Annotated in this window: 87 protein-coding genes and 1 tRNA gene; 52 read left to right on the forward strand and 36 right to left on the reverse strand. The window is 64.5% G+C overall.

The features are described 5' to 3' along the window. Both prpB and ABNU97_RS00525 read left to right on the forward strand, forming a co-directional pair. Window positions 1-747 (forward strand): methylisocitrate lyase (prpB, locus tag ABNU97_RS00520; protein ID WP_348764794.1); only part of this gene is annotated, 747 nt, incomplete at its 5' end. Between the two features lie 51 nt (window positions 748-798). Beyond that, window positions 799-1,452 (forward strand): ankyrin repeat domain-containing protein, encoded by a 654-nt coding sequence (locus ABNU97_RS00525; RefSeq protein WP_348764795.1) that lies wholly within the window; start codon window positions 799-801, stop codon window positions 1,450-1,452. Here the strand turns inward: ABNU97_RS00525 and ABNU97_RS00530 are convergent, their stop codons facing one another. From ABNU97_RS00530 to ABNU97_RS00540, 3 genes are read right to left on the reverse strand one after another with little or no spacing between them, the layout of a single operon-like run. Further along, on the reverse strand, window positions 1,453-2,691 hold the full coding sequence (locus tag ABNU97_RS00530; protein ID WP_348764796.1) for a hypothetical protein: 1,239 nt from the start codon (window positions 2,689-2,691) through the stop codon (window positions 1,453-1,455). Window positions 2,692-2,733: 42 nt separating this feature from the next. Then, the gene (locus ABNU97_RS00535; protein WP_348764797.1) at window positions 2,734-7,572 is read right to left on the reverse strand and encodes an efflux RND transporter permease subunit; all 4,839 of its coding nucleotides are present in this window, start codon (window positions 7,570-7,572) and stop codon (window positions 2,734-2,736) included. Then, complete coding sequence (locus tag ABNU97_RS00540) at window positions 7,565-8,665, reverse strand: efflux RND transporter periplasmic adaptor subunit (RefSeq protein ID WP_348764798.1); 1,101 nt, start codon at window positions 8,663-8,665, stop codon at window positions 7,565-7,567. The genes ABNU97_RS00535 and ABNU97_RS00540 overlap by 8 nt, the downstream gene beginning before the upstream one ends. Before the next feature lie 341 nt (window positions 8,666-9,006). Here ABNU97_RS00540 and ABNU97_RS00545 point away from each other — a divergent pair, with 341 nt between their 5' ends. Next, entirely contained in the window at window positions 9,007-9,795 is a 789-nt protein-coding gene (locus tag ABNU97_RS00545) for an alpha/beta fold hydrolase (protein WP_348764799.1), read from the forward strand. Between the two features lie 510 nt (window positions 9,796-10,305). On the opposite strand, the gene ABNU97_RS00550 is transcribed toward ABNU97_RS00545, so the two are convergent. Further along, window positions 10,306-11,193 carry a phosphoribosylaminoimidazolesuccinocarboxamide synthase gene (locus ABNU97_RS00550; protein WP_348764800.1) on the reverse strand — a complete coding sequence of 296 codons (888 nt, stop codon included), beginning with the start codon at window positions 11,191-11,193 and terminating at the stop codon, window positions 10,306-10,308. A gap of 72 nt (window positions 11,194-11,265) precedes the next feature. Continuing rightward, window positions 11,266-11,721, reverse strand: coding sequence for a CopD family protein (locus tag ABNU97_RS00555; protein WP_293624496.1), 456 nt, complete (start codon window positions 11,719-11,721; stop codon window positions 11,266-11,268). A 71-nt stretch (window positions 11,722-11,792) separates the two neighbouring features. Here ABNU97_RS00555 and rpe point away from each other — a divergent pair, with 71 nt between their 5' ends. Beyond that, on the forward strand, window positions 11,793-12,479 hold the full coding sequence (gene rpe / locus ABNU97_RS00560; protein ID WP_348764801.1) for a ribulose-phosphate 3-epimerase: 687 nt from the start codon (window positions 11,793-11,795) through the stop codon (window positions 12,477-12,479). 66 nt (window positions 12,480-12,545) lie between these two features. Here the strand turns inward: rpe and ABNU97_RS00565 are convergent, their stop codons facing one another. Continuing rightward, on the reverse strand, window positions 12,546-13,583 hold the full coding sequence (locus ABNU97_RS00565) for an OmpW family outer membrane protein (RefSeq protein ID WP_348764802.1): 1,038 nt from the start codon (window positions 13,581-13,583) through the stop codon (window positions 12,546-12,548). A 748-nt stretch (window positions 13,584-14,331) separates the two neighbouring features. On the opposite strand from ABNU97_RS00565, the gene trpE reads away from it, so the two are divergent. The 19 genes from trpE (at window position 14,332) to ggt (ending at window position 36,274) form a co-directional block, all read left to right on the forward strand. Continuing rightward, window positions 14,332-15,879, forward strand: a complete 1,548-nt coding sequence (gene trpE, locus ABNU97_RS00570; protein WP_348764803.1) for an anthranilate synthase component I — start codon at window positions 14,332-14,334, stop codon at window positions 15,877-15,879. Next, window positions 15,876-16,490, forward strand: coding sequence for an aminodeoxychorismate/anthranilate synthase component II (locus ABNU97_RS00575; protein WP_348764804.1), 615 nt, complete (start codon window positions 15,876-15,878; stop codon window positions 16,488-16,490). Before trpE ends, ABNU97_RS00575 begins: the two co-directional genes overlap by 4 nt. Next, window positions 16,487-17,539: an anthranilate phosphoribosyltransferase gene (trpD, locus tag ABNU97_RS00580; protein ID WP_348764805.1), complete on the forward strand. Its 1,053-nt coding sequence runs from the start codon at window positions 16,487-16,489 to the stop codon at window positions 17,537-17,539. The genes ABNU97_RS00575 and trpD overlap by 4 nt, the downstream gene beginning before the upstream one ends. Then, on the forward strand, window positions 17,536-18,342 hold the full coding sequence (gene trpC, locus ABNU97_RS00585; RefSeq protein ID WP_348764806.1) for an indole-3-glycerol phosphate synthase TrpC: 807 nt from the start codon (window positions 17,536-17,538) through the stop codon (window positions 18,340-18,342). Before trpD ends, trpC begins: the two co-directional genes overlap by 4 nt. Window positions 18,343-18,426: 84 nt before the next feature. Beyond that, the gene (locus ABNU97_RS00590) at window positions 18,427-18,843 is read left to right on the forward strand and encodes an OsmC family protein (protein ID WP_348764807.1); all 417 of its coding nucleotides are present in this window, start codon (window positions 18,427-18,429) and stop codon (window positions 18,841-18,843) included. A gap of 200 nt (window positions 18,844-19,043) precedes the next feature. Then, complete coding sequence (speD, locus tag ABNU97_RS00595) at window positions 19,044-19,826, forward strand: adenosylmethionine decarboxylase (RefSeq protein WP_348764808.1); 783 nt, start codon at window positions 19,044-19,046, stop codon at window positions 19,824-19,826. Between the two features lie 103 nt (window positions 19,827-19,929). Beyond that, complete coding sequence (gene holA / locus ABNU97_RS00600) at window positions 19,930-20,973, forward strand: DNA polymerase III subunit delta (protein WP_348764809.1); 1,044 nt, start codon at window positions 19,930-19,932, stop codon at window positions 20,971-20,973. 75 nt (window positions 20,974-21,048) lie between these two features. Next, window positions 21,049-22,284 (forward strand): glutamate-5-semialdehyde dehydrogenase, encoded by a 1,236-nt coding sequence (locus tag ABNU97_RS00605; protein WP_348764871.1) that lies wholly within the window; start codon window positions 21,049-21,051, stop codon window positions 22,282-22,284. A gap of 27 nt (window positions 22,285-22,311) precedes the next feature. Further along, window positions 22,312-22,977, forward strand: coding sequence for a nicotinate-nucleotide adenylyltransferase (nadD, locus tag ABNU97_RS00610; RefSeq protein WP_348764810.1), 666 nt, complete (start codon window positions 22,312-22,314; stop codon window positions 22,975-22,977). Next, complete coding sequence (gene rsfS / locus ABNU97_RS00615; RefSeq protein ID WP_348764811.1) at window positions 22,974-23,366, forward strand: ribosome silencing factor; 393 nt, start codon at window positions 22,974-22,976, stop codon at window positions 23,364-23,366. The genes nadD and rsfS overlap by 4 nt, the downstream gene beginning before the upstream one ends. 19 nt (window positions 23,367-23,385) lie before the next feature. Continuing rightward, the gene (gene rlmH, locus ABNU97_RS00620; protein ID WP_348764812.1) at window positions 23,386-23,853 is read left to right on the forward strand and encodes a 23S rRNA (pseudouridine(1915)-N(3))-methyltransferase RlmH; all 468 of its coding nucleotides are present in this window, start codon (window positions 23,386-23,388) and stop codon (window positions 23,851-23,853) included. 99 nt (window positions 23,854-23,952) lie between these two features. Beyond that, window positions 23,953-25,476, forward strand: coding sequence for an Rne/Rng family ribonuclease (locus tag ABNU97_RS00625; protein WP_348764813.1), 1,524 nt, complete (start codon window positions 23,953-23,955; stop codon window positions 25,474-25,476). 292 nt (window positions 25,477-25,768) lie between these two features. After that, window positions 25,769-29,596, forward strand: a complete 3,828-nt coding sequence (locus tag ABNU97_RS00630) for a YhdP family protein (protein WP_348764814.1) — start codon at window positions 25,769-25,771, stop codon at window positions 29,594-29,596. Between the two features lie 20 nt (window positions 29,597-29,616). Next, on the forward strand, window positions 29,617-30,465 hold the full coding sequence (locus tag ABNU97_RS00635; protein WP_348764815.1) for a carbon-nitrogen hydrolase family protein: 849 nt from the start codon (window positions 29,617-29,619) through the stop codon (window positions 30,463-30,465). A gap of 235 nt (window positions 30,466-30,700) precedes the next feature. Next, window positions 30,701-31,675 carry a quinone oxidoreductase gene (locus tag ABNU97_RS00640; protein ID WP_348764816.1) on the forward strand — a complete coding sequence of 325 codons (975 nt, stop codon included), beginning with the start codon at window positions 30,701-30,703 and terminating at the stop codon, window positions 31,673-31,675. A 51-nt stretch (window positions 31,676-31,726) separates the two neighbouring features. Continuing rightward, window positions 31,727-33,193: a metalloprotease TldD gene (gene tldD, locus ABNU97_RS00645; RefSeq protein ID WP_348764817.1), complete on the forward strand. Its 1,467-nt coding sequence runs from the start codon at window positions 31,727-31,729 to the stop codon at window positions 33,191-33,193. Continuing rightward, the gene (rsmD, locus tag ABNU97_RS00650; protein WP_348764818.1) at window positions 33,159-33,851 is read left to right on the forward strand and encodes a 16S rRNA (guanine(966)-N(2))-methyltransferase RsmD; all 693 of its coding nucleotides are present in this window, start codon (window positions 33,159-33,161) and stop codon (window positions 33,849-33,851) included. Before tldD ends, rsmD begins: the two co-directional genes overlap by 35 nt. A gap of 110 nt (window positions 33,852-33,961) precedes the next feature. Continuing rightward, window positions 33,962-34,456: a pantetheine-phosphate adenylyltransferase gene (gene coaD / locus ABNU97_RS00655; RefSeq protein WP_293624458.1), complete on the forward strand. Its 495-nt coding sequence runs from the start codon at window positions 33,962-33,964 to the stop codon at window positions 34,454-34,456. Window positions 34,457-34,483: 27 nt separating this feature from the next. Beyond that, the gene (gene ggt, locus ABNU97_RS00660) at window positions 34,484-36,274 is read left to right on the forward strand and encodes a gamma-glutamyltransferase (RefSeq protein ID WP_348764819.1); all 1,791 of its coding nucleotides are present in this window, start codon (window positions 34,484-34,486) and stop codon (window positions 36,272-36,274) included. Window positions 36,275-36,388: 114 nt separating this feature from the next. On the opposite strand, the gene ABNU97_RS00665 is transcribed toward ggt, so the two are convergent. Further along, window positions 36,389-36,982: a YceI family protein gene (locus ABNU97_RS00665; RefSeq protein WP_348764820.1), complete on the reverse strand. Its 594-nt coding sequence runs from the start codon at window positions 36,980-36,982 to the stop codon at window positions 36,389-36,391. Window positions 36,983-37,102: 120 nt separating this feature from the next. On the opposite strand from ABNU97_RS00665, the gene nei reads away from it, so the two are divergent. Beyond that, complete coding sequence (gene nei, locus ABNU97_RS00670) at window positions 37,103-37,948, forward strand: endonuclease VIII (protein ID WP_348764821.1); 846 nt, start codon at window positions 37,103-37,105, stop codon at window positions 37,946-37,948. On the opposite strand, the gene ABNU97_RS00675 is transcribed toward nei, so the two are convergent. Then, the gene (locus tag ABNU97_RS00675) at window positions 37,941-38,543 is read right to left on the reverse strand and encodes an exopolysaccharide biosynthesis protein (protein ID WP_348764822.1); all 603 of its coding nucleotides are present in this window, start codon (window positions 38,541-38,543) and stop codon (window positions 37,941-37,943) included. The two genes, nei and ABNU97_RS00675, sit on opposite strands and share 8 nt — an antisense overlap. A gap of 117 nt (window positions 38,544-38,660) precedes the next feature. Here ABNU97_RS00675 and ABNU97_RS00680 point away from each other — a divergent pair, with 117 nt between their 5' ends. Beyond that, on the forward strand, window positions 38,661-39,644 hold the full coding sequence (locus ABNU97_RS00680) for an aldo/keto reductase (protein WP_348764823.1): 984 nt from the start codon (window positions 38,661-38,663) through the stop codon (window positions 39,642-39,644). 53 nt (window positions 39,645-39,697) lie between these two features. Here the strand turns inward: ABNU97_RS00680 and ABNU97_RS00685 are convergent, their stop codons facing one another. Together ABNU97_RS00685 and ABNU97_RS00690 are read right to left on the reverse strand one after the other, a co-directional pair. Then, window positions 39,698-41,026 (reverse strand): lytic murein transglycosylase, encoded by a 1,329-nt coding sequence (locus ABNU97_RS00685; RefSeq protein ID WP_348764824.1) that lies wholly within the window; start codon window positions 41,024-41,026, stop codon window positions 39,698-39,700. A 26-nt stretch (window positions 41,027-41,052) separates the two neighbouring features. Continuing rightward, window positions 41,053-42,246 (reverse strand): NAD(P)/FAD-dependent oxidoreductase, encoded by a 1,194-nt coding sequence (locus ABNU97_RS00690; RefSeq protein WP_348764825.1) that lies wholly within the window; start codon window positions 42,244-42,246, stop codon window positions 41,053-41,055. A gap of 352 nt (window positions 42,247-42,598) precedes the next feature. On the opposite strand from ABNU97_RS00690, the gene ABNU97_RS00695 reads away from it, so the two are divergent. The 4 genes from ABNU97_RS00695 (at window position 42,599) to ABNU97_RS00710 (ending at window position 48,664) form a co-directional block, all read left to right on the forward strand. Then, complete coding sequence (locus ABNU97_RS00695) at window positions 42,599-43,618, forward strand: hypothetical protein (RefSeq protein ID WP_348764826.1); 1,020 nt, start codon at window positions 42,599-42,601, stop codon at window positions 43,616-43,618. Then, on the forward strand, window positions 43,618-45,753 hold the full coding sequence (locus ABNU97_RS00700; RefSeq protein ID WP_348764827.1) for a TRAP transporter large permease subunit: 2,136 nt from the start codon (window positions 43,618-43,620) through the stop codon (window positions 45,751-45,753). The genes ABNU97_RS00695 and ABNU97_RS00700 overlap by 1 nt, the downstream gene beginning before the upstream one ends. Before the next feature lie 81 nt (window positions 45,754-45,834). Next, window positions 45,835-46,881, forward strand: a complete 1,047-nt coding sequence (locus ABNU97_RS00705; protein WP_348764828.1) for a putative solute-binding protein — start codon at window positions 45,835-45,837, stop codon at window positions 46,879-46,881. A 325-nt stretch (window positions 46,882-47,206) separates the two neighbouring features. Beyond that, window positions 47,207-48,664, forward strand: coding sequence for a sodium:alanine symporter family protein (locus ABNU97_RS00710; RefSeq protein WP_348764829.1), 1,458 nt, complete (start codon window positions 47,207-47,209; stop codon window positions 48,662-48,664). Between the two features lie 271 nt (window positions 48,665-48,935). Here the strand turns inward: ABNU97_RS00710 and ABNU97_RS00715 are convergent, their stop codons facing one another. The 4 genes from ABNU97_RS00715 to ABNU97_RS00730 all read right to left on the reverse strand — a co-directional run bounded on the left by ABNU97_RS00715 (window position 48,936) and on the right by ABNU97_RS00730 (window position 53,242). Next, a complete protein-coding gene (locus ABNU97_RS00715; RefSeq protein ID WP_348764830.1) occupies window positions 48,936-49,142 on the reverse strand; it encodes a hypothetical protein in 207 nt (68 codons plus the stop codon). Window positions 49,143-49,402: 260 nt separating this feature from the next. After that, window positions 49,403-50,668, reverse strand: coding sequence for an alpha-hydroxyketone-type quorum-sensing autoinducer synthase (cqsA, locus tag ABNU97_RS00720; protein WP_348764831.1), 1,266 nt, complete (start codon window positions 50,666-50,668; stop codon window positions 49,403-49,405). Between the two features lie 311 nt (window positions 50,669-50,979). Next, window positions 50,980-52,002 carry a response regulator gene (locus ABNU97_RS00725; protein WP_348764832.1) on the reverse strand — a complete coding sequence of 341 codons (1,023 nt, stop codon included), beginning with the start codon at window positions 52,000-52,002 and terminating at the stop codon, window positions 50,980-50,982. After that, window positions 51,995-53,242: a HAMP domain-containing sensor histidine kinase gene (locus tag ABNU97_RS00730; RefSeq protein WP_348764872.1), complete on the reverse strand. Its 1,248-nt coding sequence runs from the start codon at window positions 53,240-53,242 to the stop codon at window positions 51,995-51,997. The genes ABNU97_RS00725 and ABNU97_RS00730 overlap by 8 nt, the downstream gene beginning before the upstream one ends. 378 nt (window positions 53,243-53,620) lie before the next feature. Between ABNU97_RS00730 and ABNU97_RS00735 the strand changes: the two genes are divergently transcribed. The 3 genes from ABNU97_RS00735 to ABNU97_RS00745 all read left to right on the forward strand — a co-directional run bounded on the left by ABNU97_RS00735 (window position 53,621) and on the right by ABNU97_RS00745 (window position 58,531). Next, on the forward strand, window positions 53,621-56,056 hold the full coding sequence (locus ABNU97_RS00735; RefSeq protein ID WP_348764833.1) for an EAL domain-containing protein: 2,436 nt from the start codon (window positions 53,621-53,623) through the stop codon (window positions 56,054-56,056). Between the two features lie 74 nt (window positions 56,057-56,130). Then, window positions 56,131-56,682 (forward strand): lipocalin family protein, encoded by a 552-nt coding sequence (locus ABNU97_RS00740; RefSeq protein ID WP_348764834.1) that lies wholly within the window; start codon window positions 56,131-56,133, stop codon window positions 56,680-56,682. Window positions 56,683-56,752: 70 nt separating this feature from the next. Further along, window positions 56,753-58,531 carry an ABC transporter ATP-binding protein/permease gene (locus ABNU97_RS00745; RefSeq protein ID WP_348764835.1) on the forward strand — a complete coding sequence of 593 codons (1,779 nt, stop codon included), beginning with the start codon at window positions 56,753-56,755 and terminating at the stop codon, window positions 58,529-58,531. A gap of 41 nt (window positions 58,532-58,572) precedes the next feature. Here ABNU97_RS00745 and ABNU97_RS00750 read toward each other — a convergent pair whose 3' ends face one another. The 10 genes from ABNU97_RS00750 to ABNU97_RS00795 all read right to left on the reverse strand — a co-directional run bounded on the left by ABNU97_RS00750 (window position 58,573) and on the right by ABNU97_RS00795 (window position 68,283). Then, the gene (locus ABNU97_RS00750) at window positions 58,573-59,757 is read right to left on the reverse strand and encodes an MFS transporter (RefSeq protein ID WP_348764836.1); all 1,185 of its coding nucleotides are present in this window, start codon (window positions 59,755-59,757) and stop codon (window positions 58,573-58,575) included. Window positions 59,758-59,925: 168 nt separating this feature from the next. Then, window positions 59,926-60,807 (reverse strand): glycine betaine ABC transporter substrate-binding protein, encoded by an 882-nt coding sequence (locus ABNU97_RS00755; RefSeq protein ID WP_348764837.1) that lies wholly within the window; start codon window positions 60,805-60,807, stop codon window positions 59,926-59,928. Window positions 60,808-60,869: 62 nt separating this feature from the next. After that, window positions 60,870-61,814, reverse strand: a complete 945-nt coding sequence (locus ABNU97_RS00760; protein ID WP_348764873.1) for a proline/glycine betaine ABC transporter permease — start codon at window positions 61,812-61,814, stop codon at window positions 60,870-60,872. Further along, on the reverse strand, window positions 61,814-63,028 hold the full coding sequence (gene proV, locus ABNU97_RS00765) for a glycine betaine/L-proline ABC transporter ATP-binding protein ProV (protein ID WP_348764838.1): 1,215 nt from the start codon (window positions 63,026-63,028) through the stop codon (window positions 61,814-61,816). Before proV ends, ABNU97_RS00760 begins: the two co-directional genes overlap by 1 nt. A 105-nt stretch (window positions 63,029-63,133) precedes the next feature. Beyond that, window positions 63,134-63,730, reverse strand: a complete 597-nt coding sequence (locus ABNU97_RS00770) for a GNAT family N-acetyltransferase (RefSeq protein WP_348764839.1) — start codon at window positions 63,728-63,730, stop codon at window positions 63,134-63,136. A gap of 128 nt (window positions 63,731-63,858) precedes the next feature. After that, a tRNA-Phe gene (locus tag ABNU97_RS00775) sits at window positions 63,859-63,934 on the reverse strand. Between the two features lie 80 nt (window positions 63,935-64,014). Then, window positions 64,015-64,287 carry an oxidative damage protection protein gene (locus ABNU97_RS00780; protein ID WP_293623743.1) on the reverse strand — a complete coding sequence of 91 codons (273 nt, stop codon included), beginning with the start codon at window positions 64,285-64,287 and terminating at the stop codon, window positions 64,015-64,017. Continuing rightward, window positions 64,284-65,363: an A/G-specific adenine glycosylase gene (mutY, locus tag ABNU97_RS00785; RefSeq protein WP_348764840.1), complete on the reverse strand. Its 1,080-nt coding sequence runs from the start codon at window positions 65,361-65,363 to the stop codon at window positions 64,284-64,286. The genes ABNU97_RS00780 and mutY overlap by 4 nt, the downstream gene beginning before the upstream one ends. Next, window positions 65,335-65,925 carry an SRPBCC family protein gene (locus ABNU97_RS00790; protein WP_348764841.1) on the reverse strand — a complete coding sequence of 197 codons (591 nt, stop codon included), beginning with the start codon at window positions 65,923-65,925 and terminating at the stop codon, window positions 65,335-65,337. Before ABNU97_RS00790 ends, mutY begins: the two co-directional genes overlap by 29 nt. Window positions 65,926-65,931: 6 nt before the next feature. Next, window positions 65,932-68,283 carry an AsmA family protein gene (locus ABNU97_RS00795; protein ID WP_348764842.1) on the reverse strand — a complete coding sequence of 784 codons (2,352 nt, stop codon included), beginning with the start codon at window positions 68,281-68,283 and terminating at the stop codon, window positions 65,932-65,934. A 325-nt stretch (window positions 68,284-68,608) separates the two neighbouring features. On the opposite strand from ABNU97_RS00795, the gene thiS reads away from it, so the two are divergent. From thiS to ABNU97_RS00820, 5 genes are all read left to right on the forward strand, one after another. Further along, a complete protein-coding gene (gene thiS / locus ABNU97_RS00800) occupies window positions 68,609-69,607 on the forward strand; it encodes a sulfur carrier protein ThiS (protein ID WP_348764843.1) in 999 nt (332 codons plus the stop codon). A gap of 72 nt (window positions 69,608-69,679) precedes the next feature. Beyond that, window positions 69,680-70,363: a tRNA (guanosine(46)-N7)-methyltransferase TrmB gene (trmB, locus tag ABNU97_RS00805; RefSeq protein ID WP_348764844.1), complete on the forward strand. Its 684-nt coding sequence runs from the start codon at window positions 69,680-69,682 to the stop codon at window positions 70,361-70,363. A 289-nt stretch (window positions 70,364-70,652) separates the two neighbouring features. Further along, entirely contained in the window at window positions 70,653-71,339 is a 687-nt protein-coding gene (locus ABNU97_RS00810) for a TRAP transporter small permease (RefSeq protein WP_348764845.1), read from the forward strand. 45 nt (window positions 71,340-71,384) lie between these two features. After that, window positions 71,385-72,668 (forward strand): TRAP transporter large permease, encoded by a 1,284-nt coding sequence (locus tag ABNU97_RS00815; protein WP_348764846.1) that lies wholly within the window; start codon window positions 71,385-71,387, stop codon window positions 72,666-72,668. A gap of 135 nt (window positions 72,669-72,803) precedes the next feature. Continuing rightward, the gene (locus tag ABNU97_RS00820) at window positions 72,804-73,007 is read left to right on the forward strand and encodes a hypothetical protein (RefSeq protein WP_348764847.1); all 204 of its coding nucleotides are present in this window, start codon (window positions 72,804-72,806) and stop codon (window positions 73,005-73,007) included. 459 nt (window positions 73,008-73,466) lie between these two features. Here the strand turns inward: ABNU97_RS00820 and dctP are convergent, their stop codons facing one another. Continuing rightward, window positions 73,467-74,492 (reverse strand): TRAP transporter substrate-binding protein DctP, encoded by a 1,026-nt coding sequence (dctP, locus tag ABNU97_RS00825; RefSeq protein WP_348764874.1) that lies wholly within the window; start codon window positions 74,490-74,492, stop codon window positions 73,467-73,469. Between the two features lie 324 nt (window positions 74,493-74,816). On the opposite strand from dctP, the gene ABNU97_RS00830 reads away from it, so the two are divergent. Together ABNU97_RS00830 and ABNU97_RS00835 are read left to right on the forward strand one after the other, a co-directional pair. Beyond that, window positions 74,817-75,701 carry a phosphoribulokinase gene (locus ABNU97_RS00830; protein ID WP_348764848.1) on the forward strand — a complete coding sequence of 295 codons (885 nt, stop codon included), beginning with the start codon at window positions 74,817-74,819 and terminating at the stop codon, window positions 75,699-75,701. A gap of 32 nt (window positions 75,702-75,733) precedes the next feature. Further along, window positions 75,734-76,774, forward strand: a complete 1,041-nt coding sequence (locus ABNU97_RS00835) for an NADP(H)-dependent aldo-keto reductase (protein ID WP_348764849.1) — start codon at window positions 75,734-75,736, stop codon at window positions 76,772-76,774. Between the two features lie 149 nt (window positions 76,775-76,923). On the opposite strand, the gene ABNU97_RS00840 is transcribed toward ABNU97_RS00835, so the two are convergent. Further along, window positions 76,924-78,435: a hydroxymethylglutaryl-CoA synthase gene (locus ABNU97_RS00840; protein WP_348764850.1), complete on the reverse strand. Its 1,512-nt coding sequence runs from the start codon at window positions 78,433-78,435 to the stop codon at window positions 76,924-76,926. 161 nt (window positions 78,436-78,596) lie between these two features. Between ABNU97_RS00840 and mvaD the strand changes: the two genes are divergently transcribed. The 4 genes from mvaD to idi all read left to right on the forward strand — a co-directional run bounded on the left by mvaD (window position 78,597) and on the right by idi (window position 83,566). Next, entirely contained in the window at window positions 78,597-79,583 is a 987-nt protein-coding gene (mvaD, locus tag ABNU97_RS00845; RefSeq protein WP_348764851.1) for a diphosphomevalonate decarboxylase, read from the forward strand. Window positions 79,584-79,585: 2 nt separating this feature from the next. Next, on the forward strand, window positions 79,586-80,611 hold the full coding sequence (locus ABNU97_RS00850) for a hypothetical protein (RefSeq protein ID WP_348764852.1): 1,026 nt from the start codon (window positions 79,586-79,588) through the stop codon (window positions 80,609-80,611). A 90-nt stretch (window positions 80,612-80,701) separates the two neighbouring features. Continuing rightward, a complete protein-coding gene (locus ABNU97_RS00855) occupies window positions 80,702-82,978 on the forward strand; it encodes a hydroxymethylglutaryl-CoA reductase, degradative (protein WP_348764853.1) in 2,277 nt (758 codons plus the stop codon). A gap of 6 nt (window positions 82,979-82,984) precedes the next feature. Next, complete coding sequence (idi, locus tag ABNU97_RS00860) at window positions 82,985-83,566, forward strand: isopentenyl-diphosphate Delta-isomerase (protein ID WP_348764854.1); 582 nt, start codon at window positions 82,985-82,987, stop codon at window positions 83,564-83,566. A gap of 16 nt (window positions 83,567-83,582) precedes the next feature. Here idi and ABNU97_RS00865 read toward each other — a convergent pair whose 3' ends face one another. Further along, entirely contained in the window at window positions 83,583-84,200 is a 618-nt protein-coding gene (locus ABNU97_RS00865; RefSeq protein WP_348764855.1) for an ABC transporter substrate-binding protein, read from the reverse strand. A 216-nt stretch (window positions 84,201-84,416) separates the two neighbouring features. Here ABNU97_RS00865 and ABNU97_RS00870 point away from each other — a divergent pair, with 216 nt between their 5' ends. Beyond that, window positions 84,417-85,304, forward strand: coding sequence for a farnesyl diphosphate synthase (locus tag ABNU97_RS00870; RefSeq protein WP_348764856.1), 888 nt, complete (start codon window positions 84,417-84,419; stop codon window positions 85,302-85,304). Window positions 85,305-85,322: 18 nt separating this feature from the next. On the opposite strand, the gene ABNU97_RS00875 is transcribed toward ABNU97_RS00870, so the two are convergent. Genes ABNU97_RS00875 through ABNU97_RS00895 form a run of 5 tightly spaced genes read right to left on the reverse strand, consistent with a single transcriptional unit; the run spans window position 85,323 to window position 90,212 of the window. Continuing rightward, on the reverse strand, window positions 85,323-85,940 hold the full coding sequence (locus tag ABNU97_RS00875) for a Type 1 glutamine amidotransferase-like domain-containing protein (RefSeq protein ID WP_348764857.1): 618 nt from the start codon (window positions 85,938-85,940) through the stop codon (window positions 85,323-85,325). 57 nt (window positions 85,941-85,997) lie between these two features. After that, window positions 85,998-86,528, reverse strand: a complete 531-nt coding sequence (locus ABNU97_RS00880; RefSeq protein ID WP_348764858.1) for a hypothetical protein — start codon at window positions 86,526-86,528, stop codon at window positions 85,998-86,000. A gap of 3 nt (window positions 86,529-86,531) precedes the next feature. Continuing rightward, entirely contained in the window at window positions 86,532-87,920 is a 1,389-nt protein-coding gene (locus ABNU97_RS00885; RefSeq protein ID WP_348764859.1) for a DUF4139 domain-containing protein, read from the reverse strand. After that, complete coding sequence (locus ABNU97_RS00890) at window positions 87,917-89,434, reverse strand: AmpG family muropeptide MFS transporter (RefSeq protein ID WP_348764860.1); 1,518 nt, start codon at window positions 89,432-89,434, stop codon at window positions 87,917-87,919. Before ABNU97_RS00890 ends, ABNU97_RS00885 begins: the two co-directional genes overlap by 4 nt. Next, the gene (locus tag ABNU97_RS00895) at window positions 89,421-90,212 is read right to left on the reverse strand and encodes an exodeoxyribonuclease III (protein ID WP_348764875.1); all 792 of its coding nucleotides are present in this window, start codon (window positions 90,210-90,212) and stop codon (window positions 89,421-89,423) included. The genes ABNU97_RS00890 and ABNU97_RS00895 overlap by 14 nt, the downstream gene beginning before the upstream one ends. A gap of 149 nt (window positions 90,213-90,361) precedes the next feature. Between ABNU97_RS00895 and pyrE the strand changes: the two genes are divergently transcribed. The 3 genes from pyrE (at window position 90,362) to ABNU97_RS00910 (ending at window position 94,752) form a co-directional block, all read left to right on the forward strand. After that, window positions 90,362-91,015, forward strand: a complete 654-nt coding sequence (gene pyrE, locus ABNU97_RS00900) for an orotate phosphoribosyltransferase (RefSeq protein WP_348764861.1) — start codon at window positions 90,362-90,364, stop codon at window positions 91,013-91,015. Further along, window positions 91,012-92,799: a DUF4153 domain-containing protein gene (locus ABNU97_RS00905; RefSeq protein WP_348764862.1), complete on the forward strand. Its 1,788-nt coding sequence runs from the start codon at window positions 91,012-91,014 to the stop codon at window positions 92,797-92,799. The genes pyrE and ABNU97_RS00905 overlap by 4 nt, the downstream gene beginning before the upstream one ends. 240 nt (window positions 92,800-93,039) lie before the next feature. Next, entirely contained in the window at window positions 93,040-94,752 is a 1,713-nt protein-coding gene (locus ABNU97_RS00910; RefSeq protein WP_348764863.1) for a methyl-accepting chemotaxis protein, read from the forward strand. A 45-nt stretch (window positions 94,753-94,797) separates the two neighbouring features. Here the strand turns inward: ABNU97_RS00910 and argB are convergent, their stop codons facing one another. From argB to coaBC, 4 genes are read right to left on the reverse strand one after another with little or no spacing between them, the layout of a single operon-like run. Then, a complete protein-coding gene (gene argB / locus ABNU97_RS00915; RefSeq protein WP_348764864.1) occupies window positions 94,798-95,709 on the reverse strand; it encodes an acetylglutamate kinase in 912 nt (303 codons plus the stop codon). Between the two features lie 39 nt (window positions 95,710-95,748). After that, window positions 95,749-96,150, reverse strand: coding sequence for an NUDIX domain-containing protein (locus tag ABNU97_RS00920; protein ID WP_348764865.1), 402 nt, complete (start codon window positions 96,148-96,150; stop codon window positions 95,749-95,751). Window positions 96,151-96,157: 7 nt separating this feature from the next. Then, entirely contained in the window at window positions 96,158-96,613 is a 456-nt protein-coding gene (gene dut / locus ABNU97_RS00925; protein WP_348764866.1) for a dUTP diphosphatase, read from the reverse strand. Next, window positions 96,613-97,857 carry a bifunctional phosphopantothenoylcysteine decarboxylase/phosphopantothenate--cysteine ligase CoaBC gene (gene coaBC, locus ABNU97_RS00930; RefSeq protein ID WP_348764867.1) on the reverse strand — a complete coding sequence of 415 codons (1,245 nt, stop codon included), beginning with the start codon at window positions 97,855-97,857 and terminating at the stop codon, window positions 96,613-96,615. Before coaBC ends, dut begins: the two co-directional genes overlap by 1 nt. A 136-nt stretch (window positions 97,858-97,993) precedes the next feature. Here coaBC and radC point away from each other — a divergent pair, with 136 nt between their 5' ends. The 5 genes from radC to rpmG form a co-directional block, all read left to right on the forward strand. Then, window positions 97,994-98,668: a DNA repair protein RadC gene (gene radC / locus ABNU97_RS00935; RefSeq protein WP_348764868.1), complete on the forward strand. Its 675-nt coding sequence runs from the start codon at window positions 97,994-97,996 to the stop codon at window positions 98,666-98,668. A gap of 137 nt (window positions 98,669-98,805) precedes the next feature. Beyond that, a complete protein-coding gene (locus ABNU97_RS00940) occupies window positions 98,806-99,465 on the forward strand; it encodes an outer membrane beta-barrel protein (protein WP_348764869.1) in 660 nt (219 codons plus the stop codon). Window positions 99,466-99,664: 199 nt separating this feature from the next. Then, window positions 99,665-100,324: a hypothetical protein gene (locus ABNU97_RS00945; RefSeq protein WP_348764870.1), complete on the forward strand. Its 660-nt coding sequence runs from the start codon at window positions 99,665-99,667 to the stop codon at window positions 100,322-100,324. Window positions 100,325-100,462: 138 nt separating this feature from the next. Next, window positions 100,463-100,696: a 50S ribosomal protein L28 gene (gene rpmB / locus ABNU97_RS00950; RefSeq protein WP_006912358.1), complete on the forward strand. Its 234-nt coding sequence runs from the start codon at window positions 100,463-100,465 to the stop codon at window positions 100,694-100,696. Beyond that, on the forward strand, window positions 100,696-100,780 hold an 85-nt coding region (gene rpmG, locus ABNU97_RS00955), incomplete at its 3' end, for a 50S ribosomal protein L33 (RefSeq protein WP_348764876.1). The genes rpmB and rpmG, both read left to right, overlap by 1 nt.

The following is a 100,780-nucleotide window of genomic DNA, read 5'->3' on the forward strand; positions in this document are numbered from 1 at the left end:
TCCGGCGGCGGCGTGGCCAACTGGTCCTACGGCCTGCCCGATCTGGGCATGACCACCATGAACGACGTGCTCGAAGACGTACGCCGGATCACCTATGCCACCGACGTGCCGCTGCTGGTGGATATCGATACCGGTTGGGGCAGCGCCTTCAACATCGGACGTACGGTCAAGCTGTTCGAGAAGGCCGGCGCCGCCTGCGTGCATATCGAGGATCAGGTGGCGGCCAAGCGCTGTGGCCATCGCCCGGGCAAGGCGATCGTATCCAAGGAGGAAATGGCCGAGCGCGTGACCGCAGCCGCAGACGCCCGCGACGAGATGCTGATCATGGCGCGCACCGATGCGCTGGCCGTCGAGGGCCTGGACTCGGCCGTCGAACGCGCCGCGGCCTGCGTGGAAGCCGGCGCCGACTTCATCTTCGCCGAGGCGATGACCGACCTGGAAATGTACAAGCGCTTCACCGAGCTGGGCGTGCCGGTACTGGCCAATATCACCGAATTCGGCCAGACCGAGCTCTATACCACCACCGAGCTGGCCGATCAGGGCGTGGGCATGGTGCTGTATCCGTTGTCCGCCTCGCGGGCCATGGCCAACGCCGCGCTCGACGTCTACGGCGCGATTCGCGCCGACGGCACCCAGAAGAACGTGGTCGATCGTATGCAGACCCGCAGCGAACTCTACGAACATCTGGGCTATCACGAATATGAAGACAAGCTCGACGCCCTGTTCGGCGACAACAAGGATCGATAAGCACCACCGGCCCGCCCCTGCAACCGCCCATTCGCCCACCAGGAACCGCCCATGAAACCTATCTTCTTCATTACGGTTATCGTTGCGATCTTTCTCGGCCTGGTGATCTTCTGGCTGGCCGGCGGGCCGGGCTATATCACGCCCGATGCCGATCGAACCGAGATCCAGCGCGACCAGCCCGCGCTGGCCACCAACGACGCCGGCCCGGCCGAGGCCACGGACGACGCAACGACACAGGTCCCTGCCGAGCCGCCCGGTTTCTGTGAGCGGGATTTCGACCAGGTCGCCGAACGCGAGGCCGACGTGCCCGACCTGCGCGAGGCCGGCGGCCTGGTCTATATCTTCGAACGCGAGGCCCGCCTCGAAGACCCCTACGGCTGTGCCGATTTCTACCTGGCCCACGGCCTGGATATCGACGCGGCCGACCCGCGTGAAGGTGGCGAGAAGCTCACCGGGCTGTTCTACGCCATACAGCGCAACGACCCGAAGATGCTGCGCTTCATGATCGACCACGGCGCCGACCTGGAACAGCGCGCGGGCAAGAACGACACCCGCGCGATGGGCTATGCCTATTTTCTGGCCCTCAAGGACCAGCGCATCGATCGCAACGGCATCATCGGCATTCTAGACAGCGAACTCACCCGTCAGGCCAGCGCCAACGATTCCTCCAGCGCCAACGCCACGCAAGACAACGACGCGGCCTGATCACGCGCCGCGCGCTTCGAGCTCCGTGACCGGCTGCATGCACAGCACGTCGTCGTTCCAGACCATGTCCTCGATCGCCACATGCTGCAGCGGCACGCGCTTGAGCAGCGCCCGACGCATGAAGTGCTGGTAAATATAGAACTGATAGAAGAACGGCCGCGGGTCGGAGGTGTCGAGCACCACGTCGCGGGCACTCGCGAATTGCCAGGCGAACTTGGCGAGTTTCCGTGGCTTGCGCAGATTGGGCAGGATGCCGAAGGTCACCATCGCCAGGCGCACCTGGGCCGCCTTGAGCCGATCAAACGACAGATCCACCGGCGTCTTGTGCACATAGGCGTCGTAGACTTCGGGGATTTCGGCCAGCAGATGCACGCCTGAGGTCACCCGCGGGTTGCACTCGATCGGCCGTACCTGCCCGGTTCGCGCTTCCTGGATGAAGTCGAAGGAGATCTGGCCGCTGAAGTTCGTCTTGGCCACGAAGGTCTCGATCCATTCACGACAGCCGGCATGGTCAACCGGCGCGAAATGAATTGATGCGCCTTTACCGGCCGTCCAGTCGCCGTGATAGGCGACGTTGAACAACAGCTTGCCTTCGTGCGCCAGCGCAAAGGTGTTGATCTGGCGCCCTGGCAGGAACTGCTGATAGACGAGATCGCGACCGCCGGCAAAGGCCTTGATATCGAACGGCTCGTAGCGGCCGCTGGAGCTGATGATCACTTCGTTGGCAAAGCGGGTGAACGCCGGCTTGAGCACGAACGGCTGGCCCGAGTTCAGCTGCGCCTTCACGCTTTCGAACTTATCGGCAATATTCTGTTCCTTGCTGAACACCTGCGTTTTCGGCGTACGCATGCCCAGGCTGTCGGCCCACTGCATGAAATCGCCCTTGTGGTGAAGCCGACGCAGCGTGTCGATCGGCTCGCACAACAGTTCGCAGTCGCCGATGAACTGGTCGCGCATCTGGGCGAGGTAGAACGTTTCCTCGGTACAGGGCACCACCAGATCGACTTTCTGTTCGCGGATGAAGCCCAGCACCGCGCTGGCATATTTTTCCGGCTCGAAGCGCGGCGACGGCACCCTCAGCGACGCCGAGATATGGCGCGAATGCTCGCAGATGAACGGGCCGCAGCTGTCCACGGCCACCACGCGGGCCCCGCGGCGCGAGAATATACGGGCAAGTTCCAGCGCGGCCGGGGCGCGTCCACCGGTTAGAAGTATGGTTTGGGTCTGCTTTGTGGTCATGGTATTCCTCCTGTTGCACCAGGTCTTGATAGAGCGCAAAAGCTAGGCCGAGTCGGTTTCGGTTATTGTCGTTTCGGCCGCGTCGTCTGCGGCCGCCGGCGGTTGCCACTGGCTCAGCCGGAGCCGGCCGAGTCCGATGTTTTGCGAGTTGAGCTGCGATACCGACGTCCGGCCAACCGGCGTGAAGTAGGCAGCACGCCACTCGATCGGTTTGAAGCGCGCGAGGCGCCCGAACGAGCCGTCCCGCACGGGCACCCTCGCCTGCGTCGCCGCGCGAAGATCGTCGGCCGTGCTGTCGGCCACCGGGCGCGTGGGGCGTGCCTTGTCGACCGGGCTTGATCGCGTGGCCGATGGCATGGCGCCGCCGACGCTTGCCGTTGATACCGGTTCGCGCAAATCAGCCGCGCCCGCGTATCGCGCGGCATCGTCGGTGGCCTGTCCAACGCCAGCCGGCAGATCGTAGAGACGATCGCCCGCACCCAGTACGCTTTGCAGAGCGACCCAGGCTGACACGCGGCGATAGCCGGCCACGTCGTACTCGGCGCGTTTACGGGCCACGTCCGATTCGGCTTCCAGCAGTTCCTGAATGCCCAGCTCGCCGACGTCCCATTGGGCGGCGCGCGTGCGGCGGGTCGCCTGGGCGCTGTCCAGTCCCAGCCGCGCGGTGCGATAGCGAGACTGGGCGTTGCGGTAGTCGGCCACCGCTTTTCTCACCTCGAGCGCGATGCCGGTTCGGGCATCGTCGAGTTGGGCCAGCAGCTTGTTGCGCTCGGCTTCGGCCTGGGCCTTGCGCGCGCTTATCGCGCCGCCGGCAAAGGGCGTCCAGCTCACCTGCAGCGACACCCGGTTGTCGTTGTCGGGCAGGGCCGGGTCGCCGTCGGCGTAGGTGGAGCTGGCCACGGCATCGAGGGTGGGCAGACGGGCTGCGGATACCGCCTGGCTGTTCTGGCGTGCGCTTTCGATGCCGGCCTGCAGGGCGGCCAGGTCCTGGCGCTGCGCGAGCGCGCGATCGACCAGGGCGTCGACGCTACCGGTCAGCGCAGGCGGCTCGAAATTCAGAGGCCGCGCACGCACCGGGCGCTCGGCGCCGATCGTGCGTGCAAGATTGGCCTGCGCCAACGATACCTGGCTGTCGAATTCGCCCAGCCGCTGGCGTGCCTCGCTCAGGGCATAGCGCACGCTCAGGGCTTCGCTTTTCAGGGCGTTGCCGGTATCGCGCAGGGCCTGCACCTGCGCATTGCGGCTTTCGAGATTGTTGACCAGGGATCGGGCCGCCGTAAGCTGAGCCTCGGCCGAGAGCACGTCGATATAGGCATTGGCGGCATCGACCATGCTCTCGATACGGCTGCGCTGTGCCACCCATTCCGCGGCCGAGACACGATCCTCGGCTGCCCCGGACAAATAGCGTTGGGTGGCAAGATTGAACAGCGGCTGGCGCAGCGACACGGTCGCCCCGCGCTGTTCGCGTTCGCCGCGCACGGTCACCGAATAGCCGTCGCCGACCACCGACGCCGGTATGTCGCCTGCCGGCGTATTCAGCACCACGTCGTTCAGATCGCCGTCTTCGCCGCCGAGCGTGTAGCGGGGTTCGTCTTCGCTGCGCGAGTAGTAGCCGTTCACGCTCAGCGTGGGATAACGCGAAATCCGGCGCAGGGCATCCGCGGCATGGCGGGCCGCCTCGGCGTCGTAGCTATCGGCACGCACGCTCGCGCGCGCGGCCGCACGACGCAGGCTGGAGGCGAAATCCACCGTCGCCGTGGCCGCATTCGACTCGCCCGTATCCTGGGCATTCGCCGGCGGGGCCACGCTCATACTCGCCAGGCCCAGCGTGAGCGCAGCGACCAGCACGACGTTCGCGGTCGGCCCCGGCCGGCGCAGGCGCCAGGCCAGCACCGTCTGACAGAACGCCGGCAGCGCCATGAGGGTAAGCACCGTCGAGGCAAGCAACCCGGAGATGATCGACCAGGCCAGCGGGGGCCAGAGCGTGGCGCTGGAAAAAGCCAGCGGCAGCAGGCCGACGATGGTGGTGGCCGTGGTCAGCACGATCGGGCGGGTGCGCCTCTCGACCGCGTCGGCCACCGCCTCGGCGAGCGATGCGCCCTCGCCCAGCCGCTGGTCGATGACGTCGATCAGCACGATGGCGTTGTTCACCACGATGCCCACCAACGCGAACAGGCCCAGCATGGGCATGAAGCCGAAGGGAATATCGAGCAGCAGCAGCCCCGGGATCACGCCGACGATCGCAAACGGCACGGTCAGCAGCACCAGGCCAATACGCACGAAGGAGTTGAACTGCAGCAGCAGAAACAGCAGCAGCAGGCCGATGCCCAGCGGGGCCATACCCAGCAACGCCGCGTTGGCGTCGCCCGAGGTGGCCGCGAAACCCCGCCACACCAGGCGCGTGCTTTCGGGCAGATCCAGCGCGGCGACTTTTTCCTTCCACGGACCAATCACCGAGCTGTAGGCCACGCCCTCTTCCAGCTCGCCATAGACGGCAGCATAGCGGGCGCCGTCCTTGCGCCGGATCGCGCCGGGGGCGACTTCGAGCCGGGGCGTGGCCACCTGCATCAGCGGCACGTGCTCGCCGCGCTCGTTGTAGACGTTGACCGTTTCCAGCGCGGCCGGGTCCGACAGCTCGCCCTCCGGCGAGCGCAGGCGGATGAACATGGGGCTGTCATCGCCGCGATATTCGCCCACGATCAAGCCGTCGCTGTGGCTGCGAATCGAATTGGCCACGTCCACGGGCGAGACCTTGAAATCCCGCGCGATCGCGCTGTTGATATCGAAATCCAGGCTTGGCACGCCGCTGCCCAGGGTATGACGCACGTTGCGCGTACCGGGCAGCTCGCGCAGCACGTCGTAGATCTTGTTGGTCGCCGCCAGACGTTCGGCCGGGGTATCGGCATAGATCTCGACTTCCAGCGGCGCGGTCACCAGCGGCCCCTGGCTGAGCTTGCGCGCGATGATCTGGGCGCTGGGCAGGTGGGTCTTCTTGTAGTCGTCGAGAAACTCGATGAGCTCCTGATTGCGTGCGAGACCGTCAGTACGCACCACCAGCCGCGCCAGGTTCGGCGCGCGCGGGGTTTTCTGCAGGTTGTAGTAGAACGGCGGACCGCCCGTGCCCACGAAGCTGTAGAGCGCCTCGACGCCTTCGTGGGTTATCAACACATCGTTGACCTGACGCGCCGCGGCGGCCGTGCTGGACTGATGCACCCCGTCCGGAAGCACGACATCGACCACCACGATGTTCTGGTCGGCCTCGGGGAAGAAGGTTTCGCCCAGAAACGGCTCCAGCGCCATCGCCAGCAGGAACGCGCCCACGCTGGCCAGCATCAGCGTGCGCGGCCGGCCCAGGGTAAGCCGGGCCAGCCACTCGCCCAGCGCGTTGAGCCGATCCCGCCCCTGGCTGGCCATGGGCTTGAGAAAACGATGGGCGATCAGCGGCGTGACCGTGATCGCGAACAGATAGCTCGCCGACAGCGATACGATGATGGTGATCGGCAACGCCCGCACGAAGTCGGTGGTATTGCCCTTGGCGAGCAGCACCGGCACGAAGGCAGCCACCGTGGTGCCGGTGGCCGCGAACAACGGCCCGGCAAGCGAGCGAATGGCGGCAGCCGCGGCCTGCTGCGGACCCTGACCGGCGTTGAGCCCGTACTGGACCTCTTCGGTCATCACGATGGCATTATCCACGAGCACGCCGAGCGCCACGACCAGCCCGATAACCGCGACCTGATGCAGCACGCCGCCGCCCATGGCATACACCGCCAGCGCCGAAAACGTGACCAGCGGCAACAGCGTGGCCACCACCAGCCCCATGCGCCAGCCCATGAAGCACACCAGCACCGCCATCACCGCGGCGATCGAGCTCAGCAGATTGAGCGAGAGGTTATGCAGGCGATCCTGGGTGAGCGCCGGCTGATAGAACACTTCGCCGATCTCGAGCGGCGCGATGCGTTTGCCCACCTCGGCAGCGGCCGCGCGCAGCCGCTGGCCCAGCTCGACCTGGTTCTGGCCGCGTGCGGCCACCACCTCGACGCCCACCGCGCGCCGGCCGTTGTACCAGAACTCGTCGCGCGGCGGCGACTCGGGCATGAGCGACACGTCGGCGATCGAGGCCAGCGGCAGCGTCTGCCCTGAGACCATGCGAATGGGCGTTTCGCCGATCTCTTCGATGCTTTGAAAATCGACCTGCGGATTGAGATTGATGGAGGCATCGCCCAGACGCAGCGAGCCACCGCCCTTGACCTGATTGCTTTCGTTGATATCGCGCGCGATGCGGGCCAGCGATAGCGCATAGCGATCGATCACCGCATCTTCGATGGCGACCGTGACCTGGCGACCGGGGTCGCCATAGAGCGAGGTCGAGGCCACCCCGTCCACGTCCAGCAGCGCCTTGCGCAGGGTTCGGGCGCCCTCGGCGAGCTCCATGGGCGAGGCATCGCCGGTCACCGCCAACATCATCAGGCTCGAATCGATGATGCGGTCGTTGACGCGCGGCTCCAGCACGCCATCCGGGAAATCTCGCTGGGCGTTTTTCAGTGCCACCCGCAGGCGATCCCAGACTTCTGCGGTGTTGTAGACGTCGCCGCGCAGCTCGATCGAGAAGACGCCGACATCCTGCTGGGCGATAGCGCCCAGCGTATAGATCTCGTCGATCTCGTTGATCTGCGTTTCCGCCGGCTCGATCACCAGCCGCTCGACCCGCTCGGCGCTGGCGCCGGGAAACGGAATGATCACGATCGCGCCGCGATAGGGAAAGGAGGGGTTCTCCTGGCGGTCCATCGTATAGAAGCTGACCATGCCGGCGATCACCAGCACCCCCACAAGCGCTGCGATCAGGCGCGCATTGGTCAGAATGCGATAAGGCCAGTCAGTCACCGCCAAGCACCCGGATACGGGCCTGATCCGCGAGGTTATCGAGGCCTTCAACCACCACGCGGTCGCCGGCGTTGAGCTCGCCGCGAACCAGCACTTTGCGATCCACGATCTCGAAGGTTTCTACCGGCACGGCGTGGGCACGACCGTCCACGGCCCGGTAAACGAACGTCTGGTCGATACCGCCGGGGCGGGCGATGGCATCCGGCGGCACCAGCACGCCGGGCTTGGGCGGCACCGATACGTGCCAGACCACGCTCATGCCCGGCACGATATCGGCCGACTTGTCGATACCGATGACGGCCTCGAACAACCGCCCCGGCCCGCCGGCCGCATGGGAGACGGCGGTCAGGGTGCCGGTAATCTTGCGATTGTCGAACAACGGCAGGGTGAGCTGGGCCGGCTGTCCGGTTTCCACGGAGGCGAGCAGGCGTTCGGGAATGCCGATCGCCACCTCGATTTTCTGCGCCCCGGACAGGCCCACGATGGGCTGGCCCGGCGGCACCACCTCGCCCGGCTCGAACAGCACCATCTCGATCGTGCCGTCGATAGGCGCTCGCAGCGTCTGCTGGGCCACGCCGCGACTGGCCTGTTCGAGCTGGGCCTGGGCACCGCGTAACTGCGCCCGTGCCGCCTCGGCCCGGGCGCGGGCATTCTCCAGCGTCTGCTGGGTGGCGGCGTCGCGCGAATACAGCGTTTGCGCGCGATCCAGATCGCGTTCTGCCTGGTCACGCTGGGCCCGCGCCTGGGCCACCTGGGAACGCGCCGCATCCTCGCCCTGTTCCAGCCCCGGCTGTTGCAGCCGCGCGATCACGTCCCCTTTCTTGACCGCGCTGCCGACCTGAACTTCGATATCCGAAATACGCCCGCCGATCTGAAATGCCAGCCGGGCCCGGCTGCCACCCCGGGTCACCCCCGACAAGGCAAACGTACGCGGCTCGTCGTTGGGTTCGACCTCGACAACGCGCACCGGCTTGCCCTTGGCGACCACCGCCGGCGCGTTTTCGGCATGGGAACCACAGCCCACGCCCAGCAGCGACACGGCAAGCGCAAACACCGCTGCCCCGACCTGTACGGCGCTCGGGTAAATACGCATCCGCGCCATCACGCCGCCCGTAACGAGTAGCGGATATGCGCAGCCGGCAAGCCAGACCCGGCGCGTTGGCCCACACCCAGCGCCGGCATGCAGGCCGGGAATGCGACACGGCGCAAACGCTCGTTATTGAACCATCGCAGGCAAGAGACGGTCTTTAAGCTACGACAGAGACTGCCGATAGTCCGATTGAATGCATTCACGGCCCTGCTCGGACGTGCATCGGGCACAAACAGGCCCACGGCGGCGCGGATGCCGACCCGGCCTTGCCCGCAGTTGCCGCCCGTGACGCCTGGTTGCATTATGAAATTATTCATCGCCTATCTTTGCCCGAAGACCGTGTCATGACAGAAATAAGCGCCTCCAAGGCCACGCCCGAACCGCCCCCGCCCAGCAACGCGTTGTTGAGCACCGAGCTGCTGCGTAGCGTGGCAAGTCTTTCGCGCTTCATGCGCGCACATGGTTCCTTGCGCAAATCGCTGCCGCGGGGCGAAGGCGATGTCGTACTCGTACTCCCGGGGCTCGGCGCCGGCGACTGGTCCACCTGGCCGCTGCGCCGGCTGCTCGGCCAGATCGGCTATCGCGCCTTCGGCTGGGACCAGGGGACCAATTCCGGGGCCCGGCATCTCTATGCCGGCGCCGCGCACCGCTATGAGCATCTGCGCGATACCGTCGGCGGGCCGATCAGCCTCATCGGCTGGAGTCTGGGCGGCGTATATGCACGCCGGCTCGCCAAGGACTACGCCGCCGATACGCGCTGCGTGATCACCATGGGCTCGCCGTTCGCGCATGCACCGAGCGGCTCGAACATCGCCCGGCTCTATCGCCGCCTGCATGGCCACTATCCCGGCGGCGACGATCGCGCCAGCCCGCGTATGGTCGCGCCTCCGCCGGTGCCGACGACGTCCATATTCAGCCGCAGCGACGGCGTGGTGCCCTGGCAGTCCTGTCAGGAAATCGCCGGCCCCATCGCCGAGAATATTGAAGTCACGAGCAGTCACTGCGGCCTCGGCTACGACCCTGCCGTTGTCTATGCCGTAGCCGACCGACTTGCCCAGGCACGGCGCCCGGCCTGGAAACCGTTTCGGGTATCCGGTCGACTGCGTCGAGAACTGGACCTGGGTTTCGCCTGATATCGGCACCGGCGCTTCGTTGACCGGCTGCCCGGCGGGCAACACGCTCGGGGAGACCGGCACGCGGCGACAGCCAACCCGCATGGTCAGCGGCACAGCAGGCTTCGCCTGCAAGTGCAATCCGCGTTCTACCGCTGCCACCATTTTCGCGTCTCCTCCGCACGCTGATGCACCCAATATTGTTTTTCGTTCTTGTCCCGTTTCTTCGACGGGTTTAATCCCACTAGGGCGTCTAACCGATAGCACAGCAGAATCAGTACAACTACCGACTTTCTTCGCAATACACTGATTGCGCAGTATGAAAACTGGCCTTCAAAGTGCCCGAAAACCCAAGCGGGGCCAGCGCTTCTACCGTTGTCCCCGGCCCGGCGAACAATAGCGGAATCGACCTCAATTCGACAAGATTTCTTTTCTTAGTTGGGAAAAAATTACCCGCCGTGCGCTAAACACAGGCGGGTTTCATCGACCACGAGGACAACAACGGCGGTCGCGCAACGACCGCCGCTTTAATCAGCCCGCGGCGGTCAGCCGGGTATAGGCTTCGCGATACTTGGCCGCGGTGTTGTCGATGATCTGCTGGGGCAGGCGCGGCCCGGGGGCCGTCTTGTTCCAGTCGAGCGTTTCCAGATAGTCGCGTACGTACTGCTTGTCGAAGCTTGGCGGGCTCATGCCGACGGCATAGTCCGACACCGGCCAGAAACGCGAGGAGTCCGGGGTGAGCACCTCGTCGATCAAAACCAGTTCGCCGGCCGCATCGAGACCGAATTCGAACTTGGTATCGGCGATGATGATGCCGCGTTCGCGTGCGTAGGCCGCAGCATTCCGGTAGATCGACAACGTGGCGTCGCGCACCTCGGCCGCACGCTCGGCGCCGATCAGTGCCACCACCGCGTCGAAGTCGATGGCCTCGTCGTGCTCGCCCGCCTCGGCCTTGGTGGACGGGGTGAAGATGGGTTCGGGCAGCGCCTGGGCCTGCTCGAGCCCGGCCGGCAGCTCGATACCCGAAACCGCACCGGTGGCCTGATAGTCCTTCCAGCCGGACCCGATGATATAGCCGCGCGCCACCGCTTCGACCGGCAGCGCGTTCAGACGCTTGACCAGCATTGCCCGGGAGCCGACCTGCTCTATTTCGGCGTCGGTGAGCACCTCGGCCAAGGACATGTCGGCACGGTGGTTGGCGATATCATTGGCAAAACGATCGAACCAGAAATTCGATACCGCCGTGAGCACTTCGCCCTTGCCGGGAATGGGATCGGGCAGGATCACGTCGAAAGCCGACAGGCGATCCGTGGCCACGATCAGCAGATGATCCTCGCCCACCGCATAGACATCGCGCACCTTGCCCCGCATAAGCAGCGGTACGCTGTGCAGGTCGGATTCGAATAAGGTATCGGGCATGAGGCTAGGGCCGCTGCGGCGTTCGCTGAATGACGGACGCGATTCTAGCAGCGCCGCCGCCCCGATCGGTCATCAAGCCAGCCAGTAACGTCCGCCCGTGGCGATAACCACCACCACGAGACCGAGCACGAGATTGATCGCTGCAAACAGGCGCAGCTGGCTCATGGCCCTGCTGGCGTCCGCCAGCGCGCCGGCCGACAGGGCCACGCGCACCCGCCGCCAGGGCGAAAAGAACATATGCCCGAACAACAGAAACATCGCCCAGCCGAGTAGCTGCATCAGGTGAATATACAGCGGTGCGCTGCCCATGCCCCCGAGCATGAAGATCATGGTGTTGCCGGTGACCAGCAGCACGATGATGGCAATCCATACCCACAGAAAGAAACGCCCCATCGCAGTGGACAGCAGCGGCAGGCGATCGGCCAGCGGCACCGACGAGGCAGCCGGGCGCAGGATGCCGACCAGAAAGAACAGGCCGCCCACCCAGATCACGGCAGCGAGGGCATGCAACGATAAAAGAACGCTCATTCAAGCTCGACTGACATAGACAATCGGCAAAGCGTAAACTAGCGCCGCTATTCGATCCACGGTTTTAAGCCATGCCCCGTTCCTCGCGCGCGCCCATCATCGCCCCTTCGATTCTCGCGGCCGATCTGGCCGCCCTCGGCGATGAGTGCGAAGCCGTCATCGATGCCGGCGCCGACTGGATTCACTTCGATGTGATGGACAACCACTACGTGCCGAACCTGACCTTCGGCCCGCCGGTGGGCGCGGCGCTCGCCAAGCGGCTCAAGGCCCGGCATCCGAACGTACCGATCGACGTGCATCTGATGGTCAAACCCGTCGATGCCATGATCAGCGCCTTTGCCGAGGCCGGCGCGAGCTCGATCACCTTTCATCCGGAAGCCAGCGAACACGTCGATCGCAGTCTGCAGCTGGCCCGCGATGCCGGCTGCAAGACGGGGCTGGTGTTCAATCCGGCCACCCCGCTGGAGTGGCTGAAATACGTGCTCGACAAGGTCGATATCGTGCTGATCATGTCGGTGAACCCCGGCTTTGGCGGCCAGGCGTTCATCGAGGAGGCGATCGGCAAGATCGCCGAGGCGCGCGAAATCATCGACGCCTCGGGTCGGGATATCCGCCTGGAGGTCGACGGCGGCATCAAGACCGACAACATCGCCCGCGTGGCCGAGGCCGGCGCCGATACCTTCGTGGCCGGCTCGGCGATCTTCGGCCAGCCGGATTACGCCAAAGTCATTGCCGACATGCGCGCCGAGCTCGGCTGAGCAACGCGGGGCGATACGCGTATCGCCCCGCCCGTTCGCTGCTGCGTCGCGCTGCCCGGCGGGTGATCAGAACCGATAGCCGATGCCGGCGCTATAGATCATGGCGTTGATTTCGAGCTCGATATCGGCATCGCCGACCGCGATATCCTCGCCGTAGCCGAGCAGGCCCAGAGTGTCGGCCAGGGCGGCGTTGTTGAGCCGTACGTTCACGTCCGACAAGCTGCCCTTCACCGTCGCGCCGCCGATATAGCGGGCGTCGACAAAGCCGAAGAACCCGCCCTGGGGCGAACCCACGTCCACGCCCGCCTGCAGGATATAGCCGGGCGTCGACGACACGTCGAAACCGGGATCGCTGACCTCGGTAAGCACGTCGTTGCTGATCTCGGCATCGTAGTTGTAAAGATATACCCCGCCCGCGCCGACATAGGGGCGCACGAAAGCATCCGGGAAGGGGTGATAGGTGAGCGTCATCATGATCGGCAGGCTCTTGACGCTGCCAAGCTCCTGACCGAGCGGCGGGATGCCGGTATCGAGCAGGCCGGTGGCGGAATTCACGGCCGAGCCGAGATCGCCGAGGGTCTGGCCCAGCGCCTGTTCAAGCACGCTGTCACCGGTTACCAGATTGGCCAGATCCGCGGTGGGCGCCAGCGAGCGATCGCGCAGCGTGCCCGGCTGGGAAACGAAATCGATATCGATCGGCTTGCCGATGATCGTTTCCAGCGACAGATGCCGGCCCGTGCCCGGGATGTTGTAGCCAATGCCGATAGTCGCGATCGCCTGATTGGCGATCGTGGCCTTCGCACCTGCGATCGGGCCGTTGTCCACCGCAAGCGATGCCGGAAACTCCACGCCGGACAGGGTCAGCTCGCTGCTTTTCAGCGCGCTGAAATCCAGATAGGACACGGCCGGCTTGAGATAGAGCCTGTCCTGAATGAAGCGATCGTAAAAACCGTCGTTCGACGGCTCGCTGCCCTCGTCGCGGCCAAGCGAAGGCAAACCCTCGTTATCGCTGGCCCGCGCGATGCGCTGAGGGCCCATCCATGCAATGGCCACGAAGCACAGGGCGAGCGCCCACGGCGCGGGACGAACGTTGATAACAGGCATGACAGTCTCCTCCTGGGTATGAGTACACGGCCTCACGCCTCGCTGCCTGTTATCCCCCACGACTGCACGTCATCGAAAAACGCGGCCAACCTTCTGATTGCGCGCTATTTATTTTCTTGACGGGCGATACGCCGATCGGCGGAAAGCTATCACCACGGCTTTGAAAAAAACAATTCAACGTCATGCGCCTAAACAGGCTCGCGCGGCCAGATCCGCATGGATATTGGCTTTAACCCCAGAATTGCCGGAATCAAAATTTTCCGATGCCCGTTCTTTTCCGAGCGACTCACCGGTGCTGCGCGCAAAAACACTGCCAAAACAGCGACCTTGAGCGCAGCTCAGGCAGGATTCGAATATAACGCCCGGTACGACTAGCCAGAGACGAAGTGAAACGCCCTGCCCAGGGCCTGACGCGCGTACGCCGTCGCAGGCGCGCTCGTCGTCGCGGCCGGCACTCGGCACGCCCGTGTTTGTTCTGCCGTGCCCGGCCTGCCCGACTTGGCAAGCCCGGCCAGATAAGTCAGCATTGCGGTCGTAGTGGCACTCGACGTGCCCAAGCCGAACGACAAGACCGACATGAAATCGAATCGATTCAAAAACACCGCCAACCGCGCCTTTGATGCGGCCTGGCGATGGCGAGAAGGCGACTGGCGGGGCTGAAAAGCCCGGGCATGCCCTCGCGCGTATTTCGACCGGCCGTCAGGCCAATCGAGCGCGCACTTCTTGCGATTTTCGATCGAGTGATTTCATGAACAATTCGTCTTCTTCCCACCGCGAATCGACCCATTCGCTCCACCACCCGCGCGTGCCGCTGGTGGTCGAAGCGCTGGCCGATCTCGACACCCCGCTTTCGACCTATCTGAAGCTGGCCGATGCGCCTTATTCGTTCCTGCTGGAATCGGTCCAGGGCGGCGAACGCTGGGGCCGGTATTCGATCATCGGCCTGCCCTGCGCCGAGCGTATCCGCGTACGGGGCCATACGCTGGTTCACGAACGCGACGACGAGATTCTCGAACAGATCGAGACCGACGATCCGCTGGCCTGGATCCAGGCCTTCAACGATGCCCGGCCGCTGCCACGCCTGCCCGAGCTGCCGCGCCTGACCGGCGGTCTGGTCGGCTATTTCGGCTACGACACGATTCGTTATATCGAGCCGCGTCTGGCCGCGGGCGGCGCCGGCAAGAACGACCCGCTCGATCTGCCGGATATCCTGCTGCTGATCGCCGAAGAGCTGGTAATTTTCGACAACCTGTCGGGCAAGCTCTACTGCGTGGCCCACCATGTCGAGGGCGACGCCGCCGACCGGGAACGCGTGGCCGAGCGCCTCGATGCCCTGCTCGACCGTCTCGAACAGCCGCTGACCACCAGCACGACCCGAGCGAACGCCGGCGAAACCGCGCCCGAACTGCTCGACGACAGCCGTTTCGTGTCCGGGCTGACCCAGGCCGGCTATGAAGACGCAGTCCGGCGTATTCGCGACTACACCCAGGCCGGCGATGTGATGCAGGTGGTGCCCAGCCAGCGCCTGTCGGCGCCGTTCAACGCCGAGCCGATGTCGTTGTATCGGGCGTTGCGCAGCCTGAACCCGTCGCCCTATATGTACTACTTCAACTTCGGCGATCACCACGTGGTGGGGGCCTCGCCGGAGATTCTGGTACGGGCCATGGACGGCGAAGTCACGGTGCGTCCGATCGCCGGCACGCGCAAGCGCGGCGCTACCGCAAGCGAAGACGAAGCCCTGGCCGAGGATCTGCTCGAGGATCCGAAAGAGATCGCCGAGCATCTGATGCTCATCGACCTCGGGCGTAACGATGTCGGGCGGGTATCGCAGCCGGGCAGCGTGAAGCTGACCGAACGCATGGCCATCGAGCGCTACTCGCACGTCATGCATATCGTGTCCAACGTGACCGGCAAGCTGCGCGACGACCTCACCCCCATGGACGCGCTACGCGCGGCCTTTCCCGCCGGCACGCTCTCCGGCGCCCCCAAGATCCGGGCGATGGAAATCATCGACGAAATCGAGCCGGTCAAACGCGGTGTCTATGGCGGTGCTGTGGGCTATCTGGCCGGCAATGGCAGCATGGATCTGGCGATTGCGATTCGTACGGCCGTACTCAAGGACGGCGAAATTCATGTCCAGGCCGGCGGTGGCATCGTGGCCGATTCACAGCCGACCGCCGAATGGGAAGAAACCATGAACAAGGCCAAGGCGGTCATGAAAGCCGCAGCCATCGCCGAGCGCGGGCTGAGCACGCGTGCGCAGGCCAGTACACCGCGCAACGGGGGTGACGCATGATTCTGATGCTCGACAACTACGACTCGTTTACCTACAACCTGGTGCAATACCTCGGCGAACTCGACGCCGAAGTGCATGTGGTGCGTAACGATCAGGTCACGGTCGAAGATATCGAAGAACTCAAGCCGGCCGGCATCGTCGTTTCGCCCGGGCCCTGCACGCCGGACGAAGCCGGCGTGTCGGTCGAGCTGATTCAGCGCCTGGCACATCGGCTGCCGATCTTCGGCGTGTGTCTCGGCCATCAGGCGCTGGGCCAGGCCTACGGCGGCCAGGTCACCCGCGCCCGCCAGGTCATGCACGGCAAGACCTCGGTGATTCGCCATACCGGGCGCGGCGTGTTCGAAAATCTTGCCGACCCGCTGACCGCGACGCGCTATCACTCGCTTATCGTTGCCCGCGACGGCCTGCCGGACGACTTCGAGATCACCGCCTGGACCGAGACCGAAGACGGCGAGATGGACGAAATCATGGGCCTGATTCATACGCCCACCGGCGCCGAGGGCGTGCAGTTCCATCCGGAATCGATTCTGTCCGAACACGGCCATGAAATGCTGCGCACCTTCCTCAAGCGCTGCGGCGAAGGCCGCCCGGGCACGGGAGATACGCAGTGATTGATAAAGAACTGATGAACCACATCGTCGCCGGCCGCGACCTCTCGGCCGAGCGCATGCACCAGGCGATGACCGCGATCATGACTGGCCAGGCCACCGAAGCACAGATCGGCGGCTTTCTGATCGCCATGCGCATGAAAGGCGAAACGGTGCCGGAAATCGCCGCCGCGACGGCGGTCATGCGTGAGCTGGCCACCGATGTGCCCGTCGATGCCAACCTGGCCGATCAGCTGGTCGATACCTGTGGCACCGGCGGCGACGCGGCCGGCCTGTTCAACGTATCCACGGCGGCAGCGTTCGCGGTGGCTGCTGCAGGCGGTCATGTGGCCAAGCACGGCAATCGCTCGGTATCCAGTTCGTCCGGCAGCTCCGACCTGCTCGAAGCGGCCGGCGTGGCTCTCGATACCTCGCCCGAGCAGGTGGCCGAATGCATTCGTCGGCTGGGGGTAGGTTTCATGTTCGCCCCGGCCCACCACGGCGCCATGAAATACGCGGTCGGCCCGCGTCGCGAACTGGGCGTACGCACGATCTTCAATATCATCGGTCCGCTCACCAACCCGGCCGGCGCCCGCAATCAGGTGATGGGCGTATTCAACGGCCATCTGTGCGAGCCGCTGGCCGAGGTGCTGCAGCGTCTGGGCAGCCGTCACGTCATGATCGTGCACGGCGAGGACGGCCTCGACGAACTCTCGATCAACGCACCCAGCCGGGTCGCCGAGTTGAAGGACGGCAAGATCTCCACCTACAAGATCGCGCCCGAGGACGTCGGCCTCGAACGCGGCTCGCTGGATGCGCTGCGGGTGAAGTCCGCGGCTGAAAGCCTGGATATCGTGCGCGACGTGCTTGCCGGCAAGGCCGGGCTGGCCCTGGACATGGTCGCCTTCAACGCGGGTGCGGCCCTGTATGTATCCGGTAACGCGCCGGATATCGCAGCGGGCGTGGCCAAGGCACGCGACGTGCTGCTCAGCGGCGCGGCCGGCGAACGCATGGCCGCGCTGTGCGAACTCACACAAACGATGACCGGCCGCGCCGGCATGGTGAACGCATGAGCATTCGTACCACCGATACCATTCTCGATCGCATCCTGGCCCGCAAGGTCGAAGAGATCGCGGCGTTTCGTGCCCAGACCTCGCGCGCCGAACTCGATGCCGCGGTCGCGCGTGCCTTCGCCCCGCGCGGCTTTGCCGACGCGCTGCGCGCCAAGGCACCGCAGGCCGTGATTGCCGAAATCAAGAAGGCCTCCCCCAGCAAGGGGTTGATCCGCGAGGATTTCGACGTTGCCTGGCTGGCCGAGCGCTACGCCGCCGGCGGCGCGGCCTGCCTGTCGGTACTTACCGATCACGATTTCTTTCAGGGCGATAACGACTTTCTGGCCCTGGCCCGCCAGGCCTGCGACCTGCCGGTGCTGCGCAAGGATTTCATGATCGATGCCATCCAGGTCGATCAGGCCCGTGCCATGGGCGCGGACTGCATCCTGCTGATCGCCGCGGCCCTGACGACCGAGCTCATGACAGAACTGGCCGAGCGCGCCTTCGAGCTGGGCATGGACGTACTCGCCGAAGTGCACGACAGCGAAGAACTCGAACGCGCGCTGGAGTTGCCGGAACGCACGATTCTGGGCATCAACAACCGCGATCTGCACACCTTCGAGACCACCCTCGATACCAGCATCGATCTACGCGACACCATCCCCGCCGACCGGCTGGTGGTCAGCGAAAGCGGCATTCATACGCCGGCCGATCTGGCGCGTCTGGCCGACGTGGGCTTCGGCGCCTTCCTGATCGGCGAATCCTTCATGCGCGAACCCGACCCCGGCGCCGCGCTGGCAACCTTGCTCGATCCTGCGGGATAGCGCGTTACGACACGGCGGCCAGCACTTTTTTTGACCGCAACCGGCCCCATCGTCGGGCCACCGTATCGACCATCACGATCTCGAATGAAAGCAACCATCGATTGGCAGGGCCAACTGCAGTTCTCCGGCACCGCGGATAGCGGCCACGAAGTCACTATCGACGGGCCGCCGGATATCGGCGGCGAAAACGCCGGTTTCCGACCCATGGAGATGATTCTGCTGGGCGTGGGTGGCTGCAGCGCGATGGACGTGATGCATATCCTCAAGAAATCGCGCCAGGACGTGACCGGCTGCCGTATCGAGGTGGACGGCACCCGTGCCAGCACCGAACCGAAGGTGTTCACCGACATTCATCTACAGTTTTTCGTTTCCGGCCAGAACCTCAACGAAAAACACGTCGCGCGCGCGGTGCAGCTGTCGGCCGAGAAATACTGCTCGGCCTCGATCATGCTGCAATCGAGCGTGAACATTACCCACGACTACACGATCGAAACCGTCTGATCGGCCCATGCGCGGGCGTGGCGCTTGACGTACGCGCTCGCGCGCGGATACTGCGCCATTTCATCGCCCATCGACCCGGTCGGTCGACGCAACGTCTGGGCCCATGCAGCCGAAATAATGGGCGCTACGACCCCGTCATCGGTTCATGCAGCCCGCGTTGAGCTCAGCCGCCCTGGCCCACACCCCATCCCGAATTCGCCATGGAAAAACTGCGCCTGCACGGCTTCAACAATCTGACCAAGTCGCTGTCGTTCAACATCTACGACATCTGCCATGCGCGTACGCAGGAGCAGAAGAAGGCGTATGTCGCCTATCTGGACGACATGTTCAGCGCCGATCGTCTGACCCAGATCCTGACCGAAGTCTCGGACATCATCGGTGCGCATATTCTCAATATCGCCCGTCAGGACTACGAACCGGAAGGCGCGAGCGTGACCATCCTCATCGCCGAGGAGGCCGCCTACGACGGGCCGACGCCGGATGCGGTGGTCGGGCATCTCGACAAGAGCCATATCACGGTCCATACCTATCCGGAGTTTCATCCGGATAACGGCATCTCGACCTTCCGCGCCGATATCGACGTATCCACCTGTGGCCTGATCTCGCCGCTCAAGGCGCTGGATCATCTGATTCACAGCTTCGAATCGGACGTGGTATCGATGGACTACCGGGTGCGCGGTTTCACGCGTGACGTGGACGGCGTGAAGCACTTCATCGATCACGAGATCAACTCGATCCAGGACTACATCCCGGAAGACATCTGCAACCGCTATCAGATGATCGACGTGAATGTGCTGGCCGAGCGCATCTTCCATACCAAGATGCGGCTGACCGAATTCTCGCTGAACGATTACCTGTTCGCGGAAAAAGCCGAGGACCTGTCCGAAGACGAGGCCGCCGAGCTGACCGATCGGATCGAGGCCGAGGTGAACGAAATTTTCTACGGCCGTAATTTCGCCAACGACGCTCAGGACGGCGAATAGCCCCGCGCGCCCTGGCATGGCGCGTATCGTGCATGATGATGCGCGTGGTGGCGGGTGTGCCGTCGTCGATCGCAGCCTGTGTTGTCCCTAGCGAGGTAGAACCGTGGAGTTGCGCCCCGACCAGTTTCAGCGCCAGGTCGACAGCCAGCCGCTGGCGCGCTGCTATGTACTGGCCGGCGACGAGCCGTTGCAGGTACTCGAAGCCGCCGATGCCCTGCGGGCGGCGGCACGCAAACAGGGCTTTGACGAACGTGAAGTCCTGCATGCCGAGCCGGGATTCGACTGGGGCCAGCTGGCAAGCGCCGGCGCGAGCCTGTCGCTGTTCTCCGAAAAACGCCTGCTGGAACTGCATCTCACCGACAAGGGCCCCGGCAAGCCCGGCAGCGCGGCAATCAGCGATTACGCCAAGAACGCGCCGGATTCCACGCTGCTGCTGATTCTGGCCACGCCGCTGGCCGCGAGTGCGCGCAAAAGCGCCTGGTACAAGGCGGTCAGCAAGGCCGGCGTGGCCATGTATGCCTGGCCGCTGCCGGGCGCGCGCATGGCGCAATGGGTGGAACAGCGCGCGCGTGCCAACGGTCTTGCGCTCGATCGGGACGCGGTCGCCCTGCTGGCCGAACAAACCGAAGGCAACCTGCTGGCCGCCGCCCAGGAAATCGACCGGCTCGCGCTGCTGCATCCGAACGAAAGCATCGGCGCGGCCGAAATCGAAGCCGCGGCCAGCGACCACAGCCGCTTCGGCATCTTCGACCTGCCTACCAAGGCGCTCGCCGGCGACAGCGCCAGCGCGCTGAAAACGCTGGCCAAACTGCGTGCCGAAGGGGTGGATGCGGTGCCCATCACCTGGGCGCTGGTACGCGAAATCCGCATGCTGTATCAGGCTGCGCTTGCCGCGCGCGCCAACCGGCTCGATGCCATGCTCGGCAAGATCTTCATGCCGCCAGCGCGCAAGCGCCAGCTGGGCGAGGCCGCGACGCGGGCCGATCCGACCATGCTGGCCGAGCTGCTGCGCCGTGCGGCCCGGCTCGATCAGGTCAACAAAGGCGCGGCCGTCGGGCGCGCCTGGGATGAACTGGTAACATTGACCCTCGGTCTGGCAGGTCAGCCGCCGCGCGCGTCCTGCCTCGTATCCAATCGTCTTCAGTAACCAGAACTCATGAGCGCCAATCTAAGCGATCGCGAAAACCAGGACAGCAGTCCGCAAAGCCGTATCGAACGGCAGATGCAGGCCATGGGCAAGCGCGCCCGTGCCGCCGCCCGGCATATGGCCGCCGCCGAGCCAGGCGCCAAGAATGCCGCGCTGTTCGCGATTGCCGAAGCGCTGATCGCCGGGCGCAGTAGCATTCTCGCCGCCAACGCCCGCGATATGCGCGAAGGCCGCGACGAGCTCGATACGGCGCTGCTCGAACGTCTGGAACTCAACGACAAGCGCCTCGAACAGATGGCCGAGGGCCTGCGCCAGGTCGCGGCCCTGCCCGATCCGATCGGCGGCATCACCGACCTCAACTATCGGCCTTCCGGTATTCAGGTCGGGCGTATGCGCGTGCCGCTGGGGGTGATCGGCATCATCTACGAATCGCGCCCGAACGTCACCGCGGACGCGGCAGCGCTGTGCCTGAAATCCGGCAATGCGGCGATTCTGCGCGGCGGCTCGGAGGCTGCACACAGCAATCAGGCCATCGCGGCCTGTATCAGTCGCGGGCTCACCGATGCCGGCCTGCCGGCCGACGCCGTACAGGTGGTGGAAACCACCGACCGCGCGGCCGTCGGCGCGCTGCTCGACATGCCCGAATACGTGGACGTGATCGTGCCGCGCGGCGGCAAGGGCCTGATCGAATTCGTCTCCAACAATGCGCGCATGCCGGTCATCAAGCATCTGGACGGCGTGTGCCATGTCTATATCGACGACCATGCCGATCTCGACAAGGCCATTGCGATCGCGGTCAACGCCAAGACCCAGCGCTACGGCACCTGCAACACCATGGAAACGCTGCTGGTGGCCGATTCCATAGCCGAGCGCGTGCTCAAGCCGCTATCGCAGGATCTGCGTCAGGCGGGGGTGGAACTGCGCGGCTGCCAGCGTACGCGCAAGCTACTCGGCACGGGCGTGAAACCGGCTTCGGACGCCGACTGGGCCGAGGAATATCTGGCCCCGGTGCTGGCGATTCGTATCGTCGACGACATGGACCAGGCCATCGACCATATCGAAACCTGGGGCTCGCACCATACCGATGCGATCGTCACCGAAAGCGTGACCCGGGCACGGGCCTTCATGCGCGCGGTGGATTCCGCCTCGGTGATGGTGAATGCCTCGACACGATTCGCCGACGGGTTCGAATACGGCCTGGGTGCCGAGATCGGCATTTCCACCGACAAGCTCCACGCGCGCGGGCCGGTCGGGCTGGAAGGGCTGACTTCGCTGAAGTACGTCGTATTCGGCGACGGCCATGTCCGCTAGCGCCCTGATCGTTTCGGGAGAAACATTTTGACCACCGCCCCTGTCGGTGTCCTTGGCGGCACGTTCGATCCGGTTCACAACGGGCATCTGCGCCTGGCCATGGAACTGGCCAGCGCGCTCGATATGGCCCATGTGCGCCTGGTGCCCTGTGCGCGGCCGCCGCATCGCGGCGCGCCCACGGCATCGCCGGGCCAGCGCTCGAAATGGATTCGCGTGGCCGTGAGCACCGAGCCGCGCCTGCGCCTGGACGATCGCGAACTGCTGCGCGACGGACCGTCCTATACCGTGGATACGCTGGCCTCCATGCGCGCCGAAATGCCGGATACGCCGCTGTGCCTGATCATGGGCCGCGATGTGTTCGCCAAGCTGCCAGGCTGGCATGAATGGGAACGCATCTTCGATAGCGCCCATATCGTGCTCATCGACCGTCCCGGTATCGACTGCGAGCTCGACAGCGCAGCCGCCGACGCCCTGGCCGAACGGGGCACCGATAGCCACGAGACGTTGCATCGCGAGCTCGGTGGCCATATCTATACCTATATGCCGCCGCCGCTGGTGATTTCGGCCAGTTATATCCGCGAGCTGCTGGAGCGGGGTGAAAGTCCGCGTTACCTCTTGCCCACCGCCGTGCTCGACGACATTATGGATGCAGGCGTCTATCAGTCCCAACCGGCCACGGCCGCGAGTCAATGAATCTACAAGACAAGCCCGAAAACGCCCACAACAGCGATCCACAGGTTAACGCCTTGCTGAAGCTGGCCATCGAAGCCGTCGACGAACTCAAGGGCGAATCCGTCCAGGTGCTCGACGTCGCCGAACTGACGACCATTGCCGATCATATGGTCATTTGCAGCGGCCGCTCGGCACGCCACGTCAAGCGCCTCGGCGAAACGGTGATCGCCCACGCCAAGGAAGCCGGTATCCAGCCGCGCGTGGAAGGCCTGAGCCAGGCCGAGTGGGTACTCATCGACCTCAACGGCGTGGTGGTGCACATCATGCAGCCGGTTACGCGTGCCTATTACCAGCTGGAAAAACTCTGGGACATGGACGCGATCGCCGGCGAAAGCTCCACCACGCACTAGTTCCGTCGTGGCGTAGTTTATGCGAATACGCCTGCTGGCGGTGGGCCGGCGCATGCCCGGCTGGGTTACCGGCGCCTACGACGACTACGCCCGCCGCCTGCCGCATGAATGCCGGCTGGAACTCACCGAAATAGCGCCCGGCAACCGCAAGGGCGGCAAGCCCGAACGCGCGATCGCCGATGAAGATCGGCGTATCTGCGATGCGCTCTCCCCCGATCTGGACGTGATCGCCCTGGCCGTGGACGGCAAGCCCTGGTCGACCGAGCAGCTGGCCGGACAAATGCGCGAATGGCTGGCCGACGGCCGTGATCGTGCCCTGCTGGTCGGCGGCCCGGACGGCCTCGGCCCGAACAGTCTGGCCCGGGCGAACCGGCGCTGGTCGCTGTCGCCTTTGACCCTGCCGCACCCTTTGGTACGCGTGATCCTGGCCGAACAACTGTTTCGCGCCCACAGCATTCTCACCGGTCATCCCTACCATCGCGGCTGAGCACGCCGCCGGGCGTGGATCGGGGCGCGCTTGCAGTGGCATACGCTGTGCGCCGACAATCGAGTGCATGGCATCGAATTCCCATAACCTGCCCTGCCCATGCACACGTCGACGCAAACCGCGGTGAGCGTCTCGTGTCTGCCCGAGGCCGATCCCGAGCCCACGCGTATCGAGATCCTGGTCAACGTCTCCAAGGGTGAAACGCGTGCGGCGCACCTGGAAAACGGCGTGCTGCAGGAAATCTATATCCAGCGCGATGCGACCGGCAGCGTGGTCGGCAATATCTACCTGGGCAAGGTGCAGCGCGTACTCGCGGGCATGCAGGCGGCGTTCATCGACGTAGGCCTGCCCAGGGCCGCCTTTTTGCAGATTTCGGACATGGTGCGCCGCCCGGCCGAAACGCAGGACGTGGCGCCACGCATCCAGAACCGGCTCAACCAGGGCGATCGTGTTCTGGTGCAAGTGTCCAAGGATGCGATGAGCAGCAAGGGCGCACGGCTGACCACCGACCTGGCGATTCCGTCGCGGTTTCTGGTCTATATGCCCTACAACCCGCGTATCGGCGTTTCTGCCCGCATCGAAAACGAAGCCGAACGCAACCGGCTGCACAGCGCCGTGGCCGGCATTCGCGAAGAGCTGGGTCTGACCGGCGGTTTCATCGTACGTACGGTCGGCGACGGCGCGCCCCACCATGCCCTGGCCGCCGACATGCGTTTTCTGGCCACGGTCTGGAACGATATCCTCCAGCAAAGCCGTACCGTCGCCCCGGAGACCCTGCTCTACGGCGATCTGGCGCTGCCAATTCGCATGCTGCGCGACATGCTCACGCCCGAAGTGGCGGCGATCACCATCGACGACGAAGCCGCCTGGCAGGAAATGACCGGCTTCACCCAGCGCTTTGCCCCCGAGTTCACCGAACGCACCTGCCACTACACCAAGCCGGTGCCGCTGTTCTCGCAATACGGGATCGAAGAAGCCATCGAACGCGCCCTGGCGCCGAAGGTGCCGCTGCGCTCCGGCGGTTTTCTCATCATCGAACAGACCGAGGCGATGGTCACGGTCGACGTGAATACCGGCGGCTACGTCGGCACCCGCAGCCTCGAACAAACGGTGCTGCGTACCAATATCGAGGCTGCCAACACGGTGGCCCGCCAGCTGCGCCTGCGTAATCTAGGCGGCATCATCGTGATCGACTTCATCGACATGGTCGATGCCGAGCACAAGGCCCAGGTACTCACCGCCCTGCGCGCCGCGCTCGATGCCGATCCGGCCAAGACCAGCGTGGGCGCCATTTCCCCTCTGGGGCTGGTGGAAGTCACCCGCAAGCGCACCCGCGAATCGTTGCAGCAGCTCATGTGTCATCCCTGCGAGAGCTGCCAGGGCCGCGGCTTCGTCAAGACCTGCGAGACCGTCTGTTTTTCGCTGTTTCGCGAAATGAGCCGGCTGGCCCGCAGCCAGCGCGTCGAGGAACTGCTGATTCTCGCCGCCCCCGATATCATCGGCCTGTTGCTGGATGAACTGGCCGGCGCCTTTCACGATGTCTGTGCCGACACCGGGCTCGCGGTGCGTCTCCAGTCCGAATCGCTCTACACGGCCGAACAGTTCGATCTGGTGGTGATGTAAGCTGTGAGGCGCCACGACGCCCGCGAACGCCCTGGCTTGCCGCCGGACGTGCGCGATCGTCGTCGACACCGCAGCGCCGCGCCGGCCCGGTCCAGACTGCGGCGTCGCCGACACGCCTTGCGAACCCCGAGCGCGCGGCCGTGTCGAAACACCAACGCCGCCGTCCGATCGCCGCCCGACACATTCATGCCCGCTAAGCGCTTCGCCAATACAGTTTCACGCCGGCAGGCTATGCAGCGTTCGTATCGCGCCAGGGGTCAACGCCTGCCGAGTCGAGACAACCCGCCCGCGCATGGCTAGTACGACGATCATCAAACGCGCGTTCGTCGTTACGCTCGCCAGCCTCGTGATCCTGGCCGGCCTGCTGGTGGGCGGCGTGCGCCTGATCGATCATCTCGTGCCCGGCTATCGCGAAGCGCTGGCCGAGCGCATCGGCCGGCGTATCGACGCCGATATCGATATCCAGGCCATCGAACTGCGCTGGCAATGGAACGGCCCGCTGCTGGAGCTGGCTGACGTGCGCGTGACCCGCCACGGCTTCGATCAGCCGGCGGTGACGCTCGCCAGCCTGGGCCTGCATTTTTCCTTTACCGACCTCATTCACGGCAAACGCCTGCCGGACGGGCTGACGCTGGAGCGGCCCACGCTCACGCTACGCCGCGGCGAAGACGGCCGGCCACAGCTGGCGTACTGGTCGCGGCCGGGCGACGCGCCGCTGGACTGGAACACGGTCAACGAGCGCATGGCCATGCTGCGTTCGGCCCGAATCAGCGATGCCGATATCACCCTGCTCGACGCGCGCCTGCCCGACGGGCGCGGTCGTATCGAACGCCTGGATGCGCGCATCGCCCGCAGCGAGAACGACAGCTATGGCCTGCAATTCAACCTCGACGGCCTGAACTGGCTCGAGCACGCCCAGGGCCAGGCCCGTTTTTCCGGGCGCCTGCCGAACATCGATACGGCCGAATTCGAATTCAGCGTGGACGGTCTCGACACCCCTTCGCTGGCGCGCAGCACGCAGCTGATCGAGCCGGCACTGCGCGAACGGCTTTCCGGCGGCCGCATGGCGGCCACGGTCGACGGCCACTGGCAGCAAGGGCAGCTGATCAACGCCGAGGCCCAGCTCGATCTGGCGGCGATAGCCGACACCGCGACCGACGCCGATCTGGTGCCTGCGCTGTCTGCCACTTTCGAGGCAGCCGGCATCGCGCAAGCGGCCGACGCAAACGCCAGCGCTGACGATATCCGACTGGCGATGACCGCCTTCGACGGCGACGCACCCGGGCTGGATCGCTTTGCGCTGACCGGCGGGATCGACCTCGACGAGCCGCGCCTGCGTATCGACGCCCGCCATCTGCCGGTGGGCATTGCCACGCGTCTGGCCCGGCTGCGGATCGACCGTCTTGCCGATACCGCGGTGGATGCGCAGGTCGACAATCTCGCCCTCACGCTCGGTAGCGATACGCCCTTGCAGCTGGCCCTGGACTTCAACCACCTGTCTATCGATGACCCGGCCATCACGGTCGGCCCGCTGGCAGGCAGCTATTACCAGCAGGGCGACAACCACATCCTGCAGTTCAACAACGCCGGCGGCACGCTCAGCGCCCGCCGCTATCTGCGCGGCGAACTGGCGATGGACGACCTGGACGGCGAAATCGCCTGGCAGCGCCGCGACGGCGGCTGGCAGATCGACGCCCGCAAGCTCCAGCTCGCCAGCGCCGAAGCCGAATTCAAAAGCAGCGGCCGGATACGGCTTCGGCCCGGCCAGGCGCCGGTAGTGGATCTGCAGGCCAGCGCCAGCGCCCCGCAGGTCGCACGCCTGCTCGCACGTATTCCGCAGGCTGACGACCTGCCCAACGAAAAGCTGCGCGATTGGCTGCCCAAGGCCATTACCGCCGGCACGCTCGACAGCGCCACCCTGGAACTGCGCGGGGCCATGGACCGGTTTCCGTTCGCCAACCCCCAGGGCGACGAACGCTTTCATCTGGAACTCGTGGGCCACGACGTCGACGTGACCTACAAGGACGACTGGCCGCCGCTGACAGGCGCACGCGGCAAGCTCGTACTCGACGGCGATGATCTGCGCGTGGACGTGGCCGCCGCGCGCATGCTGGACGTAGACCTCGGCCCGGCCACCGGCCGGGTGGAAAACGTGCGCGAACCGGTGCTCGAGATCGACGGCAAGGCACGCAACGCTCGGGCCGAGAAGATGCTGGCCTTCTTGGTGCGCTCGCCGCTGCGCGATCGCTTTGCGAAAATCGTCGACGCGCTCAAGGTGACCGGCCCGGCCGATCTGTCGATCGATCTGCGCATACCGCTCAAGCCCGAGCTGGGCGACGTAAAAGTGTCCGGCGATGTGCGGGCGCGCGGGACGACGCTGCGCACGGCGGCCCTGCCCGGCCCGATCACCGCCATCACCGGCACCCTGCACTTCGACGACGCACGCGGGCTGAGCGCGCGCTCTCTCAAGGGCAATCTGCTCGGGGTGGCGCTGGATGCCGACGTGGTGCCGGTGGCCGGCCAGCGCCAGCGCATCGTCGCGCGTGCCCGGCTGCAGCTGCCGCAGGACGGCGCGGCGGTCGCCCACTATCTGCCCGAGTCGTGGCTGCGCTATGGCCAAGGCGCGAGCGATTTCAACGTGGCCTTCGAGGTCGCCCGCAACGGCGACGTGTCCGACATCGACCTGAAAAGCGACCTGCGCGGCCTCGCCCTTGAGCTGCCGGAGCCGCTGGACAAGCCCGCCGATCGTGCCGCGCCGCTGGCCATCACCGTGGCCGGCGATGCCAGCCGCGTACACGTCGGCTACGACGGCCGCGTGGATACCACCGTGCGCCTGCGCGACGGCGCGGTCACCCGTATTCAGGCGCTGCTCAACGACCGCAGCCTCACCCCGCCGGATCAAGACGGTATCTGGATCGGCGGTCGGGCCGATCACGTCGACGGGCTGGGCTGGTTCACGGTGGTACAGGATCAGGTCGAAGCCGCCACCCGCGCCGCCGCCCAGTCCGGCAGCAGCGCCAGCGCGCTGGATTTCATCGGCGGTGATATGCGCATCGGCGCACTGGCCTTCGACAATCGCTACTTCCAGAACACGCATCTGCGCGCGCAGACCATGAACGCGCGCCCGGGCTGGCGGATCGATTTCGAAGGCCCGGATACCCAGGGCCAGGTCACCTGGACCCAGCCCGCCGGCGGCAATATCAATATTGCCGGCAATCTCGCCCGGCTCGCGCTCAGGACACGACCACAGCAGCCCGTGGCCGCACCGGTCGAGACCAGCCCGATCATCTGGCAGGACATCGACCCGGCCGACCTGCCCCATCTGGATGTGTTCGTGGCCAATTTCGAAGTCGACGACACCGACTTCGGCCAGGCCGAAGTCAAGGCCCGCGCCCAGCCCGACGGCTGGCAGCTCGACCGCTTCCAGCTCAAGAACGGGGCTATGGAGGGCTGGGCCACCGGTCGCTGGGTTCACGACAACGGCCAGACCGAGGCCAGTGCCCAGACCCGCTTCGAGGGCGCCGGCATGGCCGGGCTGCTGCGGACTCTCGGCTATCCGGCCAGCGTGAACGCCGATTCCACGCGCCTGCACGCCCGCCTGAACATCGCCCCGAACCCGGTCGGACTGGATCTACGCGCGCTCGACGGCCAGGTAGAACTCGCCCTCGACAACGGCACCTTCACCGCTGTCGAACCCGGCGCGGCACGGGTGCTGGGGTTGGTTAATCTCTACGTGCTGCCACGCCGCCTGCGCCTGGATTTTCGCGACGTGGTCGACGAGGGGCTGGCCTTCGACAAGGTACGGGCGAACTTCACAATCGAGAACGGCAACGCCTACAGCGACAATGTGCGTATCGACACGCCGTCCTCGCAGATCCGCATGAACGGGCGCATCGGCCTGGCCGCACGCGACTACGACGAACGCGTGACCATCGTGCCCAAGGTGGGCAGCGGTGTGACCGTGGCCAGTACCGTGCTCGGCGGCCCGCTGGTGGGCGCGGCGGTATTCGCCATGCAGGAGCTGTTCAAGAAACCGATCAAGAAATTCTCGAGCATCGCGTATACCCTGAAAGGCAGCTGGGACAACCCGCGCATCGAGCAGCCCAGCGCCGAAGAATAGCCCGACCGAAGAAGCCCGCCATGACCGCCGATTCCAACCTGCCCCACGTCGCCGCCATCCAGATGAACTCGCGCGGTGAAGTCGCGCCTAATCTGGCCTGTGCCGACGACCTGCTCGCCGATGCCGCACGGCGCGGCGCCCAGCTCGCTGTGCTGCCGGAGAACTTCGCCCTGATGGGCGCCCATGAAACCGACAAGATCGGCGTGGCCGAGGCCGACGGCGCCGGCAACGGCCATACGCCGATCCAGGACTTCCTGGCCGAGGCGGCACGCAAGTACGGCCTTTGGATCGTCGGCGGCACGATTCCGCTGGCAAGCGATGAACCCGATCGTGTCTACCCCAGCTGCCCGGTGTATGCCGACAACGGCGAACGCGTGGCCCGCTACGACAAGATCCACCTGTTCGACGTGGGCGTGCCGGATTCGGCCGAGGCCTATCGCGAGTCCGCCACCTTCGTGGCCGGCCCGCCCACGCCCCATGTCGTGGATACGCCGATCGGCCGGCTGGGGCTGAGCGTGTGCTACGACCTGCGTTTTCCCGAGCTCTATCGCGCCATGGCCGCCGAGGGCGCAGAAATCGTGGTCGCGCCGTCGGCGTTCACCCATACCACCGGCAGCGCGCACTGGCACGTGCTCACGCGTGCCCGGGCCATCGAAAACCTGGTCACGATGATCGCGCCCAACCAGGCCGGCCATCACGCCAACGGCCGGCGCACCTATGGGCACAGCCTGATCATCGACCCCTGGGGCCAGATCAAGGCCGAAGCGCAAAGCGAAGCCAACGAAGTGATCGTCGCCCCCATCGACCGGGCCCGTATCGCCAGCCTGCGCGAAGGCTTTCCCTGTCTGTCGCATCGACGTTTGTTCTAGGGCCTGTCGTCGCGAGATAAGCCGTCGCATCGATCGTTATCCGTTGGGGCTTGCCCGTGCCGGGCGTGTCAGGCAAGGCGCGGGCCGCCGAGCGTGGCGGGCCCACGGTCAAGGTCCGCAACGCAGCATGGCGCGCCCGGCACAGGCAATGCGATGGTATATCCCGTGACGACAGGCCCTAGGACTGCTAGAAATAGCGCATTGATTGACTGCGCTGTTTTCAAAGGAGCGCCCGATGGCCCGTCAAATCCAGTTCGCCGAGACCGGTGGTCCTGAAGTCCTGAAACTCGTCGACGTCGAGCCGCGCGACCCCGGCCCCGGCGAAATACGTATCGCCAACCGCGCGGTCGGGCTGAACTTCATCGATATCTACGTGCGCAGCGGGCTCTACCCCTCGCAGCCGCCGAGCGGGCTGGGCACCGAGGGTGCTGGCGTGGTGGATGCCGTGGGTGAAGGCGTCGAGGATTTCGCCGAGGGTGATCGCGTGGCCTATGCCCAGGGCCCGCTGGGCGCATACGCCGAGTTCATCACCATGGACGCCGACAAGGCGATCGCCCTGCCGCAGGCGATCGATTTCGAAAGCGCCGCGGCGAGCATGCTCAAGGGCCTGACCGTGCAGTATCTGCTGCGCCAGACCTATGCCATCGGCGAAGACGACACGATCCTGTTCCATGCCGCGGCCGGCGGCGTGGGTTCGATTGCCTGCCAGTGGGCGCATGCGCTGGGCGCGCACGTGATCGGCACCGTATCGAACGAAGACAAGGCCGGTATCGCCAAGCGCAACGGCGCCTGGATGACCATCGACTACACCCGCGAATCAGTGCCCGAACGAGTGCGCGAGCTCACCGACGGCGCAATGGTGCCCGTCGTCTACGACTCGGTCGGCAAAGACACCTGGCAGGACTCTCTGGCCTGCCTGGCCAAGCGCGGTTTGATGGTGAGTTTCGGCAACGCCTCCGGCCCCGTCGAAGGCGTGAATCTCGTCGAACTCAACAAGGGCGGCTCGCTGTTCGTGACCCGGCCCAGCCTGGGCGGCTATGCCGACACCCGCGAACGCTTCGAGATGATGTGCGCCGACTTCTTTGCGGTGCTCGAATCCGGCGATGTGCGCATCAACATCGGCCAGCGTTTCGCGCTCGAAGACGCCGCCGAGGCCCATCGGGCCCTGGCCAACCGCGAAACCACCGGCTCGACGATCCTCACCCTCTGATCGTGCCAGCGGCGCCCCCAACGAGGCGCCGCGCGGTGTTAATGTGATGCGATGAAAAACGCTATCGATATCGCTTCCGACACCCTGCTCGGCCGTGCCGGCATCGACGCCGGCCAGCTGCAATCCGCGCTTCGGGGCCTGATGGTACCGGGCGTGGACTATGCCGACCTCTATTTCCAGATTCTCAAGAACGAATCCTGGATGCTCGAGGACGGCGTGGTACGCAGCGCGGGCGCGTCGACGTCACAGGGTGTGGGCGTGCGTGCCCTGGCCGGCGAGCAGACCGGTTTTGCCTATGCCGACGAGCTTGCCTTTCCGGCCTTGACCCGGGCCTCACAGGCTGCGGCCGCGATTGCCCGGGATGGCAAGAGCGCAACCGTGAATGCGCTGACCCGTCGTGACAGCGGCGCGGCCACGCGCTATGCGCCGATCGACCCGTCTGCCACGCTCGACGCCGATGCCAAGGTCGCGCTGTTACATCACGCCGACAAGATCGCTCGCGATGCAGACGAGCGCGTGGTGCGCGTGACCGTGTCGTTGGCGGGCTCCTCAGACACCATGCTGGTCGCGGCCTCCGACGGCACGCTGGCCGGCGACGTGCGCCCGCTGGTGCGGGTGAACGTGTCGGTACAGGTTGAAGAAAACGGCGTGCGCGAATCTGCCAGCGCCGGCGGCGGTGCGCGTATGGGCTACGACTATTTCGGTACGGCCACCGGCGACGGGGCCGACCGCGTGGCCGGCTACGCCCGCGAGGCCGTACGCCGTGCATTGGTCCGCCTGCACGCGGAACCCGCGCCGGCCGGCAGCCTGCCAGTCGTACTCGGTGCCGGCTGGCCGGGCGTACTGCTGCACGAAGCGGTCGGCCATGGCCTGGAGGGCGACTTCAACCGCCGCGGTTCGTCGAACTATTCCAACCGAATCGGCGAAAAGGTCGCCTCCGATCTGTGCACCATCGTCGACGACGGCACGCTCGACGGGCGCCGCGGTTCGCTGGCGATCGACGACGAGGGCAGCCCCGCAGCCTGCAATACGCTGATCGAAAACGGCCGTCTTGTCGGCTATATGCAGGACAAGCAAAACGCCCGCCTGATGGGCATGGCGCCGACCGGCAACGCGCGCCGCGAATCCTATGCGCACACCATCATGCCGCGCATGACCAATACCTATATGCGCGCCGGTCACAGCGTGCCTGAAGATATCCTCGCCTCGGTCGACCACGGCATCTATGCGGTGAATTTCTCCGGCGGCTCGGTGGATATCACCTCGGGCAACTTCGTGTTCTCGGCCGACGAGGCCTATCGCATCGAAAACGGCAAGATCGGCGCGCCAATCAAGGGTGCCACGCTCATCGGCAACGGCCCGGACGTGCTCGAACGTATCTCCATGGTCGGCAACGACCTGGCCCTGGATGAAGGCATCGGCGTCTGCGGCAAGAATGGCCAGAGCGTGCCGGTGGGCGTGGGCCAGCCCACGCTCAAGGTGGATGCGATCACCGTCGGCGGCACCCAGCAGGGATGACCGCGCCGGCCGACCGAGGCTGAAGGTGGCGCGTCGATCGGCCAGGCCGCGCCCGAACTCAAGCGCCGCTACCACCTCCGTTCGTATCATCGGCGGCGCCTGGCGCGGGCGGCGTCTGCCCGTGACCATGGCCGAAGGCCTGCGCCCCACGCCGGATCGCGTACGCGAAACCCTGTTCAACTGGCTTGCCCCGCGTATCGAGGGCGCACGCTGCCTGGATTTGTTCGCCGGCACCGGCGCGCTCGGCCTGGAAGCGTTGTCGCGCGGGGCCGCTCACGTACAGTTCGTCGAACGCGATCGCCAGGCCATCGCCTCGCTGCGGGCCGCGCTAGATACGCTGGACGCAGCCGCGCGCGCTACGCTGGTTCAAGGCGATGCGCTCGCGCTGACCCTGGCTACGCCCGCCCCGGATGTCGTGTTCATCGATCCGCCGTTTGCCGCCGAACTGCACGGCCCGGCACTGGATCGGGTGCTGGCCGCGCTGCCCGGCCATGCGCAGATCTATCTCGAATATCCGGCCCAACAAACCGATGCCCTGCATGCGCTGTTCGCCGACCGCTTGGACATACGCCGCGCCAAGCGCGCCGGCGACGTCGGCTACTGCCTTGCACAGCCGCGCCCTGCCAGCGAAGATGACCGCGCATCTTTGATTTCGTAATCCATGCTCGCGCCGCGCGCACAGGCACGCGCGCGAGAAACGCCTGAGGAGAACTACGTGCGGTCAGCGCAACACAACCGGGGCCACGGACACGGCGGAGTGGGCGACAGATGAGTAGCGCACCCAATATCCGGGCGGCTTATACCGGCACCTTCGACCCGATCACCAACGGACATGCCGACGTCATTCGACGCGCGGCGGGCATGTTCGACGAGCTGATCGTGGCGGTGGCCAGCAACGCCAGCAAGAAATCGATCTTCGATCACCAGGAACGCGTCGAACTGGCCAAGCAGGTGCTGGCCGATGTCGACAACGTGATCGTCATGCCGGTGAGCGGGCTGGTGGTCGATTTCGCCCGCAAGCACGGGGTGAGCGTGCTGGTACGCGGCGTGCGCGGCGTGGGCGACTACGAATACGAAAAACAGATGGCCGTGATGAACCGTCATCTCGCTCCGCAGGTGGATACCATCTTTCTGGCCCCCTCGCCCGAATATGCCCACATCTCCTCCACGCTGGTGCGCGAGATCGCCTTCCTCGACGGGCGTATCAGCGGCCTGGTGCCCAGCCTCGTAGCCGACAAGCTCCACGAGAAGACCGGCGGCTAGAGCTCGGCGACTACAGGCGGTATCGTGATGATCCGCCTTTCGTTTTTCGCGGTAATGCCCATGTATGTCCGGCTTCGTCTGATCGCCTGCTCGGTGCTTGTTTCGTGCCTGCCGTTATCCAGCGCGCTGGCGGGCAACGACACACCGCCGGCCCCGGCCGTGGCCAGCGCCCATCCGGCGGCGACCGCTGCCGGCATGGAAGTGCTCGACGCAGGCGGCAACGCCTTCGATGCCGCGGTTGCCATTACTGCCGCACTCGCCGTGGTCGAGCCGCAGGGCTCCGGGCTGGGCGGCGGCGGCTTCTGGCTGCTGCACGACGCCGAAAACAATCGCGATGTCATGATCGACGGCCGCGAAGAAGCGCCGGGCGCGGCCACCCGCGACATGTATCTCGACGACGACGGCAACTTCGTCCAGCAGCGCTCGCGCAACGGCGCGCTGGCCGCCGGCATTCCGGGCGAGCCGGCCGCGCTCGCGCATATCGCCGAACGCTACGGCAAGCTGGACCTGGCGCGTACGCTCGCACCGGCGATCCGCCTGGCACGCGACGGCTTCGAAATAAACGACCACATGCACACGCTGGCCGAGTACCGCCGCGACGTGCTGGCGAGATACCCCGCCAGCGCCGCGCTGCTGCTCGACGAGGACGGCGCCGTACTGCCTGCCGGCACCCGCTTCAAACAGCCCGACCTGGCCGCCACGCTCGAGGCCCTCGCCGAACGCGGCCGCGACGGTTTCTACGACGGCGACGTCGCACGCCGGCTGGTCGAGGCCGTGCGCAGCGCCGGCGGTATCTGGACCCGCCAGGACCTGGCGGACTACGACGTTATCGAGCGCGAGCCCACGCACGGCACCTACCGCACACCCAACGGCGAATACGAGATCGTGTCCGGCTCGCCCCCGTCGTCCGGCGGCCCGGTGCTTGTCGAAGCGCTCAATATCCTCGAAGGCTTCGAGTGGGGCACGCTCGACGATGTCGAGCGTCGCCACGTCACCATCGAGGCCATGCGCCGCGCCTACCGCGATCGCGCCGCCTATCTGGGCGATCCGGACTTCGTGGATATGCCTATCGCCCGGCTGATCGACAAGAACTATGCGGCCGGTCTGCGCGTGGGCATCCGTATGGATCGGGCCACGCCCAGCGATGAACTCGCCGGCGTAACCGCCGAGCGCGCCAGCGGCCACCACACTACCCATTTTTCGGTCATCGATGCCGAGGGCAATCGCGTTGCTGCCACGCTGTCGGTGAACTTTCCGTTCGGCTCGGGGCTGGTGGCCGCGGGCACCGGCGTATTCCTCAACGACGAGATGGACGATTTTTCGGCCAAGCCGCTGGCGCCCAACGGCTATGGGCTGGTCGGCAGTGAGGCCAACGCGATCGCACCCGGCAAACGCCCGCTGTCGAGCATGACGCCGACCTTCGTCGTGGGCGACGATCGCGAGATGGCGCTCGGCACCCCCGGTGGCAGCCGGATCACCACCATGGTGCTGCTCGGCGTGCTGGACTTCACCCACGGCGGCGACGCCGCGAGCGTGGTCGGCAAACCGCGCTACCACCACCAGTATCTACCCGATCATGTCGAATACGAGCCCGGGGCATTGTCGTCGGACACGCGTGCCGGCCTGGAGAAACTTGGCCACAGCCTCGAACGGGTCAATCGCCATTACGGCGACATGCACGCGGTGATCTGGAACAAGGCCGAGAACCGAATGGACGCGGCCTCCGACCCGCGCGGCATCGGCTGTGCAGCGATCGGCGACAGCACACCGGTCTGCGAGCACGAGTCGCGCGATACGCAAACCGCGACCACCGACTGAGCGCCCGAGTCGCAGGCCGGTCCTGGCGAAGAGCCCATCGCAGGCCCTGACCTCAGGCCAAAAAAAAACCGGCGGCTCCTGCGAGCCGCCGGCCATTGTCACCGGGCCTTTAAATCAGCCCTGGTCGTTGGGACGATTGGCTTCGACCTCGATCTGGATATCGACTTCGTCGGCGACCAGCGGCACATAGGCATCCATTCCGAATTCGCTGCGCTTGATTTCGGTTTCGGCCGAGAACCCGCAGGTATATTTCTTCTCGTCCATCGGATTGGTCTTGCAGACGATGTCGTCGACGTCGAGCGTGACCGGCTTGGTGGTGCCGTGCATGGTCAGCTCACCTTCGACGGTGGCCTCGTCGTCGCCGTCGAAGCTCACGCGCGTGGACTTGAACGACATCTCGGGGTACTGGTCGACTTCGAAGAAGCCTTCGGTTTCGCGCAGGTGCTCGTCGCGCTTGTCGTGGCCGGTATCGACGGTGGCCGGATCGAGGGTGACGTTCACGCTGCTGGTGTCGCCTTCGCGATCCATGACGATTTCGCCGCCGGTAACATCGATACGGCCGTGCATGGTGGACAGCCCCATATGGCCGATCTCGAAGTTGCCATAGGTATGCGACGGATCGATCTTGTAGGTTTCCGCTGCGTTGGCGCTCATCGCCGTCGCGGCGAGCAGGCCGGTCGCGGCCAGGCTAATGATGGTTTTATTCATACTGTTCACTTGCTTGCGGTTTTGGATTGTCGTGACTGCATCCGAGTGTATCGAACTTCGGGTAAACGCTGGCTGTACAGCGCTTTTACTTGTTCACGCAAAAGAATCTCTAGAGCCGCGATGCCCGAAGGCCCCGAAATAAGACGCATGGTCGACGATATCGCAACCGCCGTCGGCGGGCGGGATGCCGACGCGGTATTTTTTGCCTTCGAGCGCTTCAAGGGCTTCGAGGCCGCGTTGACCGGGCGCCGTATCACCTCGGTTCAGGCACGCGGCAAGGGCGTACTGGTGTTCTTTGCCGCGCGCGGCGACGACGGCCCCTGGTGCGTTTACAGCCATAACCAGCTGTACGGACAGTGGCGCATCGGGCGCGCCGCATCGCTGCCGACAACGAAGCGACAGCTGCGCTTCGCGATCAGCGCCGGGCCACGGGCGGCACGCCTGTACAGCGCCTCGGATATCCGCCTGGTACGCCCGGCCGCCCTCGACACGGTGCCCTATCTCGCCCGGCTTGGCCCCGATCTGCTCAACGATGCCGATGTGGACGATCACCGGCTGCTGCAACAGCTCGACGACCGGCGCTTTTGCGGCCGTGCCCTTGGCACGCTGCTGCTCGACCAGCACTTCATCGCCGGCGTGGGCAACTATCTGCGATCCGAGATCCTGTTTGTCGCCGGCCTGCATCCGCGCTACAAACCGAAGTCGCTGAACGATTCACAACGCCGCCGGCTGGTGATTGCGACGCGGACGATGATCGAACAGGCCTATCGGCTCAAGGGCATCACCAACGACCCCGACCGCGCGCAGCGGCTCAAGGCGCAGGGCCAGTCCTTTGGCGCGCGGCGGCATCGGGTTTTCGGTCGCGCTGGGCAGGCCTGCTACGACTGCCGCGCAGCGATCGAAAAAACCACCGTTGCCAGCCGGCGGCTGTACCGCTGTCCGAACTGTCAGCCCGAGCTCAGGTAATCAGGGTATAGACGAAATAGCCGGCCAGTCCGGCCGGCACCAGCCCTGCCAACACCCAGAAGCCGTCGCGGCCGGTCAGACCCAGGCCCATGAAGGCAATGGCAAAAGCCGGCGCGGCCGCGGCGAAGGGAATGATCTCCAACGGCACCATGCATACCCCGAGCACCACGCAGGCCAGACCGATCAGGCGGGTGGATGCGCCCTGTACGAGCACGGTCAGGCGCGGGCGTACCAGGCGATCGATACGCTGAGTCCAGGGTGTGAGGCGACGCGATACCTGGCGATAGCGATGCCGCTCGATCGACAGCCGACGCAGGCGCTTGGGCAGCCAGGGGTGGGCCTTGCCGAAGATCAGCTGGGTGGATACCAGGGCGATCGATATGCCGCAGACGCTCGGGATGCCGGGTACCGCCCCCGTCGGCAGCGCAGCGATCAGGGCCAGGATGAGCACCAGCGGGCCATAGCCGCGCTCACCAATGACCTGCAGCACTTCCCCGATCGACAGGCGGTCGTCGGCGCTGTTGCTTTCGGCATGGGTATCGGCACTGGAATCCAGCGATTCCAGCAGTCCGGTCAGGGTCGGCTGTTGGCCCATCGGGGCCTCTGTTGCAGGGGACGAATGCACCTCAGATTAGCATGCCGGCGGCAAGGTTCCCGAGCGGCTTCTACTGCTTTATTGTATACAGCATCGATTTTTCCACGGCAGTAATCAATGCGCTACAAACGTCTCGGCAGCACCGGCACGAAAGTCTCGCCCCTGTGCCTGGGCACCATGACCTACGGCACCCCGGAATGGCGCGAATGGGTGCTCGACGAACAGGCCAGCCGGCCGTTCATCAAGCAGGCCCTCGATGCCGGCATCAACTTCTTCGATACCGCGGACATGTATTCGCGCGGCGAGTCGGAGCGCGTGGTCGGCAAGGCGTTGACCGACTACGCCCGGCGCGACGATTTCGTGCTTGCCACCAAGGTCTTCATGCCGATGGGCGACGGACCGAACGACCGCGGCCTGTCGCGCAAGCACATCATGAGCGCCATAGACGGCTCGCTCGAACGGCTGGGCACCGATCACGTCGATCTGTATCAAATCCATCGCTGGGACTACGACACGCCCATCGAGGAAACCATGGAAGCGCTGCACGACGTGGTGAAGGCCGGCAAGGCCCGTTATATCGGTGCCTCCTCCATGTACGCATGGCAGTTCGCCAAGGCCCAGCAGGTCGCCGAGCGCAATGGCTGGACGCCGTTTTCGACCATGCAGCCCATGTACAACCTCGTCTATCGCGAAGAGGAGCGCGAGATGCTGCCGCTGTGTGCCGATCAGGGCGTGGGCGTGATTCCCTGGAGCCCGCTGGCGCGCGGCGTGCTGGCCGGCAAGACGACCCAGGGCGAAGGCGGCGAGTCCAAACGCGCACAGACCGACGAGAACACGCGCAAATGGCAGCTCGGTGGCGATATCGATAGGCCGGTAATCGAGGCGCTACGCGAGGTCGCCGACGCGCGCAACGTGGCGATGGCACAGATCGCCCTCGCCTGGGTGGCCTCGAACCCGGCGATCACCGCGCCGATCGTGGGGGCAAGCAAATCGCACCATCTCGAACAGGCGATTCAGGCCATCGATATCGAGTTGAGCGCCGACGAGAAGCAAAAGCTCGAAGCGCCCTACGTCCCCCACCCGATCGCCGGCCACGAATAGCCTGCCCCGGCGTCGAGGGGCAAAGCCGGGCCGAGTGCCCGGCTTGCCCTAGGTCAGCCCGCGGCGACGCGAATACGGCCCAGCAGCTCGTGGGTCGGGTAGCCGTCGGCGGTCAGACCGTTGGCCTTCTGGAAAGCGCGCAGCCCGGCGCGGGTGTTCGGCCCCATGATGCCGTCCGGCGTGCCGGTGCCATAGCCGAGCTGGTTGAGCAGGCCCTGCATGTCCTTGATCTCGGTACGCGAGAGGCTGGCCAGGGTGCGCGGCCAGTCGCCGTACACGCCGGGCGCGCCGTCGAGCCGGTCCGAGAGCAGGCCGACGGCCAGCGCATAGCTGGTGGCATTGTTGTAGCGCAGAATGGTGCGAAAATTCGGCCCCACCATGAAGGCCGGGCCGTGGGCACCGGCGGGCGCGATGATCGACGCCGAAACCAATGACGGCAGGCCACGGCTGTCGACCGCGCGTACGCCGGCGGCCTGCCACTGGGCGCTGCTGCGACGGGTGTCGAGCTCGGCCTGGGCATAGTCGAAATCGGGCGGCAGCACGACCTCGCGGCCCCAGCTCTGGCCCGGCTGCCAGCCGTTCTTTTTCAGGTAGTTGGCGGTCGAACCCATGACGTCGGCAATGCTGCCCCAGATATCGCGACGCCCGTCGCCGTCTTCGTCGACCGCATAGGCCAGAAAACTGGTGGGAATGAACTGGGTATGCCCCATCGCGCCTGCCCAGGAACCGCGCATGCGCTCGCGATCGATATCGCCGTTTTCCACAATCTGGAGGGCCGCATAGAGCTGCTCTTCGGCAAAGCCCGTGCGTCGGCCGTCGTAGCCGAGTGTGGCCAGGGCATCGATGGTTTCGTAGTTGCCGAAGTTGCTGCCGTAGTTGCTTTCCACGCCCCAGATGGCGCCAATGATCGTGGCCGGTACGCCGTAACGGGTTTCAGCCTCACGCGCCTCGGCAGCGTAGCTGCCCAGCTGCTCGCGGCCCTGGCGGATACGCGCATCGGAAACCGCGCTGTCGAGATAGTCCCAGATCGCCCGCGAAAACTCGGGCTGGCGGCGATCAAGTTCGACGATACGCGGTACGAACTCCGAGCCCTCGAACGCGGCGTCGAGGGTGCGCTCGGACACACCGCGTGCGGCGGCACGCCGGCGAAAATCCGCGACCCAGCGATCGAAGCCGGCGGCGTCGCGCACCGCTTCAGCCGGGACCGCCTGGGTGGCTGGCGCCGCCGACATGCGCATATCGGCTGCCACATCGGCGCTGCCCTGTGCCGTATCCGAAGACTGCGCCGTCTCCACCGACTGCGATGCGCAGGCAGCGAGGGTGAGCGCGCCCACCGGCAATAACAGATGACGCCAGCTGTTCGAGACGAACCGTATCCGCATAAGACCAACCTGCTGAAAAGAGAGCCCTAGATTACCTCGCCTGCCGCCTTGGCGGAGGCCCACGCCCACTGGAAGTTGTGCCCGCCGAGATGGCCGGTCACGTCGACCACCTCGCCAATGAAGTACAGGCCGTTCACGTCGCGCGCTTCGAGCGTAGCCGAGGACAGCGCGTTCGTATCGACGCCGCCGATTGTAACCTCGGCGGTCCGATAGCCTTCGGTGTCGTCGGGGCTGAACGGCCAGGCCGAGAGCTGATCGACCAGGGTCGTCATGGCGGCTTCGTCGAGCTGCTTGAGGCGTGCATTGCCCGAGGTACAGCGTTCGGCCAGCCAGTTCGCCAGCCGGCGTGGGAAGCGCGTTGCGAGCGCGCTGGCCAGCCGTGCGTTCGGTCGCGCAGCGCGTTCGTCTTCGAGCCAGTCGCCGACGGGCGCGCCGGCAAACCAGTCGATGGCCACGGTATCGCCGGGCTGCCAATAGGAGGAAACCTGCAGCATGGCCGGCCCGCTCAGACCGCGGTGGGTAAACAGCAGCCCGGCTTCGAACAGGCCGTCGTTGCAGGCGGCTTCGACGGTTGTCCCGATGCCGGAAAGCTCGGCGAACGCAGCGCGCGCCGCGCCCGCGACGGTGAACGGTACCAGCGCGGCACGGGTGGCCCGTACCGGCAGGCCGAAGTCGCGCGCAATACGATAGCCGATGCCGCTAGCGCCCATTTTCGGGATCGACAGACCGCCGGTGGCCACCACTACGCTTTCTGCATGCCAGACCCCGGCGGATGTGCTCACCTCGAACCCGCCCAGGGCATCGCGAGCCACGCCGTCGATCGACGTGTTCACGCGAATCTCTGCGCCGACCGCCGCGCATTCATCGAGCAGCATCGCCACGATCTGTTTCGAGGATTCGTCGCAGAACAGCTGGCCGCGCTCCTTCTCGTGATAGGCGATGCCGTGGGCCTCGACCAGCGCGATGAAATCGGCCGGCGTGTAGCGCGCCAGGGCCGACTTGCAGAAATGCGGGTTCGCAGACAGGAAGTTGTCCGGGGCGCTGTAGAGATTGGTGAAGTTGCAGCGCCCACCGCCGGACATGAGAATCTTCTTGCCGCAGCGCTTGCTGCCCTCGATCACGACCACGCGCCGGCCGCGCGCGCCGGCCACCGCTGCGCACATCAGCCCGGCCGCGCCGCCGCCGAGTACGATCACATCTGTCGATCGATTGCCGCCCATCTGGCCTGCCCTGATGACTGAACAAAAACCGCCGAACCAACCCGGAACACGTATGAATCGGGGCTTTCCGGCGCGTGATTGTCGCACGGGCGCCGCTGCTGTCGGCGCCCCCGTGCAACAGGAACGCCGCGCGCTTCGTTAGCTGAAACTTGGTTTCGGCTCAGGTAAAAGATATATTTTCCGAACTGCCCGTGGCGTTGCGGTCGCCGATGTCGGATATTGAGCCCAGCCCACGACGGCGCGCGACGCTGGCGAACATGCCAGCCGCACTTACAAGAAGACGGCCCCAGCCGCAGCGCGCGTGGTGCGAGAACGTTAAGACTTACAACAATACGTAGGAGGCTTAAACGCCATGCTGAAGAGACTCTCGCTGCCCCTGGTGGCAGGCCTTGTCGTCGGTCTGAGTGGCTGCGGCCTTGTCTACAAGCCCACCGGCCACGTGCTTGCGCACTATTCGCAGGACGAGGTCGTGCCCTATGTCATCGCCAGCGGCGACCTGGACCTGGCCTCCTGCGGCACCGGCATGGGGCAGCACCAGCTGCTTGGATCCTTCAGCCGCGTGATCGGCCGTCCCTCCAACGTATTGCTTAACACCAGCCTGCTCGCCGGCCTGTGCGCCGAGGCCCAGGCCCAGGAAGAGCAGCTGCGCTTTGCGCGTGCCCTGCGTGAGGGCAATACCGAAGAGGCGCGCGATGCGCGTATCAATTCCCAGCGCCTGTTCCGGCGTACCGCGCTGCGTCGCTATGCGGTCTATCGCGACACCGTGGATGCCTTCGGAGAGCTGGGCACCGGCGAATGTCCTTCGCTGGGCAACGACGTCGAGGAATTCGAGTACATGGCCGGCACGCTGACCTCGGTCCAGGCCGTGCTGAGCGATATTCAGGCCTCGAGCAGCGTGGGTGTGCCCCAGGATGTGGCCGCCCGCGCCGGCCGGGCCACCGAGTGCATGGATAATGAAAAATGGTGGGGCGTACCGAACGCTCTGCAGGCGGTCGTCTGGCTGAGCGTGCCCGGCACCACGCCGGACGGCAAGGACCCCTGGGCCCAGCTCAAGGAAGCCGCCGACTACGGCGAAAGCAAGGGCATGCCGATGGCGGCCATGCTCTACGCGATCGCCGGCTTCGGGCAGTCCGACGAGGCCCGCGAGAAAGAAGGCATTCGTCAGGTCGCGAAAATCTACAACGCGGGTGAAGCCCCCGAGGACTATCTGATCTTCAGCGAGGTCGCCTACGCCCAGGCGCTTTATCTGTCCGATCGTATCTGGACCAAGGAAACCGGCCAGCGTACGCCCTTCCTCGCGCTCGGCGATTTCCCCGGCGAAGACAGCGGTGAATCGGATTCGGACTTCGACGCGGACAGCTTCCTCAACTGATGACAAACCACAACAACGACAGCGGATCGGTCACGGCCGACCCGCACGGCGACGATCAGCCCAAAACCTATAGCGCCGGCCGTAACTGGCTGATAACAGTACCCGTAGCGGTGCTGTTGCTGCTGGCAATCCTGTTTGGCACGAGCGCGTTCATCCATGGCCAGCTGCTCAGCCTGGGCGGCGATATCTGGCGGGACTACAACATGCTCCGCGTCGACATGGCCGAACCGGCCTGCGACCCGGACATGGATATCGATGCGCGCGTGGCGCAAAGTCAGGCAAACGCCGCGGAACCCGATGAAGACAGCCTCTTCGATGCCGGGCCGTCCGACCCGGCGGCGTTGCGTCAGTCGCTCGAAGCCCAGCGCAGCCAGTGTGTGGCCAGCTACGAGCGCTACGAATACAACCAGCAGGTCACATCGACCTCGTCGCTGCGCGCATTTCGCTCGCTCGAGCTGGGTATGGGACGGATCAACCAGCTGGGTCAGGAATTCCAAAGCTATATCCTGATCCTGCTGATCATGATCGGCGGTTTCGTCGCGCTCGTCCTCAACGAGCAGATCGCGCTGCGCGTGCCCCGGTCCCGGCTCGACTATCGCGTCAGCGCCGGCTCGCAGGTGGTCGCCAACATTGCCATGGCGGTCAGCGGATTTGCCTGGCTGCGCCTGGACTCGGGCGGTGACCTCACGCTCAATGCCCTGTGGCTGGTGACCTTCCTCGTGCTGGCCATCGCCGCGGGCTATCGGTTCCTGCGTGTTCCATCCCATGCCAGCGACAAGGGGTCGCTGCTCTACGCGCCACTTACCGTGCCGCTGTACTGCTGGCTGGCGCTGGTCAGCATCCTGTATTTCTTTCTCAGCGAGGGCTATCTCTCCGGGCCAGCCATCCAGCTGGGCAAGATGCTGCGCTTCGCCGACCTGTATACCGCGATCGGCCTGTACGTGTGGGTGGGCATGATGCTCAAGCACACGCGCATCGCCGAACTGCTGTTCGGCGTGTTCCGCTCCTGGGAGATGCGCCCCGAGTTCGTCGTGATCATCGTGGTACTGGCCTCGGCCTGGCCGACGGCCTATACCGGCGCCTCGGGCATCTTCGTGCTTGCGATCGGCGCCGTCATCTATCAGGAGCTGCGTATCGCCGGCACCTATCGCCAGCTGGCGGTGGCGTCGACTGCCATGTCCGGCAGCATGGGCGTGGTGCTCAATCCCTGTCTGATGGTGGTGATCATCGCCGCGCTCAATCGCCAGGTGACCACCGACCAGCTGTTCGGCTGGGGCCTGTATGTGTTCGCGCTCGCCGCGGTGATCTTCACCGGCTTCGTTTACCTCACCCGCAAGAGCCGGCCGCATCTGGCCACGCCGGACGATGCCATTCCGGCCACCCGGGTCGCGCTGGGCCCGATTTTGCCCTATGTGGTGATCGGCTTCGCGGTGGTTTTCGTCTATACCCATCTGCTGGGTCAGTCGTTCAACGAGTTTTCGGCGCCGGTGATCCTGCCGCTGGTCATGCTCGCGCTGCTCGGCTATGACCGTTGGCGTGCCCAGCGTCTTTACCAGGCCGCGATCTACAAGGCCGACCGCGGTCAGGCCGCCGGCCCGGCGTACAAGCCGTCGGGCTTCTGGAACGCCCTGCGTGCGGCCACCGCGGAAACGTCGGTGCTCATTGGCGCACTGCTCATGCTCATGGTGCTGTCGATCGTGTTCGGCGGCGTGATGGAGCGCTCGGGCGTGATGGAACTGTTCCCCGATCAGTTCGCCAGCGTGTGGTATGCCACGGCCGTGCTGGTGATCATGCTGGTCGCGATCGGCATGATCATGGAGCCCTACGGCGCCATTATTCTGGTGAGTGCGACGCTGGCACCGGTCGCCTACGACAATGGCATCAATCCCATCCATTTCTGGATGATGGTACTGGCGGCGTTCGAGCTGGGCTATCTCAGCCCACCGGTGGCGCTCAACCAGTTGCTGACGCGCCAGGTGGTGGGCGATGACGAGATCCAGGCCGCCAAGGCCGAGGTCGCCAACGACCCCAGCTTCTGGCGCCGGCATGAGGGCATGCTGCTGCCGATTACGGTCATGGCGACCACCCTGCTGCTCGTCGCCTTCGCCCCGCTCGTATTCATGGAGCTGTTCTGATGCGCACTCGCTGCGATGCGCTTTAAACCATCGGGCCGACCCGCCCGTCGCAATAGAAAACAACCCCGGAGGATATGATCCATGCTGTCCCGAAAAATGACCTCTTATGTGGGTGCCGCCGTGGTTGGCGCCGCCGCCCTGTTTGGCGGCGCGCTGCAAACGGCAAGCGCCCAGGAAACCCGTTCCCTGTGTATCTACGATCCGATCGGCGCGAACGGCTTTATCTACCAGTCGTTCCAGGACTATGTGGTGCAGGCACGTGAATGGGGCATCAAGCTCAACACGCGCGCCTATACCGATGAAGCCGTCGCCTCGAACGACTTCAAGGCCGGCAAATGCGACATGGTGGGCATCACCGGCATTCGCGCCATTCATTTCGTGAAGTTCGCGGGCAGCCTGGACATGGCCGGCGGCCTTCAGAGCTACGACCAGGTCAAGACCGCTATCAAGGTGATGTCGAGCCCCAAGGCGGCCGATCGCATGAGCGAAGACGGCAATGAAGTGGTCGGCGTCGTGCCGCTGGGCAAGGCCTTTTTGTTCGCGCGCGACAAGTCGTATCTGGAAAGCCTGGACACCGTCGCCGGCAAGAAGATCGCGGTGATGTCCTACGACAAGCAGGCCTCGACCCTGGCCAACGTCGCCGGTGCGTCGCCGGTGGGCGCCTCCATCGCCTCGTTCGGGCCGATGTTCAACAACGGCAGCGTGGATCTGGCCTATGCGCCCTCGTTTGCCTACAACGCGCTCGAACTCTATAAGGGCCTCGGCGAGCAGGGCGGCATCGCCGACTTCGTGCTCGGCATGCTCTCGGGCCAGCTGATCATCCACGAAGACAAGTTCGACGACGACTTCGGCCAGAAGTCGCGTGAGTGGGTGTTCAACAACATGTTCGACTCGACCCTGCGCCGGGTGAAGAACGCCGACGAGGAAATCCCGGACAAGTACTGGGTGCATATCTCCGGCGATCGCGACGCGAACTACCGCGAAATGTTCCGCAATACGCGTGAGCAGCTGTGGGACCAGAACTGGTACGACCACGAAATGCAGCATATGCTCAAAAAGATCCGTTGCTCCAGCGATGCCGGGCTAGCCGAATGCAGCCAGGCGAGTGAAGGCGGCGCGGTCAACTGATCGACCGATGCTGTACCGACCCGTCGCATGGATCATCCTGCGACGGGTTTTTTTTATCCGACGGGGCCATATCCGGCGCGTGACCGCCGCGCCAGGCGCCACGGGCATCCATACATGGAGACGCCTCTGCGACCAATCGCTGTCTGGCCCTCGTCGCGAGGCAGGCGTAGGCTCGATCGCTGCGCCTTGCAGCGCGTCTTTGAGCCACGGCCGCGTACCGCCGGCGGCCGTATCTGGCGTAATTATTGCTCCATGAACGCATGACACGGCCACGCACTCGAGCGCTGCGTGCCGGTCGATCCGCACAGGGAAGGGGAAGTCGATAATGGAATTCATTGAAACAGTGCGCGCCGCGGTCGAGGCCGTGACCTCGCCGATCAGCAACTTCATATGGACCTATATTCTGTTCTACCTGCTATTCGGCGCCGGCCTGATCTTTACCGTCGCCACCCGCTTCATGCAGTTCCGCATGCTCGGTCACATGGTGCGCATCACCTTCGATAGCCGCAGCAGCGATCAGGGGGTGAGTTCCTTCCAGGCGCTGGCCACTTCCCTGGCCGCGCGTGTGGGCACCGGCAATCTGGCCGGCGTGGCCCTGGCCCTCTGGGTAGGCGGTCCGGGCGCGGTTTTCTGGATGTGGATGACCGCGCTGGTGGGCCTGGCCACCACCTTTATCGAGTGCACGCTCGGGCAGGTTTACAAGATTCACTATGCCGACGGCGTATATCGCGGCGGCCCGGCCTATTACATCGAAAGAGCCCTCGGCCAGCGCTGGATGAGCATTATCTTCGCGGTGTTTCTCATCATCGCCTACGGCTTTGCGTTCTCGGGCGCCCAGGCCAACACCATTGCCAAGGGCATGGAGGGCGCCTTCGCGATCCCCACCTGGGCAACCGGCCTCGCCCTTGTGGTAATGGCCGGCGTGGTCGTCTACGGCGGGCTTCGCTCAATCGCCAAGACCGCGGAGAAGATCGTGCCGGTCATGGCGATCGGCTATTTCCTGGTCGCGGTTTATATTCTGATCGCGAACTACGATCAGGTGCCCGGCATGTTCTGGCTGATCATCCAGAGCGCGTTCGGCTTCGGGCCGGCCGTCGGCGGTGCGGTGGGTTATACCATCAAGATCGCGATGGAAAACGGCATCAAGCGCGGCCTGTTCTCGAACGAGGCGGGTATGGGCTCGACGCCGAACGCTGCGGCTACCGCCGAAGTCAATCACCCGGCCGCCCAGGGCCTGGTGCAGTCGTTCGGCGTGATCGTCGATACCCTGATCATCTGCAGCTGTACTGCGGTGGTGATCCTGCTATCGGGCGTGTATGACCAGATGCTGACCACGCAGACCGACGCCTCGATGCAGGGCATTCAGCTCACCCAGGACGCCATGTCGGATCATCTGGGCAGCTTCGGCTCCGGTTTTATCGCCATCGCCATCCTGTTCTTTGCCTATACGTCGATTCTGGCGAACTTTGCCTACACCGAAATCAACGTGGAATACCTCGCCGGCAAGCACCACAAGAAGGCGATCACCATTCTCAGGCCGCTGATTCTGGCCATGGTCATGATTGGCTCGATGGCCACGTTGTCGTTCATCTGGGATTTCGCCGATCTGGCCATGGGCCTGATGGCGACCACCAACCTCGTGGCGATCCTGCTACTGTTGCCCATCGCGCTACGGGTGCTCAAGGACTACGAGCGCCAGCGCGCCGAAGGCATAGAGGAGCCGGTATTTCACCGTGCCGTGCTCAAGAATCCCGATCAGGTGGAACCGGGCATCTGGGACTGACCTCAGCCGCGTAGCCCGTAGCACAGCGCGGCAGAAGACCACACTCGCCCAAACAAAAGGCCGACCGGCAAACTGCCGGTCGGCCCTGGTTCCTGGGTAGCCTTTAAGCGGGCTAGGGCCTGTTAACGCGAATGAAATCGCGCCGCACTCTATTCTTTTGCAAGACAGGGCGCAGTGTGCGTTGTGTCGCGAAGGTACATGCGCGCGCTGAAACGCCGTCTAGCAGGATTTTGCGCAGCGACACGGCGATTGGCACTAGGGTTAGCAGGCCCTAGAGGACAGCCTTGCCCTGCCACCTCAGGTTCACGCTCTTGTCCGATGCGCGTTCGCGGGCGCTGGCAATCAGTGAATCGAAATCTTCCGGATTCTCGAGCGTTTCCCGAATCCTGTCCGGATCGTCGCCTTGCTGGTCGGCGATCGCCCGCAGTATTTCAACGCTGGTGTCGGTCTTTTCGCTGAGTTCGGCGAAATCGGTCATGGATCGTCTCCGTTGAGAAAACGTCGACCTTATCAGCCGGGCTCAGCCCGAGTTCAAACCGAGCGGATTGCGCCCTGGAATCAACCCGGCACCCCGGGCACGGCGCGCGGCCGCCGTACAGGCGTTGCGCGCCCCGGCCATGCCGACCCGGCATGAGCATGGCCCAATGCCGGGTCGGTCACTCCCACGATATCGACAATTCGTTCACGCCGGCCCGCGCCGCTACAGGCTAGCGGGTGCCGCGCGCCGGCGCGCCTTACTCAGGCCGCGTTGGCACGCGTAATCGGCGCGCGCTTGCGGCTGCGACGGGTCGAAGGCCAGTTGGCCAGATCCACTTCGTCGCGGATCTCCCGGCAAACCTCGATCACGCGATTAAGCTGGCTATAGCTATGGTTGCAGTTGACCGACAGCCGGATCAGCGAGCGCTTGGTCGCGGTTGCCGGCGCACAGAATACCGAGCCGAATACGCCCCGTGATTCCAGCGCATCGCGCAGGATGATCGTCTGCTCCTCGCGGCCGGCTTCGAGCGCGATCATCTGCGCTTCGCCGCTATCGACGTTATAGCCAAGCGCGTCGAGGTGCCGACGCAGGTAGGCCGCGTTGGCGTGCAGGCGATTGCGCTCGTTGTCGGCGCGCTTGATCAGATCGAGCGTCCGCGAGAGTGCGGCAATATCGTGGGGCAGCAGCGAGGAGCTGAAAATCGCCGGGAACGAGTTGTACTTGATGAACTGACGCAGCCGCTCGCTGCAGGCAATCACGCCAGCGCGCCCGGCAAAGGCCTTGGCCAGACTGGCGGTGACGAAATGCACCTCGGACTCCAGGCCGAGACCGGCCACGAGACCGCGGCCCTGCTCGCCATGCGTACCCAGAGAGTGAGATTCGTCAACGATGATCACACAGCCGTGGCGGTTGGCCACTTCGACGATCTCCTTCAGGGGCGCGATGCTGCCGGTGGTGCTGTAGATCGAGTCGACCACGACGATGCCGGGGCCGTTACGGCTGATCATCGTCTCCAGATGGGACGCATCGTTGTGCCGGAATGGCTTCCATTCCAGGCCTGCGCTGCGTACGCCTTCCCAAAGCGAGGCATGTGCAAACATGTCGACATAGACCGGCGTGCCCGGGGCGCCAATCGCCTGGATCAAGCCGACGTTGGCCGCATAGCCGGACTGACAGAGCAGACTCGACTCCATGCGCATCCAGCGTGCCATGCGCCGCTCCAGATGCAGCTGCGGGCTGTCCCCATGCAGGTACACCCCGGACATGACGACGGTATTGTCCGATCCGCGCAGGCAATCGATCTGGGCCTGGATCACCTCCGGATGGTTGGCCAGATCCAGATAATCGTTGGTCACCATGAGGATGGCGTTCGCATCGGGCTGACGGCCATGCATGATATGCCCGCCCTGCCAGGTCTTTTCGACGCGCTCACGAAAATAATGGTCGACATGGCGCTGCAGAAACGCCGGTTCGGCGACAGACGTCGGGCACAGCGAAGAGTGGCGGGAGACTGGGAATTCGTTCATGACAACCTCGTATTGATATTGATATGACGGTTTATTGCCTCATTCGACTGACGCCTGGCCAGTCCGGCAATTTTCTATTTAACTCTATTTATATTAAATAGATGTGCCATACCAAACTACACGTCGTTAGTCGCGTGCAATTTTATGTTTATCAATACATGGCCGAGCCGCCATGGAATACATGATTAAAAAGCATGCGACAGCGCGCACTTTCTGCTGCCGCGCGAACTTTTCAGCATCCGCCGCATGTAAGGCGTATCAGTCGTTTGCGCCGTTCGAGTAGAGACTAGCCGCCGCCCGCCGCGCGGGTCTCACATCAGCGAATAACCCACCGTGTCCAGCCATTCGAGATAGCGATTGAAGGTCGCTGTGGGTCGGGTTATGCCATGTTCGCGCGGGTCGGATTCGAACACCGCCCAGCGATAGGTGCGCGCGCCTTCGACACGCTCTGCCACCCGCATATGCGATTTCCAGTGACGATAGGCATCCGATGGCGCGCTGCGCGCGCGATTCATGAAGGCCGGATCGAGCAGGTTGTCGCCGGCGCGCAATAATCGGATGCACTCATCGGGCGCATCCAGGGCGACGGCGCGCTCCACCATCGCCCGGTGCTCGGCTTCGTCGACGATCACCAGCCGATAAAGCCCTCCATCGCCGTCGATGAGTACGAAGCCGGTGGGGTTGAACACCATGTAGTATTCCACGAACTCGTAGCGCGAGCGCAGCGTGGCCAGCAACTGCCTTATCGTGTCGTCGCCGAGCAGCGGCGGTACGTCGACGTCGAACACGTCGATCGCGGTCTTGAACGTCTCCAGTATATGGGTGTGCTGGAGTTCGCGGATCGTGCGGTTGAGGTGCTCGTACACGTTGTGATCGCTCTTGCGGATATAGCGATCGATCACGCCGTCGTTAAAGCCTTCGACGGCCTCCGCCTCCGTGGCCACCCCGGTGAACAGAATCTTCTTGATATGGGGATCGCGAATCCGGCTACAGAATTCCAGGCCATTCATGCGCGGCATGGCGTAGTCGATCATCGCGATCGAGATACGTGAAAAGCGGTTGGTGAAATGCATCTCCCGCGCCAACGCTTCGTTATCGAGCGTGACCCGGCGGCGCCCGTCACGGTCCTCCTCGAGGCGAAAGAAGCGCTGGCGCGACGGGCTCTCGTCGTCGCGATCGTTGATATACCCCAGGGCCTTTTCGGTGGAGTCGAACAACAGATACGGCAGATCCGCCTCCAGCTGCAGGCTCAGGTTGCCGAGAAAATCGATATCGTCATCGACGAGCACGATCTGGGTGGGATGAAAATACGGCGCTAAACGGGTTCTATTCATCACGACCTACCGCAGGGAACAACATTACGAATTCGGTATAACGTCCGACCACGGAACGACAGCGGATATCGCCGCCGAAACTCTCCATCACCATACGCGCGAACGCCAAACCAATGCCCGTACCCTGGCCGTGCGGCATACCGGAATAGAACCGCTCGAAAATGCGCGGCAACACGTCCGGCGCAATTCCGGGCCCCGTGTCTCGAAAATACAGGCGATGGGCATCGCCCGGGCCCTGCTCGATCCATATCCGGATATGGCCATCGTCCACGCGGGCCAGGAAATACAGCGCGTTCTTCAACAGATTGAACAGCACGTGCACCATCAAAAGCGGCGAGCCACGAAAGCGGAAGTCCGACTCCGGTTCCCAGTGCACCCGTTCGCGCTCGCGCGCCGAATGAAACGGGTAGCGCTCCAGCGCGGTTTGCACACAGCCGCCAATCGACGTGACTTCGAAGGTGCTTTGATCGATGGTGGTACGGCTCGAGTTCACCAGCAACATGTCCAGAATGATGTTGGTGTACTCCGCTTCCGTATTGATGCGATCAAGCACCGCATGCATCTCCCGATAATGCGCGGTACGAATACGCTTGACCGGTAGCCCCTGGGCCCGCGCCATTTCGAACCCCTCGAATATCGCCGGCAGATAGTTCTGCAACCCGCGGGCACCGCTTCGAATACCCAGCAGCGGCGTCCGCAATTCGTGCGCCATCGTTCCCACCGCCGATGTAATGGCCGCGAACTTCTCGCGCGCGACCAGCTCGGTCTTGTAGTTGAATACACTGCCGCCGAGCAGCGCGAAAAGATAGGTCGGTACCAGTTGGCGCAGCGTTTCGGACTGTTCGCTCATGTCACCGCCGATCGCGAGGTAAACCAGGCAGGCCGCCACCGTACCGATCAGCGCCATCAGCATGATCATCAGCCAGTCGAACACCAGCAGCACAAGAAACAGCGATGCCGCCATCGTCGAGAGGGCCCAGACGGTGACGAACTGGTTCATCAGCGACATGAATACGAAAAAGAAAGGCAGCTGATAGACCAGGATAAGGAACCAGTAGACGGTAATGCCGCGCCGCCATTCGCCGGCGCGAAACAGCTGGCGCTCGAAAAGCATCGGCAGCGCGACCACGACGCTGAACACACGCAGCCATATGCTTTCGAAGACCTGGGGCTGGAATTCGGTCCAGTACAGATAAAAAAGAGGATGCCCCGCGACCGCCACGATCGCGAACATTCGCATATTGGGCAACGAATAGGTCGCACTCTGACTGAGTGAGGCGAGCAGGCGCACCCGCAGCCGTCGACACAGATACGCGATTTGCCTGAAAAGCAATGTGATTGGGCGCAACAAAACCACGTTAGCGACCCGGATGCCGGGCCCGCAGTGCGGGTGTTGGTTGATATAAGTCGGCGAGCATCGCCTCATCCTATACTTTGCCCGGCAGAATTCGTAGTATCGAGCTTCGGGTTTCATGTCTTTTCAGCGGCTTGTCATACCGTTCGCGCTATCATTCGAGTCTGCAATCGCCCTTGAGGCCTTGGAAAAAATCATGCTTTCCCATCGCTGCGCATGCGTCGCCATTGACCGCGTCTTGAAGCGGTACACGACCCCTCGACCATGAGTCGCCTGCCCCGCCGCCTGGTCGCCGTGGCGCTCGCGCTCGGCGTCGTGCTCGCAAGCCAGTTCGTCGTGCTGGGGCTGAGTTATCGCGCCGACACGATCACGGCCACGGCGGTGCTTGTCCTGACCCTGTTCTCGATCACCGCCGCGCTGGTGTTGTGCTGGTATGCGCTACGCGAAATCCGCGTCGACGACGAAAAGGCCATGGCGCCGCTGATCAGCTGGCTGGACCAGTCGGATATCGTCGGTCGCGCGGCCGCGCGCCGACCACCGATCATTCGCGGTGCCAACGCCCGGCTGGTCGACGCGGTAGAAAACCTCGTCGATCGCGTGCAGCGCTATCACGACAAGCTGCTCGCGCGTCACCAGCGTGTACAGCGCCTGCTGCGCAACGTCACCGATGTGCTTTATCACACCGATCAGGACGGCCATATCAGCTGGATCACCGATACGGTGACCGACATGCTCGGCTACCGCCCGGGCGAACTCGAAGGCCGCCCGCTGTCCGATGTGCTGGCCAACCCGCACGATGAGCGGCTGCTGCTTACCAGTGCACAGCTGCATCGCCACCCCACGCGGGTGTACCGGCGCAACGGCGATATCGCGTGGCTGCTGATCTCGTCGCGCCGTATCGACGACGCCGAGGGCAACGCCATCGGCAGCGAAGGTATTTGCCGCGACGGAACCCGCCTGATCGAGACGCAACAGGCGCTCAACGATGAGAAGGAGCGTGCCCAGGTCACCCTCGCCTCGATCGGTGACGCGGTGATCACCACCGATGCGAGCGGCGCGGTGGACTACCTCAACCCCCGCGCCGAGCAGATGCTCGGCGTGAATATTCAGGACGCCATCGGGCGGCATTTCGACAAACTCTGCGATTTCGTCGACACGGCACGGGATGTGGCCGTCAGCGGCCTCGTGAATCGCTGCCTCACCCAGGGCACGCTGCAGGAACACGACGAAGACCTCACGCTTTACGATCGCGCACCGCAAAAGACCGGTCATACCGTGAAGGTCACGATCTCGCCGATCCGCGATAGCGCCCAGCGGGTCAGCGGCGCCGTGATCGTGCTGCACGACATCACCCGCCTGCAGCAGATTTCGCGCGAAATGACCTACCAGGCCAACCACGACCTGGTGACCGATCTGCCCAACCGGCGCGCTTTCGAACAACTACTCGATCAGGCGCTGGCAGAGGTGGACGACAAGCACAGCCATGCCCTGTGCTATATCGATCTCGACCAGTTCAAGCTGGTCAACGATACCTGCGGCCATAACGCCGGCGATGAAATGCTGCGCCAGATCGCCGCGCGGCTCGGCGGTTGTATTCGCGGCAACGATACCCTGGCGCGGCTGGGCGGCGACGAGTTCGCCCTGATCATGCGCAACATGTCGATCACCGATGCCCAGTCGAAAGCCGAGGATCTGCGCACCGCAATCGATCGCTTTCGTTTTCGCTGGGACGACAAACTTTTCCGGCTGGGCGCGAGCGTCGGCGTGGCCTCTATCGACCGCGAGGCGGTCGATGCCACCGAACTGCTGCGGCGCGCCGATACCGCCTGTTACATGGCCAAGGAGAAAGGCCGCAATCAAGTCTATGTCTACCGCGGCGACAGCGACGAAACGCTCACTCGCCACGGCGACATGCAGCGCATGCAGCAGATCAGCGAGGCGCTGGACAGCGACGGCTTCGAGCTGTTCGCCCAGTTCATACAGCCGATCGACCGGCGCGAGCACCAGCGTTGCGGCGTGGAGCTGCTGCTGCGCGTGCGCGACACGGACGGCTCGATTCTCTCGCCGCAGAATTTCTTGATTACCGCCGAACGCTACAACGCCGCGCCGCGTATCGACCGCTGGGTGCTGCGGCGCGCGATCCGCCTGATCACCAAAGCAGGCGACGAACACGCGGCCATCGAGCACTACAGCATCAACATCTCCGGCCAGTCGATCACCGACGAACATTTCGTGGACTACGCCCGCGGGCTGATCGAAGCCTCCAGCGTCGATCCGCGCCGTTTGGTATTCGAAATCACCGAAACCGCGGCAGTCAGCAACACCCACCGCGCCGGCGAGCTTATCCACTCGCTGCGCGCGCTGGGGTGTCGGTTCTCGCTCGACGATTTTGGCAGTGGCCTGAGCTCGTTTTCCTACCTCAAGAATCTGCCATCGGATTTCATCAAGATCGACGGCAAGCTGGTGTCCAATATCCTTACCGATCCGGTCGAGCGATCGATCGTGGAGGCCATCAACCAGGTCGGCCAGGCCATGGGCCTGCTGACCGTGGCCGAACACGTGGAAAGCCGTGCCATGCTCGATGCGCTGCGCGCCATCGGCGTGGACTATGCGCAGGGCTATCACGTGGCCCGCCCGATCCCCTTCGAGATGCTCTCAGCGGCGCTTGGCACGCGCGAGCGGGTGGTCCGAGCACGCTGATTGCGCCGTCGCGGAATCCACAGCGCGCGCGGAGCGCGTAGTATCGGAATAAATCCCGATAACGAAAGACCTCGATGACAGCTGTTCAGAAAATCGCTGTTCTGCTCGCCCCGCTGTGGCTGGCAGCCTGCAGCCTCATGCCACCGGCCGATTTCCCGGTGGAAGACAACGTCGATATCGACCGCTATATGGGCAAGTGGTATGTCATCGCCCATATTCCGCCGAGCGCGACCGAAAACGCCTACAACTCGATCGAGCGCTACGAACAGACCGAGCCCGGCACGATCAAAACCACCTTCACCTATCGCGAAGGCGGCTTCGACGGCGAACAGCAGACCATGCATCCGGTGGGCAGCGTGCTCGAGGGAACGAACAACGCCGTATGGGCGATGCGTTTCTACTGGGTGCTGCGCATGCAGTACGTCATCTCCTATGTCGACGACGACTATCAGACCACGATCGTGGCCCGCGACAAGCGCGACTATGTCTGGATCATGGCGCGTACGCCGCAGATCGACGAGGCCACCTACGATTCGCTCGTCAAGAAGGTCGCCGACTACGGCTACGACACCGCCAAGCTGCGCAAGGTACCGCAACAGCCGCTCGATGCGCGCGACGACGGCTAGACAAGCCCTGCACACCACCTGCGATACCGTGCCGGCCACCTGAGGCCGGCACGGCCCGACCTGGATTGATTTGAACGACGACTCGACGCAAAGCGAGGCGCCGCGGGACGAGTGGCACCGCCTGTCCCGGCTCTGGCCCTATCTGTGGGAGCATCGCCTGCGCGTGGGACTGGCGCTGGCATTGCTGATCGGCGCCAAGGGCGCGACGGTGCTGCTGCCGATCGTACTCAAGCATATCGTCGACGCGCTCGACGCCAACGAAAGCGCGCGCGTGGCCCTGCCGGTGGTATTGCTGCTGGCCTACGGCGCCCTGCGGCTGGCGTCGGTCTTGTTCGGCCAGCTGCGTGACCTGGTGTTCGGCCGGGTCACCGAACGCGCGATGCGGCGTATCGCACTCACCGTATTCGAACACCTGCACGCGCTGGACATGGACTTCCACCTGTCGCGGCGTACAGGCGGCTTGTCGCGGGATATCGAACGCGGCATTGGCGGCATCAGCTTCCTGCTGCGTTTCATGCTGTTCAACATCATTCCCACACTGCTGGAAATCGCCCTGGTCGCCGGTATTCTGCTGTTCTACTACAGCGCCTGGTTCGCGGTGATCGTGCTGGTGAGCGTGGTCGTCTACATCGCGGCGACCACCCTGCTCACCGAATGGCGTACCCGCCACGTGCGCGAATCCAACCGGCTCGACGCCCGCGCCAATACACGCGCCGTGGATAGCCTGCTCAACTACGAAACCGTCAAGTACTTCGGCAACGAACGCTACGAGGCCGACCGCTACGATAGCGAGCTGCGCGAGTGGGAAGCCGCGCTGCGGCGCTCGCGCCTGTCGCTGGGTACGCTCAACACCATCCAGGCCACCGTGATCGCCATCGCCATCACCGCCATGATGATGCTGGCCGGCACGCGGGTGGTCTCCGGCGACATGACGATCGGCGATCTGGTAATGATCAATGCCTACATGATCCAGCTGTTCGTGCCGCTGAACTTTCTCGGCTTCGTGTATCGCGAGCTCAAGAAATCGCTGGCCGACACGGCCCGCATGTTCCGTCTGCTCGATGTCGAAGCCACGGTCGCCGACGACCCCGACGCGCGGCCGCTGGCGGCCACCCGCCCCGAGGTGCGCTTCGAAAGCGTCGCCTTCGGCTATCAGCCCGAGCGCCAGATCCTGCGCGGGATCGACTTCGCCATCGCGCCCGGCAGCAAGCTGGCCGTGGTCGGCCAGTCGGGGGCCGGCAAGTCTACGCTCGCGCGCCTGCTGTTTCGCTTTTACGACGTCGATGCCGGGCGTATCACCGTCGACGGTCACGATATCCGCCGGCTCAGCCTGGCCAGCCTGCGCGACACCATCGGTGTGGTACCGCAGGACACCGTGCTGTTCAACGACACCATCGAATACAACATCGCCTACGGCCAGCCCGGCGCCACCCCCGAAGCCGTGGCCCGCGCCGCCCGCATGGCCCACTTGGACGGGCTGATCGCACGCCTGCCCGACGGCATGGACACGCTCGTGGGCGAACGCGGGCTCAAGCTCTCCGGCGGCGAGAAACAGCGGATCGCCATCGCACGGGCCATTCTCAAGAACCCGGCGATCCTGATCTTCGACGAAGCCACCTCATCGCTCGACAGCCATGCCGAACAGGCGATCACCGCCGCGCTGGCCGAGCTGGCAGCCAATCACACGACGCTCGTGATTGCCCATCGACTGTCCACCGTGGTCGACGCCGACGAGATCGTGGTCATGGACGACGGCCGTATCATCGAACGCGGTCGGCATGCCGAACTGCTGGCCGCGAACGGCCACTATGCGGCCATGTGGCGGCTACAGCAGCGCGAATCCGGCTAGCGCCTATCAACCTGCCTATCGCACCTGGGCTTGCCGGGCGCTCAGTCCGATGCCCGACGCCGCAGGAGCAGGCTGATCAGCGCCAGCGCTGCAAGCACCGCCACCGCCATCGAAAAGCCGATGCCGGCGGTGCGTAGACCCAGCGTTTGCGCGGCCACACCGATGCCCACCACCGGAATCGAGATGGCGACATAGAGCACCACGAAGAAGGTGGAGGCCACTTCGCCGCGACGCGCGGCCGGGCTCGCGGCGGTCACCGCCCCCATCCCGGCCCGGAACGCCACACCCTGGCCAATGCCGGCCACGATCGCGCCGGCAACCAGAAACGCCAGCGACGATTGCAGGATGGCCAGTGCCACCAGGGCAATACCCACGATCAAGCCGATACAGCCGAGCGGCAGGCGCCAGCGCTCGGGCAGGCGCGACTGACCGACCTGGCCCAGGGTCGAGGCCACGAATAAAAGGAATACCACCGCGCCGGTCAGCGCATGGTTGTCGTAGTTCAGGATCTTGCCCATGAAGGCGGGCGCAATGGCCGTGAACAGACCGAGCACCGAAAACCCCGCAAAACCGGCGATGGCCGCCGGAATGAACACGCCGCGTACCGCGGCCGGCACCTGCAGGGACTGAATCCGCAGACGTGGCCGCGCCGGCCGTTCGGCGGTTTCGGGCACCAGTGCGACGGCCACGCCCGCCAACGCAATCAGCACGAGGTCGGCCACGAAGCACAGCGTGAGCGGCGCCGGCAGGTACTGCGACAGCACGCCCGCGAACAGCGGCCCGAGCCCCAGGCCGCCCATGTTGGCGGCGGTGGCGATCAGGGTCGCGCTGCCGGCCCAGGCTGCTGGGGCCAGCTCGACGACGGCCACGGTGGCAGTGCCGGTGAATATGCCCGCCGAAATACCCGATAGCACGCGCCCGAGCAACAGCGGCGCCAGGCCGCCGCCCCACAGAAACGCACAGGCGCTGGCGGCCGAAAACATCAGCCCCAGGGCCAGCATGGGCCGACGGCCGAGCTGGTCCGACCAGCTACCGGTCACGATCAGCGCCCCGATCACGCCGACCGCATAGGCGGCAAAGATCACCGTGATGATCAGCTGCGAAAAACCCAGCTCTGCCTGATAGATCGGATAGAGCGGCGTGGGCAGCGTCGTACCCATCATGGTGACGACGAACGTAAGCGCCGCGCCGAAGAACAGCGCGGTGGATCGATTCGACTCGGTCATTCGATAATCCTGCAAACGGCCAGCACGTCGGTTCCAACGTACAAGCGACTGAACGGGCCCAAAGGCTAACAGCCTTCATTATGCAGCGACATCGTCGGCCACCGAGAGCGGCCACAAAAAAGGCCCGGCTGGGCCGGGCCTTGGCGAGCGCATTATACGCAAACGCGATCAGCTTTCTTCGAACCAGCCATCGATCTGGTCGCCATGCTCATCGATATAGCTCTGGATGGCTTCTTCGTAACTGGTTTCCTGGGCCTGGTACATCGCGGCCTGGAGATCTTCCAGATCCAGCTTGTAGTTGCTCAGGAAGGTCGCGACTTCCGGATAGTCTTTCTTGAAACCCTTGCGCGCGATCACGTCGACGTGCTGCGCTTCGCCCAGCGTGCCTTTCGGGTCGTCGAGAAAACGCAGGTCCCAGCGTCCGAACATCCAGTGCGGCGTCCAGCCGGTCACCACGATCCATTCGTCGCGCTTTTCGGCTCGCGCGAGCGCGGCGGTCATGGCAGCACCGCTGGCCGACACGAGGCGATAGTCGCCGAGTTCATAGGCATCCATCGCCTTGTCCGACAGCTGCATCAGCCCCGCGCCCGGATCGATGCCCTGGATCTTGCCGTCGAGCTTGTCCTGCACCTCCGGCTTTTTCAGGTCTTCGATCGAGGCAACCTGGTCTTCCGGCACATAGCTCGGCACGACCCAGCCCAGACGGGCACCGTCGTACATCGTGCCCAGGTTGTCCACGTCGTCCTTGACGCGTTCCATGTACTCACCGTGGGTGTCCGGCAGCCAGGCCATGAGCATGGCGTCCAGATCGCCGTTGGCCACGCCCTGATACTGCACACCGATCGCCGACAGCGTGAGCTTGACGTTGTAGTCGGTGTGTTCCTCGATGACCTGTTTGGCCAGCTTGGTGATGAACTCGGCATCGGCCCAGGCCGTCCAGCCGAACTCGATCGTGTCGTCGGCGGCCTGGGCCGAGCCGAACGCGCCGAACGTCAGGCCGGCGGCCATCGCGGCCGTACCCAGCCAATGCTTGAATGAATGCTTATGCATGCTCTCGGTCTCCCTTCGAATGATCTGATGCCCCGATAACGCCCGGCTGGCGGTGCGCTATATCAGTTGCCGGGCGCGTCCTGTCGGCGCCCGAAAAACCCTTTCAACCGTGTACTGATCGCGGTGCGCTGGCGGCTGCGCTGGGCAAAGCTCTGGGTGAGACGGTCGAGGATGATGGCCAGAATCACCACCCCGAGCCCGCCTTCGAAGCCGGTGCCCAGACGCAGCTGCTGAATGCCCGCAAGCACCGGGTCGCCCAGGCCACCGGCGCCAATCATCGAGGCGATTACCACCATCGACAGGGCCAGCATGATGGTCTGATTGATGCCAGCCATGATCGAGGGCAGCGCCAGCGGCAGCTCCACCTTGAACAGCAGCTGTAGAGGATTGCAGCCAAAGGCGCGCCCGGCCTCGACGTTCTCGGCCGGTACCTGGCGAATGCCCAGGTTCATCATGCGCACCGCCGGCGGCATGGAAAAAATCACCGTCGCGATCGTGCCCGGCACGCGGCCGGTGCCGAAAAAGATCACCGCCGGAATCAGATACACGAACGCCGGCAGCGTCTGCATGAAATCCAGCACGGGGCGTACAAACGCCGCCAGCAGATCGCTCTTGGCCATGGCCACGCCCAGCGGCAGCCCCACGCCGAGCGCGGCCAGGGTGGCGGCGATCACCAGCCCGAGCGTATCCATGGACTCCGGCCACAGATCCATGCCCATGACCACATAGAGCCCCAGCAGCACGAACAGTGCGAACTGCCAGCCCACCCGCCAGAGCGCGAGTACGGCGAGCACGCCGAACACCAGCTGCGGCGGCAGATAGTTGAAAAAGGCGGTGAGGTTGTCGGCGACGAAGCTGATCGCATCGGCGATGGCAGTAAAGAAGAGGTCGAAATGCGTCTGCATGAAATCGACGACCGCGGTAAAGCCCTCGCCGATGGGCAGATCGACCACGAAAGCGTCCTTGAGCGCCTGCCAGAACGCGCCGATACCGGCGTAAAGACTGATCATGCCGCCCCCTTGTCCGTACGATCGAGCGTATGCAGCAGCGTCGCCCGTGAAATCGTGCCCTTGTAGCGCCCGCCCTCGTCCACGACCGGCACCGGGTACGGGCTGTGTGCCACCTGGGTCATGAGCTCGGTCAGCGGCGTATCGACAGAAACCGGCTCGATCTCGTTGATGAAGGCATCCTCGATATGCCCGTCGTCGCGTCGCCCCAGACCGTCGATACAGGCGATGAGCGAATCGATACTCACCACGCCCTGATAACGACCGCCGCGATCGTGCACCACGGCCGCGGAGCCATCGTGACCGCGCAGGCGTTCCAGCGCGGCGCGCAGACTCACCCCGGGCCGCTCCATGACCGTGACCTGATCGCGCCGGGCCACGTCGGCAGCGGTGAAGACGTGGCTGACATCCACGCCGCGGAAAAACGAGCGTACGTATTCGTTGGCCGGCTCGCGCACGATCTCCTCGGGCGTGCCGACCTGTACGACCGTACCGCCCTGCATGATGGCGATGCGATCGCCCACCCGCATGGCTTCGTCCAGATCGTGGGTGATGAACACCACCGTCCGGGCCTGCTCGGATTGAAGCCGCAGCAGCTCATCCTGCATCTCGGTGCGAATAAGCGGGTCAAGCGCCGAAAACGCCTCGTCCATGAGCAGAATACCGGGATCGACCGCTAGCGCCCGGGCCAGACCCACGCGCTGTTTCATGCCGCCGGAGAGCTCGTCGGGATAACTATGGGCGTTGGCCTTGAGACCGACCGCATCCAGTGCCGCCAGCGCTTTCTGCTCGCGCTGTTCACGCGCGACACCCGCGACGGCCAGGCCAAACGCGGTGTTTTCGAGAACGTTTTGATGCGGCATGAGCGCAAACGACTGAAACACCATGCTGATCTCACGACGGCGCAGCGCGATCAGCTGCTTGCGTGTCATGCGGGTGATGTCCTGGCCGTCGATACGAATCGAACCTGCGGTCGGCTCGATCAGGCGGTTGAGCATGCGAACCAGCGTGGACTTGCCCGAGCCGGACAGGCCCATGACCACGAATATCTCGCCTTCCTCAACCTCGAAACAGGCGTCGGACACGCCCACCGTCATGCCGGTGGCGGCAAATATTTCGTCCTTCGTCTGCCCTTTTTCGATGCGCTCCAGCGCGCGTTTCGGGTGCGCGCCGAAAACCTTGTAGACGTGCTCTACCGATAATTTAGTGCTCAAACGCCCCCCGACGTTTCCCCCAGGAACTCGCACTACCCTAACGCAATTTCCACGCCAGTGCGGCCCCTGCCCGCGACGTTCAACGCCCCAACAGCCGCTCGGAATTCAGTCGAGCGCGCGTATCCAGAAGACCAGGCGCTTGTCTGTTTCCCGGCCCTGGTCGATATCCTGCCAGCGATAAATCGCGCCGATATCGTCGCGACGCGCAAAACCGCGACGCTGCCAGAACGCATCCAGCGGCTCGTAGCCGGGCGGTCGCAGAGGGTGGTCTTGGGGACGCTCGACCGCGCAGAAACAGGCATGCGAAAAATCGCCCGCCTGTCGTGCCCAGGCCTCGCGCTCGTCGAAAAAGCGATGCCCGAGACCGTGGCCGCGATAGTCGCCCAACAGCAGCGATTCGCCGAAATAGAACACTCGATCAACGTCGAAGCCGGCCTCGGCGAGCGGCGCTTTGAACGCGGCCTCCTCGTCTGCCAGGGGCAGCGCGGTGGTCGCGCCGACGAGCCGATCGCCGTCGTGCACCAGGAAAGCGAGTGAGCGCGGCGAGTTCACGTAGGTCGCCAGATACTCGCGCTCGTAGTCGAGATCGCCGTCGTAGAGATAGGGGAAATCGCGAAACACGCGGATACGCAATGCCGCGAGCTCATCCACATGCGCCTGGATTTCACCGGCGCTGCAGCGCTTGGTGGTCAGTTGTGCCATGGCCTGCGAGCCTGCCGAACGGGTCTTACGTAAGTGTAAGACTTGCGCGGGCGCAGATGCACGCGAACAGCCGTTTGCATCAGCGCTGCTTCAGCGCGATATGCGGTCAGTCCACGGGGAAAAAGAGATGGTGGCCGGAGGTGGAATCGAACCACCGACACTGCGATTTTCAGTCGCATGCTCTACCAACTGAGCTATCCGGCCAGATCGTGCAAGCGATCTTGGAGAGCGCGTATTAAACCGATCCCCGCGCCCAACGTCAACCTCGGCGACGTATCGGTGGGCTACTGTTCGGGCGGCACGTAGTGCGTTTCGGCGGTCTGGCCGCTGCCGAAGAAATATTCCTCGGTTTGTTCCATCAGGAACTCGCGCGCTTTCGGGTCGGCCAGGTGCAGGCCGTACTCGTTGATCAGGCGCGTCTGTTCGGTCATCCATTGCTGCCAGGCCTGCATCGACACATTCTCGTGGATGCGTTTGCCAAGCTCGCCGGGTAGCGGCGGCCGCGGCAGGCCTTCGGCCTCTTGATCGAGTTTGACGCAGTGTACGGTGTGGCTCATAGCGCTAGCGTGTGTTGCGGACTGTCCAGAAGCTTGGCAATGGGCGCCGGCACGCCGGGACGCGTGTTGGGCTCGAACCATTGCAGCGAGCCATCCATGATACGTGCCCCACGCCCGGCCTGCACATACGTGGCATGAATCAACAGCTCGAAATGGGTGAAGCCGTGATGGATGGGCGCAAGTTCCTGCGCGTTTTCCACCGCCAATCCGAAACGCGTCGCGCATACGTCGGCGATATCGGCATCCACTGCCACCTCCGGCAGGCTCCATAGGCCGCCCCATATGCCGGCGGGCGGGCGTTTTTCCAGCAGCAGGCGATCGGCCGTATCGGTGACCACCAGAACCCGAGTTTCGCGCTGCGGGCGCTTCTTGCGCTTGCGCGGTGCGGGGATACGCGCCTGGTCGCCCTGCGCATAGGCCGCGCAACCCTCCGACAAGGGACAGCGGGGGCAGTCGGGCGCACTACGGGTACAAAGCGTCGCGCCCAGATCCATGATCGCCTGGGTGTAGTCGGTTACACGCTGTTTCGGCGTATAGCGCTCGGCCAGCTGCCAGAGCGGCTTTTCGTAGGCGGCGGTGCCGGGCGTGGCCGTGAGCGCGGCCAGGCGGGCGATCACGCGCTTGGCGTTGCCGTCGAGAATCGGCGCCCATACCCCAAAGGCCTGGGCCGCGATCGCACCGGCGGTGGAACGACCGATCCCGGGCAGCGCCATCAGCGATTCGACATCGCGAGGGAACTCGCCGCCGTGCTCGGCGACCACGGCCTGGGCCGCAGCGTGGAGGTTGCGCGCGCGTGCGTAGTAGCCCAGGCCGGCCCAGTGCGCCATGACGTCGTCGCTGGGCGCGGCTGCCAGCGTTTGAACATCGGGAAAACGTGCCATGAAGGCATTGAAGTAATCGATGACGGTGGCCACCTGGGTCTGCTGGAGCATGACCTCGGCCACCCATACCCGATAGGCGCTGCGTGGATGCTGCCAGGGCAGGTCGTGGCGGCCGTGGACATCGAACCAGGCCAGCAGGGCGTCGGCTATCGCAGCCGGGGCGCGTTCAATCGCCGGAGTCGGTGTCGTCGTCATAGTCGCTGGCCAGCCGTTCGATGGATTCGGCGGTCACCCGCGCCTGGCGGCGCAGTTCGCGCGCGATGAGATAAGGGCCGATCAGGGGCGGCACCCAGAAGTCGGGCTGGATTTCGGCGGCAAACACCATGCGCGTGGTGTTCGCATCCTCGGCGCTGAACGTCCAGTCGGCAAAGCCCGCCTTGATATCGCCCGCGCCCGGCACGACCTGCATGGCGATCGAATCCGGCGGCGTCTGCTGGTAATGCATGACCTGTTCGATACGCTTGCAAAACAGCGCCACGCATAGCCGGATGGTCGAACGCAGGCGCTCGCCCGGCAGCCGCTGACTGGCGATCACGCTCGGGTTGAACTCCGGCAAGCGCTCGTAATCGCTGGCCGCTCGAAAGGCCTGGCGCTGCGAAACCGCCAGGCGCATGGACGCCGCGATGGTATAGCGGTCGTGCTCGCGTTCGACCTGCATGGTTTCGATCACCGCCGCGGCGGCCGGGCCGGCCGCGACGACGAGCGCGAGCGCCAGCGCGGCCGCGCAGGCCGCTACGCGCACCCGGCTGCCCGTCATGGCCCGCTACTGGGCCGGGGATTGGGCGTTTTCCTGCGCGGCGGCCTCGTTGTTCTCGCCGGCGCGGTTCTCTGCCTCTACCCCGGCATCGCCGCCTTCGCCTTGTTCGGCGGGCGCAGCCGGCGTGCTGGCGCTATCCGTGCCGTCGTCAGCGGCCGCCTTTTTGCTGCTGCCGCCCAGCAGGCTGTTCAGGCCTTTTTCGATACGGGCACGCGTATCGGCATCGACTTTCTTGCCGCGCTCTTCGAGCTTTTCGCGCACCTTGTTCTTGAGGTCGTCTGATTCTTCCTGCAGCCGCTTTTCAGCCGCGCCGCGCAGGGCAGTCTTCACGTCGAGGCTGTAGTCCGGCGACAGCAGGTTGCCGGTGAGCTTGATCGGCACCTGCAGGCCGGCCAGGTCGGCGAGTTTGCCGGAGCTGTCTTCCGGCACCATCGCGGCGACCGTGTAGTCGAGCTTGTTGTCGGCCAGATCATAGCTGCCCGAGCCGGTGGCCTGGAGCACACGCGTGACCAGATTCAGGTCCTTGCCGGCCAGCACGCCGTCGCTGATGCTGAAAGACGCCGCGAACCGGTTGAACGGCGTCTGCTCGTCGCTGCCGATGCCGCCGTCATCCGAGCCGACCTCGTCGCCGGCCAGCCGCGTACGGGCGGCTGCGATCACCTCGGCCAGATTGAAGCCGTTAAAGGCGCCGTCGCGCAGATCGAAGCTCAGATTGCCGTTAAGCGCACGCTTCATGGAGGCCACCTGCTTGCCCGCGCTGGTGACGTCCACGCTCATATTGGCCAGCGCGGCGACCCGGTCGGTATCGGCCACGTCCTTGAGCAGCGGCTCGAACTGCAGGCCGTTGAGGTTGCCCTTGAACGCATAGCGCGGCGTATCTCTGGAAGCATCCACGCGCGCGCTCACGCGCACGTTGCCATCGTAGAGATCTGCCGTGAGCGGCTCGATGGTAAGAACGCCGTCGCGGGCTGCCACCGTAAGCTCGGCATGGGTGACCTCGATATTCGCGGCCGTCAACGAACCGGCCGACAGCTGACCGTTCAGGCGCAGATCCTTAAGCGCCGACAGGTCGATCTCGGCGGCTTTCTGTTTCTCGCCACCGCCGGTTTCGGCCGGCTGTTCGCTCTGGGCCTGCTCGGCGCTGCCCGGCGGCAGATAGTCGTCCACGTTGAGCTGATCAAGATCGAGATCGAACTTGAACGCGGGGCGCTCGAAGTTTTCGACCCTGGCCGACCCTTTCAGCGAGCTTTCGTCGAGCGTGGCGAGTATCTGCTTGAACTCGGCACGGTCATTGTTGATATCGAACTGGGCATCGAAGCCCGCCGAGGACAGCGCGCCGGACTTCTGCGTCGCCGGTGCGTCCATGCCCAGTTCGTTCATGACCGCGCGCGGGTCGAAACGCTTGAACGTCACGCGCCCGGCATAGGCGGGCTTGTCGTTGAGCCCGATGCCGTCGACGTTGGCGGTGACGTTGAGGCCGGCGCCCTGGAAGGTCATGCCGGAAAGCTTCAGGCGACCCTCGGCGGCGTCGTATTCGCCGTTGCCGGAAAGCGAGGCCTGCTGCTTGCCGTTGGGCACGCCTTCGCCCGTGGCCAGCACGCTCAGCGTCATGTCCGAAAAGCGATAGAACTGATCGGCGATATTCGGCTCGACCCGGGCCACCAGGTTGAAGTCTGCGGCCAGGTCTTCTTCCGGTGCGGCAAGATCGCCCGAGAACTCCAGCCGTACCGGCTGGCCGTCCACGAGACGCCCCGTGCCCAGGCGCACGCCGGTCAGGCGATAGTCCGCGCCGGTGGTTTCATCGCGCCAGGAGATGGCGGCATCGGACACATCGATCGCGCCGATCTGTAGCGATTCCAGGGTGAAGCCGCCCTCGGTCTGCGTTCCGGTATCAACGTCGTCGGGGGCTTCGGTCTGCTCGGCTTCCTCGGCCTCGGCCTGGCCCTCGCTCAGGTGTTCGCTAATATCGGCCCAGTTGCTGCGTCCGTCGGCGTTGCGGGCCAGGCGCAGGCGCAGGCCGTTAAGCGTAACCGTGCCCACCTCGATATCGCGCTGAATCAGCGGCAGCAGCTTGACGCTCACCTCGGCGGAATTCATTTCCGCCATCGGCTTGTCGCCGAAGCCCTCGGCGTTGGCCACCTCTACCCGGCCCAGCTCGAGACCGAGCCAGGGAAAAACCGACAGGCCAATATCGCCGCTGATGTTCACCTCGCGTCCGATCTGGCGTTCGATGGCGGCGTTGATCTGCGGCTTGTAATCGTTGGGGTCGAAAATCAGCGGCAGGGCGATCACCGCCACCACGATCAGCGCAACGAGCACGCCCAGCACGGCAAGCAGAATGCGAAGAGTACGTTTCATGCGGGCAAGGCCATATTGAGAATTGTCAAAGCGGCGCGCGGCACGCCTGGGTCGGGGCCAGTGGACCACCCGTTGCCGCCGCGTGTTCCCGGCGAACGATGGCGCCTGCATCCCGGCCGGCGCAAGTCGCATGCAACCGCGAGGCGCGTTATTCTAGCGCGTCTCGACAGGCCGTACGGCCCGATCGACGCGGCAGCAGGAATCTTAATGCCGTATCGGCGCGCATGCCGCGACCGTCAACGGCCGAGATACTCTCGCAAAAAGCCGCCAAGCTCGGCTGCACAAGCCAGATCACCCATCACTATCGACGACGTCGGACAACATCATGCAGATCGAAGTCAACGGTGCCCCCACTGAGTGCGCGGAGCATGCCACGCTCGCGCAGCTGGTCAGTGACCTGGGCTATGGCGATCAGCGTATCGCGGTGGAACACAACGGCCAGATCGTACCCCGCGAGCACTACCCGCAGACGATGATCGGCCCGGGCGACACGCTCGAAATCGTGCATGCCATCGGCGGCGGCCAGGCGGTAGCCGAAGCCGACAGCCTCACCATTGCCGGCCGCAAGTTCGAATCACGTCTGCTGGTGGGTACGGGCAAGTATGCCGATCTCGATCAGGCCGATGCCGCGATTCGAGCCTCCGGCGCGGAGATCGTCACCCTGGCAATTCGGCGCACACCGGCGCTGAACGACCCCGAGGCGGCCAAAAAGCGCAACCTGCTGGACATCATTCCGCCGGAAAAATACACGCTGCTGCCCAATACGGCCGGCTGTTTCAATGCCCAGGATGCGGTGCGCACCTGTCGCATGGCGCGCGAACTGCTCGACGGCCATAACCTGGTCAAGCTCGAGGTGCTGGGCGACAAGAAGACGCTCTATCCGGACATGAGCGAAACCCTGGTCGCTGCAAAACAGCTCGTCGACGACGGCTTCGAGGTGATGGTGTATACCAGCGACGACCCGATCGCCGCGCGCCGCCTGGAAGACATCGGCTGTGTCGCGATCATGCCCCTGGCCGGGCCGATCGGCTCCGGCCTGGGTATCCAGAATCGCTACAACGTGATCGAAATCGTCGAGAACGCCAACGTACCGGTACTCGTCGATGCCGGCGTGGGCACTGCCTCGGATGCCTCGATCGCCATGGAAATGGGCTGCGACGGCGTACTCATGAATTCGGCCATTGCCCATGCCAACAAGCCGGTACTCATGGCCCAGGCCATGCGCCACGCCGTGATCGCCGGGCGCATGGCGTTTTTGGCCGGGCGCATGCCGCGTCGCCGCTATGCGTCGGCGTCTTCGCCGATGACCGACCTGCCGTTCTAGCGTTATCCGCCGCCGGCTGTTCGCCTCGCGGACAATGCCGGGCGAACGTCGTATTTGCCAGGAAGAGATGACGTGAATACAACGCACGCACGCCGTATCCGCAGCTTCGTACGCCGCGAGGGTCGTCTGACCAGCGGCCAGCAGAAAAACCTCGACCTGCTCTGGCCGCGCTATGGCCTGAGCATGCCCGAAGCGCCTATCGACTGGGCCGAGGAATTCGGCCGCGAAGCGCCGCGTACGCTGGAAATCGGTTTCGGCGCGGGCGAAGTGCTGGCCGATCTGGCGACGCATCATCCGGACGAGGACTTCATCGGTATCGAAGTCTATCTCACCGGCGTCGGCCGGCTGCTGGGGGCGATCGATGCCGCCGGAGCAACAAACGTACGCGTATTCAACCTCGACGCGGTCGAAGTGCTGGCCGCCGGCTTTGCGGATGCCAGCCTCGACAACGTGCTGCTCTACTTCCCCGATCCCTGGCCGAAGAAACGCCACCACAAGCGGCGCATCGTGCAGCCCGGCTTTGCCGACGAGATCGCCCGTGTTCTCAAGCCGGGCGGCCTGTGGCGGCTGGCCACGGACTGGGAAAACTATGCCGAACACATGCGCGAAACGCTCGACGCGCATTCCTCGTTCGAGAACATCGGCGATCGCGACGGCTTCGTAAGCGAACCGCCGCGTACCGGCACGCGCTTCGAAGCCCGCGGCCTGCGCAAGGGGCACGGCGTATTCGATATGGCCTATCGTCGCCTGCCCTGAGTCATCGAGCCTGCCGCGCGCCATCGAAAGACCCGTTTCAGCCACGGCCGGTCGCATGTGGCACCGCTTTTGCTAACCGTGAACGGCATGGCAGAAGGGGCGCTCACGACAACGCCGTTCGTCCAATGGCGAGTAGCGAAGGTTCGACGATGCCTGTACCTTCAAACAACGGGGCCGAGGACAACCGACATTACCACTGTTCGGATTTGCGCGCCGGTCGACCTCTTCGTCGACCAAGCCAAGCGCAACGGTCGGCGATAGTCGCAGGCGAATGAAGCGAGGCGAATACATGAATCAATCCAGCGCTGACCAGCGCAAGGACCGCAACATCATCCTCGTGGCGCTTAACGCCATCGATCAGGCCTTCGGCTGGCTCGAGCGTATTGTCGTCGCCGGCAGCGTTCTGGTCATGGCCGGGCTGATGAGCCTTCATGTCGTAACCAGTCTGCTGTCCGGCCTGTTGACCGAGTACGAGACGACCCCCGGGCTGACCTGGCTTGCGCATATCAACGCCGTCATACCCAGCGGCATTGCCGGCACGTACGAAGTGACCGAAATGCTCATCGTGGTAATGACGTTCGTGGGCGTCGGTTATGCGGCACGCTGTGCTCGCCATATCAGCATGTCGGCGATTTACGACCAGCTCAGTGGTTGGCTGCGCAAGACGCTTCTCATCATCATCTGTCTGGGCACCGGCGCCCTGATGTTCTACTTCGCCTACAAGTCGGCCCAGTACGACATGACGCTTTATGAACGCGGCCGTACCAGCTCGGCGCTGGGCATCCCCCTGTGGACGGTCAATCTGGCGCTGCCGATCGGCTTTACGCTGGCCGGCGTGCAGTACCTGCTGACCATCGTTCGCAACCTGGTCAGCGACGATATCTATCGCTCCTTCAACGAAAAGGAAGAGTATTCCGACGTACCGCTGGACGACAGCGGCCAGACCCACGCAAGTGCCGAAAGACATGGCGTCTGAGCGTCGGCAGTGGCCTGCAAGCAAAATGATGACGAGGGATAGCGCATGCTGATGTGGTTGGGCTTGATCATGCTCGTGCTTTTGATGCTCGGGTTTCCGATGATGGTGCCGCTGGCCGTCGGCACGCTTTACATGATGTTCACGGGCATGACCTTCTTCGGTCCGGACCAGGCCGTGAGCTGGATGATCAGCGGCGTGGGCAGCTGGGTCCTCGCCGCGGTGCCGATGTTCATCTTTGCCGCGGATATCCTCACCAAGGGCCATACCGCCAATCGCCTGCTCGATCTGGTGGATGCCTTCACCCGCCACATGCGCGGCGGTCTGCCGATTACCACGGCTGCTTCCTGTGCGCTGTTCGGCGCTGTCTCCGGCTCCACCCAGGCCACGGTGGTTGCCATGGGCGGGCCCATGCGCCCCCGCCTGCTGGCCAAGGGCTATTCCGACAAGTTCGCGCTGGCGCTGATCATCAACGCCTCGGATATCGCCCTGCTGATCCCGCCGTCGATCGGGTTCATCGTCTACGGCGTGGTCATGAAGACTTCGATCGGCGACCTTTTCCTGGCCGGCATCCTGCCCGGCTTGCTGATTCTGGGCATGTTCGCGATCTACTGCTATATCGGCGCCATCGTTCAGGGCATTCCGGCCGAACCCAAGGCCAGCTGGGGCGAACGCTTCACCGCGCTGCGCAAGACCCTGCTACCGCTGGGCTTTCCGGTACTGGTCGTAGGTGGCATTTACGGCGGTTATTTCAGCGCCGTGGAAGCCTCGGCGGTGGCGGTTGCCTATGCCCTCATACTTGAAGTGGTCATCTATCGCCAGGTCTCCATTCGCGATCTCGGCCCGCTGGCCCTGTCGACGGGCATGATCACTGCCGTGGTGTTCATCCTGGTGGCCGTGGGCGCAGCCTTTTCGCAGACGCTGGGCACCGCGGGCGTGCCCGAACAGCTGCTTGGCCCTGCGATCGATGCCATCGGCGACAATCAGATCCTGGCCCTGCTTCTGATCGCGGCCGCCTTCTTCGTGGGCTGCATGTTCGTCGATCCGATCGTGGTCATTCTGATTCTGGTGCCGATCTTCAAGCCGCTGGTGCAGTCCGCCGGACTCGATCCGGTTCATGTCGGCGTCATCGTCACCCTGCAAGCCGCGATCGGCTCGGCCACGCCGCCCTTCGGCTGCGACATCTTCACCGCCATCGCGGTATTCCGTCGGCCCTATATGGAAGTGATTCGCGGCACCCCGCCGTTTATCGCCATCCTCATGCTGGCGACCTTCATCCTGATCCTGTTCCCGCAGATCTCGCTGTTCCTGCCGTCGATCGGGGGGCAGTAGCGAAGCAGGCGCGCAGAACCACGCCGATTTAGGCCTATGGCCAGGACCGACGCGCAGCGGTCGGCGAGACACGGACCATGCACAGCAATCGCGCCCCGTGACGGGGCGCTTTTATGGTGCAGGTAGAGTCTTGCGATGACCGTACTTCGCACCGCACGCCAAGACGATCTGAACGTGCTCATCCAATGGATCGGCTCGCCGCAGCAGTGTCTGTATTGGGCCGCCCCCCGGGTGTCGTATCCGATCGACAAGGCGCAGCTGGCCGAACAGATCGAATGGATCGTGCCGATGCGTTCTGCCTGGTCGGCACGCAAGAACTGCTGGGCTTCGGTCAGGTGATGCCGAAACCACGAAACCGTTCATTTCGCCCGGCTGATCGTCAGTCCGTCGCATCGCGGCCAGGGTTACGGGTTCGAACTCGTGAACGCGCTACTCCGCCGGGCTCTGGCCCGGCAGCCAAAATCCGTTTCTTTGAACGTATTCCGCGATAACGCGGCAGCGATTGCGGTGTATCGGCGACTGGGATTCAGCGAGGCCAGTCCCGTTCCGGGCTATCCCCGGTCCGCGGCGCTGCATATGCGCTACGCACGCTGAGTTCGGCGTGACGGCGCTCGCCCAGCAACCACAGGCGACGCTGTGAATCGGTCCAAAAGCACACACGCGCGGACATAAGGCGACCGGCGCGGCCGTTGCGTAACCCGGGCACCGTTCCAGACACAAAAAAGCCCGGGCAGCGAACTGCCCGGGCCGGGTTGGCTGGGTCTGACCGCCAGGTCAGCCGTGCTCGCCAAGCACGTTTTATTCGTCGTCGCTCGAGCCGGTTTGCTTGACCGCACTCAAAAGCGCGTCGAGCGATTTCTGAGCGCCGTCGCCGACGTCGTTGACGAAGGTCTCACGCACCGGTTTCACCATCTTGCGGAACGCCGCGCGCTGCTCGTCGTTGAGCTCGATGATTTCGATATCGCTCTTGGACTTGATCGTGTCCAGACGCTCGGAGTTGAACTTCGTCTGGATGTCGTAGCCCGTCTTCACCAGCTGCTGGGTGACGTCCTTGACCATCTTCTGCTGTTCCGAAGACAGGCCTTCGTACCAGTCCAGATTGCCCATCAGGGTCGCCACGAACTGCGACTGCTTGGCAAAGATCATGGCCTTCTGTACTTCGTAGAAGCCCATTTCCTCGTGCGCGAACACCGGCTGGATGTTGCCCTCGGCCTGGCCCTGCTGCAACGCGCTGTAGAGCTCGCCATAGGCAATCGTGATCGGCGACGCGCCGTAAGCCCGATAGGTCGAGCGCAACAGGCTGTTATCCATCACCCGGATTTTCAGGTTCTTCATGTCGGCCGGGGTCTTGATCGGCTTGTTGGCCGTCCAGACCTGATAGCCCTCGGTCAGTTCCGCCAGCGGCACGAGGCCACGGTTGCGAAACGAGCTCTGCCAGGCATCGCTTTGCAGGAACGTATCCGAGTTGAGCGCCTGGGCCGTCGCCCACTGATCCGACGGCATGACGAAGTTCAGGCTCAGCAGCTGGCTTTCCGGCACGGTGCCGCCGAGCGCGCCCGAGCCGAAGCCGATCTGGATCGCGCCGTTCTGGACTGCGTCATAGAGCGCGGAATAGCTCGAACCCCACTTGCCGTACGGCAACAGCTGCACGGTGATGTCACCGTCGCTCTTCTCTTCGATCAGGTCCTTGAATTCCTTGGCGTACTGGTACTGGACGCTGCCCTCGATCTCTTCGAGACCGAAGCGCCAGGTTTCGGCGTTTGCCGAGCCCGCGACCGTGACGAGCCCGAACGCGATGGCCAAACCGATGGCTTTGAGCCGCATAAATCCCCCTTCGTGGATTCTGAATAGAGTGGTTTCACTAAATGGTAAAGGCCGGTTCATGTCAAGCCAGGCGGCGCGGCGAACCGGTTTATCAATCGCCGCAATGAACCGGTCACAGTGGTCTTGCAGCGTGATCCACAACGTATGCAAAAGCTGCGCCGGGCGGATACGACATCCTGCGATCCAGCGCACTGCGGTGGTATGGTTGTCGATCGATGCGCGCGGTTTAAGCGCCCGTTCATCGTTACCCTGTTTGCGCATTCTGGGCGGTGTCATCGCATCGCCCGCACGCGCCAACACCGGCCGTACTGGGAGTATCGCAACATGTCCGTTATCCATCCGATCGTCGCGGTGACGGGTTCATCCGGTGCCGGCACCTCGACCGCCCGTATTGCGTTCGAGCATATCTTCCACCGTCTGCACGTACGCGCGGCCTATATCGATGGCGATGCCTTCCATGCCTACAGCCGGCGCGAGATGGCCAAGGCAGTACGTCGCGCCACCATTCGCGGCGAGAATTTCAGCCATTTCGGTCCGGGCGCCAACCGTCTCGATCGCCTGCAGAAACTGTTTGCCGAATACGGCGATCGCGGCACCGGCGAGACGCGCCGCTATCTGCACGACGAAATCGAAGCCGCCGAGTTCGGTCTGGAACCGGGCACGTTTACCGAGTGGGGTCCGATCGCCGCCGATACCGAACTGCTGCTCTACGAAGGCCTGCACGGCGGCGTGGTCACCGACCAGGTGGACGTGGCCCAGCACGTGGATCTGATGGTGGGCGTCGTGCCCACCATCAACCTGGAATGGATTCAGAAGATTCGGCGCGATATCGACGTACGCGGCTATGCCCCGGAAGACGTCGCCAAGGTGATCCTGCGGCGCATGCCCGACTATGTGCGCTATATCACGCCCCAGTTCACCCGCACCGACGTCAATTTCCAGCGCGTGCCGCTGGTGGATACGTCCAACCCGTTCGTGGCCCGCGACGTACCCAACGATGACGAATCCATGGTGGTGATCCGGTTCCGCGATCCGGCGCACTGGGCGGTTGATTTTCCCTATCTGCTGACCATGATCCATGGATCGTTCATGTCGCGCCCGAATACCGTGGTGGTACCGGGCACGAAAATGCGCATGGCCATCGAAATCATCATTGGACCGATCATCCGGCGCCTGCTCGAACAGCGCGAAGCCGCGCTGTCGCGTTGAGCGCACCCGACACGTCAATAAAGAAGACCTTCATGCAATACCGCAAACTCGGCCGCAGCGATATCGACGTCAGCCGTATCGCGCTGGGCACCATGACCTTTGGCGAACAGAACAGCGAAGACGAAGCCCACCGCCAGATCGACTATGCCCTCGATCAGGGCGTGAACTTCATCGATGCCGCAGAGATGTACCCCGTGCCGCCCAAGGCCGATACCCAGGGCCGCACCGAGGAGTACATCGGTTCGTGGCTCGCCGCCTCCGGCCGGCGCGACGACGTGGTTCTGGCCAGCAAGGTCACCGGCCGCTCAAAAATGGACTATCTGCGCGACGGCTTCGAAACGCGCCTGACGCCAAAACAGATTCGTAGCGCCCTGGAAGCCAGCCTCGACCGCCTACATACGGATTATCTCGACCTGTATCAGGTGCACTGGCCGGACCGCTCGACCAACACCTTCGGCAAGCGCGGTTACACCCATGCCGAAGACGACGACGCCGTACCCATCGAGGACACGCTGGGCGAACTGGGACGTCTGGTCGAGGAAGGCAAGATTCGCTGCGTCGGCCTGTCCAATGAAACGCCGTGGGGACTGATGCGCTATCTGCGCGCGGCCGAAAACGAAAACCTGCCGCGCGTGGTGTCCATCCAGAACCCCTACTCGCTGCTCAACCGCACCTTTGAAATCGGCCTGGCCGAATGCGCCGAGCGCGAGGACGTCCGCCTGCTGGCCTATTCACCGCTGGCCTTCGGCATGCTCACCGGCAAGTATCTCGACGGCGCCGCGCCGGAAGGCGCGCGCCTGACGCGCTGGGAGCGTTTTTCACGCTATACCAACGCCCGCGGCAAGCAGGCCACCGCCGACTATGTAGCGCTGGCCCAAAAGCACGGCGTGGACCCGGCCCAGATGGCGCTGGCCTATGTGAACAGCCGCAGCTTCCTGACCTCGAACATCATCGGGGCAACCACGATGGAACAGCTGGAAACCAATATCGCCAGTGCCGATATCGAGCTTTCGGACGAACTCGTCCAGGCGATCGAGGCGATCCACGCGGACAACCCCAACCCCTGCCCGTAGCAACAGCGGGCTAGCCGTTCAACCGCGGGCGCGATCAGCGCCTGCGGTTTATTGCTCCGGCAGCAAACAAGCTGGCTGTGTCGGCTGGCTTCATCGCCGTTGGCCGTGGCAGGCCTGCTTTCGCAGACACGCGTTATCAGCCCGAAAAATCATCTGTTGAATGGTCTATTCTTGGGCCGGGTTAATAACGTATGGCCGTTGGCGACATAGCGGTAGTATTCGATACCCACATCGCTAAAGCCCGGCTCGTCACGCTCGCCGATCGCATCGACCACGAATTCGTCGTGCGCGGGCACCGGGTCGAGCGCGGCGACGCGGCCGTCGTGCAGGGCAACATACTGATCCTGATCAAGATCCAACGGGTCGCCCAGTGCGCTCATGAAGTTGATGCGCTCGGCTGCGCCGCGCCAGTCGTCGGCCACGCGCATCGGCAAGGCCTCGGCGGCATCGCCGCTGCCATAGCCCAGCGCCAGCCAGCGCTGGCCGTCCAGATTCACGTCTTCGCGCAGCGCCTGCACGAAGCCGGCCGCCAGCCAGGCCGGCAGCGCCGCCGTATAGAGATTGCCCAGGTCGCGCATCATCTCGCTGCCCAGTGACAGCTTGGCAACGACCAGCTGTTCCCAGAATTCGCTGCCGCGCAGGCTGCGCAGCAGCAGCGACGCCAGCGGAAAGGCATCGTCGCCGCTCAGCCCGGCCTGTACACGCTGGCGCATGTCCGGGGCCGCGCCGCCGATCTCGGCCAGCAAGGCGTCGTAGTCCATATTGGCCTCGACACAGTAATCGCGCAGCTGGGCGCGCGCGGCGTCATCGCCCTCGGCGAGCGCGAACAGATAGGCCATGGCCCAGCCGGAAGCCGGCATCTTGTGATACGGCCGGTGCATGAACACCGCATCCACGCCCCTGAAATAATCGGGCCCGCGCTCGCTCTGGCGCGCGAGCAGCGCGTTCATGGCATGGCGGGTGGCATCGATATAACAGCTGGTCGAATAGCGACCGTTGAATACCGGCAGATCCTGCATCTGCCCGTCGATGCGGCTGGGCTGGCCGCGAAAACGGGCGAACGGCTTGCGAAAATCCACCATGCGATAGTCCGAGGCGCTGCCCGCGCCGGCCAGATCCACATGCAGCAGCCGCGGCTCGGCCTCGAGGAGCATGGCCACTGCCCCCGCGCCCTGGGTAGGCTCGCCGCTGCTGCCGCGCTCGTATTCGGCGATATCGGAGCAGATCACGATCGCCTTGCGCGTGGCCCCGTCGGTGGCCAGATAGCGCAGCGCGCCCTTCATTGCATATACGCCGCCCAGACAGGCGTGCTTGTATTCCGGCACCTCGCATTCGCGCGACATCGCCGGCATTTCGTGGGCCGCCAACGCATCGTCGAGCATGCCCTTGACGATTACCGAGCCGGCCGAGTTGTCGCTGGAGGATTCCGTGCCCAACGCCAGATAGCCGATCTCGCGCGGGTCGATATCGTAGGCCTGGATCAGGCGCCAGGCCGCGTTCGCCGCCAGCGTATACACGCTCTGTTCCGGGCCGCGCATACGAAAACTGCGCCCCACGACGTTGCGGATCTTGTCCCAGGGCTGGTCGTTCCATTCGCACCAGTCGGCGAGCTGTACACGATAGGGCGGCAGATATAGCGCCAGTCCACTGATTCCAGGCATCGCGGTCTCTTGTCTTCGCGGGCATGCCGAACGACGGCAGGCCGATTTGAATGGCGGTATGCTAGCAAATGCTGCGCTTTGTATTACGCATGGCCACTGCGCCGCCACAATGCTTTCGCGTATCCTTTCGCCCTCTTCTCGACCGGCCCTGGGCTTAACGAATGAGTGCCGCACCGCTTTCGCCTGCCACCGCCCGCGCGCACAGCAACATCGCCCTGATCAAGTATTGGGGTAAACGTGATGCCGCGCTCAACCTGCCGGCCGTGGGTTCGATTTCGATCACCCTCGATGCGCTGTATACCGATACCCGGGTCGGGTTTCATGCCGGCATCGATCGCGACAGCGTGGATATCGGCGGGCGCAAGGTCGATGCCGCTCCGTTTACCCGCTTTCTCGACCTGATCCGGGCACGCGCCGGGATCGAGCATCGGGCACGGGTGGAATCCTGGAACAATTTCCCGACCGGCGCGGGCCTGGCGTCGTCGGCCTCCGGCTACGCGGCACTGGCCCTGGCGGCCTGTCGCGCCGCCGGCCTCGACACGAATGCGCGCGAGCTGTCGATGCTCGCCCGCCAGGGCTCGGGCTCGGCCGCGCGCTCGATTTTCGGCGGCCTGGTGGAGATGCATCGCGGCGACAGCGCTCGCGGCGAAGACGCCTACGCCGAACCGTTGCTTGGCGCTGCGGACTGGCCGTTGGCTGTGGTCGTGGCCATTACCGATCGCAACGCCAAGCGGGTGAATTCCACTGCCGGCATGAGCGGCCTCGATGAGCGCTCCGACTATTACGACGCCTGGGTGGCCCGTGCGCCCCGCGACCTCGCCGACATGCGCGACGCCATCGCCGCGCGCGATTTCGAAACCGTCGGCGCGCTCACGGAAATGAGCTGTCTCAAGCTGCATGGGCTGATGCTGTCGACACGGCCCGGCCTGCTCTACTGGAACGCAGCGACCGTGGCGGCCATGCACGCCGTTCGCGAACTGCGCGAAGCGGGCACGCCGGTCTACTTCACGATCGATGCCGGCCCCCAGGTCAAGGCGATCTGTGCGCCCGAACATACCGCCGAGGTCGCCCGCGTACTGGCCGACGTGCCCGGCGTGCTCGACACCCGCGTCAGCGGCCTCGGCCCGGACGCCCATCGGCTCGACTGAACGTGATCGTCGAAGCCAGCGCCCCCGGCAAGCTGTTTCTGGTCGGTGAGTATGCGGTGCTCGACGGCGCGCCGGCCCTGCTGAGCGCGGTCGATCGGCGCGTGCATGTCGCCTGCGAGCCGGCGCCGGACGGGCACTGGCGGCTCACGGCGGCCAATCTTGGCATTCATGGCCTCGATCTGGGCACCGACCTGGATATCCCGGCCGGCCTCGACGCCGAAACCCGCCGCAGGATCGCCGTCTTCGCGGCCGTACGCGCCCACAGCGCGCAGGCGCTCGGCGCGCATCTGACAGCACAGCACGTCGCCATCGACAGTCAGGCCTTTGCCCAGGACGGCCACAAGCTCGGCCTGGGCTCGAGTGCGGCCGTGGCCGCCGCGCTTACCGCGGCGCTGTCGCAGGCCAGCGGTGAAACGCTCGATCGCGCCGCCTTGACAACGCGCGCGATCGCGGCCCATCGCACAGCCCAGAACGGCCGTGGCAGCGGCGGCGATGTCGCCACCGCCGTCTACGGCGGGTTGATCAGCTATACCCGCGATCAAACCCCGATACCGCTGACATGGCCGGCCGATCTCGCCGCCCATGCTCTGGTGACCGGCACCGGCGCGAGCACGCCCGACCTGGTCGCCCGCGTTGCCGACTACGCCGCCCGGGCGCCCGAGGCATACGGCCGATACCTCGCACAGCTGCACGCGTTGGCCAACCGCGTCATCGACAGCCTGGCCGATAGCCGCGATTTCATCGCCCTCGCAGCCGACTATTTTGCTGCACTTTGTCGACTGGATGCCGCCGCGAATGCGGGCATCGTCACAGCGCAGCATTTCCATCTGGCCGAGCTGGCCGCGCCCCATGGCGGCACGTTCAAGAGCTCGGGTGCGGGAGGCGGCGATGTGGGGCTTGTGTTCACGCATCGCGGCAACGCCGAAAAGCACCTGCGCGAGGCGCTGGAAACGGCCGGCGCACGCTTCGTCGACCTGCAATTTGGCGCGCCCGGCGTGCGCTGCGAAACACGCCCATCGCCGGGCTGACACGCGGGTACGATAAACTGCGCGCCTGATTCCTTCGCGCGAACCCGGCTGCGGCTGGGTTGTGCCTCTTCCTACACGCTTTCGATCGCGATGAGCCAATCCCGGATACCCTCGTTCTACAAGTTCTCCGTGGCCAACCGGCTGCGCGTTCTGCTCGAACGCGAGGTGATCGACGAACGCGAGTACGAAATGCTCGTCGCCGGCACCCACCTGATGAACGCCGATCAGGCCGATCGGCTGATCGAGAACGTCATCAGCGTGTTCGGCCTGCCCATGGGGCTGGGCCTGAACTTCCAGATCAACGGACGCGACTACCTGGTGCCCATGGTGGTGGAGGAGCCCTCGATCATCGCGGCGGTGAGCTCCGCGGCCAAGATCGTGCGCGGCGCGGGCGGCTTCGAAAGCCATGCCGAGCGCCCGCTGCTGATCGGCCAGATCCAGGTCGTGGACGTACCGCATGCCGCCCGCGCCCGCCAGGCGCTGCTGCAAAATGCCCAGGAAATTCTCGACCTGGCCAACAGCCTGCACCCGAACATGGTGGCGCGTGGCGGCGGCGCCCGCGAAATCGAGGTGCATACCCACGGCACGACCGCCGACCACGGTGAAATGCTGGTGGTGCATCTGCTGGTGGATACCCGCGATGCCATGGGCGCGAACCTCGTCAACACCATGTGCGAAGGTGCCGCGCCGCTGGTGGAGAAGATTTCCGGCGGGCGCGTGTTCCTGCGCATTCTCTCCAACCTCACCGATCGCGCGCTGGTTCGCTCGAAGGCGGTCATCCCCACCGATCGGCTGGCCGCGGGTGATTATTCGGGCGAAGAGGTCCGCGACGGCATCATCCTGGCCAACGAGTTCGCCGAACTCGACCCCTATCGGGCCACGACCCATAACAAGGGCATCATGAACGGCATCGATGCCGTGGCGATCGCTACCGGCAACGACTGGCGTGCCATCGAAGCCGCTGCCCATGCCTATGCCGCCCGCACCGGCCGCTACAGCTCGCTGACCCGCTGGTACGCCAACGCCGACGGCGATCTGGTGGGCGAACTGGATATTCCGCTCAAGGTCGGCACCGTCGGCGGCCAGGTCGAGTCCAACCAGGCGGTACGAATCGCGCATCGCGTGCTGGGTATCGAATCGGCCGCGGAGCTGGCGCAGGTGATGGGCGCAGTGGGCCTGGCCCAGAACTTTGCCGCCATCAAGGCACTATCGACCCACGGCATCCAGCGCGGCCATATGACCCTGCATGCACGCAGCGTGGCCATGGCCGCCGGCGCGGATGCGGCGATCTTCGACGACGTGGTCGATCGGCTGGTCGCGGCCGGCGATATCAAGGTCTGGAAGGCACGCGAAATCATCGCCGAGCTCGAAGATACCGCCCGCGTGAAACAAACCGCGGCCCAGCCCCGCCAGCAGGTCATCGAGCACAGCGATACCGCCGGCGATATCGGCTACGGCAAGATCATCCTGCTCGGCGAGCATTCCGTGGTCTATGGCCGGCATGCCATCGCGGCCCCCATTCCGCTGCACGTACGGGCAGAAGTCACTGCCCAGGCGCGCCATATCGAGCTGCTCATCCCGCGCTGGGGCGTGGAAATGCGCCTGGCCGAGCCGGAGCGCGGCGTGAGCTCGCTGCATGCCTCGATCACGCTCATCGCCGAACGGCTGGGCCTGGCCGAGCGCGGCATGCGCATCGACGTGTTCCCGCATATCCCGCGCGCCAACGGGCTGGGCGCCTCGGCCGCGCTCGCGGTGGCCGTAATCCGGGCCATGGCGCGCTGTTTCGGTATCGCGATCAGTGAGCGCGAGATTTCCAACCTGGCCTTCGACTGCGAAAAGATCGCCCACGGCACGCCGTCCGGCATCGACAACACGCTGGCCACCTTCGGCCGGCCGATTCTGTTTCGTCGCGACAACGCGAACAGCCGCGCCGAGATCCAGGATCTGACCACCCCGCAGCCGATACCGGTGATCATCGGCCTGTCGGGCGTGGCCACGCTCACCATGCAGACGGTGGGCAGCGTACGTGCAGCCTGGCAGAAAAACCCCGAGCGCTACGAGTCGATCTTCTCGCAGATCGATACGCTGGCCCTGGCCGGCGCCGAGGCCATGCGCAAAGGCGATCTCGCCGAGCTGGGCGAGCTGATGAATATCGACCACGGCCTGCTCAACGCCCTGCAGGTGTCCTCGCGCGAAATCGAGGAACTGGTGCAGATCGCGCGCGACAACGGCGCGCTCGGTGCCAAACTCACCGGCGGTGGCGGCGGCGGTGCGATGATCGCGATCAGTGAGCCCGAGCGTACGCAGACCATTGCATCCGCCATGCGCAGCGCCGGCTACAACACATTCATTACCGAAATTCGTTAACCCTTCATGTCCGACCCTTCTACCGCCGCCCCGATCGTGTCCTTTGACGACGAGCCGCTCATTCTCGTCGACAGCGAAGACAACGTGCTCGGCTACAAGCCCAAGGCCGAGGCCCACGAAGGCGACGGCGTGCTGCATCGCGCGTTTTCGATCTTTCTGTTCGACGGCGCGGGCAAGGTGTGGCTGCAACAGCGCGCGCCGGGTAAACAGCTCTGGGGCGGCTACTGGGCCAACAGCTGCTGCAGCCACCCGCGCCGCGGTGAAACCGTCGACGCCGCGGCCGGCCGCCGGCTGCACGAAGAACTCGGCGTGAACGCCGACCTCACCTTCCTGTATCGCTTCGAGTATCACGCCCGATTCGGCGATGTGGGCGCCGAACACGAGCTGTGCTCGGTCTATGTCGCGCAATCCGATACGCCCGTGGCCGCCAACGTCAACGAAATCGCGGCGAGCCAGGCAGTCAGCCCCCAGACGCTGGATCGTGAACTCGTCGACAACCCTTCGCTCTACACGCCCTGGCTCAAGCTCGAATGGCCGCGTATTCGTGCCGAGCACTGGCATACGATCGAAGCCCTGCTGGCGAACTGAACCTCGCCCCAGTGCTTTAGACGCGCGGCCCGCCTTCCAGGCGCCGCTCCAGTCCGCCGAACAGCGCTTTGGGCGTATCGCGCGGCATCAGCCTGGCCGTTTCAGGTCCGGAAAAACCGGTGGCCGGGGACACCCCCACGACACGCCACTCGCCCGCGTCGCGAGCCACGGTATAGCGCGTAACCCGGCGCATGCCGTGAGAGTCGATGAGCGCTACTTCCACCTGGCGCGAATCGCGTCCGAGCGATCGCAGACCACAGATATCGAAGCGTTGGCCGGCATAGTGATTGTAGGCATGCGCATAGCGAGCGATCAGCGACTCGCGAAGACGTGCGGTATAGCCCCGGCGTTTGTCCTTGCTCAGCTGCGACCAGCGATCGCCGAGCCGATGACGGGCGATACGACGAATATCGAAATCCTGATCGATGCGCTGGGCAAGCTTGTCGTAGCGATCGTCGAACGAGAGCTGCTCGCCCTGTTTCATGGTGGTCAGCAACAGGCTGTCGAAGCGCTCGACCACCGCCTGGGCCGGCTCGCTTGCGGCCGCGCTCCATACGCCCAGACACACGACGATCACGACGCTGGCCACGATACAGGTTAGGGTCTGCTGCAAAGAGTCGCTATAAACGCCCATGCTCGGCTCCCGGCAATACGATCGATGGGATGAATCACGACAGGAAATCAGACCACGGCCAACGGCCCACAGTTCGCTGCCGGCACGGGCTGTCATCGAATCTTCATGCCGGTGGCCATAGCGGAAAGGCGCGCGGTATTTGACCGCCCCGCACTTTAGTGGCTAGCTAGCGCGCCATCGCTCACTCTCGCGCCGGGCGAACCGGCTTGCCTGAACATGGCCCACGACGCCTCCACCGATATCCGCGCCCGTATCGAGGCAGCCCTCGAACGCGCCCTGCCGGGCGCAACAACCGAACCCGCACGGCTGCACGAAGCCATGCGCTATGCGGTACTCGGCGGCGGCAAGCGCATCCGCCCACGGCTGGTGCATGCCACGGGCGAAACGCTCGGCATCGCCCCCGAACGCCTGGACGCGCCGGCCACGGCGGTGGAACTCATCCATGCCTATTCGCTGGTCCACGACGACCTGCCGGCCATGGACGACGATGCCCTGCGCCGCGGCCAGCCGACCGTGCATATCGCCTACGACGAGGCGACCGCCATCCTTGCCGGCGATGCCCTGCAGAGTCTGGCCTTCGAAGTGCTGGCCGGGGACCCGAGCGTGGCCGACCAGCCGGCGATCGGTGCTGCGCGTACGCATACGTTGGCCCTGGCCTGTGGCTCGCGGGGAATGGTGGGTGGCCAGGTCCTGGATATGGCCAGCGAAGGCCGGGCCATCGATCAGGCCACGCTCGAGCGCCTGCATCGACACAAGACCGGCGCCCTGCTGCGGGCCTGCGTACGTCTGGCCGCGGACACCCAGCCGTCGCTTAACGTCGATTGCCGCGAGGCGCTGGATCGCTTTGCCGATCATATCGGCCTGGCGTTTCAGGTACGCGACGACGTGCTCGATATCGAATCCGATACGCAGACCCTGGGCAAGACCCAGGGCGCGGATATCGCCCATGCCAAGGCCACCTATCCCGCCCTGCTCGGCCTGGACGCGGCACGCGATTACGCAAACCGTCTGTACGAGCACGCGCTCGCGGCACTGGCACCATTCGGCGACGATGCCGACCCGTTGCGGACGATCGCTGCCGAGATCGTCAAGCGCGACCACTAGCCGCGCGCCCCAACCGACTCAGGTACCCACGACTAAAACGCGCTCTGCGTCGACGATCATCGCCTGGGTGTTGCTCAAGGGCCGCAGCGCGAGCTTTGTGCCATAGGTGGCCATGATCCGTTCGGCGGCCTCGGCAAACGGGGCGTTGCCGTAATGCGGAACCGGAAAGAAGTCGATCAGCCCCAGCCCGCTAAAGTCCTCGAGATCGGCGGCTGCCGAGAGGTCGTCCATCGCCTGCGCATATTCGATATGCGGTGCGACGACCATCGCGCCTGCCGATTCACCCAGGTAGGGCGTGCCCGACTCGACTTCTTGAACCAGATCTTGATCGGCGCCTGTCCTTCGCAGTTCCTGGCGTAGATAGAACGTATTGCCGCCGCTGACGTAGATATAGTCGTTGTCTTGCAGCATGCGGCGCCTGTTTTCTGGCGTCACCGTTGAAATATCCAGCATATCGACCTCGAGGCCCTGGCGCTGCAACGCCTGCCGCCCCTGCTCGACGTAGAAATTCACTTTCTCCACCACGCTGGCCGTGGCAATGAAGGTCACGCGTTTGCCTGCGCCGTCATCGCCGACAAATCCTGCGAACGCATCTTCGACCTGGGCAAACGACGAGGACAGGAACAGTTTTTTCATCTGCTTTCACATCCCGATTCTTTCAAAGCCATTCGCTCGACGCGATCGAAGCTCATGTCAGGACTCATCCGAGCGCAGGCCCAGCGTGCGCAGCCGCAGTACCCAGCGGCCAAGCGCGCGCGCACCCACCACGACGCCGAACGCCAGCACGCAGCGCAGGGCGACAACCACAACCTGCAACCACTGGCCCCGTGTCGGCGAGCCTGCACCGGCCTGGCGCTCCAGAAGCACCGCCTGTACCGCGTTCCATATCAGCTGTGGCAGGCCATGGATCAATACCACCATGCCGGCTACAGCGAAAGCGATCGCCGCGACCGACTCGGCAGTCAAACCACCGGTGTCGACAGGCTCGCTACCGGCGCCACTCATGGCGCTGGCAAGCCACGGCGCGCCAAGCCACAGCAAAGCGGCCAGGCTGATCGGCATCACCAGCTGCAGCAGCACGCTCAGCTGCAGCAGCGACGCGTCTTCGACCGGATCACCCGCCCATGCGTACGGCACACTCTGGACAGCCACCAGAAGACCGCGCGCCACCAGGTAGAGAGCGATCAGCCGGATACCAATGACCGCCAGATCGCGCGTGGCCATCGTCTAGTTGGACCAGGTGGCGGTGTAACGCAGCGTCTTGTCGCCGTTGGCAGGCACATCGATCTGCCACTGGGCGGTATTGGCGGGCGCCTCGTCCATGGTTTCGGGCTCGGCCGATTCGACGCTCGCGCCCTGCGGCAGATGTTCGATGACGTTTACCGTGGCCGTATCCGCGCTGGCGTTATACAGCTTGATTTCGATGGTACGACGCTGCTCGTTCTCGCCCGTGTTCTTCTCACCTGTCTTGCGATCCTCGACCAGACGCCGTTCACTGGTCAGATCGAAAGCCGTGCCGAGCGTGAGCGTGACCGGCGCCTTTTTCGGCGTGTCGTCGATGCGATTCTCGCCCATCAGCTGCGCGCTGCCCGCGCTATCGTAGATTCGCACCACGCCGGCCGGCAGCGGTACATCGGCCGTATTCTCGAATGCGAGCCGAATCTGGGCATGACTGCGCTCGCCGTCGCGACTCACCGAATAGAGGCTGTTCTCGACGCGATAGCTGCGCTCGGCCTCGAAGGTCTGCGGGGCCATGATCGACACCGCACGCGTGCCCCCGGCAGCCACGTCGAGCCCGTTGTCGAGGGCGTAGCGATAGCTATCGCCGCTGGCCTCGGGCGCGCCGGCATCGCTTTGCTTGGCTTCGGAGCGGGCCATCATCATCGGCGCCGGCGCATTGCCGCCACTACGCGCCACATCGCCGGCGACCAGCCAGGCCTTGTCGGCGGCCAGACGTGCGCCGCCGCTGTTATCGATCACGGCCATGCTGGCCAGTTCGAGCTGGCCGGCCTTGGCGTCGAAACGCCCGGTATAGCTGGCCTGCCAGCTCGGCCCGTCGATCTGGTAGATCGCGGTCAATGCCTGCTTGCCGGCCTTGTCGGCATCCAGATCCAGTTGCAGCCTGTCGCCGTTGTCCGTATCGGCCGGCCAGGCGACGCGCCAGGGGGAATCACCGGTCAGGCGCTCGATGCGGTCGTCGATACGTACCAGCAGCGTATCGCCGTTGATGCCCACGAGCGTGGCCTCGCGGGATCGCGCATCGCCGGCATCGTTGTCACGCAACAACGTGACCGACTGGCCGATACGCGAAGCCAGCAAGCCCTGGCCGTCGTTGTCGCCTGCATCCGTGCTGAGGCCGGTCAGGCGCACGCCCTCGCCTTCGAGCCAGACGGTATCGGCACGCAGGCGCCCGGCCAGCGGCCAGCCAACGGTCTGGCCGCCGGCTTCGAGCTCGATATCACGCGTGTTCTGGACCACGGCCGCGCCGCGGTTGTACAGCGCCATGGCATCGACGCGATTCGTGTCAGACGAGGCACCAGCCAACGCGGCCAGCGGTGCGAGGCTGGCCGGCAGTACGACGACCAGTGCTTTGAGCCAATATGGTGAATGCTTCATGAAGACGTCGATTCCTGTCGCTTGTGGGCCGGCGTTTCATGCCGGTGGATATAAAACAGGCCTACGGCCAGAACAATCGCCGGAATACCGGCCAGCGCGGTATAGCTGAAAAACGGCATGTATCCGAAGTTGTCGACCACCCAGCCCGAATAGCCGCCGATGTACTTGCCGGGCAAGGTCATCAGCGACGAAAACAAGGCGTACTGCGTAGCCGTGTATTGAGTGTTCGTCAGGCTGGATAAATAGGCGATGAACGCGGACCCGGCCATGCCACCCGAGAGATTGTCCGCCGACACGGTCAGCGCCAGCGACAGCAGGCCGGGATTGCCCGGCTGCCAAGGCATGTTCAACGAAGGCGCCGATAGAAAGGCAGCCGGGTCGGCGCGCATGGCCATATCCATCAGGCCGCTGTTGAACAGCTGCATGGTTTGCGCGTCCGCGCCCTGCGAGGCCAGCCAGGCAAAGGCCAGATTGGTAGACGCGGCCAGAATGGCGCTGGCCAGCAGCGGCTTGAGAATGCCGTAGCGCACGATCAGTATGCCGCCGAGCGCCGCGCCACCCAGCGTCATGGCAATCCCGAACAGCTTGGTTACGCTCGCGATCTCGTTGAGCGAATAGTGCATGTCCAGGTAGAAGGGATTGGCCATTACGCCGAGGGTGATATCCGTAACCCGGAACAGGCTCACGAACAGCAGAATGATGATCGCCGGCACGCCGTAACGGGCAAAGAAATCCACCAGCGGACAGACCACCGCGCCGAGCACCCAGCCATAGGCCTTGCGTAGCGGCTCGGGCAGAAAAGCGCAGCGCTGCAGATGCGCCTGCACCCAGGGTTCTTCCGGCAGCAGCGAGGCCCGGGCCGACGCTTCCGGTTCGGCCACCAGCAGCACGGTGATCATGCCTACGCCCACCAGGCCGGCCATGACCAGATAGGTGAACGGCCACGTCGTGCCGGAGGCGATATAGAACGCCCCCGCGCCGGCGGTGAGCAAAGCGATGCGATAGCCGGCCTGATAGGTCGCCGCCATGGCGCCCTGGATGCTTTCATCCACGGCCTCGATACGCCAGGCGTCGATGGCCACGTCCTGGGTGGCCGAGGAAAACGCGACCAGTAGACCGAACCAGGCGAGCGCGGTCAGATTTTGCGTGGGATCGGTCAGCGCCATGGCGACCAGCCCCACGATAAGCCCGATCTGGGCGAGCAGCATCCAGGCCCGTCGTCGGCCCAACAGCCGGCCCAGCACCGGCAAGGGAAAGCGATCGACCACCGGCGCCCAGAAGAACTTGATCGAGTACATCATCCCGATCCACGAGAAGAACCCGATCGTGGTCTTGGATACGCCTTCCTGGGCCAGCCAGGCCGAGAGCGTGGAAAACACCAGCAGAAACGGCAGCCCCGACGAGAAGCCGAGGAACAGCATGCCGACGACCCGCGGCTGGACATAGACCTCGAGTGCTGCCCGCCAGTCGCGCTTGGGCGGGGTATTCGCGTCGGCAGCGCTAGAACTGGACATCGTAATCGATCGTCAGCGGGGCATGATCGGACAGCCGCTCGGCGCGATACACCGATTCGGCCGTGGCCTTCGCGGCCAGTCCGGGCGTGGCCACGTGATAGTCGATACGCCACCCGACGTTGTTGTCCCAGGCCCGGCCGCGGTTCGACCACCAGGTGAACTGGTCTTCGTTGGGGTTGATCTCGCGAAACACGTCGACCAGTCCCATCTCGCCGAACAGGCGATCCATCCATTCGCGCTCGTGGGGCAGAAAGCCCGAGTTCTTCTTGTTGTTCTTCCAGTTCTTCAGGTCGATTTCCTTGTGCGCGATATTCAGATCGCCACAGACCAGATAGTCGCCGGGCGCGGCGGCGCGTGCAGCCAGCAGTTCGGGGAAATGCACCAGATAGCGCTCCTTGGAATCCTGGCGATGATCGCCCGAGGAGCCGGAGGGCGCATACAGGCTGGCAATGTTCAGATCGCCCTCGGGCATGGCAAAACGCGCTTCGATATAGCGGCCTTCCGCGTCGAACTCGTCGTGGCCCATGCCGCGAATGATTTCATCGGGCTCGCGCTTGGAATAGATGGCCACCCCGGAGTAGCCCTTGCGATTGGTCGCTTCTTCGTAGAAGCAGTGATATCCCTCTGGCCAGAACGCGGCGACGCCCTCCAACTGATGCTGCTGAGCCTTGAGTTCCTGGATACAGACCACGTCCGGATCCTGGGTGGCCATCCACTCGAAGAAACCCTTGCGCTGCGCGGCTCGAATACCGTTGGCGTTGAAGGACATGACCCGCATCGACGACTTCCTTGTTTGACTCATATGACTTCGCGAACAAGCGCTTGCCCGGCGGCTGGCGGTTTGCGAACCGGTCGCCGCGGCTGTGCGCAGGCCTTATCATACGTACTTGCCAAGCCTGCACGATCCGACCACCCCGGGAATCGCCCATGCCTGCCGAGCCGACCGACCCCAGCCAGGATTTTCTGGCCCTTGCCGATAACTACGACGCGCTCAAGTTCGGCGAGTTCAAACTCAAGTCCGGCCGGGTGAGCCCCTACTTCTTCAATATGGGCGCGATCGCGTCCGGCGCCGGCATGCAGCGCCTGGCCGCCGGCTACGGTGCCGCCCTGATGCGTTCGGGCATCGAATACGACAGCCTGTTCGGCCCGGCCTACAAGGGCATACCGCTGGTGGCCACCGTTGCCTGCGCGCTGGCCGACCATGGCCTGGACATCCCGTTTACCTATAACCGCAAGGAAGCCAAGGATCATGGCGAAGGCGGCACTCTGGTCGGCGCGCCGCTGGGCCAGCGCGTGGTGATCGTGGACGACGTCATCACCGCCGGGACCGCCGTACGCGAAGCCATTGCCATGATTCGCAACGCCGGCAGCGAAGTGGCCGGCGTGCTCATCGCGCTCGATCGCCAGGAGCGCGGCGTGGATAAGCGCTCGCCGCTGCAGGCACTGGCCGCCGAGGAGGGCATTCCCACCGTGGCGGTGGCCACCCTCGACGACGTGATCGGCTATGCCGAACGCGCCGGCCTCGCAGAGGACCGCCTGGCCGCAATCAAACAGTATCGCGACGAATACGGCGTGCTGTGAGCGAACACGCAGCGGTCATCGATCACGGCGTTGGCCTCGACCGGCCCACCCGCTATGCGTTGATCGCGCTTGCGCTGGCCCAGGCACTCGCGCTTTATGCGCTGGCACGCGCAAGCGACGCAAACGTCGATCTTCGCTGGCTGTACGGCGGCTGTGCCCTGGCCGGCCTGTTGCCCCCGCTGTTTTACCTGGGCTGCAACCGCCTCTACGACTGGCGCAACCTGGTCGCAGCCTTGCTGGCCGGCCCGCTGCTGTTCGCGCTCGGCTGGCATCTGGGGTGGCTGTACGGCCCGGCCGCTGCCGGCAGCAATCCACCGGACGACTTCATTTTCAGCTTCGCAGCAAGCATGGGCGTAGCGGTTTTCGTGCTCGCCAGCTATCTGCGCGCCTGGTCGGCCTATCGACGACCGGTCTTTCGCTATCCGGAACTGTTGCTCTACACCCACGAGCAGCTGTTCAGCATCGTCCTCGTAGTCGTCTTTTCGGGCATCGCCTGGGCGCTGCTTGCGCTCTGGGCCGCGCTGTTCGACGCGATCGGCATTCGCCTGTTCTCCTGGCTGTTCCAGCAGCCGCTGTTCGTCTGGCTGTGTCATGGGCTGATCGCCGGCATCGCGCTGGCGGTTATCCGTAGCCAGCCGCGGCTGATCGCCACCTTGAGCGCGATGAGCCGTGCCCTGCTACGGGTCCTGCTGGTGCCGGTGGCCACTGCGATCCTGCTGTTCGTGCTGGCCCTGCCCTGGGTTGGCCTGGAACCGATATGGGACACCGGCCAGGCGGCTTCGCTGATGATGGCCCTCAGCCTGGTGCTGCTGGCCCTGTTCGCCACCGCATTTCTGCCCGACGCTAGCGACAGCGGCTATCCCCGGCCGGTACGGGCGCTGATCTGGCTGGCTGTCGTCATACTGCCGATCAACGTGGCCCTGGCCGCCTGGGCACTCGGCCTGCGTATCGACCAGCACGGCCTCAGCGTCGACCGGCTCTGGGCCGCGATCATGCTGGCGTTTATCGCCGCCTACGCGCTCGGCTATGCGCTGGTCATCCTCTGCTCGCCGACAAAGGCCAGCGCGCGGCTGCAACGAATCAACGTCGTGCTGGGGCTGGTGGTAGCCGGCACACTCATTCTGGTCAACACCCCGTTGGCCGATCTGCGCGCGCTGAGCGCCCACGATCAAGCGCAACGGCTGCTCCAATCCCGCATCGCACCGGAGCGCTTCGACTACGCCTATCTGCGCCGCGAGCTCGGCCCCTATGGCATGGCCGAGTTAAAGCGCCTGCGCGACAGCGATTTTGCCGCCGAGCACCCCGCGGCCGCCCAACGCATTGCCCGCGTTATGAAAAGCCCGACGGCTGCAGACCCCGAGCCGTTGCTCGATACCCGCGACCCCGAAGCCGTCGCCGCTGCTTTTGACATCGTGCCGAGCGATGTTCGCGTGCCGGAACAAGTCGCAAAACTGGCCGTGCAGGCAAGCCCGCGCTGCCTGCGATCGCCGCGGCAATGCCGGCTCGTACAGGCAGTGCACGCCGACATGACGTTCTGGTGGGAGATCACGCGCAGCGGCGGTAACAACCGCTACGGCACGGCGTTCGCCGAAATCGATGGCCGATGGCGCAGCGTCGGCTCGGTCGTATCGCGTGGCTGTCGCGACAAGCCGGCATCGGCAGATGACGATCACACCGCCCCTCGTGCCCTGGGCGGCCCGTTCGTCGCGTTTGTCGACGATCACTGTATATACGTCATCGATCCAAGCGCCGATTTCCTGACCCGGCGCGGTGCGCTGCGCTAATTTTGCGCTTTGCAGCATATTCCTAACCGTCGGATTCTTATCGATTCATTGCTGCCTTCGGAGCGGACGAAGAGGCCGTGAAGCCTTTTTACGGCGCGGCTTTCAGGCCACGAGTCCGGCGTATTTGCCGGCTGGATCTGCGACCAAAGCACTATCGGTGCAAATTGCACACAAAAAAAAACTTAAATCAATACCCAATTAGGCCGATAAGAAAATTGTCATCTTCTACCGGCCCATTTAATGCTCAACCGTCTGACTATCGGCTCGCGCCTCGCCCTTGGCTTTGGGCTATTGACGCTGCTCCTGATCATCGATACCGCCGTGGCGACCTACGGCCTTAGACACGTGTCGGCAACCGCCGACCGCGCCATTCAGGTCGATACCCAGGTCGCCCTGAACGCGGTCAAGCTTCAGAACCAGGCGCTGGATGCCCGGCGCTACGAGAAAGACGTCTTGATCAGCATCGACGATGCACAGGAACGTGCGGCGTTCAAGCAGAAATGGGACGACAACTACGCCGCACTGGCCGAGGCCGTGCGCCGTGGCGCGCAAACCGCCGAAAGCGATGAACAACGCGCGCTCTATCGGCAGGCCGCCACACTGCTCGGCACCTACGGCGACGGCTTCAACCGAATCCATGACCGCATCCGGGATGGCGAGCTGGTATCGACCAACGCCGCCGACGCTGCCCTGGAAGAGTACAAGGCGCCCATTAACCAGTTCGAGCAGATCGCGCACGATATAGACATCGAAGCCGAGGCCCATATGGCGGAAATGGTCGAGGTCATGAACGCTCAGCAACAGCAGGCGCTGGTCGCGCTGCTGGCGTTCGCGGCGGTCTGCGTCGTGCTGGCCGTACTGCTGGCGTGGCTGATCACCCGCAGCATCACCCGCCCGGTGCGGTATGCGGTGGGTGTGGTCGAGGATGTGGCAGGCGGCAACCTGCGCCGCGATATATCCGTGGACGGGCGCGATGAAATCGCCCAGCTGCTCACCGCGATGAGCAAACAGCGCCAGACCCTTGCTGCTCTGGTACTCAGCCTGCGCCAGCTCAGCGAAAGCGTTTATACCGGCGCCCGCGAGATCGCGCTGGGCAACGACGAACTGAGTACGCGCACCCAGGAGCAGGCCGCCAATCTGGAAGAAACCGCGGCATCGATGGAACAGATGACCTCGACGGTCAAGCAGAACGCCGACAACTCGGCGCAGGCCGATCAACTCGCGCGCCAGGTGCGCAGCCGCGCGGGCGAAGGCAACGCGGTGGTCCAGACCGCGGTCCAGGCCATGGACGAAATCAACGCCTCGAGCCGACGGATCAGCGAAATCGTGGGGCTGATCGACGATATCGCCTTCCAGACCAACCTGCTCGCACTCAACGCCTCGGTCGAAGCGGCGCGCGCTGGCGAGCAGGGCCGCGGCTTTGCCGTGGTGGCCTCGGAGGTACGCAACCTTGCCAGCCGCAGTGCGGCTGCGGCCAAGGACATCAAGAAACTCGTCGAAGACAGCGCCAACAAGGTGGCCGACGGCTCCAAGCAGGTGGCCCTGTCCGGCGAGGTGCTCAGCGAAATCGTCGAATCGATCAACAAGGTGGGCGATCTCATCTCCGAAATCGCGGCCGCCGGCAACGAACAGGCCAACGGTATCGACCAGGTCAATATCGCGGTATCGCAGATGGATACCATGACCCAGCAGAATGCCTCGCTGGTCGAGGAGTCGGCGGCAGCGAGCGTGTCGCTGGAAGAACAGGCGGCCAGCCTCGACAAACAGATCGCATTCTTCCAGCTGCCCGATCAGGCGACGAACGCGCCAGCGCCTCATGCGGCGGCCGAAAAGACGCCGACGGCCACATCGAGCAAGCCGAGCACCGCGCCTGCGCCTGCAAAACCGAAGCAAAGCGCTGCCAGAGCCCAGTCGAAGCTCGAGGAAGAAGACGCCGACTGGGCCAGCTTCTAGGCCCGATTAAACACCACCGGCAAAGCGCCCGAGCCGGCCTGGACTTCAGGCCGGCTCGGGCTCGTTGGCGGCCGGGGGCTCGGCCGGCTGACGGGTGATCTGGGTGCCCACGCCGGCATCGGTAAACAGCTCCAGCAACACCGCGTTTTCCACCCGGCCATCCACGATATGGGCCGAGGTGACCCCCGAAGCCACGGCATCCAGCGCGCACTGGATCTTGGGCAGCATGCCGCCGTGAATCACCCCGCTGTCGATCAGTTCCCGCACCTGCCCCGGTGCCAGGCCGGTCAGCAGATGGCCCTCGCCGTCGAGCACGCCGGGGGTGTTGGTGAGCAGCATGAGCTTTTCGGCTTCCAGCACGGAGGCAATCTTGCCCGCCACCAGGTCGGCGTTGATGTTGTAGCTGCGCCCGTCCGCGCCCACCCCGATCGGGGCGATCACGGGGATGAAGTCGTCCGCCTCCAGGCGTTTCACGATATGCGGGTCGATATGCGACACCTCGCCGACGAAGCCGAGGTCGGTATCGTCACCCACCAGCGCGAGCTTGCGCGCATGAATCAGCCCGCCGTCCTTGCCGGTCAACCCCACCGCACGGCCGCCGTGCTGGTTGATGAGATTCACGATTTCCTTGTTGACCAGCCCGCCGAGCACCATTTCGACCACGTCCATGGTTTCCTCGTCGGTGACCCGCATGCCCTTGATGAACTCGGTCTGCTTGCCGACGCGCTCGAGCAGCTTGCCGATCTGCGGCCCACCGCCGTGCACCACCACGGGATTGAAGCCGACCAGCTTCATGAGCGCGATATCGCGGGCAAAACCGGACTTCAGTTCGGGATCGGTCATGGCGTTGCCGCCATACTTGATCACCACAGTCTTGCCGGCAAAACGGCGGATATAGGGCAAGGCTTCGCCCAGCACGCGGGCCACGCGTGCGGCCTGTTCGGGATCGAGAGACATACGTTTGTTCTGTTCGAACGGGGTCATAGCGTCGAGATGTTACTGCGTTCTTCGTAAGAAACGGGGGTCGCCCGCCAGGGCGTCGGCAACGCGTTCGGCATGACGCGGCAAAGTCGTTGCCGGCAGGGCCGTATGAAAAAACCAGTCGATCCGGTCGGCTTCATCACTGCAGCGCAAGGTACCGCCGACCACAGTGCACTGCCAGGTTTGTACGACAACGGCCTGACTCGGCACGCGATAGCACCCAATGCGACGGGCGAGCGCGACCCGCAGCCCGGTTTCTTCGTGAACCTCGCGCACCAGCGTCTGGCGCGGCGACTCGCCCGGCATACGCCCGCCGCCCGGCAGATTCCAGGCGTCGCGATCGGTACGGTGGCACAACAACACCCGCGATGCGCGATCGAGCACGATCGCAAAGGCCGCATCGAATCGGGGCTGCATGCCCGCCCTACCGCGTGCCGGTCGAACCGAAGCCGCCTGCGCCGCGCGCGCTGTCGTCGAAGGCCTCGACCACCTCGAGCTCGGGGGCGACCACCGGCACGAGCACGAACTGGGCAATACGCTCGCCGACATCGATGGTGAATTCGGCCGTGCCGCGGTTCCAGCAGGACACCATCAACGGCCCCTGATAGTCGGAATCGATCAGACCGACCAGATTCCCGAGAACGATACCGTGCTTATGCCCCAGCCCGGACCGCGGCAGAATCATGCCGGCCAGGTTCGGGTCGGCGATATGAACCGCAAGCCCGGTGGGAATCAGCTCGCAGGCCCCCGGCGCGAGGGTTAGCGGCGCCTCGAGCATGGCGCGCAGATCGATCCCGGCCGAACCGGCCGTGGCCCGCTGCGGCAGATCGAAATCGCGACCCCAGCGCGGGTCGAGTACCTTGACTTGCAGGCTGGCCATTACAGCGTTCCTTCGGATGAATCGGGCAGCAGGCCGACTTCGGCGGCCATGCGCTCGGCGATAAGCGCGACCAGCTGTTCGGCCAGCTCGTGCTTGCTGGCTTTCGCGAGTTCACGCTCGCCGCCTTCCCAGACCACATAAAGCGCGTTGTCCTCGCGCCCGAAGGCATGCTCCGGGCCGACGATATTGCCCGCCACCATGGACAGTTTCTTGCGCTCGCGCTTGGCCCGGGCGCTGGCCTGCATGCCCGTGGTTTCGGCGGCAAAGCCCACCGTGAACAGATAGGGATGGGCGGCGGCCACGTCGGCAATGATGTCGCGGGTGCGAGTGAGCGCCAGGCTGGTATCGCCTTCGGATTTCTTGATCTTGTCGGCGGCGGTGGTCGCTGGCCGATAATCGGCGACCGCCGCCGCACCGATGAACACATCGGCGCTATCGATTACCGCCATGACGGCCGCGTGCATATCTGCCGCCGACTGGACGTCCACCCGCTCCACGCCGGGCGGCACGTCGAGCGCGGTCGGCCCGGAGACGAGCGTAACGATCGCGCCCGCATCCACGCAGGCCGCGGCCAGGGCATAGCCCATGCGGCCCGAGGAATGATTGGTGATGAAACGCACCGGATCCAGCGCTTCGCGCGTAGGCCCGGCCGTGATCACCACATGCCGGCCCGCAAGCAGACCATCCTCGCTGGTGGCATCGAAATAGGCCGCGACGGCGTCGCGAATCGCTTCGGGTTCGACCATGCGCCCGGCCCCGGTTTCGCGTTCGGCGAGTTCACCTTCCGCGGGGCCGACCATATGTACGCCGCGTGCAAGCAGTGTTTCGACATTGGCGCAGGTCGCAGGATGGGCCCACATGACGTGGTTCATGGCCGGGGCAACCAGCACATCGGCATGGCTTGCCAGACACAGCGTGGACAAAAGATCGTCCGCGCGCCCCGCGCACAGCCGGGCCAGCGTATCGGCCGTGGCCGGCGCGATCACGATCAGGTCCGCCCAGCGAGCCAGTTCGATATGGCCCATGTTCAGTTCGGCGGTCTCGTCCCAGAGGCTGTCGCGCACGCCGCGACCGGACAGCGCGGCCAGCGTCATCGGCGTGATGAAGCGCTTCGCCGACTCGGTCATCACCACCTGGACCTCGGCGCCGGCCTCCACCAGCCGACGCGTCAGCGCGGCTGCCTTGTACGCGGCGATGCTCCCGGTAACGCCGAGCAGAATTTTGCGATGGGCAAGCATGGACATGCCCAGCATTGTACCTATCTGACTGGACGCCGCCCGCCCCGGACGACAGGATTATCAATTCAGCATGAAGCTATTTTCAGAACATGCTGACGATCAACCGCTGCGACTGACGTTGACCAAAGACAGGGGGCATTGCATGGGTATCTCCGACTGGCCGGCCGCGGAGCGGCCCAGGGAAAAACTGCTGGCGCGCGGCGCGGGCGCGCTTTCCGACGCCGAGCTGCTGGCGATATTCCTGCGCGTGGGCGTACGCGGCGCAAGTGCGGTCGATCTCGCCCGGCAACTGCTCAGCGAATACGAAAGCCTCGGCGCGCTACTGGCCGCCGACCAGCAAACCTTCTGTGCGACCCGCGGCCTGGGCGTGGCCAAGTTCGCGCAGCTGCAGGCCGTGATGGAAATGGCCCGTCGCCACGCCACGGAAACGCTGGCCGAGGTGGACGTGCTGTCCGCGCCCGAGGCCACCCGGCGCTATCTCACCCTCAAGCTAGCGCATGTGCCGCACGAGGTGTTTGCCTGCGTGTTCCTCAATACCCGCAATCACGTCATCGCCTTCGAGGAACTCTTTCGCGGCACCATCGATGGCGCGGCGGTCTATCCACGCGAAGTGGTCAAGGCCGCGCTGCGCCACAACGCCGCGGCCGTCATCCTGGCGCACAACCACCCGTCCGGGGTGGCCGAACCCAGCGCCGCCGACCGCGATATCACTCATCGCCTGGCCGACGCGCTCGCGCTGGTGGACGTGCGCGTACTCGATCACCTGGTCATCGCTGCGCGCCAGACCGTCTCTTTCGCCGAACGCGGCTTGCTGTAACCTCGATAACCCAAGGCATTCAGACACCTTAACGCTCGCGTTAATGTTTCGTTAATTTAAAATTAAGATGATGTGCGCAGACAGACGCTCTGTCCGCAGCCGGAACCGCTTCCGGCACCACCGATTTGGAGTACATCATGAAAAAGACCGCGATCCTGCTTAGCGCCGCCTGCGTACCGTTTGCCGCCATGGCGGCCCCGACGAACCACGAGGGTCCGAGCTATACCTATGTCCAGGGTGACTACATCCCCTACGGCAAGATCGACGGCACCAGCGCCGACTACGACGGTTTCGGTCTCGAAGGTTCGGCCGCAATCGTGCCGCACGTCTACGTCAAGGGCCGGTATGACCGTCTCGACGTGGACAATTCCCGTACCGACGTCGACCGCGGCAGCCTGGGCGTGGGCCTGAACGATTTCTACGACTACGGCGGCGCGGAAGGCACCGGCCTGGGCTACTACGGTCAGGTGTCCTACGAGCGCCTGCAGTTCGACGACGTCGTCGGCAGCGCCGATACCAGCGCGACCGGCTACGGCATCGACGCCGGCCTGCGCTGGATGGTCGATCCGGCCGTCGAAATCAACCCGAACATCGGCTATGTCGACTACGGCAGCAACTCCGGCGACGGCGTCGATCTGGGCAAGGCCGACGGCATGCGCTACAGCCTGCGCACGGTTGGCTACCTGACCGACAACCTGGCGCTGTCGGCCGAATACGCCAAGACCGATTACGACATCGGTGCTGCCGATCTCGACTTCGGCAACGAAGTCCGCGTCGGCGCGCGTTACAGCTTCTAGGCGAACGCGTATAGGTTCATGCGGTCGCGCGGGTGCGCGGCCGCGGTCCCGGCACCCCGCTACGGCGGGGTGTTTTATTTAAAGCCTGCAAGCCGTTGGTCTTTGACAGACTCCAAAGCCAGCGCCACCATCGTATAAATCCTTTCTGTTCAAATCCTTGAGCAGAAACGACCTCCACGAACAACTCAGAATGATCCACATGAAAAATACTGCCATTGCCCTTGGGCTCGCCGTTGTGCCGTTGGTTGGCTTCGCCGCACCCAACGATATGCCCGGCGCCCCGAGCTACAGCTATTTCCAGGGCGACTGGGTCGTCGACGGCAACGCCAACGGCACCGGCCAGGATTACGACGGCTACGCGCTGGAAGGCTCGGTCGCGATCACGCCGAATGTGTTCGTCAACGGCCGCTACGACTGGCTCGACGTCGACAGCAGTTCGTTCGACGCCAACCGCACCAGCATCGGCGTGGGCGCCAACGACTTCTACGACTTCGGCCGCGGCGACGGCACCGGCGTGGGCTACTACGGTCAGGTCTCGTTCGAGCGCCTGAACCTCGAGAACGTGCCCGGCACCGGCAATCGCGACGCCGATTCCAACGGCTATGGCGCGGATGTGGGCCTGCGCTGGATGGTCGACCCGCAGATCGAAATCAACCCGCACCTCGGCTGGGTCGATTACGGCACGCTGGGCGCCGGCCTGGGCAGCGCCGACGGCATCCGTTATGGCGTACGCGCGCTGGGTCATATCAACGACGCCGTCGCCCTGACCGCCGCCTTCGAGGCCAGCGATATCGAAACCGCGAACCGCGATCTCGGTTTCGATAACGAAATCCGCCTCGGCGCCCGGGTGAATTTCTAGTACCCTGACGCACGCTGTGGGCGGCTCGCTTTGGCGATGCCGCCCGCGATTTCTGGCGCACAACGGTTGTGTCGCGCGGTTTTTGATGGTTAAATGCGCGGCTCGCTGACGCATGAGCGCGCGACCCAGGAGTTAGTCATGTCCCAGATCTGTCAGGTTACCGGCAAGAAGCCGGTCACCGGTTACAACGTCTCGCACGCCCACAACAAGACGAAACGTCGCTTTGTGCCCAACCTGCACTGGCACCGTTTCTGGGTGGAATCTGAAAAGCGCTATGTGCGCCTGCGCGTCTCTGCGAAGGGCATGCGCATCATTGACCGCCAGGGTATCGACACCGTGCTTGCCAAGATCCGCAAGCAGGAGAAAGCATAATGCGCGAAAAAGTACGCATGGTCTCGACCGCGGATACCGGGTTCTTCTACACCACGTACAAGAACAAGCGGAATACGCCCGACA

This window comes from uncultured Salinisphaera sp. (assembly GCF_964012375.1).
GTDB lineage: Bacteria > Pseudomonadota > Gammaproteobacteria > Nevskiales > Salinisphaeraceae > Salinisphaera.

Bases quoted from the DNA above. Each gene is read 5' to 3' on its own strand.
- ABNU97_RS00525 (WP_348764795.1), top strand. From the start codon at position 799: ATGAAACCTATCTTCTTCATTACGGTTATCGTTGCGATCTTTCTCGGC.
- ABNU97_RS00530 (WP_348764796.1), bottom strand. From the start codon at position 2,691: ATGACCACAAAGCAGACCCAAACCATACTTCTAACCGGTGGACGCGCC.
- ABNU97_RS00540 (WP_348764798.1), bottom strand. From the start codon at position 8,665: ATGCGTATTTACCCGAGCGCCGTACAGGTCGGGGCAGCGGTGTTTGCG.
- ABNU97_RS00545 (WP_348764799.1), top strand. From the start codon at position 9,007: ATGACAGAAATAAGCGCCTCCAAGGCCACGCCCGAACCGCCCCCGCCC.
- ABNU97_RS00550 (WP_348764800.1), bottom strand. From the start codon at position 11,193: ATGCCCGATACCTTATTCGAATCCGACCTGCACAGCGTACCGCTGCTT.
- ABNU97_RS00555 (WP_293624496.1), bottom strand. From the start codon at position 11,721: ATGAGCGTTCTTTTATCGTTGCATGCCCTCGCTGCCGTGATCTGGGTG.
- rpe (WP_348764801.1), top strand. From the start codon at position 11,793: ATGCCCCGTTCCTCGCGCGCGCCCATCATCGCCCCTTCGATTCTCGCG.
- ABNU97_RS00565 (WP_348764802.1), bottom strand. From the start codon at position 13,583: ATGCCTGTTATCAACGTTCGTCCCGCGCCGTGGGCGCTCGCCCTGTGC.
- trpE (WP_348764803.1), top strand. From the start codon at position 14,332: ATGAACAATTCGTCTTCTTCCCACCGCGAATCGACCCATTCGCTCCAC.
- ABNU97_RS00575 (WP_348764804.1), top strand. From the start codon at position 15,876: ATGATTCTGATGCTCGACAACTACGACTCGTTTACCTACAACCTGGTG.
- trpC (WP_348764806.1), top strand. From the start codon at position 17,536: ATGAGCATTCGTACCACCGATACCATTCTCGATCGCATCCTGGCCCGC.
- ABNU97_RS00590 (WP_348764807.1), top strand. From the start codon at position 18,427: ATGAAAGCAACCATCGATTGGCAGGGCCAACTGCAGTTCTCCGGCACC.
- speD (WP_348764808.1), top strand. From the start codon at position 19,044: ATGGAAAAACTGCGCCTGCACGGCTTCAACAATCTGACCAAGTCGCTG.
- ABNU97_RS00605 (WP_348764871.1), top strand. From the start codon at position 21,049: ATGCAGGCCATGGGCAAGCGCGCCCGTGCCGCCGCCCGGCATATGGCC.
- rsfS (WP_348764811.1), top strand. From the start codon at position 22,974: ATGAATCTACAAGACAAGCCCGAAAACGCCCACAACAGCGATCCACAG.
- rlmH (WP_348764812.1), top strand. From the start codon at position 23,386: ATGCGAATACGCCTGCTGGCGGTGGGCCGGCGCATGCCCGGCTGGGTT.
- ABNU97_RS00625 (WP_348764813.1), top strand. From the start codon at position 23,953: ATGCACACGTCGACGCAAACCGCGGTGAGCGTCTCGTGTCTGCCCGAG.
- ABNU97_RS00630 (WP_348764814.1), top strand. From the start codon at position 25,769: ATGGCTAGTACGACGATCATCAAACGCGCGTTCGTCGTTACGCTCGCC.
- ABNU97_RS00635 (WP_348764815.1), top strand. From the start codon at position 29,617: ATGACCGCCGATTCCAACCTGCCCCACGTCGCCGCCATCCAGATGAAC.
- ABNU97_RS00640 (WP_348764816.1), top strand. From the start codon at position 30,701: ATGGCCCGTCAAATCCAGTTCGCCGAGACCGGTGGTCCTGAAGTCCTG.
- tldD (WP_348764817.1), top strand. From the start codon at position 31,727: ATGAAAAACGCTATCGATATCGCTTCCGACACCCTGCTCGGCCGTGCC.
- rsmD (WP_348764818.1), top strand. From the start codon at position 33,159: ATGCGATCACCGTCGGCGGCACCCAGCAGGGATGACCGCGCCGGCCGA.
- coaD (WP_293624458.1), top strand. From the start codon at position 33,962: ATGAGTAGCGCACCCAATATCCGGGCGGCTTATACCGGCACCTTCGAC.
- ggt (WP_348764819.1), top strand. From the start codon at position 34,484: ATGATCCGCCTTTCGTTTTTCGCGGTAATGCCCATGTATGTCCGGCTT.
- ABNU97_RS00665 (WP_348764820.1), bottom strand. From the start codon at position 36,982: ATGAATAAAACCATCATTAGCCTGGCCGCGACCGGCCTGCTCGCCGCG.
- nei (WP_348764821.1), top strand. From the start codon at position 37,103: ATGCCCGAAGGCCCCGAAATAAGACGCATGGTCGACGATATCGCAACC.
- ABNU97_RS00675 (WP_348764822.1), bottom strand. From the start codon at position 38,543: ATGGGCCAACAGCCGACCCTGACCGGACTGCTGGAATCGCTGGATTCC.
- ABNU97_RS00680 (WP_348764823.1), top strand. From the start codon at position 38,661: ATGCGCTACAAACGTCTCGGCAGCACCGGCACGAAAGTCTCGCCCCTG.
- ABNU97_RS00685 (WP_348764824.1), bottom strand. From the start codon at position 41,026: ATGCGGATACGGTTCGTCTCGAACAGCTGGCGTCATCTGTTATTGCCG.
- ABNU97_RS00690 (WP_348764825.1), bottom strand. From the start codon at position 42,246: ATGGGCGGCAATCGATCGACAGATGTGATCGTACTCGGCGGCGGCGCG.
- ABNU97_RS00695 (WP_348764826.1), top strand. From the start codon at position 42,599: ATGCTGAAGAGACTCTCGCTGCCCCTGGTGGCAGGCCTTGTCGTCGGT.
- ABNU97_RS00700 (WP_348764827.1), top strand. From the start codon at position 43,618: ATGACAAACCACAACAACGACAGCGGATCGGTCACGGCCGACCCGCAC.
- ABNU97_RS00705 (WP_348764828.1), top strand. From the start codon at position 45,835: ATGCTGTCCCGAAAAATGACCTCTTATGTGGGTGCCGCCGTGGTTGGC.
- ABNU97_RS00710 (WP_348764829.1), top strand. From the start codon at position 47,207: ATGGAATTCATTGAAACAGTGCGCGCCGCGGTCGAGGCCGTGACCTCG.
- ABNU97_RS00715 (WP_348764830.1), bottom strand. From the start codon at position 49,142: ATGACCGATTTCGCCGAACTCAGCGAAAAGACCGACACCAGCGTTGAA.
- cqsA (WP_348764831.1), bottom strand. From the start codon at position 50,668: ATGAACGAATTCCCAGTCTCCCGCCACTCTTCGCTGTGCCCGACGTCT.
- ABNU97_RS00725 (WP_348764832.1), bottom strand. From the start codon at position 52,002: ATGAATAGAACCCGTTTAGCGCCGTATTTTCATCCCACCCAGATCGTG.
- ABNU97_RS00730 (WP_348764872.1), bottom strand. From the start codon at position 53,242: ATGCGAATGTTCGCGATCGTGGCGGTCGCGGGGCATCCTCTTTTTTAT.
- ABNU97_RS00735 (WP_348764833.1), top strand. From the start codon at position 53,621: ATGAGTCGCCTGCCCCGCCGCCTGGTCGCCGTGGCGCTCGCGCTCGGC.
- ABNU97_RS00740 (WP_348764834.1), top strand. From the start codon at position 56,131: ATGACAGCTGTTCAGAAAATCGCTGTTCTGCTCGCCCCGCTGTGGCTG.
- ABNU97_RS00750 (WP_348764836.1), bottom strand. From the start codon at position 59,757: ATGACCGAGTCGAATCGATCCACCGCGCTGTTCTTCGGCGCGGCGCTT.
- ABNU97_RS00755 (WP_348764837.1), bottom strand. From the start codon at position 60,807: ATGCATAAGCATTCATTCAAGCATTGGCTGGGTACGGCCGCGATGGCC.
- ABNU97_RS00770 (WP_348764839.1), bottom strand. From the start codon at position 63,730: ATGGCACAACTGACCACCAAGCGCTGCAGCGCCGGTGAAATCCAGGCG.
- ABNU97_RS00780 (WP_293623743.1), bottom strand. From the start codon at position 64,287: ATGAGCCACACCGTACACTGCGTCAAACTCGATCAAGAGGCCGAAGGC.
- mutY (WP_348764840.1), bottom strand. From the start codon at position 65,363: ATGACGACGACACCGACTCCGGCGATTGAACGCGCCCCGGCTGCGATA.
- ABNU97_RS00790 (WP_348764841.1), bottom strand. From the start codon at position 65,925: ATGACGGGCAGCCGGGTGCGCGTAGCGGCCTGCGCGGCCGCGCTGGCG.
- ABNU97_RS00795 (WP_348764842.1), bottom strand. From the start codon at position 68,283: ATGAAACGTACTCTTCGCATTCTGCTTGCCGTGCTGGGCGTGCTCGTT.
- thiS (WP_348764843.1), top strand. From the start codon at position 68,609: ATGCAGATCGAAGTCAACGGTGCCCCCACTGAGTGCGCGGAGCATGCC.
- ABNU97_RS00810 (WP_348764845.1), top strand. From the start codon at position 70,653: ATGAATCAATCCAGCGCTGACCAGCGCAAGGACCGCAACATCATCCTC.
- ABNU97_RS00815 (WP_348764846.1), top strand. From the start codon at position 71,385: ATGCTGATGTGGTTGGGCTTGATCATGCTCGTGCTTTTGATGCTCGGG.
- ABNU97_RS00820 (WP_348764847.1), top strand. From the start codon at position 72,804: ATGACCGTACTTCGCACCGCACGCCAAGACGATCTGAACGTGCTCATC.
- dctP (WP_348764874.1), bottom strand. From the start codon at position 74,492: ATGCGGCTCAAAGCCATCGGTTTGGCCATCGCGTTCGGGCTCGTCACG.
- ABNU97_RS00830 (WP_348764848.1), top strand. From the start codon at position 74,817: ATGTCCGTTATCCATCCGATCGTCGCGGTGACGGGTTCATCCGGTGCC.
- ABNU97_RS00835 (WP_348764849.1), top strand. From the start codon at position 75,734: ATGCAATACCGCAAACTCGGCCGCAGCGATATCGACGTCAGCCGTATC.
- ABNU97_RS00840 (WP_348764850.1), bottom strand. From the start codon at position 78,435: ATGCCTGGAATCAGTGGACTGGCGCTATATCTGCCGCCCTATCGTGTA.
- mvaD (WP_348764851.1), top strand. From the start codon at position 78,597: ATGAGTGCCGCACCGCTTTCGCCTGCCACCGCCCGCGCGCACAGCAAC.
- ABNU97_RS00855 (WP_348764853.1), top strand. From the start codon at position 80,702: ATGAGCCAATCCCGGATACCCTCGTTCTACAAGTTCTCCGTGGCCAAC.
- idi (WP_348764854.1), top strand. From the start codon at position 82,985: ATGTCCGACCCTTCTACCGCCGCCCCGATCGTGTCCTTTGACGACGAG.
- ABNU97_RS00865 (WP_348764855.1), bottom strand. From the start codon at position 84,200: ATGGGCGTTTATAGCGACTCTTTGCAGCAGACCCTAACCTGTATCGTG.
- ABNU97_RS00870 (WP_348764856.1), top strand. From the start codon at position 84,417: ATGGCCCACGACGCCTCCACCGATATCCGCGCCCGTATCGAGGCAGCC.
- ABNU97_RS00875 (WP_348764857.1), bottom strand. From the start codon at position 85,940: ATGAAAAAACTGTTCCTGTCCTCGTCGTTTGCCCAGGTCGAAGATGCG.
- ABNU97_RS00880 (WP_348764858.1), bottom strand. From the start codon at position 86,528: ATGGCCACGCGCGATCTGGCGGTCATTGGTATCCGGCTGATCGCTCTC.
- ABNU97_RS00885 (WP_348764859.1), bottom strand. From the start codon at position 87,920: ATGAAGCATTCACCATATTGGCTCAAAGCACTGGTCGTCGTACTGCCG.
- ABNU97_RS00890 (WP_348764860.1), bottom strand. From the start codon at position 89,434: ATGTCCAGTTCTAGCGCTGCCGACGCGAATACCCCGCCCAAGCGCGAC.
- ABNU97_RS00895 (WP_348764875.1), bottom strand. From the start codon at position 90,212: ATGCGGGTCATGTCCTTCAACGCCAACGGTATTCGAGCCGCGCAGCGC.
- pyrE (WP_348764861.1), top strand. From the start codon at position 90,362: ATGCCTGCCGAGCCGACCGACCCCAGCCAGGATTTTCTGGCCCTTGCC.
- ABNU97_RS00910 (WP_348764863.1), top strand. From the start codon at position 93,040: ATGCTCAACCGTCTGACTATCGGCTCGCGCCTCGCCCTTGGCTTTGGG.
- argB (WP_348764864.1), bottom strand. From the start codon at position 95,709: ATGTCTCTCGATCCCGAACAGGCCGCACGCGTGGCCCGCGTGCTGGGC.
- ABNU97_RS00920 (WP_348764865.1), bottom strand. From the start codon at position 96,150: ATGCAGCCCCGATTCGATGCGGCCTTTGCGATCGTGCTCGATCGCGCA.
- dut (WP_348764866.1), bottom strand. From the start codon at position 96,613: ATGGCCAGCCTGCAAGTCAAGGTACTCGACCCGCGCTGGGGTCGCGAT.
- coaBC (WP_348764867.1), bottom strand. From the start codon at position 97,857: ATGTCCATGCTTGCCCATCGCAAAATTCTGCTCGGCGTTACCGGGAGC.
- radC (WP_348764868.1), top strand. From the start codon at position 97,994: ATGGGTATCTCCGACTGGCCGGCCGCGGAGCGGCCCAGGGAAAAACTG.
- ABNU97_RS00940 (WP_348764869.1), top strand. From the start codon at position 98,806: ATGAAAAAGACCGCGATCCTGCTTAGCGCCGCCTGCGTACCGTTTGCC.
- ABNU97_RS00945 (WP_348764870.1), top strand. From the start codon at position 99,665: ATGAAAAATACTGCCATTGCCCTTGGGCTCGCCGTTGTGCCGTTGGTT.
- rpmB (WP_006912358.1), top strand. From the start codon at position 100,463: ATGTCCCAGATCTGTCAGGTTACCGGCAAGAAGCCGGTCACCGGTTAC.